Origin of the sequence: Serratia microhaemolytica (assembly GCF_004011885.1) — a bacterium.
GTDB lineage: Bacteria > Pseudomonadota > Gammaproteobacteria > Enterobacterales > Enterobacteriaceae > Serratia_G > Serratia_G microhaemolytica.
Window position 1 is genome coordinate 115,343 of sequence record NZ_SBEF01000002.1, and the last position, 100,321, is coordinate 215,663.

Here is a 100,321-nt window from a genome sequence, read left to right on the forward strand (position 1 = left end):
CCCATTTGAAATTTTATCACTATTGTAGAGTTGTACCGGGTTTTCAGTAACAAAAAAACCTTCGTTTAGTCCTATTACTAACGAATCTGGCATGACCGTTTGGGTAGTTTGTGAAACTTTCTCCACCAATTCCCACAGTATGGGGGCATTCTGTCTGGTTAGCTCATGACCTATCACCGTCATTTCACCAAGTTCAAAGGTTGCCTTGCTCGATTTGAAAATATTCCACACCATTTTCAGGCTATACCATAACAGCCCAATGACAAATATCACGACAAAGAAATATAGCTTTACTATACCAGCACTGACAATGCCATAAGTCAGGAACATTATCAGTTCATATGAAATTGCAGAGATCATGCTAAACACAAAGAAAACGCCAGTGCCACATAAGAACCAGGGTAATATTTTTTTCCCCTTTAAAAACTGTTGCAGTAACGCTTCTCGTGAAGATATTGCCTTGATCCCCAACCTGCGGATATAGAGGATCCCAGAGCCACCGATAATAAGTGTTATCAAAGAGATAGTTAGGGTGCCGAACGCAAATGCATTGCAAACTAAAGCAATCAACAAAGCGGATTGTAACCGTCCATGCTCATCTTTTACCCTGTAGATGAGCGTACCGACGGGTGTAATTTTTCCGGAACTGAGCTTAATTTGAGCAGAGTCTCCATGTTCTTGTTGTACCGCTTGTAGCTCTGTAATGGCATTCTGTAATTCTTGTATTTCGCTACGTATCTGGTCTAAAGGATAAGAACGCTGTATTTGCCAGCTTGCTAGCAACATAAACAGCACGGGTAAGCCAACAACAGAGAGGAGAATTTTTTTTAATGTTGAGTTATAAGACACGAGAACACCCTGTAAATATGTAATAATTTATGATTTCATGAGAGTATCAAAATTTCATAGCCGTAGTAAACATGCTAATTTTTATATTTTTTAATTAACAACACATCGTTTCTGATACGTTAAATAATGCGAATTGTGAGTAACAGCCCTGACTGGAGGGATCTTAATCAGTAGTAACGACATTGTATGGATCGTGACGCAGATTTAGTGGTCATGATTGACTGTCAGAGATTAGCCGATGATCTTATCGTGCACTGCTTCTGACATTGGGAAGCAAAGAGTCTTGCGAGTAGCCCGCTTAAGATGAGTCCGTAAGTTTAGATTATGCTGCTCTATCCGCTGGGTATATTTTTTCTGATTAGTAGCACATTTATATCATCTGCAACTGTGGCATACTGTGCAATATAATTTGAGTGTCGATTTTACGGATGGCTCTGATACTGTCTGAACCTGAGCGGATCACGCTGCGGCAACTTTCACTGAACCATATTCACAAATACATCCGCACTCAAGGAGGTGGATTGTTTATGCTTGCAGCATGTTATCAGTTGGAGCAAAGACACGCTGGAATACGGGTTGGATAACTTGTTAAAGGTTGATGATGATCTTTTTGCAATCCATTTCTTGAATACTTAAACAACAATGAGGTTATATATGTCAGCAATTGAACAATTGGCTTATTATCAAAAGAAACTGGCTTTTGAGACTGATTCATCGGACCTGTATTCAGCGATCCAGCAGGGCGACAATCTTGTCGTTGTTGATGGGCGCAGCAGAGAAGCTTATCTACGCGAACATATTCCGGGGGCAATTAATCTTCCTCACAAAGCACTTTGTGCTAATAACAGTGCAGAATTAGATAAATCAAAAATCTATATCTGCTATTGCGATGGCATTGGCTGTAACGCCTCAACAAAAACAGCGATGAAGTTGTTAACACTGGGTTTTCAGGTCAAGGAACTTATTGGTGGACTCGATTGGTGGAAACGTGACGGTTATGCAACCGAAGGCAGCGAGGGTAGCGAGGGAACACCTATGGATTGCGGCTGCTGAGATCACTCACCGCCTATGTCTGCCAGCACTATTAACCTAACCAGTTTCAACACTGACCGCCGCTAAAAGCCATGGCGCAGGCAGTGAGGGAAGCACCATAATCTCCCCAGTAATGGGGAGCTATCAAGCTTTGATATGGCGGTTCCAAACACCTGCCACGCCGATGTTTGACGCGGTGTTATTTCAGAAAATCTGCTTGTTGTGCTTCAAAACGTGCAATATCTGCCTCGCATTGCAGCGTCAAGCCGATACTATCCAGCCCATTCAGCATACAGTGACGGCGGAAACTGTCGATCTCGAACGGGTAGCAAGTGGCACCGGCTGTGACAGTCTGGTTTTTCAGATCAACCACAAATTCGATCCCTTCCTGTGCAGCCACCAGATTAAATAACTGGTCGATCTGCTGTTCGGTTAATTTTACCGGTAACAGTTGGTTATTCAGTGCATTACCGTAAAAAATATCCGCAAAACTGGGGGCGATCACCACGCTAAAACCATAGTCAGTCAACGCCCAAGGCGCATGTTCACGTGAGGAGCCACAGCCAAAGTTTTCACGAGCCAGCAAGATCGTAGCACCTTGGTAGCGTGGTTGGTTGAGTACAAAATCCGGGTTAGGCTGGCGCCCGGCATCGTCCAGATAACGCCAGTCATGAAATAAGTGTTTGCCAAAACCGGTTCGTGTCACTTTCTGTAGAAATTGCTTTGGAATAATGGCATCAGTATCGACATTCGCTGCATCCAGCGGCACTACTAAGCCAGTATGTTGAGTAAATTTAGCCACAGTCAGACTCCTTAATTCAATTGGCGGATATCAGCAAAATGACCCGTCACAGCTGCAGCGGCAGCCATAGCCGGGCTAAGCAAATGGGTGCGTCCACCACGCCCCTGACGTCCTTCAAAATTGCGGTTACTGGTAGAGGCACAACGTTCACCCGGTTCCAAGCGATCATTGTTCATTGCCAAGCACATTGAACACCCAGGCAAGCGCCACTCAAAGCCAGCCGCAATAAAAATCTTATCCAGTCCTTCCGCTTCAGCCTGCGCCTTCACTGGGCCAGAACCAGGCACCACAATCGCCTGTACACCAGCGGCAACCTGCCGCCCTTTCGCTACTGCTGCTGCTGCACGCAAATCTTCAATACGTGAATTGGTGCAAGAGCCAATAAATACTTTATCGATAGCCACTTCGGTTAACTTGATGCCTGCTTGTAATCCCATATAAGCAAGCGCTTTTTCTGCTGATGCTCGTTCAACTGGATCACTGAAACCGGCTGGCTCTGGGATCACTTGGTCGATAGCGATCACCTGTCCAGGATTAGTACCCCAGGTCACCTGTGGCGCGATCTCCTCAGCACGTAAACTGATCACTTGATCAAAATGGGCATCAGCATCCGATTTCAGCGTGCGCCAGTAAGCCAGCGCCTGCTGCCAGCTTTCACCGGTTGGTGCAAATTGGCGGTCCTTCAGGTAGGCAAAGGTTGTCTCGTCTGGTGCCACCAAACCCGCTTTCGCCCCCATCTCAATTGCCATATTACACAGCGTCATGCGCCCTTCCATGCTTAACGCTTCAATCGCCTCACCACAGAATTCAACCACGTAACCAGTACCGCCGGCACTACCAGTGTGACCAATAATCGCCAGGACAATATCTTTCGCAGTAATACCAGCAGTTGTCCGACCGGTGACTTCTATTTTCATTGTTTTGGCGCGCCCCTGCTTCAGGGTCTGCGTTGCCAGCACATGTTCGACTTCAGAAGTACCAATACCGAACGCTAAAGCACCAAAAGCGCCGTGTGTCGCGGTGTGTGAATCACCACAGACAATCGTCATTCCCGGTAGCGTTAAACCTTGTTCCGGGCCAATCACATGCACAATGCCCTGTAGCGGGTGATTTAAATCATAGAGCGAGACACCAAACTCAGCGCAGTTTTTCATCAACTCCTGCATCTGAATGCGTGCCATTTCACCACTGGCATTAATGTCTTTAGTTTGCGTCGACACATTGTGATCCATGGTGGCAAAAGTCTTACTTGGCTGACGCACTTTGCGCCCCATCGCACGCAAACCATCGAACGCTTGTGGCGAAGTGACTTCATGCACTAAATGGCGATCAATATAAAGTAACGGTGTCTCGTTCTCTGCTTCGTACACCACATGGGCATCGTACAGTTTTTGATATAACGTCTTAGCCATGATTTATGCTCCTTCGGCAATGAAACGGGCAATAATATCCCCCATTTCATCGGTGCTGATTGCTTTGCCGGCACCCGCCAGATCGGCTGTGCGGTAACCCTGTTCTAATGCCTGATTGATTGCCTGTTCGATCGCATCCGCTGCTGCATCTGCACCGAGGCTGTAACGCAGTAACAGTGCTGCAGAGAGGATCTGGGCGATCGGGTTGGCAATATTTTTCCCGGCAATATCCGGCGCTGAACCGCCAGCCGGTTCATAGAGACCAAAACCCTGCTCATTCAGGCTGGCTGAGGGCAACATACCCATCGAACCAGTGATCATCGCACACTCATCAGACAAAATGTCGCCAAACAGGTTGGAACAGAGCAACACATCAAACTGGGAAGGGTCTTTAATCAACTGCATGGTCGCGTTGTCAATGTACATATGCGACAGCGCAACATTCGGGTAGCTGTTAGCGACCTGGCTGACTACTTCACGCCACAGGATCGAGCTTTGCAGCACATTCGCCTTATCGATTGAGGTCACTTTACCGGCGCGCTTGGCCGCAGACTGAAACGCAATATGTGCGATACGTTCAATCTCAAAACGGTGATAAACCTCGGTATCAAACGCACGCTCACTGGCACCTTCACCTTCGCGCCCTTTCGGTTGACCAAAGTAGATACCACCGGTTAACTCACGCACACAGAGAATATCAAAACCACGAGCAGCGATATCAGCGCGCAGAGGGCAAAAATCTTCCAACCCTTGGTACAAACGCGCCGGACGCAGGTTACTGAACAATTTAAAGTGCTTACGCAGTGGCAACAGGGCACCACGCTCTGGTTGCTCTGCCGGTGGCAGATGCTCCCACTTTGGCCCGCCGACCGAACCAAACAGGATCGCATCCGCCTGTTCGCAGCCCTGCACGGTTGCAGCCGGTAGCGGTGTGCCGTGGCGATCGATAGCAATACCACCAACATCATATTCAGTCTGGCTAATCTGCAACCCAAAACGCTGGCTCACTGCCGCCAACACTTTTTGTGCCTGTGCCATCACCTCTGGCCCAATGCCGTCTCCGGGTAAGACAGCAATATGATAACTCTTGCTCATGTTCACACCGTTTCCTGATCGTTTTGCTGTTTAGTTTGTTGCAAGCGCTGCTTCTCTTTCGCTACCTGTTGTGAGCGCCAAATGTTGTTTAATGCGTGGATCATCGCCTTGGCTGAAGACTCGACAATATCCGTCGCCAGGCCAACACCGTGAAAACGTCGCCCCTGATAAGAAACAACAATATCCACTTGGCCTAACGCGTCACGTCCCTGGCCTTTTGCGGTCAATTGATACTTCACCAACTCGATAGGGTAAGCGGTAATGCGGTTGATTGCCTGATAGACCGCATCCACCGGGCCATTACCGGTCGCCGCTTCTGACTTTTCTTCATCACCACACATCAGTTTTACCGATGCGGTAGCTAAAATACTGGTACCCGATTGCACGCTGAAGTAGGAGAGTGCGAAATGCTCTGGCTCCTCCTGCTGTTTATTGATAAACGCCAATGCTTCCAGATCATAATCAAACACTTGCCCTTTCTTGTCTGCCAGTTTCAAGAACGCAGTGTAGAGATCATCCAGATTGTAATCATGCTGCTGATAGCCCATCTCCTCCATCCGGTGCTTAACCGCTGCACGGCCTGAGCGTGAGGTCAAATTTAACTGAACATCTTTCAGCCCGATGGTTTGTGGCGTCATAATCTCGTAGTTTTCACGATTTTTCAGCACGCCATCCTGGTGAATACCGGAAGAGTGGGCGAACGCATTGGAGCCAACAATCGCTTTATTGGCTGGGATTGGCATATTACACAACTGACTAACCAATTGACTAGTACGATAAATTTCCTGGTGATTGATGTTGGTGTGTACTTTCATAATATCCGCACGCACCTTGATTGCCATGATCACCTCTTCCAGTGAACAGTTACCCGCACGCTCACCAATACCGTTCAGTGTGCCTTCAACCTGACGTGCTCCAGCCTGCACTGCTGCAATCGAGTTACCCACTGCCATACCCAAATCGTCATGGCAGTGAACCGAAATAATCGCCTTGTCGATATTAGGCACTCGGTTATACAGCGTCGTAATGATGCTGCCAAACTGGTTCGGTGTGGTATAGCCGACGGTATCTGGAATATTGATGGTGGTGGCTCCCGCGTTAATCGCTGTCTCTACCACTCGACACAAGTTATCAATTGGCGTGCGGCCAGCATCTTCACAAGAGAACTCAACATCGTCGGTGTAGTTACGCGCCCGTTTGACTGCATGTACAGCCATCGCTAACACATCATCAAAAGAGCGCCTCAGTTTTGATTCAATATGCAAGGTAGACGTGGCTAAAAAGACATGGATACGGAACGCTTCGGCGACGCGCAAGGCTTCGGCTGCAACATCAATATCTTTATCGACACAGCGAGCCAAGCCACAAACACGGCTATTCTTGATCTGCCTGGCGATAGTCTGTACCGACTCAAAATCACCGGGGGAAGAAACCGGAAAACCAACCTCCATCACATCCACCCCCATGCGCTCCAGTGCCAGAGCGATCTGGAGCTTCTCCTTAACGCTCAGGCTCGCTTGCAATGCCTGTTCACCATCACGCAATGTGGTATCAAAAATAATGACTTGCTGACTCATTTGCTTATTCCTTATCGTGTTGGTTTCACGCTAAGCGGGGTAAAAAAAACCCGCGCATTAGCGCGGGTTTCTGCTATCTGTAAGCTAACTCAGTTCTGAACGTTAACCACCAGCATTCCGCGCAAAAAAGATGCGAGAAGGAGTAGGTTAAGTAGCAGGCTGTGATAAGACATTAGACGTTAGCTTCTCTAAAAGATGTTCGGATGGCTAAAGTGATACTTGATCACAACAGAAATGTCAACTAGTGGCTGCTTGCGTTGTGGTTAGCGCCAAGTCGCTCATCAGCATGAGTCAGTACCGCACCGTTGCGGTTAGCATAGCCCAGTAGAGAGGCTCAACAGTGAAAACGACACCAACGTCGATATACAAATATCGAATAACATTATTGGTTAATATTATTTGAATGAATTACCTGGCTTTGCATAATAGACCGATTGCTGGATTTGCCGTTGAAAGCCCAACAAAAAATCGACAAATCATGCAGTAACCCCCATAAGCGTTGCTGCAACTGATGGTGATTACTCTCTATTCGGGCTGCCTTCGGTCATGCCCAAATAGGATTGATCAGCAATATGACCATTCACAGTCTATTCCGGCAGGCATTATTATCGCTGCCGGTTGGCACACCGACGATGCAATAGCAACGCGACCACTTTCACCAGTCAGGAGGCATCATGAAAGGTATTATTAAAAAATCGCTACTAATAGCAGCGCTATTTTTATCTACAGTTAACGCAGCATTGGCTAACGCACAAACAATTAAAGTCGGTACCATGGGCACTTATGAGCCATTCAGTTACCATAACGAGAACGGTGAACTGGTAGGCTACGATATTGAAGTGTTGCGTGAAGTCGCCAAGCGTGATGCCAGTTTGCAATTCGAATTTATTGCCTCCCCTTGGGACACGCTATTTCCTGGCTTAGATGCCAACCGCTTCCAGCTATTAGCACAACAGCTCACTTCCAATCGTGATCGTGTTCGGCGCTACTACCTGACCGATAACCGTTATTTCACCTGTGTTTCGCAACTTATTGTCAAAGCAGGCCGCAACGACATTCACTCGCTGGCAGATCTGAAGGGCAAGAAGATTGGTATGACCGTCGGAGACTCGTTTACTCGCTTGGTTGAGGATTGGAATAACGAGCACGGTAATATCCTGACTATTGTCTACTACGAGCAGGATATTCCGACCATTCTGCAAGATATCGCGACTGGGCGCATTGATGCCACAGTGAATGATCCGATCATGGCAAAAAGCAAAGCTGCCAAACAGAACCTGAATATTCGTGTTGTCGGTGAACCGCTGGCTGCCGATCCAACATTTTTTGTAATGAAGAAAGATGCTGCCGGTAACGCACTGAAACAGCGTATTGATAGCGCGCTGCAAGCAATGCACGATGATGGCACACTATCGCGCCTCTCTGTTAAATATTTCGCTACCGACTATACCCGATAACGACAGCCTGATTTGCAAGCAACAAGCAAGTAGTGTGCGGTACCTGATCCGTCAATAGACTACCTGTCGGTGTGCAAATAGACAGTGCCAATAACGCCTGCTGGAATACGTGCCAGGATGTAAATTGCACTAAATGGAAATGGAAAATAACACTATGGTTGAGCTGTTTGATATTCAGTATATGCTCGAATCAATTCCGGCAATTGCGCGCGGAATTCCGGTCTCGCTTTCAATTACCCTCGTTGCCTTTATTTTTGGTGCTGCTATCGGTTTGGCAGTGGCACTGCTGCGTATTTATCGGGTCGTCGGTCTGACACAACTGGTGATCCTCTATGTGTCGTTTATGCGCGGCACCCCATTGGTAGTACAGATTTTTCTCTCTTACTATGGCATCCCGTTGCTGTTACGCGCATTGCAAATTGACAGCAATATCGGTCAGATCCCTGCCATCTACTTTGTCTATGTCGCATTTTCGCTCAATGTTGGCGCTTATCTCTCTGAAACTATCCGTTCAGCGATCCTCTCTGTAGCGCCAGGGCAGTTTGAAGCCGCTTACTCAATCGGCATGACCACTCGTCAGGCACTCTGCAAAATCGTATTACCGCAAGCGGCAACGGTGGCACTGCCTAATATTGGCAATCAATTTATTATGCTGCTTAAAGATACCTCACTGGCCTTTATCGCCGCCGTACCGGAAATTATGGGGCAAGCCAAGATCATTGCTGGGCGCACCTCACAATTCTTTGAAGTCTATGTCGTTGCCGCACTGATCTACTGGTCGATTTGCCTGATCTGCGAGTTAATCCTCAGCCTGCTGGAGCGCCGATCCAGAAAACATACCGCTAAAGGAGCCTGATATGATCGAAGTAAACGGACTGGAAAAATCTTACGCAGGCAACCCAGTGCTGAAGGGGATCGACTTCCACATCCAGCAGGCAGAAACGGTAGCGATCATCGGCCCTTCAGGCTCCGGTAAATCGACCCTGATCCGCTGTTTGAATCTACTGGAAAAACCCTGCGCCGGCAGCATCCGTATTGCCGATCAGCAGATTAGCGCCGGTGCAATCAGTAAAACAGCCACCTACCGCCTGCGCCAGTATACCGGCATGGTATTTCAATCATTTAACTTATTTCCGCACCTCACGGTATTGCAGAATGTCACGCAAGGGTTGATCACCGTACAGCGCAAGCCGCGCGACCAAGCACAGAAGGAAGCGATGCACTTTCTGACTAAAGTCGGCATGGCCGCAAAAGCGCAAAGCTACCCCGCCCAGCTCTCTGGTGGGCAACAGCAACGGGTCGCGATTGCCCGTACACTCGCAATGCAGCCGAAAGTGGTTCTGATGGACGAACCAACATCAGCGCTGGATCCGGAACTGGTACACGAAGTGTTACAAGTGATCCGTGCGATTGCCGAAGAGGCGATCACCACAGTACTGGTCACCCATGAGCTGCGCTTCGCGCAAGAAGTGGCTGATCGGGTGATGTTTATCGACGGCGGCAAAATTGTTGAATTTGCACCGCCATCAGAACTGTTTCAGCGCCCGAAAGAGCAGCGAACCGCGACATTTATCAGCAAATTTCTTGAAGCGGAATATGTTATCTAACTCGGTAGTCAATCATCTTTCACCCACCACGAGGAATTATGTCAATTATTCGCTACCCGCAACTGGCTCACTGGGGAGCCTACCACGCTGTGGTTGAAGACGGTCGTCTGATCCGTTGTGAACCCTACGCCGAAGATACTGATCCATCACCCATGCTCGATTCAATCGCACCGATGGTCTATTCCGACCGACGTATTCGTAAACCAGCGGTGCGGCGTTCATGGCTGCAACGGCGTGAAAACAGCGACCGAACACTACGCGGTAAAGAACCGTTTGTTGAGGTTGAATGGGATGTCGCACTCGATCTGATCGCACAGGAGAACCAACGTGTGCGTGAACGCTATGGTGCTTCTGGCCTATTTACCGGCTCCTATGGCTGGTCTTCTGCCGGGCGTTTCCATCATGCACGCTCACAGGTACGCCGTTTTCATTTTGCTGGCGGTGGTGCTGTCGATCAGCAAGGGAACTACAGTTGGGGTGCGGCACAGTTTTTTCTGCCCTATATCATTGGCACCTACAGCCCACTGACTGGGCGAGTAACAACGCTATCCAGCGTGGCAGAACATTGCCAACTGCTGGTCGCCTTTGGTGGGCTGGCATTAAAAAATGCCCAAGTCTCTTCTGGCGGTGGTATGGAGCACACACTGAAGCCTTGGTTGGAAAAACTGGCGGCAAAGGGAATGCCGATTATCAACATCAGCCCGATGCGCGATGACTGCCCAGCGTTTGTTAATGCCGAGTGGATCCCAATCCGCCCCAATACCGATGTTGCACTGATGCTGGCACTGGCGTATGAAATTCAGCGACGTGGTGCCGAAGATCAGGCATTTTTAACCCGTCACTGCGTCGGCTATCAACAATTAGCAGCCTACCTTAATGGCAGCAGTGATGGCGTGGTGAAAACGCCACAGTGGGCCAGTGCCATCACCGGTATTCCCGCTGCGCGTATCGTCCGGCTGGCTGAGCAGTTGATTGGCGTGCGCAGCTTCCTCACCTGCTCCTATTCGATACAGCGTGCACACCGTGGCGAGCAGCCCTACTGGATGTTGATCGCACTGGCATCAATGCTCGGGCAAGTGGGTCTACCCGGTGCCGGCTTCTCTTTCGGCCACGGCTCAATGAACAGTGTCGGTAATCCACGTGTAGATACCGCTGGGCCAATGATGCCGATTGGCAACAACCCTGCAGGCTTATCGATCCCGGTCGCGCGCATTTGCGATATGCTACTGCAACCTGGTCAGCCCTATTCATTCCAAGGTGAAACGCACCACTACCCAGACATCCACCTGATCCACTGGGCAGGCGGTAATCCATTCCACCACCACCAGCAATTAAACCGCCTGGTGCAAGGGTGGCAGAAACCAGACACCGTGATCGTGCAAGACATCTGGTGGACAGCGGCAGCACAAATGGCGGACATTGTGCTGCCGGTAACCAGTGCCTTAGAACGCAATGACATCGGTGGCTCGTCGCGTGATCGCTATGTGCTGGCGATGCATCAAGCCATCAAACCACTGCATCAGGCGCGCAATGATTTTGATATTTTTGCCGAACTGGCCGATCGGCTCGGTTATCGCCAAGCCTTCACGGAGGGGCGCGATGAACAGGGATGGCTGAGAGCGCTGTATCAGCGCTGTGGTGAGTCACAGCAAGCAGCCGGCATCCCTTGGCCAGATTTTGATACCTTCTGGCAACAGGGCTACGTTGAATTGCCAAAGCCAGAAAAAGAGTTTGTCTTCTTCTCCGAATTTCGTGCTGATCCTGAACAGCACCGATTGCAGACACCCAGTGGCAAGATCGAGCTGTTCAGTGAAACTATCGCCAGTTATCACTATGACGATTTTGCTGGCCATCCTGAGTGGCGCCCACCGGTCGAGTGGCTCGGGGCGCCGCAGGCCGAACGCTGGCCATTGCACCTGATCTCAATCCAGCCGGAAGATCGCCTGCACAGCCAACTTGACCCGGCACCACAGGTGCAAGCGAACAAAGTTCAGGGAAAAGAGAAACTCTACATGCACCCAGAAGATGCCCACAAGCGCGCCATCAGTGACGGCGCACTGGTGACAGTCAGCAATGATCGTGGCAGTTGCCTGGCTGGCGTAGTACTAAACAGCGGTATTATGCCGGGCGTCGTGTTGATGGCGACGGGGGCCTGGTTTAACCCCGGTTTTGGTGCACAGTGGCAACAAACCGAGCAGGCCGGCAACCCGAATGTGTTAACACTCGATATTGGCACCTCACCACTAACACAGGGGCCAAACGCCATGAGCTGCTTAGTCGAAGTGACGCTAGCAACTGAGCAGCCCACAGCATGATAGACAGCCCCAGGATCGTACTGAAATCACTGCACTAACCGTTGTGCTGCGTCTGTCGCGCAGCACAACACCTCTTTAATATCGCACAACACCGCTGTGACAACTCTCTCAACGATACGGCGTTTGATCAGCTTGCGCCTCAAACGGTTCACTTCACATTCAATCACCAAGCTGACACGTTTCACCTCTTAAATTCAGATCATCTCACTAGAGCAACCTAATAAATCGTTTCTATATTGTTGCTATGGTGTTACTTTTCCACATGCAGAGAGGTTGGCTAGATGAGTAGATGGCTGCTCACTTTCTGCCCGAATAAAGGACGTTGAATATGAAAAAAAATCTCTTTAGTAGCCTCTATTTTCAGGTATTAACTGCCATTACCATAGGCATTCTGCTGGGGCATTTTTATCCTGAACTTGGTGCTCAAATGAAACCACTGGGTGACGGTTTCGTTAAACTGATAAAAATGGTCATCGCACCGGTAATTTTTTGTACTGTGGTTACTGGCATTGCCGGTATGGAAAGTATGAAAGCGGTCGGTCGTACTGGCGCACTGGCACTGCTCTATTTTGAGATTGTCAGCACACTGGCACTGCTGATCGGCCTGGTGATTGTCAACGTGGTGCAACCTGGTGTCGGCATGAATATCGACCCTGGCACACTGGATACTGCAGCCGTGGCGGTCTACGCCAGTAAAGCTGAACAGCAGGGCATTATTCCATTCCTGCTTGATGTTATTCCTGGCAGTGTAGTCGGTGCCTTTGCCAGCGGTAACATTCTGCAAGTACTGCTATTTGCCGTGCTATTTGGCTTTGCGTTGCATCGCCTAGGTGAGAAAGGGCAGGTCATTTTTAATGTGATCGAAAGCTTCTCGCGTGTCATCTTTGGCATCATCAACATGATCATGCGCTTGGCACCAATCGGTGCTTTTGGCGCCATGGCATTCACCATCGGTAAATATGGCGTTGGCACCCTGCTGCAACTCGGCCAGTTGATCGCCTGCTTCTACCTCACGTGTGTACTGTTTGTGTTGATGGTACTCGGCTCGATCGCACGTTATACCGGGTTTAACATCCTCAAATTCATCCGTTACATCCGTGAAGAGTTATTGATTGTGCTCGGCACTTCCTCTTCTGAATCGGTACTGCCGCGTATGCTGGCCAAAATGGAGAAATTGGGTTGTCAAAAATCAGTGGTCGGCTTGGTGATCCCAACCGGTTACTCATTCAACCTGGATGGCACCTCGATTTACCTCACCATGGCCGCAGTCTTTATCGCCCAAGCGACCAACACACAGATGGATGTGATGCACCAAGTCACTCTGCTCGTCGTGCTACTGCTCTCCTCCAAAGGGGCTGCGGGGGTTACCGGCAGTGGTTTTATTGTGCTGGCAGCAACAATCTCTGCCGTTGGTCACCTGCCACTGGCTGGACTCGCGTTGATCCTCGGTATTGATCGCTTTATGTCAGAAGCACGCGCGCTAACCAATCTGATCGGTAACGGTGTCGCCACAGTTGTTGTCGCCAAGTGGTGTAACCAACTGGATGAGAATACGCTTAAACAGCAACTCAACCAGCCAGAACTGGGTAGTCTGCAAGAGTCAAAAGAAGCGGCTTAATTACTCCCATCAAACAGAGAACGAGCACCAGAACGGTAAGCTAACTCAATAACTGGGGTACACCACGGTGTACCCCAGAGAGTCGTTCAGTTCACCAAAATATTGAGAAAACAATGATATATAGATCTTATTGGGCCAATATGCTGATTTTCAATTAAAAGTGGTGCAGTTGCCTCCCAAAGATTGTTTCCTCCATGAAGAGCAATTAGTGCTCCCATGCCCTTTAATTTAGCGGAGTGTATCATTCAGGGCAACCGCATGAGTGTTCATTTTTTATCCTCATCAGTTAATCCCGCACGCAAGACGGCCTCCAGATGAGCAGTATTCATGAGGCACCGTTTTCGTTTGCCAACAATACTGAGCTTCGTTGGCTCTTTACGCAGCATGTTCAATCCGATATGGCGTAAGCAGGAGAGGTTTTCAGCACCATTATTTTTATAAATCTGGCAGGCATCCTCATTCATGCTGACATCCAGAACCCAGTGCATGGACTCGATCCCCCTGTGCTCTCTCACTGCGTTGGCGGCCTGTTCGGCGGATAACGCCTTAGCGCTAATGTAATAACGGTACTCTAAAATGAGTTCTTTGCCTTTAACCAGACGTAAATTTTCGACCCTCACGAGGCTCGTTAAGTCTTTCCATCTGCTGAAATCGCCATCCAGAACCTCTGCCGATAGCACATGGCATTGTCTTGATTCTACGTGCCCATGCCCACGTTCTGGCTTGAATTTTTCTTTATCTATCATTGCCAAACGCTGTTCTGCAAAAGCATTACGAATGGCTTTTGCCAGTTTGCTCCGATTGTTTTTGACCGCCAGTAGGTAGTTTGTACCTTGGTCAACAATGGCACTGGCTATCTGGGTTTGGCACGCCACCGCATCAATCGTGACCAGCGTCCCTCGGAGGTCAAGTAGGCTCAACAGGGCTGGGTAAGTGATTTTTGCACTTTGTCTTTTGTCATGGAGTGAACTGAAATGGCGCTGAAATGATGCGAATGGCATGATTAAATCTCCTAAAAGGAGAGTATAAGATCACAACGAGAACTGATCGTCACATCGATCCTCTTTGTTCAAAAAACATTCGTGATCTTGCCCTGCGCCAGGGAGCACCTGAATACAGTACCCAAAATAGGCCATTCATCACTTTTCTATGCTCAAGATAAGGACGACCGGCCTTAGAAAGGCTTCTCTCAGGCGGTAACAAGGGGAAAATCAACGTCCAAGCATCATCGGGAAAATCGTAACGAGCCACGCAAAAGACTTCTTCTGGTTAAAATAGGTGTTCGATTGTACAAAAAATAATTACGGGACACCGCCTAGTAAAAATCCCACCAAGATTCATCCTACTGTTTGGTATGATGAGTGACCAAATTAACCACGGCTCTGCAAGCGTGCGGCTAATCCGCTGCGGCGCTCTGTTGGGGTACGAATCGCTATGTGTAACAACTGCGGATTGGCATAAACGGACAGTTGTTTACGCGCACGTGTGATGGCGGTGTAGAGCAGTTCGCGTGTTAGTAGCGGTACAAAATGGTCTGGTAGCACTAACAGCGTGTGATCAAACTCCGAGCCTTGCGATTTGTGTACCGTCATGGCATAGGTGGTTTCATGGGCAGGCAAACGGCTCGGTGGAACCGATTTGATATTACCATCAGGAAGTTGGAAGTAGACACGCAAATCACCCTGCGGATCCGACAGCGCGATACCAATATCGCCGTTAAATAGCCCGAGTGTGCTGTCATTGCGGCCAATCATGATCGGCCTGCCAACGTACCAGCGGCTAACTTGCCCGGCTGCACGATTGATCAATCCAGCACGCTGCAAACCAGCTTCAATATGCTGGTTCAATCCGCTAACCCCAAATGGCCCATCGCGCAGCGCACAGAGCAGTTGAAAGCGCCCAAATGCCGCCAGGATCTCTGCCGGTGTTGCCGTCGCTGCGACCTGTTGCAGGTAATGGCGGTAACCCTCGACACAGGTGACTAATAACTGCTGATAATCTTCACTCTGCATCAGTGGATAGAGCGCAATATCATCATATTGCTGTTCGAATACCCTCAGCGCCTGTTTGCCTCTGCCGGCATTGACTGCCCGCGCCAACTGGCCGATGCCCGATCTGGCATCAAAGCGATAACTTTTGCGCAGTAGGCAGAGGCTGTCACGCACTGCCAGTTGGCTATCATCTGTCTGCCCCTGAAGCGCAAAGCCGGTTAAGCGTGCCAGTTGTGCTGCTCGTGCCTCACTGTAACCCAACTCGGCAAAGCGACAGATGTCGCCCAATACCGCCCCTGCTTCAACTGAGGCCAACTGATCACGATCACCCAGCAAGATCAGCCGTGCGGTAGCGGGTAATGCCGCGATCACGTTGGCCATCATTGGCAGATCGACCATTGAGGCTTCATCGACCACCAGCAGATCAAGATGCAGTGGATTGTGTTGATGGTAACGTGGCCGCTGGCTATGTGCCTGAATACCCAGTAGACGGTGCAGGGTTGCGGCATCACGCGGGAACAGCGCACGCTGTTGGTCAGTTAGCGCTAGCTGGCTACTGGCGTTACCCAACGATTCAGTCAGGCGTGCAGCCGCTTTGCCAGTCGGAGCCGCCAGTTGAATACGTAGCCGTTCACCCGGTGCGGTTAGCTGCACCAGCAGTGCCAACAGCTTCGCCACCGTGGTCGTTTTGCCGGTGCCTGGCCCACCTGAGATCACCGCAATGCGTCGGGTGACAGCCACTGCTGCCGCCACTTTTTGCCAATTGATCTCAGTATCCGCGTCAGCACAGCCAAACAGTTGATCCAAAAGGCTGCGTACCCGCTGTTCGTCAGCAATGGTTAACGGCTGATTAGAGGCAATAAAATCAGCCACTTGCCCTTCACTCTGCCACATGCGTTGTAGATAGAGACGCTGCTGTTGCAGCACTATTGGTGTCGCGCTACTGCCATCACTCACCGCAGAGCTGGCAAGCAAGCGCTGCTGCCAGTCGGCAATCTCAGGTTGCCCACACGCTTGCCAGGCAGCCCAAGCCAACTCTGGCTGGCGACCGGCAAACAGGTTGGCGGGTAACAGTTGTTCCAGTGGTAGGCAAACATGTCCGGCACCGGTTTGTGCGCTGAGTATCGCTGCCGCCAGTAGCAATTCTGGTTGTTGTTCACCGGCAACCAGTTGGGCAAATTGCAGATCAAGCTGGCGCAACAGACCAAGCTGTAGCGCCTGGTTGAGGAGGTTAATCATGAGTCGCTCCGGCGGTAGCCTCAAATAGCTTGTCGATAGCTTCAATCAGCGCCAGCGGTGGTCGACAGCTAAAGATGCCGTTGCCCGGCTGCTGCGCCGTGACACCACGTAGAAATAAGTAGATCACACCGCCAAAATGACGTTCGTAGTGGTAATCCGCGAGCCGATGGCGTAGGTAGCGGTGCAGTGCCAGAGTGTACAACTGGTATTGCAGGTCATAGCGATGTTCGATCATGGCCTGTTCCAACGCTTCGCGGTTATACGCGCTGCTCTCTTCACCCAACCAATTCGATTTGTAATCGAGTAGGTAATATTTTCCCTGCCAGCAGAAGACCAGATCAATAAACCCTTGTAGCATTCCTTCTACCGGCTGGAATCTGAGATCTGGGCTGCGTGCCGACAGTGGATCATGCTGTTTGACTAACTGATTCCAGACCGTAACATCCAGTGGCTGGTTGATTGGCAGGTAAAACTGCAACTCGGCTTGGCGTGCTTGTGGCGCAATCTCGGCCAGTCGCATACCCTCAGTATTCAGTGGCGTGTGCAGTAGTGTCTGCATCCACTGTTGCAGTACTGGCAGCCAGGCTTGATCAAAGCCGTGCTGTTGTAGCTGCTCCAGCAGTACGTTCTGATCGAGTGGCTCGGTAAATTCGATGATCTCGAACAGACCGTGCAGGAAGGTGCCGGGTGCGGCACCACGCGGGAAGGTGTGTACTGTCAGTTGTTCCGCTTCGCTCGGTAGCTGATCATCCAGTACTTCAGCATCGAGCCGAGGCAGTAGCCCCTGTGTGCGATGCCCGCTCTGCTGCTGTAAGCCGCTGTAGCTGGTGACTCGCCAACTCTGTTCGCGTTGGCGAGCGAATAGTCGGGCTGCCAGTAGGCTAGCGGCGGGTGCCGGTGGCTGCCACGGGTGTTCAGCAAACGTTTCACAGACGCGAACAGCAATCGCACTGTTCGCTTGGGCTGAGTGGCTGCGACTGCTTGCCGCCAGACGTTGCAGACAATCAGCGAGGTAACTGGCATCGCCAGCTTGCCCTGCTTGCAACAGATAACCTAAAGCTCCGTGATGTAGATGGGTGTTGCCCTGCTTTTTGCCTTGGCCGACAAACAGTGGCGCAACACCAATGCTACAGTGGTAGACCGAGCGTGTTAATGCGACATAGAGTAGGCGCAAATCCTCTGCCAGCCGCTCCTGTTCTGCCAGTTCAAGATTAGCCGGATCGGCGCTGATATCCAGGTTGAGCTGGAAGGTTTCTCGATCATGATAAAGTGCTTGCTTGGTGGCGCGGAAACTGGCAATAAACGGCAGCCACACCAGATTAAATTCCAGCCCTTTCGATTTGTGGATGGTCATCACTGTCACTAGGTGGCGATCACTCTCTAGCCGCAGTTGCTGGTTGTCGGCGTGCGGGTTCGGTTCGGCAATCTGTTGGCCAAGCCAGCGTAGCAGCGCCTCTTCGCCCTCGAGTTGCCCTGCTGCCTGTTGTAACAGCTCACCCAGATGCAGTAGATCTGTCAAACGGCGTTCGCCTCCAGCGGTAGCGAGCAAATTTTCCGCCACGTTGCGCTGTGCCATCAGTTGATGCAGCATCGCCAATACGCCACGCCGTAGCCAGTATGAGCGATATTGGGCAAATTCATTCACTAACGCTTCCCAAGCTGGCTCTTGCTGGTTCAGCGCCTCCAGTGTCGCCGCATCCAGGCCAAACAGCGCCGTTGCAATCGCGGTGCGCAGTTTGCGCTCCTGTTCTGGCGCCAAGATCGCTTGCAGCAACCAGAACAGATCTTTGGCTTCTGCGGTGCTAAAAACGCTATCTCGGTTAGAGAGATAAACCGAGGGGATCGCTAACGCGGTAAGCGCATCACGCATCAAGGCAGCTTCGTTGCGGCTACGTACCAGTACAGTAATATCAGCAGCTTGTAGTGTGCGCTGCTGTTGGCCGTCGTTCAGCCAAGCTTCACCACACTGCCCTGCACTGAGCCAGTCACGGATCTGTGCCGCGCATAGCCGTGCCATCAGTTGTTGGTAGTCGCTGTTGCTTACCCCTTCGCCCGGTTGTAGCCAGAATTGCAGTGCTGGTTGCGGATTGCCGTTGATCTCCAGCGATAGCTGATGGTTTTTCTCCGCCGCTGCCACCGCAATAAACGGGATCTGTTCGAACAGGAATGGCGAGGCGACCTGCTGGAATAAACTGTTCACGCTGTTGACCATGCTGGGTGCTGAGCGCCAGTTAGTATCCATGCTGTAGTGGGCGCTAACTTCGGCGCGCGCTTGCATGTAGGTGAAGATATCGGCACCACGGAAGGCGTAAATCGCCTGCTTCGGGTCACCAATCAGCAATAAGCCACAATCAGGCTGGCCAAGATAGAGTCGGCGGAAAATGCGGTACTGCTGTGGATCGGTATCCTGGAATTCGTCGATCATTGCCACCGGGTAGCGCTGGCGAATGGTGCTGGCGAGTTGCTCACCACCGGCGCTGTGTAGTGCTTGATCCAGCCGGCTGAGCAGATCATCAAAGCCCAACTCTCCACGTTGGCGCTTCTCGTGTGTAATATTGCTACGCACTTGCTGCAAGGCGTGCGTTAGTACCAGATCCCGCACGCTTAATGGGCTGGCATAAAGTTGATCTATTGAGTGAAACAGGCTGTGCTGTGGTGCGGTTCCTTTTTTGGTTTTTTCCAGCAACACCGTTTGGCCAAAGCGTTTCAGTTCGTCTGGCAGTGTGTAATCTTCGGTTGGTTGTGCTGCCCATTGGCTAATTTTAGCCAACCAGTTAGGCAGGTGTTTGCTGCTGTAGCTACGTTTGTCGACCGCTGATTGGCTGATCAACTGTTCCAGTTCGCCAGCCACCGCCAGCCATTCAGTTTTTACTTTGTCAATCCGTGCCACCAGTTGCTGGTGACGCATCTCCAGCGTTTCGTCTGGCGCTGGCGCAGGGTGCAGTACTGGCGCTTCGCCGTGCAGGTAGCCGTTTAAGGTGGCTAGTAACGCTTTGGGCCCACTCCACTCGCGACTGACCACGCGCGCTAGCGGCAAGGGTAGTGGGTAGCAGTAGCGCCGCCAAAAGTCAGCACAGGCTTGACGACGTAGCGGCTGTTCATCCTGTAGCAGGGTCTGTTCAAACAGGATGCCCGACTCAAAGGCATTATGCGCCAACATGCGCTGACAGAAGCCGTGGATGGTGTAGATCGCTGCTTCATCCATTTGCCGTTCCGCCGCCAGCAGTAGTGCGGCTGCACTCGGCAGGTGCTCGATCTGTGCCATTAACGCATTGAACTGCGGGTTGTTGCTACTGCCTCGCAGGCAAGCGATGCGTAATTGGTGGATGTTGCTGCGGATCCGGCCACGCAGTTCTTCGGTGGCCGCTTCGGTAAAAGTCACGACCAGGATCTGTTCAACATTGAGTGGGCGTGAGAAGGCCGCTGAATGCCCCAAGCCGAGCAGCAACCGCAGATAGAGCAAGCCAATAGTGAAAGTTTTGCCGGTTCCCGCTGACGCTTCAATCAATCGTTCGCCAAGGAGCGGTAACGTCAGTGCATCAAGCGGCAGCGGAAGCCGGTCACTCATGGTTTCACCACTTGGCGCGGTAAAGTCTGTTGTAACGCTGAAGCATTGGCGTGTTGCTGCCACTGCTCGCCTGGGGCAGCAAATTGCGCCGGTTGGCCACTACCGCTGACCTGTGACAAGATCGCCAACCCGTGTAGGTCGATCACGGCTTGCTGGAAGTAATCGGCCAGTTCACGCGCGGTCAATTTTTTCACTTGCGCGATCAGTTTCTCTCGGCTGTCAAAAGCCAGATTGCCGCGATCAAAGTCACTGTTAAAGCGGTTCGCTTCCTCTTCCAGCGTCTGTGGTCGCTGTTGCAGTTCGCTGATCATCGCCTGTTGATACTGGGCAAAATCGGCTTGGCTGATGGCACGTAACCGCTGTTGCGCACTGTGATAAAACTGCTGGTAACGCTGGTAGAGGTAAGCGGGTTGCTGGCTGTTGCTCTGCAACAGGAAGCTCAACCCCCATTGACGTCCGACCGGCATCGGGAAGGCGAACACCGCGTAGCCGAGTTGCTCTTCGGTACGTAACTGTGCATAGAACCAAGGCTGAACGATCTGCCCCAGTAGTGAGCTATATGCCAGTGAACGGATCTCATCATAACCATGAGGAATATAGACAGCAGCCAGTGCCGAGTCACTGCTGTTACCGGCGCGTTGTAGTAGTGCAAGCTGAGGCTGTTCGATCATCACCTGTTCGCCACGCCACCAGTCGCGGCCACGTGTAGCCAGTTGCTGTTGCAGGCGGGTAGCCAATAACTTGCTCTGCTGCTGGCTGAGGTTGCCGATCACCAGGAGTTCTAGTGCCGATTCAGTCAGCAGTTGATCGCGATAGGCCAGCAGTTCCGCCAGTGTGATGCCGGCAGTGATCTCGCGCCGTTCACTGCGCTCAGCGTAGGGTACCCGTGATAGCACTTGCACCGGTTGTAACGCTAGCTCAAATGCTTTGACATTGTCTGCCACCGCCAGTTGCTCCAGATACCACGATTTCGCCTCTGTTAGCTGCGCTTCGGTTGGGCTAAAGCTGGCATACTGTTTCACCAGTGTGGTCAGCAGTTGTGGCAAGCGCTGGGTGAAGCCGCTGGCGCTGAATGTCAGGCCGTTATTGACGCGCGAGGAGAAGCCAATGCCGCCGACTGACGCCTGGTAACTGAGTTGATCCAGTGAGCGGGATGCCAGATAGTCCATTAGCGAGAACAGTACCTGATTGCGTGCCGTATCGCCTGCTTGGGCGCTACGTAACGCCACTTTTACCTCCGCTTTGGGCTGGTCGGTAAAGTAGTGGCTTGGCATATGCAATACCCGCAACCCAGGCTGTTCGAGAACCAGTTGGGGGATGCGGTTCGCTACCGCAGCACCCGCCCGTTCAACAGGCTGGAGGGTGAAATCATCCGGGATGTAGGGGTTCAGTTCCGGTAGTGATAGGCTGATCTCTGCCGCCAGTTGCCGCCACTGTTTAAAGCGGTCTGGGCCAATTTTTACCACTTGGTAAGGTGCTTCAACAAAGTAAGCCACCTTGTCGTGCGGTTCATTCGGGCTGATAAACCAGATGCGTGCATTCTCCGGTGTTAGCTCTGCCAGCCGTTCAGCAATCGCCTGTGGCTGGTAGCGATCGGCCAAATAGGGGGCGTTGAGCGTATGTTCAACCGGGACACGCAACATGCTGTCTGCCAGCCATTCGACATACTCCATGTCGCGGGTGATATCCGGGTAGCGAAAATCGATCGCTAACACGTTAGCAATCTCATCAAAATAGCTTTGGCTGATGCCGCGTTCTCGCAGCAGTGTGAGGTAGCTAAACACTGCTGCAATCACCTGATCACGCTGCTGTAGGCCTTTGTCGGTTAGCGACACCGTTATCGCAAATACTCCGTCGTTGCGGTAAACCATCGGATCTGCACCAGCATTTACTGCATCTGCCAAACCTTGGCGCTGTAACCAGTCTGCTAGGGTGTTCTGGCTGCGGTTACCAATCAGGTAACTGATGTAGGTGTCAGTTTTACTGCGAAATTGGTCAATGTTGTTGTCGATGCGAAACTCAAATTTGAGCTGCTTGCGCGGTTGAGCCGGTAGGTAGTGGATGATCACCCCCTGCTGTTGCGCGGTGGTCACTGGCACGCTGATCACTGGCACGCTGGCGTCACGATTGGGGATGCGGCCGAATGTCTGCTGCGCCAGTTTTGCCAGCTCTGGCAACGGGCGGTTGCTATAGAGCACCGCGACCATCAGGTTAGCGGAGTAGTAGCGCTGGTAGAAGTTGATCAACTCCTGTTGCAGATTGCTGTCCGGTTTATCGCGTAGTGTTTCCAGATTGCCACCAAAGAAGCGCGCGCTGGGGTGGGCTGGGTTGCGGGTCTCTGCGCCAACTTGTGCCATGCGCATGGCATCACGGGTGCGTGCCATGGTTAACTCGGCGTTGACCGCGTTACGTTCACGATCAGCATGAACCGGATCGAGGTTCGGTGCCGCAATAGCGTCTGCCAGCCGATCGACCGCCCCTTCCAGTGCGCTATTCTCTACTTCGAGATAGTACGCAGTGCGATAGGCTGCCGTGCTGGCATTGTGACGACCTGCATGTTTTTTCAAGAATTCAGCGAAGTTCTCCGCTTCCGGGTAGCGTTGTGAGCCCATCAACACCATATGTTCCAGGTAGTGAGCCAGCCCCTGCTGGCTGTCGGGATCATCGAGCGAGCCAATCGGTAGCGCCAGTGCGGCCAGTGATTTAGGAGCCTGCGGATCAGAAACCAGTAGCACTGTCATGCCGTTGGCGAGCTGGATCGCTTGATACTGGCGCGGATCATGCTCGCTTTTTTCGATGGTTTCCGCTCGCGGCTGCCACCCTTGCGCCGCCCAACTCAATGGTGCGATCACCAGCAACAGCATCAGCATCACACCAAACATTCGGAACCACGGTTTACCCATAACCCATACCCTCTTATCTTTTTTAGTGTTTACCAAATACTGAAAATAACCGCTGCGGTAGCTGACACGGCCAATGCAATTTTTAGCCAAGCCAGTTGTACCGGTCGGTATCAAACCAAGCACTGCTGGTTGTGGCGGTAGCTAACAAACTGTCTCAGCGCGATCACTCGGTTACAGATCAACACGGTACAGCAACCGCAGCGTACACGCAGTGCCTGAGGATTTCGAGCACTGAAAATGTTAACGAGCAGTGTTAGCACATACCGCCAGTCGCCGTTAGTCGCTGCAGCAAAGCCGCTCTTAGGCACGGCTGTTAATGTTATGGCAACGGATCGCTAATAGGTAGCACTCTGCCGTTGCAGTGATTTCATCTATCTGCTCGGGTAATAGTTGGCGCATGATCCGTTGCAGATAGGGATCTTGGCTCTCCTGTTCACGCCAGGTCTGCTGTAGTGCACTTCGCGCTTTGCTCTGTGTCTGTTCGCTCCAGTCGATCTGTTGCGTTTGTGGCTGGTAGCACTTTTCAAGCCAAGCCCAACCACTACGCGCTAATAGTAGCAGCGGTTGCGTCATACCATGCTGGTAACCGCTGATCCAGGGCTGTAATAACGCTTTTGCCTGTTGCGCTGTCAAGGCTGGAAAGTGGTAGAACTGACTATCACTGCCATAGCTGCGGCTCTCTCCTTGCCCACCGACACCACAGTAGATCAAGTGTTCCAGCCAGAGTGTGATCGCATCGACGACCCTCAGTTGGCCGGCGCGCCAGCGCAGTAAACCACTCGGTTGCACATGGTATAGCCAACCGGTGATGCGCATTGTGCCCACATCCAGTGCCAGTTCCAGTGTCTCACTCTGTTGGTAGTGTGGCCGTATCCGTTCCGCCAGTTGGCTCATTTCTGCCAGTTGGCTCTGCCAGTAAATTTCACCAAACGCGCCGTAGGGCAAACTGCCGGAACTGCGCATACGCTGGTAGAGCTGCTGCGGCTCAGCACCGGTGATCAGGCTGTTAAGTAGCTGACTATTCCACTGGTAGCGTTTGAGTGGATCAAGTTCAAACGGTTCCTCCTGTTCAAGCTCAGTGTTTTCCAACTCAAAATAGACCCCAAGGCGCTGTTGGAAAAAAGCTTTAACCGGGTGACGATAAAAGCGCAGTAGCTGTTCCAACGAAATTTCGTTCCGCTCTAACGGCTGCAATGGGCAGCTAAAACCACCAGGTTGTGTGCCTTGCCCAGCGGCAGCCGGCAGCCACTGGGCGGCATAGCTCTGGATGGCACTGCCGGGCTGAAAATTTTCTGCGGCAAACGGCATTCGGCTGTGCTGGGTGAGCAGGTGCGCACGCACGTTGGCTGCGCTGCTATCGAGATCACAGGCTTCGTCTCCTGCTAAATAGTGGCTCTGCTCAAGATATTCAAGCAGTTCTGTCACCAACACCGAGGGGAAGCGCTCGCTGTTATCCTCAATCGCCCGACCGATAAAACTGATATAGAGCCGCTGTTGTGCCGAGAGTAGCGCCTCCAAAAACAGGTAGCGGTCATCGTCGCGTCGGCTACGATCACCGCGCTGGCTCTGCTGTGCCATCAGGTCAAACCCCAATGGCGGTAAGCTGCGTGGGTAAATGCCGTCGTTCATGCCCAACAGGCAAACCACTTTGAATGGGATCGAGCGCATTGGCATTAAGGTGCAGAAGTTGAGTTGGCCAGCAAGAAAGCGTTGGCTAATGCGCTGTTGATCGAGTCGTCCGGTCAACTCATCACGCAAAATGGTTAGTGGTACGCTGTCGTGATAACCGGCAGCCAAACCAAAATTGATTACCTTTTGCCACTGCTCGTTGATCAGTGCTAGCGCCTCTTGGGTTTCACTGTCGGCGATAAAAAAGCTGGCTAATAGCTGTTGGCACAGTGGCTGCCACTGCGCTAATGGCTGTGACTGGCTCAGCACTTGGCGCCAGTGGCTAAGCTCGGTTAATAGCGCCGCCAGTTGGCCAACCAGTTCCGCACGTAACCCGTTCGATTCGTCATACGGCAGCACGCCTTGCCAATCACCAACTTCGCTGGTCATCGCATAGCCGAGCAACATGCGCACCATGCCAAAACGCCAGGTGTGCTGGCCGGTGCTAGGCAAGGAGAGGTCTCGCACGCTGTCATCATCCAACCCCCAGCGAACACCCGCTTCAGCCACCCACTGGCGCAGCAGTTGTACCCCTTGCTGATCAATAGCGAAACGCGCTGCTAAAGCAGGCACATCAAGCAGTGCCAGTACCTGTTCCGCGCTAAAGCGACTTTGTGGTAGCTCCAGCAGTGAGAGGAAGCCTTGTAAAACTGGGTGAGCATGGCGTGCTTTACGATCAGAAATAGCAAACGGCAGGTAGCGCTCCGCCGTAGCATGACCGAACACCGCTTGAATGTACGGTGCGTAGCTGTCGATATCTGCCACCATAACGATAATGTCGCGGATGGTAAGTTGTGGGTCTTCAGCTAACATCGCCAACAGTTGATCTTGCAGCACTTCCACTTCACGCAGTGCGCTGTGACAAAGGTGCAGGCTCACTGAACGATCTTGTCGATCGAGCAGACGTTTGCCACCACTGTGCTCAAAGTCCACAGCACTGCTGGCAACCAGGGCGTGATCTTCCAGTTCCAGCATGTCGTGCTGGAGGGTGTGTAATAGATTATCTGCTGGAATATCAACAAAAAAGTTGAATTCTTGTAGCTGCTCCATTTGTGTCAGTAGGTAGAGATGGTCACGCCCCAGCTTGCCCCAAGAGGCCAGTAGCGGGTTGCTCAACTGCTGCTCACCCTCGGCATTAAACAGTTGGCTGGCCTGTTGTGGCTGGCGGAATAGTGGCTGCTCGCCCAGTTGCTGGTAGCGGCGACGTGTGCGGCTCTGTAGCCGAGCCAGGAAGGCATAATCCTGAATATCACCCCAGTAATAGCGGCAGGGGTTGGTAAACAGCAGGTGGATATCAATATGTTTTCCCAGTGCTTGCAGTGCATCAAGGTAGATCGGCGGTAACGCCGAAATGCCGCAGATAAACACACGGCTGGGTAAGCCGGGCGGGCAGTCCGTGGCGCGGTTTAATTGGTTGATAAATTCGCGGTAGAGGTTTGCTCGTTGCCATTGTGGTTGCTGTAGCTGTTCGGTGTGCGCAACCAACGCACGCCATAACGCTGCCTGCCACTGCTGGGCATCCGCCAGACCTGCCACCGTTTCCCCTTGCTGCCAGCGCTCCAGCCAGTGCGGGCGGAACACCAGATATTGGTCGAATAGGTCGGCAATCCGACTGGCAAGCTGGTGGATCTTGCGCTGTTGATCATCATCACTTAAGTAGTACTGCAATGCGGCAAATTCAGGCTGGATGAGCAATGCTGGCAGTAATTGCATCAATTTCCAGCACATCGCATCTTTACTAAATGCACTCTCTTGCGGAATACCCGGCAACACTTTGGTAAACATCTGCCAGATAAAAGTGGCCGGTAGCGGAAAAGTGATATTGGCCGCAATACCGATCTTGTCTGCCAACTGCATTTGTAACCACTGCGCCATGCCTGGGCTTTGCACCAGCACCACTTCCGACTGAAAGGGATCGGCCAATGGCGCATTGCCGATCAGCGTGCTGATCACGGTTGTTAGCAAATCCAACTGATTGGAGTGGTAAACGGTAAACATGCGGCTCCTTGTCAGCCAAAAACCGGGGTTCTGCCCAGACAGGTTAAAACACTTTATCAACAGCTGCCGCCGGCAAGCCAGCACGGCAGTACCATCGGCTCAATGCAATCTGCTGCCGGTGGCTGGTGATGGTTACCGTGTGGCGCCAACACTGGTTTGGGTGCTGTTCAGTTTCAATGCTGCGTTGCCAGCGCTCTGGTAGCGTTACCAACAGGCTGGGCGGTTTATCACTGGCATCAAACAACGCTAATTGCTGATGTGCCAACCACCAGGCTTGCTGATATTGCCACTGTCGCTGGAAACCTTGTAGCAAAACCTGCTGATAGTTTAACAGGCCGATCAGCGATAGGGAGAATAACAATGCCGCAATTAACAGCTCTGCTAGGCTCACGCCGCGCTGCTGGTGGCGGTTACTTTGCACAATCAACCCCGTCTTTTGCCGGGCAAAAATCGAGCCAACCGTTCGGCTGAGCCCGTAGCATAACGCGGTTATCCTCGGGATGTGTGGTCACTAACTGGTAGAGCCAAAGTGGCGTCTGACCGTCAATAATGCCACGCCCGCGCAATATTGCCGGTTGTGCAGCAGAAGTTGAGTAGCGTAAGCAGGCTTGCAGTGCATCCTGGTGCTCTGGCAGGCAGAACCAATCGCTGACCGATAGCTCGTTGGTCGGCCAACGTTGTGCTAAACCCCAACTGAGTGCCGAAGCAGCCTGATTGTGGGCGCGCAGGTAGCGTTGCTGTTCAACGCTCAATAACAGCGCACTCTCCAACTGGCGCTGCAATCCATTCAATACCATTAAACCAAGCAGCAGTAGCAGCATTACCGCAGCCAGTATGCTTCCGTTCTGTTGCGCTCGGTTCATGTTGCTCCTACCCGCACTAGCCAGCGTAACCGGTGGCTGATTTTCTGTTGCGTGGTAGCATGACCTGCCAAATCAAGCTGTAGCACGCGCTGGCTCTGATCACTATTCAGCATTTGCAGCGTAAACGTGCTCAGCGTCACCTCTTCCTGATCGAGGAGTCGCTCCCAGCCGCTCCCCTGGCAGTGGCTAACACCGCGTTGGGTCTCTAATGCACCAGCACGCAGGCGATAACCAAAATAGTCTGCTTCACCACTCGGTTCCCATTGGCCATTACGATTGAGATCGTAAGCGATGATGACACAACTGTTGGTCGCTTCACCCGCCAGTTGGCTGATCAGTAGAGCTCGCCCTTGGCAGTGACCGGCGCAAAAACCACTGCGCTGTAGATCTTTGCTGATAGCAAATGCCGCCTGCTGTAGTGCCAGCACCAACCGATGGTGGCGACTGCTCTCCAGTGCTTGCTGGCGCAGTATCGGTAAGGTTTTCGCCGCAGCCAGGGTGATTACGGTGCCAAAAGTGATCGCCAACATCATTTCCGGTAGGGTAAAACCGCGCTCTAGGGCTGACATAATGGGATGCTCCGCACCAAGCTGCCTTCGCTGCACAAACGTAGCCGCCCTCTGGCAGATAACACCAGCCGAATGCGACCCGCGCTGTTTGCCAGCACCATATGGCCGGCTTGTGCATTATTGCGCATACCGTAAAACCCGATCTCTTTCTGCTGACCAGAATGCAAAGTGATCCCCGGTTGGTCAGCAGCAAATAACCAGCGTTCAGTTTGTGTTTGGCAACTGACTGGTGTGCCACTGCCGACACACCAATGCGCCCCTGGCTGTAGCCATAACAGTGCAGCACGGTTCCGCCAATTGGCATCCGTTTGCAGGCGGGTAAGAAATGCTTGTAACTGTAGTGCGCTCTGTTCCAGCCTGAGTGCCTGTTGATAATCACGCCACTGATAGAGGCCCCAACCAGTTAACATCGCCACCAGCAACATGACGACCAGCAACTCAAGGAGTGTTAAGCCAGTTTGCCGACTGGATAGACTGGATAGACTGGATAATTGAGTGTTTAGCGAAATATTCATTTCACGATTTTAACTTGGCACAATGGTGTTCACCGCAGTAATAAACGCGAATTGGAATTGAATAAGCAAAATTTTTATCGCCACAACCAGGTAATCATATATTTTGCGTAGTAGATCGCAGTCACACTGGCGGTCATTCCGTTTGTGTGGCGTTAAAGAGAGCAGGCCGAACAATCAGACCGCCCATGCCATCATCAGACTGGTTGAATGCTACCCATTGGGCATACGGTAATAACCGAATTCGAGCCTACCAAGTGTGCTCTGCTTTTGAAATTGATTAATCTGGCTTATAATCGCGTTTATCTACCATCAATCCTCAACTCTTGGTTGATGGTGGTCAGCCACCACCGTATGTTTGCCCATACTGTGGTGGTGCTTTAAACGCTATGCTAGGCATGAGAGGCGATATTGGACATAAGAAGCTATATTGGACATAGAGTGCCGAGCTGTATTATTGGCGTAGCCGCTGGAGCAGTCTATTTTCAATCGCGATATTTGATGTTTACTTACTGCACTGTAACACCAATCCCTGCTGCCGTTAGCTTGCCGAAATACGATAAGCACAGCGCCGGGCACCGCCGACAATGTGCTCTCTGCGCTCCACTTTCGCCTGTAGCAATTCACTAAATAGCCGCAGTTCCGCTTGGCAGAACCCCTGACAAACTTTGGCTGCCACACCAATCGGACAGTGATTTTCCGCCAACAAAAACTCACCTTCATCCAGTTGCTGCCACTCAGCCATGTAGCCTTCACGATTGCGTATTGCTGCGAGACAGGCAACACGATCACGCAATGCGGTGATACCAACCATAGCTTGTCGGTAATTTGCACCGCTCTCTTCAGCGCGGCTATTGATCAAGGTATCTAATGCTGGCTCACCCAGTTTGTCACGTACCGTGCGTAGCAGTTGTGCGGTGAGTTCCGCGTGTGCATTTGGGAAACAGCCGTGACCGGCTAAAGTGAGCTGCCAACAGAGCGCTGGGCGGCCAACACCTCGAGCTTCTGCGTTGGCAACGACCAGCCCACGTTGCGACAGTTTAATGAACTGTTGTCGCGCTGCTTCACTGGTGATCCCGAGTATTTTTCCCACTTCAGTTGCTTGCAGTGAACCATGCATTTTCAACAATTGCAGTATCCGTTCACTGGTTGAACAGTTTTCACTCTCGCCACGGGATTGGTCAATTGCAGACATATCTTATTTCACCGGATAAAATGATAACTTAAACAATCATTTGTAAAATTCAGCTTACTCAACTCACCCAGAGTTGATCCCTGCAGACGTGATTGATGCTGTCAGTGTGTACAGCGACAGTACGCAGCAACCGCAGCGTACACGCAGTCTCTGAGAATTTCGAGCACTACGCAGGGACAACATAGCACTAAAAATCACCTTAACTAGGTAGCCACTCAACCTGAGTGAGTATTGCGCTAATCAGCGGCTTATTATGCCACTACACTGCGCTTTTATGCCGTGCTATAGCACTATTTGCTATAGCAGACCGCACTAACATAGTGCTCGCTGTCCCTTCAGTGCCAACTGGCAACAGCGAGCCTTTTTGTTGTTGGCGACAATTTTCCCCACGAATAACCCGCTGTTTTTGGTCTATTAGCTCAAGATTTTTATGGTGCTTGGCCAATAATAGACGCTTCGAGGCGTGAAGTTGCCAACGGTAACTTTCCGCCGCCAACCAGAATGGAGCGAAACATGAAGATTGTGATTGCCCCTGATTCATTTAAAGAAAGTTTGAGTGCATTTGATGTCGCCTGTGCCATTGAGCAAGGTTTTCGCGAAATATACCCACAAGCACAATATATCAAGTTGCCGATGGCGGATGGCGGCGAAGGCACGGTAGAGGCAATGGTGGCAGCAACGGGTGGCAAACGTGTTGAGCTGCCGGTGACAGGCCCACTTGGTGAAACGGTCAATGCCTTTTATGGCTGGCTGAGTGAGAGCAGAACGGCTGTGATCGAAATGGCGGCTGCATCCGGTTTGCATCTGGTGCCACCTGAGCTGCGTGATCCATTCCTCACCTCCAGTGTCGGCACTGGTGAGTTGATACTGGCAGCACTTGAGCAGGGAGCACAACAGATCATTCTGGGGATTGGCGGCAGTGCAACCAATGATGGCGGTGCTGGCATGATGCAGGCACTTGGCGCTCGCCTGCTTGATCGACACGGTGAGCCGTTGCCACCTGGCGGTGCCGCATTGGCAGATCTGACAACCATCGATTTGAGCAACCTGGATCAGCGCTTGGCAGAGATCACATTACGCGTGGCCTGTGATGTTGATAACCCCCTTTGCGGTCCCAAAGGGGCTTCGGCGGTGTTTGGGCCACAGAAAGGTGCCAGCCCAGAGCAAGTGGTTGTGCTGGATAATGCACTGCTGCGTTGGGGGAGACAAATTGAGCAAATCAGCGGTTACTCAGTCCTGGAACTGCCTGGTGCAGGCGCTGCTGGTGGCCTGGGCGCAGCACTGGCCGGGCTGTTAAATGCCCAGTTAGAACCCGGCATTGCGATCGTCACTGATGCATTACAGTTAGCAACTGTGGTGCAAGGCGCCGATTTGGTGATCACGGGTGAGGGACGTATCGATAGCCAAACCGTGCGCGGTAAAACACCTATCGGCGTTGCCAAAATCGCCAAACAGTTTGCTGTGCCAACCATCGCGTTGGCTGGAGGAGTAGCAAGAGATCATGCGTTAGTGCATCAGCATGGCCTCGATGCTGTGTTCGCGATTGTTAACCGGATTGTTACCTTGCCAGAGGCGTTGGCAGACGCCGAGGAGAACTTGCGAGTCACTGCGCGCAATATCGCCGCACTATGGCGCATTGCGCAACACGCGCGTGATTAAACGCTGAGCACCGCTAATGTTAACGGGCATTCGCTAACGCCAACCGGCAACCGCACTGGTTAGCGTTAGCCCGCTGCTTGCGGTGATCACCAGTGGCCGAGCCACTTCCACCACAATCCGCCAATCACAATCCAAATTGACAAGTTGACTACGCTCATAATCAAACCCGTTTTCCACCACTCTTTCAAGCTGGTATAACCTGAAGCAAAGATGATCGGTGCAGTACCGGTCGCGTAGTGGGTTAATGACATCATCAGTGACGAGGAGAAACCAAGCACCAGTGCCAGCAGTGCCGGCGGTGCTCCAATCGCTAGGCCAGCAGCAAAAAAGGCGGCGAACATCGCGGTGATATGCGCGGTAGTGCTGGCAAAGAAATAGTGTGAATAGAAATAGATCGCCGTTAATAGCAATGTACCCCCCACCCAGCCCATACCCATTTGTGCGATCCCTGCGCCTACAGTCTGTGATAACCAGTCAATCAGCCCCAGTTTGCCGAGGTAGGTAGCCATCATCACCAACGCAGCAAACCAGACTACGGTATCCCAAGCCCCTTTATTCTTCAGCACATCTTCCCAGCTCAATACCCCACTGGCGAGCAGGATCGCCAACCCCAGCAATGCAGCTGTCGTTGGGTTCACTGCGAATGCCGAACCAAAAATCATCGCGGGAACACCGGCCCACAACAACAGTAACAACGTAAAAACCAGCAGCGTGATCTTCTCCGCCAACGTGATTGGGCCCAGTTGCTGTAGCTGATTACGGGCAAAACTGGGGGCATCTGGTGTATTGGTGATCTGTGGTGGGTAGAGCAGGTAGATCACCAGCGGCATAACCAACAATGAGAAAATCGCGGGTATCAATGCCGCCAGTGCCCACATTGACCATGTCAGTTCAAACTGTGAACCAGTGCCTTTAGCAATTAAGTTAACCACCAGTGGATTAGGTGCTGTGGCGGTAATAAACATCGCTGAGGTAATCGGGTTGGTGTTGTAATTGACCAGCGCGAGATAACGGCCAATTTTACCGCTGCTGTTTAACTCTGGCTTGGAGCCAAAACTATCGGCAATTGAGCGCATGATAGGGTGAATAATGCCACCACCGCGCGCGGTATTGCTGGGGGTGATCGGTGCTAGCACAGTTTCCGCCAGTGTGATCGCGTAGGCAATGCCTAACGTTTTTTTGCCGAATAACGAAATAAAGTAGTAACCAATACGCGCCCCCAATCCGGTTTTATTCAGGCTAAATGAGATCATCATCGCAAAACCAATCAACCAAATTAGTGGATTGGAAAAACCACTCAGTGCATCATTCAGTGCAGCCCTGGAGTTGCCCGGGTTGGTGACACCGGTTAATGCCACGAGGGCAATCGCGATAATCGACACTGCCCCGATCGGCAATGCTTTACCAATAATCGCCACAATAGTGCCAATAAATAGTGCCAACAGATGCCAGGCATGAACGGAAACGCCAACCGGAACCGGGATCACAAACCAGATCAGCAAAGTGATAGCGACCGCAAAAAAGGAAGGTAGAGGTTTAAGTGGGGTTAATTTATTCATTAGTTATCCGTTTTGAGTTATCCATCTTGAGCAACATTCTCAGAATTGTTATCTCAACTCAGTGAAAATAGTTGTGATATTTCACCAAATCGTAGTCAACCCAGCCAAACCCGTCAATCGCTAGCACTACAAACAGAATTAACAATCGCAGAATAGGGCTACGCTAGTACAACAACAGCCGATCCCGCGCCGTTTATCGGGCTAATCCATCAATCATTACTTTGATTTCAATCTATTGAATATGTTGTTGACGGTTGGTCACCAGCGCGCAATCACTGTGACAGGGCATCTGAGCCGACTAGTGTATGATCATTTTTGCTCCTGACTTTGTTGTCAATCAACCCAAGCCAACTGATTAGACGAATAGATAGCGGCTGAATAGCCGCTTTTAGTGGCAAAAATGCGTGTTATTAATTAAAAAGTATACTTTCATGCCTGAGTTCTGAGTTCTGAGTTCTGAGTTCTGAGTTCTGGTTGTAAGCCCACCACTGTAAAGCACTAAAAAAACAAATTAGGCATGGAGTATCCAATAAATAACAGAACATAATTTTACCAATCAAGCTGTTATCAAGTAGAATAAGCTGCTGAGCATAACCCTGCAAAATCAAAGACATTTTTAAGCGCGCTGGATGTTCCATTGAAAATAAATACAGTGATAGAATGCACACTCTTGTGATCATTGTGTCGCTATTTTATTCCGATCCGGCAAAATTGACTTGGTTCTTATCCTGGGAGTGGAAAAGCAATATGAGTGCAGATAGCAGTAACGCCAGCTCGACGTCACCGAAGCGACGCAAAGGCAGATACTCACTGTTGGCGCTGGCAATTATATTCTTGGCTGTTGCCGCTGTGTGGGGTTATCAATACCTGTTGCAGCCAAACATTCCTGTCACGCCCCCAGCAGCGCTGCTGCGGCACAATGACTTACGTATCGATTTACAGCACCCTGATGTTTTAATCGAAAGTGATTCGTTAAGCCGGTTACCCAAAGACCTCCTCACTATCCCTTTTTTACGTGAAACTCTGACAGAAGATTTGGTTTTTTATTATCAAAATAATGCTGATCGTTTGGGGATTACTGGCAGTCTTCGTCGTATTATATTCGAGCATGAGCTAACACTACGAGATAATCTGCTGGAGATATTCCTTAATCAACCAGCGGATATTGCGCTCTGGCGTGATCGGCGTGGCAGGCTATCGCACTTCGTTGGGATAATTAAACTGCGCGGGTTATCACGCTTATTAGAACCCTTCGCCAAAGTCGCTGCCAATAAGTTAGACCTACAATTAGAGTTGATAGACCCCCGATTTTCCGCGTTGACCATCGATAACCAGCCAGTGGCGGTCTATGCGCTGTCTTACGCTTACAATAAGCAGGTGCTGTTTGCCAGCTATGCCGACCGGCTGTTGGTGTTCTCTGATTTTTCAATGCTCAATAATGCCAAGAAACCGTCAAAAGATTCACAACAACTGTTCCAAGCACTGCTCAGTGGTAACACCCCGTGGCAACAGAGTTTTGAGCTAACGCCACGACACCACACCGCATCGGCAAGCGCTGAGCAACCACCAGCGGCTAAATCAGAGAGTGCTCATCGCATCTCACTCAGCAGCCATTACCTCGGTTTTGGTTATCAGCGTTTTATTCCGGCGCTGGCGGCGCTGCGTTTTGAGATGCAGCCAGAAGGCTGGCACAGTTATTTGGCGCTGTCTGGCTCCGCTGATAGCACAGACAAAAAAGATCCGTTTGATCTGGCACCGATCTGGCAGGCAATGCCAACCGGTGCCAGCTTCTGCCTAGCGCTGCCGGTATCACAAAACCTGCCAGCCTACCTGCTACAGCGGCTCTATGCTAAACAAGCAGAAACTGTACCGATGCTACAGCCACGCGATGCAGTGCTACCCATCAATGGCCGCAGTGGTATCTGCTGGTATCCCGATTCACGTCTGCACAGCCCGTTACTGGTCACTCAGCTCAGTAGTACCGATCACCGGCGTAATGATCAGCAACTGGCGACACTGTTTGAGCAGATGATTGGCAGTTATGAATATGGCAAGGTGCCAGTCACCCATAGCAAGCACAAAGACATGCCAATCTGGCAGCGTGAGGTGAGTTCACGTTATGGTCAATATCATCGCAACGATGCAACTTCAGCACAGAGCCTGATCGAGCAGCGCTTCTTGCGTGTTACGTTGGCACGCCATCACCAGATGCTGCTGTTCTCACTGGATGATCGCTTGGTACAAAAGGCGTTGAAAACCCTGGATCAGAATTTCCCGCCACTGGCCGATCTGTTACCTGACAAAACAACCGGGATCGTGCCGCTCTATGTCGCGCCACAAGCACTATCACAACTGCTTGAACAGGAAGTTTTCTCAAGCCTGCCCGAAGAGTTGGAGCCCATTTTTTATAATGCCGCACAGACACTACTGCGTCCCAAATTGAACGCACTGGCCGAGCAACCCGCCTATAGCTTGCTGCTACCGGCTGATAGCCAACCGCAAACCCACTGGCAGTGGTTACCACTGAAATGGCAGCAATTATGAAACGGATGACCACGCTGCGACCGATGCTGTTGCTGTTGCTGCTGTTCAACTGCCAACTGGCGTTAGCGCAGTCCAACGTGCTGGATCAACAGCAGTCACGGCTGTTTCGTGCTTGGTTTGTGCAGATTGTCGAGCAGCAGATCAAGCGTGGCCCCAACCCGCGCTGGTATCAGCAGGATTGTGCCGGGCTGGTACGTTTTGCTGCCAATGAAGCACTCAAAATCCACGACAGCAAATGGTTACAAGCCAATGGCTTGATCGGTAGCCCGTTGCCACCAGAGCTGGAGATCAGCGCTGAGCAGCGTCTGTTTGCGCAACGTTGGCAACAGGGCGACGGTAAACAGGGTGCCTATGTTGATGCGATCAAACTGATCTTGCTGAACAGCCAGTTACAGAGCCGTGATCTGAATCAGGCACAACCGGGTGACTTACTGTTTTTTGACCAGGGGGATGATCAGCACCTGATGATCTGGATGGGGCGCTATATCGCCTACCACACCGGAAGCAGTAGCAGCACAGATAACGGGATGCGTGCGGTTAGTGCACAGCAGTTAATGCGCTGGCGCGATACCCGTTGGTTACCCGACCCATCGAACCCCAATTTCATCGGCATTTATCGCCTGGATTTCTTATCACAATGAATATGAAAACTATTTTTAGCATTGTCGGTCAGTTTTTTGGCTATAAACGGTGCCATCGCACCCCTCGTGACACTGCCACGCAGCGGATATCCACCACGCCAGCTTGGCGTAACAAGCGGTCACTGTCTCTATCACCGTTACTGCTACTGCTGCCTCTCGGTTTTGCCAGTGCCGACGCCAAACTACCTGAAAGTTACTATACAGTACCTAACAATTTTTTCTTTCTGCTCGCAGATAACAGCTTCAGTAGTGAAGAGATTGCCAAAGTACGCCTAGAAGCTCAGCAGTATCTGTTCAGTGATGATCTATATGATGGTGTCGACATCCGGCTATATCGTATTGAGCGGCCAATCGAATTTTTGAAGAAACAGAAAAACCTGCATCGTATTAAACTGGAAGGGCAGTATCTGGGAGAAGGGCTATCGAATACGCTGACCTACCTATGGGACAGCTGGTACGCTAAATCACGTCATGTGATGCAGCGCGCATTCTCTTCCAATGCGCGTCAACGGGTGGTCGCTGCGCTGCCAGAATTGAGTACCAGCCCGACGATATTCCAGCCCTCCAGTTTCACGGTTCAACCCCAATTTGCACCGCTAAAAAACTTGCCGTTGATACAGCAATTTCGCTATCCACTCTGGCAGGCAAAGCCGATACAGCCACCGGAAGCAACCCATTTGCCAGGTTCCTCCAATCACTTTTTTCAGCCCCGAAAAGGTAATGTCTACATCCCGCTTGGTCAATTGCAACCAGGGTTATATCTGGTCGAGGCGCTGATCGGCAGTTATCGTGCTACCACGGTAGTTTTTGTGAGCAATACCGTCGCATTAAGTAAAGTTTCCGCCGACGAACTGCTGGTGTGGACCGCCGATCGCCACACCGGGCAGGCTGTCGCAGGTAGCAAGATTTTATGGAGTGATGGCCTCGGCATCCTGCACAGTGGGCAAACCGATAGCCGAGGTGTTTTAACGCTCAGCCACGTAGCACCCGAGCGCTCATACCTGCTCGGTGAAGATAGTCAGGGCGGCGTGTTTGTCTCAGAGAATTTCTATTACGACAGCGAAATTTACAGTACCAAACTGTACGCGTTTACCGATCGACCACTCTACAGTGCCGGTGACTGGGTAGAGTTCAAACTGATTGGTCGTCAGTTCAGCAATGCCGTCGATTCCAGCGCGATTAAATCGGCACCAGTGCACGTTGATGTGATTGATGCTAACGGTAACTTTCTGGAAAAAATCACACTGCCGATCGATGGCAAATCAGGGGCTAATGGCCGCTTCCAGTTACCTGATAATGCCGTCGCCGGTGGCTATGAATTGCGTACCAGCTACGATAATCAGATCTACAGCAGTGCCTTTCGTGTCGCCAATTATTTGACGCCACACTTTGAAATTACCTTGTCAATGGCGCAGCGCGATTTTGCGGTACATCAGCCAATTAATGGCGAAATTGTTCTGCTCTATCCAAACGGTAAACCGGTGGTCAATGCACACCTCGAGTTGAGTCTCTACCAGCAGCCATTGTCGATGGTAGGTAATGATCTGCAATACCGTGGCAAATTCCCGGTCACGCTAGAGACCAGCAAACTGGTTACCGACCAGCATGGCCGTGCTCAATTGACGCTCCCGCAAGCCGATAAACCCAGCCGTTATCTGCTTACGCTTTTCGCCAACGACGGTGCCGCTTACCGGACCAAAATGACACGTGAGATATTGATTGGCGGCAACCTCGACTACTACCTGCTGACAGCAGCAAAACGTTTTAGCCAAGCGAATGAGGAGGTGAAATTCAACCTGCAACGTCATAGCTCTCGAGCCAAGCAGGCTGATCCGGGCACGATGCGTTATGAGTGGCTGCGGCTGGAAGATCGTCAGCTTTTTTCTGCGCCACTGCCTGCAGGTGATACATCGTTCAGTATCCGCTTTACCCAACCGGGCAGTTACAGTGTAAGCATAAAGAATGATCAACAGATGATCCTCGCCACGACCAGTCATGCTGTCGGTGGCCCGGATGAACTGGCGATACCAGGCAGTGTTGAGATCGTGTTAGATAAAGCAGCGTACCGGATTGGCGAGGTGGCGCAGGCATTAATTACCTTCCCGGAAGCGGTCGATCATGCACTACTCACCCTAGAGCGCGATAAAGTTCAACAGGTAGCGCTACTCGGCACTGAGGCAGATTGGCTGAAGTTAAAACGCATTAGTGACAACCAGTACATTGCGCGCATTCCCGTACAGCGCAATTTTTCCCCCAACATCACCTTCTCGGTGCTGTATAGCAAAGGTGGGCAATACAGTTTCCAGAATGCCGGCATTAAGGTGTTGATACCGGAGATAGATATTGACATCACCACGGATAAACCGAGTTACCAACCCGGTGAAAAAGTAACGGTGATACTGGATACCCGCTTTGAGGGTAAACCGATCGCAAGCCGTCTGACCGTCAGCGTAGTCAATGAAATGATTTATGCGTTACAACCGGAGATCGCGCCAACTATCAGCCAATTTTTCTACCATCCACGGCGCAACAATGTGCGCACCAGCAGCAGCCTGTCGTTTATCTCCTATGATGTGGCGTTACCCGGCAGGCTCAATGCGCAAATGCGCGCCAACCGTAGTGAACGCAGCGTCAAAATGCTCGATCTGCCACGTAGAGAACTGAATGATACCGCTACCTGGCAGCCCGATCTGGTGACGAATGCTGATGGTAAAGCAACGTTCAGTTTCCGAATGCCTGAGTCGTTAACCCGCTGGCGCATCACCGCACGCGCGCACACCGCACAGGGTCAGGTAGGGCAGAAGCAGCACAGCATCCGTTCTGAAAAACCACTCTATCTTAAATGGAGTGCAGCCACCCAGTTCCGTCATGGTGATAAACCAACAGTCGGCGTGTCGGTATTTAGCTCACAGAGCGAACCCATAACGGTTGAGCTACGATCGCGCTATGGTGATCAGCAGTACCAGCAATCGGTCACGTTGCAACCAGGGATCAATTACATCAACCAATCACTGCATATCGATCACTCAGGAAGCTGGATCGGCCAATTGGTGCAACAGGGTCAGGTAGTCGACAGTTTGCAGGTCGATCTGCAAGCTTTGGCTGTGGAGAAGACAATACGTCAGCAATATCAACTTCAGCTAGCCGCTGGCGAGCACTCACTGATCCTGCCTGCTGACGCTGATGATGTTCAGTTGCGGCTGACCGACGATCTCCATTCGTTGTTTCGTGCCAACCTGAGCCAACTGCTCGATCAGCCTTATGGCAATATTGAACGCAGCGCTAGCCGCATGTTACCACTGAGTATTGCTTATCAGATGCTGGCGCGTGAGGACAAGCAGCGTGGTCAACAGCTACGGCAAACGCTGCAGAATGATCGCCAACATCTGATGCAGATGGCTGGCTCATCGGCGCAATACTCCTGGTGGGGCGAGCAGAGACCCGATGCGCTACTGGCTGCATATGCCTATTATGCCGATTGGTATGCCAGCCAAGTGTTAGGTACACCATTACCAATTAAGCATTGGCAGAGCATACTGTATCGCTATGCCGACCAGGCTGATCAGTTACCACCTCTGCACCGAGCACTGATTTTATCGTTTGCAGAAGAGATGCACTTACCCGCCAACTTACCCGTCACTACGCTATTGGACGGATTGGCACGGGATCTGGAGAAAAACAGCCCTGTCAGGCAAACGTTGCAATCTGATGCCAGCCTGGTGATGACAGCACCGAACAGCGAGATTGGTCTGGCAATAGCGCGTGTGATCACCTACTCATTATTGCAAAAAGTCTCTACCCAGCCTCTTTCAACACAGAGACAACGGATATTGCAACAGAGCCGCAATTTGATTGTAGAGAGCAATCAACCCTTCGCTCAGGTCGCCTTGATGCACCATTTGGGTCGCAAGGGTTCAGCCGCTGCCGAGCTACTCTCAGGACTCATGGCATCACCACAAGGTATTGAGCGTGCGTTAGCGCTGACTTGGCTATATGACACTGTAATCGTTAGTAAAAAACCAATACCATTCCAGCCCGGTCAAGGTTGGCAAGCAAAACAGGGCGAGTTAGGCGATCGCTACTGGCAATGGACAGGCAAACCCTGGGCCCCTTCACTGGTGGTGGCCAACTCACAGCAAAAACCACTAGCAATGTCGGTTAATTTCAGTCTACCTGCGACATCAGCTGCTGTTAATACCGAGCAGCAACCGTTAGCGGTCAGCGTGGAACGTCGGCTAATGAAACTGATCCCTGGTGAGGCTGCATTTGAGTTTACCGTGTTGCCGGTTGCCGCCGATGAGGAACTTCACAGCGATGTGCTTTATCTCGATGAGGTGACACTGACTAACCTAGATGATACGCCACACTACAAGATGTTACTGGATGTGCCTCTGCCTGCTGGCGCCGAAGTGGAGCGTACCACCTGGGGGATCCAACTGTTTGGTTTACATGAACAACAGGCGGTGCCATTGGAGCAGGCGAGCAATCAAAGTGGGCCACTCAGTTATCAAATACCCGTTGCCCAGCAACAGGGGAAAAAGAGTTACCGCCACCTGGTCCGCTTCTCACAAAAGGGAACATTGATGCTACCGCCAGTGCGTTACTGGTCATTCTACTCACCACAACAGCAAGTAACTGAAGAAAGATCAGATAACCACTACGTGGTAGTGAAATAGATAACCATCAGAGACCGGTCACCAAGATGATGTGGGATAGGATTAACAACGCAACAGCCTAAAAAAGATGCCGTTACATTGCGTGAGTAAAAATAGGGTGAGAACAGGATGCGTTTGGCGAACTATTTAGCCGCAATTCTGCTGCTGGCCGCTAGCGGCTCGCTGTTAGCTGCGGGCGGTGTTAACTCAGCCCAACAGCAAGCAGAGCAGGCGGTACAGTGTCAGCAGATACCGGCAGCGCACGCCTGGTTACTGAAACAGCAACCACGGTGGCGAGAAAAACTTTATCCGCTGCCAGGTTATACCGCTGTCTCTGCGTTTACCGTCTGTCATCTAACAGCCGGAAATCCTTATGCGGAACTGGATACACAGCGCATTTACGTGCGAGGCCTCACCTCGCTACAGGATCGACTCGACTTAACCCACGAGTATCTGCACTTGGCGTTTGCCGGTCATCCTGCTAGCCAGGATGAACAGTTTATTGAGCAACTTGCCCGCTCCCTACTGCTGGAGTGATGCCGCTGGTTGGTTTTTGTCGGCGACTAACAGCATGTTTATGCAGCTAAGCAGCAACTCGGGATAGGGCAAAATATTTTTCAGGATAATTTAATGATGATGGTTCGTTACTGTTGTTTCTCCCTTTGGCTTATTGCCTACAGTCATGCCGCGATCGCTGAACAGCAGGTGGTACTTGATGCTCCGCGTTCCGGTTGGTATAGCCGCTCCGGCGTCAATGCGCAGTTCTCCCAGCAGGTTAACTACCCAGCATCTTCGGTAAATACCCCTGCCAATCAGAGCCGGCAAGCGCTGATCAGCGGTCAGATTAAAAACCGCCCGAAACAAAGCTATGCCGAACTACAGCAACCCGGTCTGTTGATCGCTAATGGTGTTGCCATGCCACTGGCGATCGACACCGACGGCCACTTTCAGCGCCCTTACATGTTTGCCCAAGGCAGCAACAATGTCGAAGTACGCAGCCCTGATCGCTCTGCGCGTCAGCGCACTCAGTTTTACGCCAACACCGGTGCCGGTGCATTGGCGCCACGTTTACGTATCGTGCTCTCCTGGGATAGCAACTACACCGATCTCGATCTGCATGTGATCAGCCCAGATGGTCAACATGTTTTTTATGGTCACCGTCAAGCAGCCAATGGCGGCGCACTTGATATCGATGTCACCACGGGTTATGGGCCAGAGATCTTCGCAACACCAGCACCACTCAACGGCCAATACCTGGTCTATCTCAACTATTATAATGGTCAAGGACGGGAGGTCCTCACCACCGCACAAATCACCATCGTCAGTGAAGAGGGAACGATCAATGAAAAGCAGGAGACAGTGTTAGTGCCGATGCGTAACCCCGGTGAACTGACACTGGTAAAAAAAGTCACTTACACAAAGGCTGACTGACCAGCCAGTTGACTAACAGACAATTAATCTAACAGACCAGTAACTCGACCTGACAAATCATACGCACCGGCTCTTGGCAGACCAGTGCGCATGATCCGGCTATAACAGTTGCCAAAATGCGCTAATGAGTGGTTCGTCCAGCCGCTTTTTTTGTACACAAACTCCGAGCGCGAAAGGCTCCACCATCGCGACATTCTCTAATGTCGCAATCCGGCTACGTACCGGCTCTGGGCTATTTTCCACCACCACGGTTGGGATCAACGCAATGCCACAGCCCAGCGCGACCATTGAGACGATCGCTTCATGGCCGCTCACTGTGGCGTAAATCAATGGGTTTGTGATGTGTTGGCGGCGAAACCACAGTTCGATCCGCTTTCGTGATGGGCCATGTTCCGGCAGGATAAAAGGGATTGTCGCCCAGTCCGGCTGCCCGGCAAATGCTTGGCTGCGTATCGGGCACGCCAGCGCTGGCGCAATCAGCACCAGCGGGATCTCTCCAATCTGGCTGAAAGCCAAACTGGCCGGCAACTGTTCAGGACGACCAGCAATAGCAAGATCTGCTTCATTTGCCTGCACCTTAACCACCGCATCAGCCGCATCACCGGTAGTCAACTTAATCTCGACCAGTGGATGCAGTACACGAAAGCGATCGAGAATCGGCGGCAGGTGGCTGTAGGCGGCAGTCACCGAACAGAACAGATGCAGCTCACCGCTGAGCGATGGCCCCTTTTGATCCAGCGTCTGTTTCAACTGCTGATACTGTAACAGTGTCTGTTGCGCAAACACTTTCAACTGTTCACCGGCTGGGGTCAGTTGCACTGTGCGGTTATCACGCAGAAAGAGCGGTTGGCCAATGCTCTGTTCCAAGCGCTGGATCTGGCGTGAGAGCGTTGAAGGGCTAACATGCATCGCCTGTGCGCTACGGCTAAAGTGGCAGCTCTGTGCCAAGTGCAGAAACAGCTTTAGATCTCGCAAATCCATATTGGTACGCTCCGGGTTGTGTTGCGTAAAGTGCAACGTGTTATTGTTAATATATCAATTTGAGCAACACAATTCCTGGTATAGAGTGACTTCAATCACTCGCAGCACGATGATGCGAGAACAATCCTTGACGCAACGTATTGCTATAACACGCTGAGTCAGCACAATCCCTCTAACTGGAGTTGCACCATGGCTAACTATTTCAACACATTAAATCTGCGCCAGCAGTTGGCACAATTAGGCAAATGCCGTTTTATGGCTCGTGATGAGTTTGCTGATGAAGCAAATTATCTGAAAGGCAAAAAGGTGGTGATCGTCGGTTGTGGTGCTCAAGGTCTGAACCAGGGGCTGAACATGCGTGACTCTGGTCTGGACATCTCCTATACACTACGTAAAGAAGCGATCGCCGAGAAACGCGCTTCATGGCGTAAAGCGACCGAAAACGGTTTCAATGTTGGTAGCTACGAAGAGTTGATCCCACAAGCCGATTTAGTGATCAACCTGACACCAGACAAACAGCACTCCGACGTCGTGCGCGCGGTGCAGCCACTGATGAAAAATGGCGCTGCACTGGGTTATTCGCACGGTTTTAACATCGTCGAAGTGGGTGAGCAGATCCGTAAAGATATCACGGTGGTGATGGTCGCACCGAAATGCCCAGGCACTGAAGTCCGTGAAGAGTATAAGCGTGGTTTCGGTGTTCCAACCCTGATTGCCGTTCACCCAGAGAATGATCCTAAAGGCGAAGGCATGGCGATCGCTAAAGCATGGGCAGCCGCAACCGGTGGCCACCGCGCCGGTGTGTTGGAATCCTCTTTTGTTGCCGAAGTAAAATCAGACCTGATGGGTGAACAAACCATTCTGTGTGGTATGTTGCAGGCGGGTTCTCTGCTCTGCTTCGATAAGCTGGTCGCGGAAGGTAGCGATGCTGCTTATGCAGAAAAACTGATCCAGTTTGGTTGGGAGACCATTACCGAAGCACTGAAGCAGGGTGGCATCACCTTAATGATGGATCGCCTCTCTAATCCAGCCAAACTGCGTGCTTATGCCCTTTCTGAGCAGTTGAAAGGCATTATGGCTCCGTTATTCCAGAAGCATATGGATGACATCATCTCGGGTGAGTTCTCCAGTGGCATGATGGCTGACTGGGCGGCGGATGATATCAACTTGCTGACATGGCGCGAGCAGACTGGCAAAACCGCATTTGAAAATGCACCACAGTTTGCCGGTAAAATCAGTGAGCAAGAGTACTTTGATCACGGTGTGCTGATGGTAGCCATGGTGAAGGCGGGTGTTGAGCTGGCATTTGAGACCATGGTTGATTCCGGCATCATTGAAGAGTCTGCTTACTATGAATCGCTGCATGAACTGCCACTGATTGCCAACACCATCGCACGTAAGCGTCTGTATGAAATGAACGTGGTGATCTCTGACACAGCAGAATATGGTAACTACCTGTTCTCTAATGCAGCGGTACCACTACTGCAACAGTTCATGACCACGCTGCAAGCGGGTGATTTGGGTAAACCGGTTGTTTGCCGTGATGTCGACAACGCGCAACTGCGTGACGTCAACGAGGCGATCCGCAACCATCCGATCGAAACGGTTGGGCGCAAACTGCGTGGCTACATGACAGATATGAAGCGTATTGCTGTTGCCGGTTAATCGCGCATCGCCATACGCTAAACAGTGCAAATGGTATTTGTGATTTGAACTGATCGGCGACAACAGCCGTTGTCGCCAGCAAGATAAGTAACGCAGTGCCGGGATTCGTTGATGTTGGTACTGCGTTAAACACGGCTCGCAACGCCCCATACCGCGATCCGCTGCCAGCCAAAAACCGCCTTACCGCGCTAGCGAGATAATTATCGGGTCAACAGCCCAGCATCCAGCACAAACTGGCTACCGGTGATAAAGCGGGCTTTATCGCTAGCCAGGAACAGCACCGAATCGGCAACATCTTCTGGCTCAATCCACGGTACCGGCAGCAAGTTACCGGCCGAACGCTCAGCAATCTCCTGTGGTGTTGCCCCTTCCATTGCCGCTAATCCATCATTCATTGCTGTATTGACACCGGTCGGATGAATGCTGACAACGCGAATATTGTACGGTGCCAACTCAATCGCCTGAGATTTGGTTAAACCAATCAAAGCAAATTTAGATGCGGCATAGTGTGATAGACGATTCATGCCACGCAGGCCGCCAATCGAGGAGTTGGTAATAATCACCCCGCTTTTCTGGCGGATCAAATGAGGAATAACATATTTCGATACCAACCAAGCGCCTTTTAAGTTGATATCCAGCATTGCATCCCACTCTTGTTCGGTTAATTCATGAGATAGCCCATAAGCACAAATGCCGGCATTATTGAACAGGATATCGATGGTGCCAAAACGCTCGACACCCTGCTGCACCGCCGCGCTGACATCCTGGGCATTGCGCACATCGCCGGCAAAGGTGGCGATCTTCGCGCCCATCTTCTCTACGTCAAATTGCAAATTTGCTAAGTCATCCACCGATGAATCATTATATTCTGGATAGGTGATCTTTTTGCCTAGGTCAAAGGCAATGATATTAGCTCCTTCTTTAGCAAAGGCGAGCGCGACAGCTCGCCCTTGTCCTTTCGCTGCTCCGGTAATAAAAACGGTTTTATTGGCAAACTGTGCAGTCATAACAACTTCTCCAGACAAAGTGTGACCGACCTGCCAGCTAGCCGATGTATTGTCAGGCTCAGGCAGGAGGTAGGATTCGGGTTAATGTTAACTAGCGATGCTGTATTAATTAGGCGCTAGATACTCAAACAGATATTCATCTAGCGGTACTTTTAACGCGGTATTGATTAGGTTGGTGGCAATCATTAAACCGGCAAACGCGGTGAGCAAAACAATGGCTGGCTCGTCAAACTGCTGTTGCAGTGCAGAGAGTATGCGGTCATCGATCTGGTGCTGATCATGAACAATAGCGCGACCATAATCGATCAGCAGTTGTTCGGTACTAGTGAAAGTAAACTGATCAAATGGAATGTCTTTATCTTTAAGGATTTTGACGAAGAAAGTGCTGCATATTAGGCAGTCGTTCTGGCTCGATATCGCGTAAGCATAAAACAGTGCCGCGCGTTCACCAACCAGCGCTTTCACATCATCAAACAGTGGATACCAGTGCATCAGCGCATCAAATGCCACGGGAGAATGCAGCAGCGTGCGTTTCATGTTGGTTATTCGACCATGCTTTTCAACCTGATCCTGGTAACGCGCTTGCGCTGCGGGGGGGAGTTGTGAAAACTCCGGAACTGAGACGATAGTCAAGTGATCTCCTTGTGTTGAATGAAATGTGGTTACGCACACCCCAAGCAAGCCCGGGAAAACCAATTAATATTATGTTAATTAAAGGGATTATAAGTGCCAGCCACCAATGCCACCCGCTTGTTATAACCAAATGCCTTATAGCATTCCAATAACATAAACATATAAAGTTATGGGGATTTTTTATATACGCGGTGCAGGAGTCAATCGGCAGCAAGATCGCAATGCGGCAAACCGCTGCCGACACTCTTTGTCATGGGATGGTTTGAATTTAGTGCGACAAACAGCAGAGCTGTGCGTCAGTAACTTCATCTACGGCGCACAGATGCAAAATATAGTCTGTTAATCAGCACGCAGTAGATTGTCGCCGTAGCCGATCCATTTGTAGGTGGTGAGTGCATCCAACCCCATTGGGCCGCGAGCATGAAGTTTCTGCGTGCTGACTGCCACTTCTGCCCCTAGCCCAAACTGACCTCCATCAGTAAAACGAGTAGTCGCGTTGACATAGACAGCAGCGGAGTCGACCGCATGAACGAAGTAATCGGCTTGCTGAATGCTGCGGGTTAAGATGGCATCTGAATGGCTGGTGCCGTGAATACGAATATGCTCAATCGCTTGGTCGATATCTTCTACCAAGGTGACATTCAGATCACGCGATAGCCACTCGTCGTCGTAATCACCTTCTGCCAGCGCGACAACACGTGCTGGTCCCTGCTGCAGTAGTGGCATCGCACTTTCGCTAGCATGTAGAGTGACATCCACACTCGCCATATGAGCACTTAATAACGGCAGGAACTGTTCAGCGATAGCACGGTTAACCAGCAGGGTTTCCAGTGAATTACAGGCACTCGGACGCTGAATTTTCGCATTTTCGATAATTTTCAGCGCACTGTGCTGGTCAGCATCCGCATCAACGTAGATGTGGCAAACACCTATCCCACCGGTGATCACGGGAATGGTAGAGTTTTCTCGACACAGTTTATGCAGGCCAGCACCACCACGCGGGATCAGCATATCGACATAACGATCGAGCCGAAGTAGCTGATTAACCAGCTCACGATCGGGCCGTTCAATCGCCTGTACCGCAGCGGCAGGTAAACCCGATTGTTGCAGTGCCTGCTGGATCACTTTTACCATCGCCTGATTGGTATGATGTGTCTCTTTACCACCACGCAGGATCACCGCGTTGCCGGTTTTCAAACACAAACTCGCCACATCGATGGTGACGTTCGGGCGTGCTTCATAAATTACCGCCACCACCCCCAACGGCACACGACGTCGCTCCAGACGCAATCCACTGTCCAGCAGACGGCCGTCGATCACCTGCCCAACCGGATCAGTTAACTGACAGACCTGACGCACATCATTGGCGATCGCGGCTAAACGCGCGGGTGTCAGTAGCAGACGATCCTGCAATGCTGCGCTCATCCCAGCCGCCTGCGCCTGTGCCATATCCTGCTGATTGGCCGCCAGGATCTCAGCGCTATTAGCAGTGAGCATCTCTGCCATCAGCATTAAAACCCGATCCTTCTCGGCACTGCCCAGTTGCGCCAACTGCCAGCAAGCCTGTTTCGCGGCCTTACCCATTTGCTCCAGCATGTTCACCTCTTAACTGATAATCATATCGTCACGATGGACGGCAACCGCACCATATTCATAACCGAGAATTTCGCTAATTTGCTGCGAGTGATGTCCTGCAATCATGCGCATCGCATCGCTACTGTAGCGGCTAACACCGTGTGCCAGATCACGCCCAGCCAGATTGCGAATACGGATCACCTCGCCACGCGAAAATTCTCCCTTCACTGCACAGATGCCTTTCGGCAGCAATGAGCTGCCGCGCACCAGCACGGCTTCAGCGGCACCATCATCAATGGTGATCTCTCCCGCCGGTGGCGCGCCAAAGATCCAGCGTTTGCGGTTTTCAAGTGGGGTCTGCTGAGGGTGAAAACGTGTGCCGACAGAGTGATCGGCAATCACATCAGCGATCACGCCCGGCCTGCTACCAGCGGCAATAATCACCGAAATCCCGGCACGACAAGCGACATCTGCCGCCTGCAACTTGGTGCCCATACCACCGGTGCCGAGACCCGAAACACTGTTACCGGCAATCGCCCGTAGCGCATCATCGATGCCATGTACTTCACGGATCAATTCAGCATCCGGGTTGCTACGAGGATCGGCGGTATATAACCCCTGCTGATCGGTCAATAACAGCAGTTTGTCGGCATCGGCCAAAATGGCCGCTAACGCCGACAGGTTATCGTTATCACCCACTTTAATCTCTGCCGTTGCTACCGCGTCATTTTCGTTGATGACCGGAATAATCTGGTTATCCAATAATGCGGTCAGCGTATCGCGTGCATTGATAAAACGCTCACGATCTTCCAGATCGGCTCGGGTAAGCAGCATTTGGCCAATATGAATACCGTAGATCGAGAACAGTTGTTCCCAGAGTTGGATCAAACGGCTCTGACCAACCGCAGCCAGTAGCTGTTTCGAGGCAATCGTTGCCGGTAATTCCGGATAACCCAGATGTTCACGGCCTGCGGCAATCGCTCCTGACGTGACAATAACAATCCGATGCCCTGCGGCATGTTGCTGCGCACATTGGCGCACTAGCTCAACAATATGGGCGCGGTTAAGACGCAGCGAACCGCCGGTCAACACGCTGGTGCCCAACTTCACAACCAAAGTCTGGCTGCCGTTCATGATATCCCTGCCATTTGAATAACAAACAAGTGTGAAGGACGTTGTAGCAGGAGAGAAGCGTTATGCCAACAGGCATAACGCGATTTTAATGCAGATATCCGATTATTATCTGAAGTTACTGGAGATTAGCTAAACAGCCATACCGCCAAAAACAGCAGCAAACGGGATATGCTATAAAAGGTGAGTTAAGCAGAGAGCCGCAGTGCCTGTTCATCATCTGCCGGCATCAGCATCAGCTCCATACTTTCCAGTAATTCGCCCAAACGACGCTGGAAATTGCTCAGCGTATTTTCAAGCTCCGCTTGTACTTGGGCATCCTTGATTGTTTTGGCACACCAACACCCCTCTTTGTCGAATAGGCCAAAATGATAACGATAGAGAAAGCTCGATCCCTCAGCTTGTAATTCCAGCCACCACCCCCAAAACTCACGTTTTTCCGGTGCGGGTTTCACATTCACACACACCGCCAAACAATCGAAAAAAAAGCAATCATTCTCGCATTGGCCTTCACGCAGATAAGGCCCTAGGCTAGCAAAACGTTTCATTAAACGGTTCTTAGAGTGCCCACTAGGTAACGTCATTCTTTAACCTCCTCAATGTCTACCTATTACCGACGCTGCTGAGTGCTGGCTACGTTGCCAACCGACAACAGCAAGTAGTCAGGATATCTACCTATTGACCTTCAATAATGCAAAGAGCTGGTTGTCGGCTCTCCGAATGGCCTCACTCTATTATCTATCTGTATTATCTACCACTGCTGACTGCCTGCTACTCCTCCCTGCGCTGAATGAGTCACAGAAACGGCACTAAATAACGCAGATATTTTGTTGCCTGTTGCCTCGCCCTGCTGTTGCTTAAATCTGTTTTCTTCTACAACCTCTTCCCTGTTAAATGATGAAGCCACCAGACAGAGCATAGCACATGAAACGAGCCACCTCTCAAAATCGCATGATTAGCTAACTTGATTACCGCACTGGCTGTGAATGTGGTTGATTTTTATTTGGGGGGTATTATTCAGACTGGGCAATTTGTCAGTCAGCACGCAACTGGATAAATAATCTGCCAGAATTTAGCAAAACCGATCCTTCAGCATGGCGTTATATTATTGGTATTGACAACCCAATCGCCAGCCTGACACGGCACATACTCCTATTGGTAGATGTGCCGTGTGGTTAAATGTGGTGAACTACAATGACCTGTTCTGTTGCAGCGGTTTGACCGGCAGTGTGGCGCGTAGTAGTAGATAACCGACCACTGCGGCGGCAATTGAACCGAGCAAGATGCCCAATTTGGCATAGGTGATCAACTCAGGGTTACTTTCACCAAATGCCAGTGAAGCGATAAAGATCGACATGGTAAAGCCGATACCGCACAGCACCGAAACAGAAAATACCTGCTTAAAGCTAATTCCGTCCGGCAAGCGAGCAATGCCGAGTTTCACCGCTAACCAGCTAAAGCTAAAAATGCCCAGTGGCTTGCCAATAAATAGCCCGGCCGCAATACCAACCGGCAACCATGAGGTCAATCCTGCTAATGAGATACCTTGCAATGGGATACCCGCATTGGCAAAAGCAAATAGCGGCAAGATCAGGAAGGCGACCCACGGATGCAGTTCATGCTCCAGCGTCTCTGACGGTGAAGGTTCATTTTTTGCCATCAGCGGCATCATAAAACCGATAATCACCCCTGCTAACGTGGCATGTACACCCGATTTTAGCAGCGCGATCCACAGCGCTAATCCTACCACCATATAGAGCGAGGTTTGTCCAACACCGCGCCAATTCATCAGTGCCAATACCAAGATCGCCACTGCGGCTGCGGCCAGCGCCATCATGTTGACTTGTTGGGTGTAAAACAGCGCAATAATCACAATCACGCCAAGATCATCGATGATCGCTAACGCCAGCAGAAACACCTTCAGGCTAGTGGGAACTCGCTTACCCAGTAGCGCCATCACGCCAAGTGCGAAAGCGATATCAGTGGCAGCAGGTGTCGCCCAACCCTGGCGGGTGATCTCATCAGCCGCATTGAAAAACAGATAGATCAGTGCTGGAACCAGCATTCCGCCTACTGCCGCAATCGCTGGGAATACCGCCTTGTCGCGTCCGGCGAGTGAGCCTTGCATCAGTTCGCGCTTGACTTCCAGCCCCACCACCAAGAAGAAAATCGCCATCAGGAAATCGTTAATCCACAGCAGTAGCGGCTTACCAATCTCCAGAGCTGCCACCTTCACCATAACCGGGATATTGAGAAAAGCGTGATATAGCCCCTGTAGTGGGCTGTTAGCCATGATCAAAGCAACCGTAGCGGCGATGATCAGAATGATGCCTCCTGCAGCTTCCTGGCGTAGAAATTGACGAATAATACTGGTCACAATCAGTCACTCCAAATAAACACCGTGTGCTGACACTGGTGTGTTAAAACAACATATTAAAATAATAGCCTCCCAGACTTACCCACTCTGAAGAGGTCCTGCAGCAAGGTGATCACTCGCGTTAGTGCAATAACATTATAAATGTTACCTATCCAGATGCTTGGCACTCACTCAATGAAGGTCACAGTTGGTTGATTACAGCTCGTTGATAGCGCGGCTAAAAAGCACGGCTGAAAAATACGATGCAAAAACCGATGAGGGCAATCCGTCTGGTGGCAAACACCCTCAGTGCCTGTCACCATCGCCTGACGACCAGTTGGCTGTACCGCAGAGCATCGGCACAGCCAACTGGCTGGGGTAAATATACTTAAAAAACCAAAATATTCAATAATTACTGCCCGGAACCACTTTTGCGCACCGGCGCAGCACGTTTCACACCGCTGGCTGGCTTGAGTGGTCTGGCCGGGGGTAACGCTCCGGTCTCCGGTGTCGTGGAGATCGACTGTCCCAACATGCCATTCAATGCAACTAAATCGCTTTCATTCAGGGTACCAAGTGCAGCCTGAATATTTAATTGATTGATAAAATAAGCATAACGAGCATTCGACAACTGCTGTTTGGCATTATACAGCGTCGTGGTGGCATTAAGTACATCAACAATAGTACGGGTACCTACCTCATAACCGGCCTCTGTGGCATCCAGTGAGCTTTGTGCCGAAACAACCGCCTGCTGATAGGCATTGATACTGCTGATAGAGGCGGAAATATTGTTAAATGAAGAGCGTACCGTCTGCTCTACGCTACGATGTACACTCTCCAACTGCTCACTGGCACCGATAAAGTTGTACTCCGCTTGTTTGACACGCGAACGCGTGCCACCGCCGCTATAAAGTGGCAGATTGAGGCTGACACCAATTTGATTCTGCCCGACATCACGATCTGGGCTTTGATTGGCAGCGCCGCCATTTTTGGTGTTGCTGATGCTACTGGAGGCATTAAGATTGAGCGTCGGCATATGACCAGACTGTGCAGATTTGATCTGCTCGCGAGCCAGATCTTGTGCCAAACGGGCTGCAAGCAGATTTAAGTTACGGCTTTCCGCCTGTTTTAACAGATTAGCCACCGCATCGGGCTGCCTGGTGGTGAATTTACCAGTATCGAGCGAAGCTAATTGCGGATAGAAAATGCCCGTCACCTGACGCAGTGACTCAATCGCATTATCGAGATTATTACGTGCAGCCACCTCATTGGCTAATACGTTATCGTAATTGGCGCGGGCGTTCTGTACATCAGTGATCGCGACCAGGCCAACATTAAAACGCTGCGTGGTCTGATCCAGAGTGCGATAGACGGCTTTTTTGTTCGCCTGAACATAAGAGAGTGAATCGAGCGCCTGTAGCACATTAAAGTAAGCGGTAGCGGTATCTAGGATCAGCTTCTGTGACGCACTCTGGAAAGTGACATCGGCAATGCCGGCGCTCTTCTCCTGCATGGTTAGCGAGCGCCACTTGGACATATCAAACAGCGTTTGTGTTAACCCCAATGAACCGCTGGTGACATCGCTATGTGTATCGGCGGCATCACGAAAGCCGCTGCTGTAGGTATAACCGGCAGAGAGGCCAAGCTGTGGCAACAGCGGGCTGCGTGCAGCACTAATCTGTTCATACGCTGCATCGCGGTCTGCTGCACTTTTGCGCAGATCTGGGTTACTTTCTTTTGCCTTTTGGTAAACTTGTAACAGATCTTCCGCCCAACTACCGGTGCTGAAACCGGCGATGCTCAGGCTAACAAGAAAAGGGAGCAGTTTCTTCATGTGATGTGCGTTCCTTATTTATGCAGCAACATTATCTGTGCAGCAATAGTGTCATGCTTAGGGCCAATCCGGTTAGGGCGATTTTACGTCCATGTTATCGTTGGAGTGTACCCGAATCGCGAGTGCGCTCCCGTTGCCCGTGCCTAGGCTGGTGGCGTTGATTACGCCTATCGGAATAGAACCTTAATTATCTTTCAGGCTGTGCTATGAGCGACCACCTGAGAACCGTCGAACAAGTTAGGATAATTACACAAGAGAATCAATAAATGAACCATTCACAGCCCTCTCCAGTGATACTTAACAAGAGTGATGTCAAAATTATTGCACGCGAGACACAGTATCGTGGCTTTTTTGCCCTCAACCTCTACCGATTTCGCCACCGGCTATTCAATGGTGAGATGAGCGCCGAGGTATCGCGGGAAATTTTTGAGCGTGGTCACGCTGCGGTACTACTGCCGTATGATCCGCTCACTGATCAAGTGGTATTGATTGAACAGTTGCGCATCGCGGCAATTGATACCAGTGATTCGCCCTGGTTGCTGGAGATGATTGCCGGCATGATCGAAACCGGTGAGAGTGTCGAACAAGTCTGTCGCCGTGAAGCCGTGGAAGAAGCTGGCATCACTGTTGGCCGCTGCAAACCGGTGCTCAGTTACCTGGCTAGCCCGGGTGGCACCAGCGAACGTCTATCGATTATGGTCGGTGAAGTCGATGCTACCCGCGCAGAAGGGATCCACGGCTTGCCGGAAGAGCATGAAGATATTCGCGTACACGTTGTCAGCCGTGAGCAGGCTTACCGCTGGGTCGAGCAGGGTGTGATTGATAATGCAGCCTCGGTGATTGCACTACAGTGGCTGGAACTGCACCATGCATCGTTACGGGCTGAATGGACAAACACTAACCGTTGAATAGCGAATCACTGAATGCCGAGCAGGGCGTTCACTGTTCACGGCCAAACGCAAACCGAGGCAAAGATACCCAGTGCAACGCTCAGCAAGCCACTGGGTACTGGCGTAGCCAGCGCTAACAACAGCGACGCTTCCATCCCATCAGCACCAGTTTAGTGGCTGTTTTAGATTCAGAAAATGGCACAAAACCTCTCCGGCGGCATATACGCTGCTGCGGAGGTGCGTTCCAACTCTAGGCTGGCTCCATCCCATCATGCCAGGTGCAATCAGCGTGCTGTGCCATAAATAGTGTCGGCGTTGCGGAAGTGTGTGCCAGTTTGCAGATCTTTCTATTTAAAGCAAGTTATCATGCAGTGTAGGAAGGATTGAGTATTATCGGTTGAGCAATCGCGCTGACGAGCTGTCAGACACTGAAATAATCAAGGACACTATTTGGAAAGCCAGTTGACACTCTCGGTGGCTGGTAAATCTGCAGCCAAGATCCTGCAGATAACCGACACCCATCTTTTTGCCAGCACAGAGCAGACTCTGCTTGGTATACCGACCTATGCCAGTTATCACGCAGTGCTTGATGCCGTCATCGCGCAACAGCAACATTATGATCTGATTGTAGCAACTGGCGATCTGGCACAAGACCACACCCTACAAGCCTACCACCATTTTGCTGCCGGCATCGCACGCCTCTCGGCACCCTGCGTCTGGTTGCCCGGTAACCACGATTTTCAACCGGCGATGATAGCAGCATTGGCCCAAGCTGGCGTCTCCTGTGCCAAGCAGGTTCTACTGGGTGAAGACTGGCAGATCCTACTGCTCGATAGCCAGGTGTGCGGCGTTGCCCACGGTGAACTCAGCGTGCAACAACTAGCGTGGCTACGGCAGTGTCTACAGGCACATCCCACACGCTACACGCTGCTGCTGCTGCACCATCACCCGTTAGCTTCAGGTTGTGACTGGCTCGATCAGCACCGGTTGCGTAACGCACAGCAATTGCTGGCGGTGTTAGTCAACTACCCACAGGCGAACACGCTGCTGTGTGGTCATATTCATCAAGCACTGGATGTTGACTGGCACGGTCGGCGCGTACTGGCTTCGCCTTCAACCTGTGTGCAATTCAAACCACATTGTACTAATTTTACTGTTGACGACACTGCTCCTGGCTGGCGCTATTTGGAGCTACTGCCTGATGGTGGTGTGGCAAGCCAACTGTGCCGACTGGAGCAGCACCATTTCCGCCCAGATATCAACTCGGACGGCTACTGATGCCCACAACACTGCTTTATTTACACGGTTTTAACAGTTCACCCCACTCTGCCAAAGCAAGCGCATTCAAACAGTGGCTGGCTGAGCACCACCCGAGCATCGAAATGCTGGTACCACAACTGCCGCCCTACCCGGAAGAGGCGGCACAGCTACTGGAAGATCTGGTGATGACCCGCTCCGGGCAAACTATTGGCCTGGTCGGCTCCTCACTGGGGGGCTACTATGCGACTTGGCTGTCACAATGTTTTCTGCTGCCGGCGGTCGTGATCAACCCAGCGGTGAAGCCGTTCGAATTACTGATCGACTACCTAGGGGTGAATCAGAATCCCTACACCGGGCAGCAATATGTGTTACAGTCACGCCACATTCACCACCTGAAGGTGATGCAGATCGATCCGCTGGAAGCCCCCGATCTGATCTGGCTATTGCAGCAAACCGGCGACGAACTGCTCGATTACGGACAAGCGGTGGCCTATTATGCCGCATGTCGACAGACAGTAGAGGCCGGTGGTAATCACGCCTTCGTCGGTTTTGAGCGTTACTTCGCCCAAGTTGTCGATTTTTTAGGGCTATGACGCCAGCAACCCAATGGGCGATTAGGACAATTCCCTGATATTAATAACCAAAACATAACCAACAATGACTCAATCCAGCTATAACGCCGACGCCATTGAAGTGCTCAGCGGTCTAGAACCGGTGCGCCGCCGTCCCGGTATGTATACCGACACCGCGCGCCCAAACCACCTTGGCCAAGAGGTGATCGATAACAGTGTCGATGAAGCATTAGCCGGCCATGCCAAACGTATCGATGTGATCCTACACGCGGATCAATCACTTGAAGTGATTGATGATGGGCGTGGTATGCCAGTCGATATCCACCCTGAAGAGGGAGTGCCCGCCGTTGAACTGATCCTGTGCCGCCTACACGCCGGTGGCAAATTCTCAAATAAAAACTATCAGTTCTCCGGTGGCTTACATGGCGTCGGTATCTCGGTGGTGAATGCACTGTCAAAACGTGTTGAAGTGAATGTACGCCGTGATGGCAACATCTACAGCATCGCGTTTGAACACGGTGACAAGGTAGAAGATCTGGCAATCACTGGCAGTTGTGGCCGGCGCAACACCGGCACCAGCGTCCACTTCTGGCCTGATGAACAGTTCTTCGACAGTCCACGCTTCTCAGTCTCTCGCCTCAGCCATTTATTGAAAGCCAAAGCGGTGCTCTGCCCCGGGGTCGAGATCTTCTTCATCGATAACGTCAATCAGACTGAACAGCGCTGGTGCTATCAGGATGGATTAACCGACTACTTAATGGAAGCGGTAAACGGCCTGCCCTGCCTGCCGGAAAAGCCGTTTGTGGGTGGTTTTTCCAGCGACAGTGAAGCGGTTGACTGGGCGCTATTATGGCTGCCGGAAGGTGGAGAACTGCTCGCCGAGAGCTACGTCAACCTGATCCCAACCATGCAGGGCGGCACCCATGTCAACGGCCTGCGCCAAGGGTTGCTGGATGCGATGCGTGAATTTTGTGAATACCGCAATATCCTGCCGCGTGGCGTCAAATTATCGGCGGAAGATATTTGGGATCGCTGTGCTTATGTATTGTCAGTAAAGATGCAGGATCCGCAATTTGCCGGTCAGACCAAAGAGCGCCTGTCGTCACGCCAGTGTGCCGCCTTCGTCTCTGGTGTAGTCAAAGATGCCTTCAGCCTGTGGCTCAATCAGAATTTGTCATTGGCTGAACAACTGGCTGAACTGGCGATCGCCAGTGCCCAGCGCCGTTTGCGTGCTGCCAAAAAAGTGGTGCGTAAAAAGCTGACCAGCGGCCCGGCGCTGCCGGGTAAACTGGCTGACTGCACCTCACAGGATCTGAGCATGACCGAGCTGTTCCTGGTTGAAGGTGACTCTGCCGGTGGCTCCGCCAAACAAGCGCGTGATCGTGAATATCAGGCGATCATGCCACTGAAGGGCAAGATCCTGAATACCTGGGAAGTCTCGTCTGATGAAGTGCTGGCCTCACAAGAAGTACACGATATTTCAGTTGCTATCGGCATCGATCCCGACAGTGACGATCTCAGCCAACTGCGTTACGGCAAAATCTGTATTCTGGCCGATGCCGACTCCGACGGCCTGCACATCGCCACACTGCTCTGTGCGCTGTTTGTGCGCCATTTCCGTGCGCTGGTTAAGGGCGGCCATGTTTATGTGGCGATGCCACCGCTCTACCGTATCGATCTGGGTAAAGAGGTCTATTACGCACTGGATGAAGAGGAGAAAGCTGGCGTGCTGGATCAGTTAAAGCGCAAGAAGGGCAAACCGAATGTGCAGCGCTTTAAGGGATTGGGTGAGATGAACCCCTTGCAGTTGCGCGAAACCACGCTAGATCCGAACACGCGCCGTTTGGTGCAGTTGACCATTGACGACAGCAATAGTGAGCAAACTCTGGCGATGATGGATATGTTACTGGCGAAAAAGCGCTCTGAAGATCGCCGTAACTGGTTGCAGGAGAAGGGCGACACCGCTGATTTGGCGGTGTAGCCGCTACTGTGGTTGCGTGCCGTATCGCACGGCGGATCCAACACGCAACCATTGTCTAACTCACGCCAGCCACTATTCCGCCGGCTGGCGTAACCAACCTGACTAGTGACTCGCGATCTGTAGCAGCGAAATATCCGCTACCTGCAAGAACAGCTCACGCAACTTACTCAGCAACGTCAAGCGGTTTACCCGCAGCGCCGGATCTTCCGCCATCACCATCACGCTATCAAAGAAGGCATCCACCCCCTCGCGCAACGCCGCCAGTTCAACCAGCGCCTGCTGATAGTGCCCAGCAGCAAATAACGGAGCCAACGTCTGCTGCAATGTCGCTAACTGCTCAGCCAGACTACGCTCGCTGGCTTCGATCAATGCTGCACTGTTGACCTGATCCAGCAGTGTGTCATTCGCCTTGGCCAAAATATTAGAGACGCGCTTATTGGCTGCGGCGAGCGCTGCTGCCTGCTCCAAGCCACGGAAATGACTGACCGCCTGCACCCGGGCATTGAAATCAGCAGGTTTAGTTGGCCTGCGTGCCAATACCGCCTGAATGGTATCAACTGCGTGACCCTGCTCTTGATACCAGGCACGGAAGCGACCAAGCATAAAGTCGACCACATCGGTCACGACCTCATTGTTGGTCAGTTTATGCCCGTAAAGGCGTACGGCCTGTTCGGTTAGGGTTTGCAGATCAAGCGGCAAACCTTTCTCTACGATAATACGCAACACACCCAGTGCGGCACGGCGTAGCGCAAACGGATCTTTATCCCCTTTCGGATGCTGACCAATACCGAAGATACCCGCCAGGGTGTCCATCTTGTCGGCAATTGCCAGTGAACAGGCTACTGGCGATTGCGGCAACTGATCACCGGCAAAGCGCGGTTGATATTGCTGATTAAGCGCCAGTGCCACCTCTTCCGCTTCACCGTCATGGCGCGCGTAGTGCATCCCCATCACCCCTTGGGTTTCGGTGAATTCGAACACCATGTTGGTCATCAGATCACACTTAGAGAGCAGCCCGGCGCGGGAGGCATGGTTAACATCCGCGCCAATCTGCCCGGCAATCCAACCGGCCATCGCTTGGATACGGTCAGTCTTATCACGCAGTGTTCCCAACTGTTGCTGGAACAGCACTGTCTCGAGACGCGGTAAGTGATCTTCCAGCCGCTGTTTGCGATCGGTATTGAAGAAAAACTCTGCATCGGCCAGACGTGGACGGACAACCTTCTCGTTGCCAGAGATAATCTGCTGAGGATCTTGCGACTCAATATTGGCGACAAAAATAAAATGTGGCAATAAGTTGCCTGCCGCATCGTAAACTGGGAAATATTTCTGATCACCCTTCATGGTATGTACCAGCGCTTCCGCAGGTACGGCCAGGAATTTCTCTTCAAATTTCGCCGTTAACACCACCGGCCACTCAACCAGTGACGTCACCTCTTCCAGCAGACTGTCACTGAGATCAGCCTGGCCGCCGATGCGCTGTGCCGCCAGCTCGGCATCACGTTTGATTAACGCTTTACGCATTTCATAATCGGCCACCACCTTGCCACGCTCCAGCAGCAGTTGCGGATAGTGATCAGCATGATCCAACTGCAACTGCGACTCACCGATAAAACGGTGCCCACGCACGGTGCGTGCAGCGTCAACACCCAGCACCGTGCCAGGGATCAATTGATCACCGAACAGCATAGTCACGGTATGTACCGGGCGTACAAATTGTGTCTCTTTATCGCTCCAGCGCATCAATTTAGGGATCGGTAACTTCGCCAGTGCTGCACTAACCATCGGTGCCAGCAACTGCTGTACCGTCTGCCCCTGTACTTGAGCGCGATAAAGCAACCACTCGCCTTTATCGGTCTTTAACCGCTCAGCCTGTGCAACGGTGATACCGCAACCGCGTGCCCAACCTTCCGCCGCCTTACTCGGCTGGCCATTGGCATCAAACGCCTGTGCGATTGCTGGGCCGCGCTTTTCAACCTCGCGATCCGGCTGCGCGGCACTTAACTGTGCCACTTTTACTGCCAGGCGACGTGGTGCAGCAAACCAGCTCACCTCTCCATGTGCCAGTTCAGCGTTATCAAGCTCAAGCGTCAAATTGGCAGCAAATGCCTCGGCCAGTGAACGCAGTGCCTTTGGTGGCAGCTCTTCTGTGCCAATCTCCACCAGAAAAGTTTGTTCAGTCATCGCTGCCCCTTACTTGTTATTACACATTGGAAAACCGAGCGCTTCACGCGAAGCATAGTAAGCTTCAGCAACCGCTTTGGTCAGTGTGCGAATGCGCAGAATATAACGCTGCCGCTCGGTGATGGAGATCGCTTTACGCGCATCGAGCAAATTAAAGCTATGAGCCGCTTTTAAAATGCGCTCATAGGCCGGTAACGGCAGCGGCTTCTCCAGTGCCAGTAAGGTTTGCGCCTCTTTCTCATACTGTTCAAAACAGGTGAACAGGAAATCAACATCAGCATATTCAAAATTGTAGGTTGATTGCTCAACCTCATTTTGATGGAACACATCACCATAGGTCGTGATACCCAGCGGCCCATTGCTCCACACCAGATCATAAACGCTATCAACGCCCTGAATGTACATTGCCAGACGCTCTAACCCGTAGGTGATCTCGCCGGTTACCGGCTTACACTCCAAACCACCCACCTGTTGGAAATAGGTAAACTGTGTCACTTCCATGCCGTTTAACCACACTTCCCAACCCAGCCCCCAGGCACCCAGTGTCGGGTTCTCCCAGTTGTCTTCAACAAACCGGATATCGTGGATCGCCGGATCTAACCCCAGCTCCTTCAGCGAGCCAAGATAGAGCTCCTGCATGTTTGCTGGTGAAGGTTTGATCACCACCTGAAACTGATAATAATGTTGCAACCGGTTAGGGTTTTCGCCGTAACGGCCATCGGTTGGGCGGCGCGAAGGTTGCACATAAGCAGCGGCCATTGGCTCTGGGCCTAGCGCACGTAGGCAGGTCATTGGGTGAGAGGTTCCCGCACCAACTTCCATATCCAGCGGCTGCACAATGGTGCAACCCTGGCGTGCCCAATAATCTTGCAGTGTCAGGATCAGCCCCTGAAAGGTCTTGGTATCAAACTTTTGCATGTTGAGTTCGCACACGGTACAAGTGGATGAAATAGAGTAGGGCAGTATACCCGTTGGACGCCAGATATACAGCCAAGATCCGACAACAAATATCGCAACCACGACCATTTGCCATGGTTGCTGGCGGCGAAAAGCGACGACATCACTTAAGCCCAGAAGCCACAATCTCAGCGGCGGTTTGTGATCACACCTGTAACCAGAAAGTCACCGGCCCATCGTTAACCAACGCCACCTGCATATCGGCGGCAAATTTGCCGGTTTCAGTATGAACGCCCTGCTGACGGCACTGCTCAACAAAGCAGTGATACCACTGCTGAGCCTCAGCAGGTGCCGCCCCACGCGAAAAACTGGGACGCATCCCCTTTTGGGTATCCGCTACCAAGGTGAATTGCGAAACAACCAGCAGACTGCCGCCACTTTGCTGTAAGTTCAGGTTCATTTTGCCATCCTGATCGCTAAACACCCGATAACCAAGCACCCGTTGTGCCAAGCGCTGCGCTTTCTGGGCATTATCCTGCTGCTCAACCCCCAACAGCACCAGCAACCCGCTAGCAATCTGCCCCACCAAGTCACCGTCGACGGTAACGCTGGCACAACTGACACGCTGGATCAGCGCAATCATGGCGCCTCCTGGTGCTGTATTTGCCGCCGCTGTAGCCGGTAATCACCTAAAGTGGCGGTGATCTCTGCGCCAAGCAACACAATACACCAGCTCCAGTAAACCCAGATAAACAGCATCGGGATCACCGCTAATACCCCGTAAATCAACTGATAAGAAGGGAACATAGTGACGTAGAGTGCAAATCCCTTCTTACCCAGTTCAAACAGTACCCCAGCCACCAATGCCCCCACTAGCGCATCCCTGGTCGGCACACTCACCGTGGGCACCACACTGTAAAGCAACCAGAACGAAAAACAGGATAAAATCAGCGGGAAGAAGCGCAAGACCTCATCAAAAAAGCCACTGACACCGCTCTCAGTCAACCAGTTCAATGACAACAGATAAGAACTGATCGCCATACTGGCACCCACCAGCAGCGGCCCTAACGTCAACACCATCCAGTAAACGGCAAACGAAAACACCAGCGAGCGCTTGTTTTTACTGCGCCAAATGGTATTCAGCACGCTATCAACCGAAGACATCAACAGCAGCGCAGTGACAATCAAGCCACAGATCCCCAACGCAGTCATTTTATTCGAATTGGCGACAAACTCCTCCAAATGCTGCTGGATCACATTGCCTGCTGCCGGGATCAAATTGGCAAACACAAAGTTCTTTAGCTGGATACTGATGTCAGTAAACATCGGGAACGCAGAGAACAGCGCAAATACCACCGTCACCAACGGCACCAGCGAAAGCAGAGAGACATAAGCCAAGTGACCTGCCAATTTGGTTAAGCCATTCTGATCAATACGCTGAAACAACAATCGCCCAAAGCTGACACTGGGGTTAAGCACCGAGAACAGCGTTTTGTTGCGCAAAAATAACATATCTTATCCTCAAATCAGTCTGTTACTGCCCGGCTGACTGATAAGCCATCGGTCAAAACTTTCTGCTCAATAACCACACGGCGATCTGACCGTTAAATAGAAACCTAGTATTAAATAGACACCCTGCCAATAAACATCGCTGTTGCTATCCGGCAACCTGCGCCACTCAACAGCCTAGCGGCGGTTAATCTAACCTGAAACTGAGAAACTGAACAAGGCACCTCAGCCGCTAAAACGCGATTAAACCCGCCTGCGATTATGCAGGCAACTGACTGCACGTGATGGGCGGCTGGCAATCGGCATCCACAAATGCTAGCCGCAGTGCGATTGAGCACCACCGCCGGCCAACACTTATCTCATCCGGCTCACAACGGATTGTGCCGCCGATCCCTCACGACTTCGCAATCCAGCAAGTAACCACTGCAACAAGCGCACTTTTACTGGCGAGCACTTCGCAAACTGCCAATTGTTTCGCCGCCATCAGGTGCTTTATCACGCACAATAGTGACCTCAGCAAGGAGAATATTATGTCACTGGCGGTTATCTACACCCGAGCACTGATCGGTGTTCAGGCCCCTTCAGTTATGGTAGAGGTACATATCAGCAATGGCTTACCCGGCCTGACACTGGTTGGCTTGCCTGAAGCGACCGTTAAAGAAGCGCGCGATCGGGTACGCAGTGCATTGATCAATAATGGCTTCACTTTCCCCGCCAAACGCATCACCGTTAATCTGGCACCGGCAGATCTGCCCAAAGAGGGTGGCCGCTATGATCTACCGATCGCGATTGCGATCCTGGCTGCCTCAGAGCAGTTACCGGCCGAGCAATTGGTTAAGTACGAATTTCTCGGAGAGCTGGCGCTCTCCGGTGCAGTAAGAGCGGTTTATGGCGCCATTCCGGCCGCTATTGCTGCCCATCAGGCAGAACGCCAACTGATCCTGCCCGCAGCCAATGGTCAAGAGGCAGGATTACTGCCAAACAGCAGCGCGCGCACCGCAGAACATCTGCTTGATGTCTGTCACTTCTTGCAGGGGCAGGGTGAACTGCCGCAAGCTGTGATGCCGCCGGCAACCGATCACAACACTGATAGTGGTGATCTACAGGATGTGATTGGCCAGCAACAGGCGAAACGCGCGCTGGAGATCGCCGCAGCAGGCGGCCACAACTTGCTGCTACTTGGCCCACCCGGCACCGGCAAAACAATGCTGGCCAGCAGGCTAAACAGCCTGTTGCCGCCACTCAGTGATGCCGAAGCACTAGAGAGCGTCGCCGTAGCCAGTCTGTTGCACCACCCGGATGAGACACTGCCGTGGCGACAGCGCCCGTTTCGTGCTCCGCACCATAGTGCCTCAATGGCGGCACTGGTCGGTGGCGGTTCATTACCACGCCCTGGCGAAATTTCACTGGCACATAATGGAGTGCTGTTTCTCGACGAGTTGCCGGAGTTTGAGCGCCGCGTGCTGGATGCCCTGCGTGAACCACTGGAATCTGGCGAGATCATCATCTCACGTGCCAGCGCCAAAGTGCGCTTTCCCGCCCGAGTGCAATTGATTGCCGCGATGAATCCTAGCCCGACCGGACACTATCAGGGGGTACACAATCGCACCCCACCACAGCAGATTTTACGTTATCTGAGCCGGCTGTCTGGGCCATTTCTCGATCGGTTTGATCTGTCAATCGAAGTGCCGCTACTGCCACTGGGCATGCTAAGCCAGCAAACCAGCAATGGCGAAAGTAGCCAGCAAGTGCGCCAGCGTGTGCTGCTGGCACGAGATCGGCAACTCAGCCGCGCCGGTAAATTGAATGCCGTGCTGAACAAACGCGAGGTTGATCGCGACTGTCATCTGCCATCGGATCAGGCTGAATTTCTGGAAAAAACGCTGAATAAACTGGGGTTATCGGTGCGTGCCTGGCACCGCATTCTGAAAGTCGCACGAACACTGGCCGATCTGAACGGCGAAGCGACAATCGACAAACAGCACCTGAGCGAAGCGCTTGGCTATCGCAGTATGGATCGGCTACTACTGCAACTGCATAGAAACCTACAGTAATTCACGCAGTCAATCTATTGCCGCTATGCCTAGCAACACAAACGGCACAGCGCACCGCTGTAACGCTGTAACAGGAGTGCGCAAACGCGTTGCGATAAAACATATTTATAAACAACGCAGTGAAGATAACGGTATACAAACAAGGCAGAAAAAACGGCAGGGACAATTTGCCGTGCAAATAACCAGCACCGCGTTAAGCCCCTGCGGACAACGGCGAAGTAACACCACTACGGCAAACCAAGTTTGCTAGTAATGGCCTAATCGTCGCTTTCTGTGTAGTCTTCTACCGCATCAGCCTGTGGTTTACCACCCGACAGGGTGTGGAATTTCTTTGGCTTGCGAGTGCGCTGCAGATATTTCGACCATACTTTCTCCTGTTCAGTCACTGCTTCACGCTCGCCACGGCACACCGCCAGGAACAGCAGTTCCTCTTCGGTAGCTGGCTGGCGTTTGCCTGAATCCAGTTCATTGAAAGCATAGCCAAAGCGCTCTAGCAATTGCGCTTCTTTAATGGTGAAATCACCGTGCCGGGAGAACCCGCGCGGATAGTGTTTGTTATCGAAAAAACGATGGTTTGTGCTGAAGCTATCTGCCATCTGACAAGCTCCTAATTCTTTTTATGGTGATGCAGTCTATGGCGCGGAGTATTAGACAGGCTTGCGATTGTGTAAAACAAAACATTTAAATCCTATCAATAAAATTTTTTGGAGATCAAAGTGGACACTGAATTGCTGAAAACCTTCCTGGAAGTCAGTAAAACCCGCCATTTTGGCCGTGCTGCAGAATCCCTTTACTTAACACAATCAGCCGTTAGCTTTCGTATCCGCCAGCTTGAAAATCAACTTAATGCCAATTTATTTACCCGTCATCGCAACAATATTCGCCTGACCGCTGCCGGCGAAAAACTGCTGCCCTATGCAGAGGATCTGATCAATATTTGGCAGCAGGCAAAAAAAGAAGTCGTGCGATCGGCACAACGTAATCAACTGATGATTGGTGCTGCGGCCTCGCTATGGGAGGCCTATTTAACACCTTGGTTAACAAAACTTTATCAGCATCAGCCCGGTTTGCAACTTGAGGCGCGCATTGCGCCGCGTCATGCGCTGGTAAAACAGTTGCACGAAAGAGAGCTGGATCTGCTGATCACCACCGAGCCGCCCAAAATGGATGAGTTGGAGAGCCAGCGACTCGGCGATTTCACGCTGCGTCTGTTTGCCTCTCCACACGCTAACTCGCAGCTATTGCTGCCTTACATCAAGCTGGAGTGGGGAGCGGACTTCCATCAACAGGAACGAGAAAGGCTGGCACGCGACACTCAACCGATACTCACCACAACTTCCGCCCATTTGACCTGCCAACTATTGGAGACAACACCAGGATGTGCCTTTTTGCCCGCACAGTGGCAGGCAAGCTACCCAACACTGATCATGGTGAACAATACCCCACCCATCGTCCGGCCGCTGTATGCCGTCTGGCGGCAGCACAGTGAACAGCAACTGTTGATTGCACAGTTACTGCAAATCCCACTCAGCATGGATCAGTAAACCATGATGCGATTGGCCAGTTACACTGTTGGTCGCGTGATCGTGTCGACGGGTTGATAGCATGCGGATGCCTCTGGCGGACAGAGATGAGCACCGGTGTTCAACCGGCACTCATGTGTCAATGAAGTGATTGGCTACTCTTCGCTACTGATGCAATCAGCCATCAGGCTAGCTTGGCAAACATTAGCGATGCAGTCTGTTTTTTTGCAGGAACTGTACGCTCTTGTCTGGAAAATCGGTGAACAGGCCATCAACATCCGCTTCAATATAGAAGATCCGCAACATCTCATCGAAGTCTCGCGCATAGCTAGGCAACTGCCCCGGATCAGCACGGAAGGTATAAGGGTGGATCTGCAAACCCTGCCGTTTCGCCTCTTTCGCCAGTGTGGTGAGTTCAACTCGCCCAGACGGAGAACTGCTCTGCACCACCATTGGATACCACGGACCAATGCCATCAACATATTCGCTTAACTTGGCCGCAGCTCCCGGCTGCAACATCCAACTGTAGCTGTAAGGTGTCAGACTGCCATCAGGATGGATCACCATAGTTTCAATCACTTTCTGATCGTCACTATTGGTGATGAGCTGGATCAGCTTAATGTTCATGTTCATTGCTGGCAGCAGTTCTTTCTTGACCCGCTCCAGATCGGGCGCATCAAAACTCTGAAAATAGACTTTGTCGGTCTTTTTGGTGTAACCGTAATCTCTGAGCACCTCCAGCACGGCCTTGGAGATATCCTTACCTTCCAATTTATGCAGCCACGGTGCTTTTGTCTCGACATAGATACCCACATCTCGACCCGTAGAGTGATTCATTCCCTGAATCATCTCGATTTCATCCTGTAAGGTGTGGATCCGAAATTCGGATTTCCACATTGGGAAGCGGTTGGCAAACTTCTGCTGCTGCCGACCATTTTCAATCCGAAACTCCTCAGTAAAACGAAGTGTCTTGATCTCGTCCAGAGTAAAATCGAGTGCATAGTAACGACCATCCCGACGGTGACGATGTGGGAATTTCTGTGCCACATCAGTAACCCGGTCAAGGTAGTGATCGTGCAATACGATCAATTTATCGTCCTTGGTCATCACCACATCCTGTTCCAGATAGTCAGCCCCCATAGCAAACGCCATCGCTTTAGCCGGCAACGTATGCTCCGGGAGATAACCGCTGGCGCCGCGATGCGCGATCACCAACTTGTCTGCCGCCTGAGCGGCACTGAATAACGAAGTGGCAACAACAATCCCTGCTAACAGGATGTTACGTTGTGTCTGCATTCTACTGTTCTCCATTGATACGTTAAAAAACCGTATGTGGATCACGACACCTGAGCACGGTCAGCATGATGCTTACGTTCACTGATCATTGTCAGCAGCAGCAGTATCACCGCTGCAATACCGCCGCCAATCATCATGATAAAACCGCCATCCCAACCAAAGTGATCCACGGTATAACCCACTATCGCACTGGCAGCCACGGAACCGCCCAGATAACCGAATAAACCGGTAAAACCTGCCGCAGTGCCAGCCGCTTTTTTCGAGACCAATTCCAGTGCGTGCAGCCCAATCAGCATCACTGGGCCATAAATCAGAAAACCGATGACGATCATACAAGCCATATCAATACCGGGATTGCCTGCCGGGTTTAGCCAGTAAACCGTGGTGGCAATAGTCACCAACAGCATAAAAAACACCCCTGTTGCTCCCCGGTTGCCTTTGAACACTTTGTCCGACATCCAGCCACAGATTAAGGTGCCGGGAATGCCGGCATACTCATAGAGGAAGTAAGCCCAAGAGGATTTATCCAGCGTGAAGTGTTTCACCTCTTTCAGATAGGTCGGTGACCAGTCGAGAATGCCATAACGCAGCAGATAGACGAACACGTTGGCAAATGCGATGTACCACAGCAGTTTATTCGGTAACACATACTGCATGAAGATCTGTTTGGCCGTCAGTTCCTGCTCTGCCTTGGCGCTGTAATCATCCGGATAATCATTTTTATACTCTTCGATCGGCGGTAACCCACACGATTGCGGCGTATCACGCATCAGCAAAAAGGCAAATAACGCAACTAAAATGGCAGCAAATGCCGGCATATAGAACGCTGCGTGCCAATCGTTAAACCAAGCCATACCCAGCAGGAACAGCAGCGGCGGCAACCCGCCACCGACGTTGTGAGCACAATTCCACACTGAAACAATCGCACCGCGCTCCTTCTGCGACCACCAATGCACCATTGTTCTGCCACAGGGTGGCCAGCCCATACCCTGAAACCAACCACAGACAAATAGCAGCACAAACATTATTGAGATACTGGAGGTTGCCCAAGGCACAAAACCCATCAACAGCATCACCAATGAGGCCAGGATCAAACCTGCTGGCAAGAAAAAGCGCGGATTGGAGCGATCAGAAACCGATCCCATAATAAATTTGGAAAACCCGTAAGCGATCGAAATGCCTGAGAGCGCAAAGCCTAAATCACCGCGACTGAACCCCTGTTCGATCAGCGACGGGATCGCCAGCGCAAAATTTTTACGCACCAGATAATAAGCGGCATAGCCGAAGAAAATTCCGATAAAAATCTGCCAACGTAGCTGGCGATAAAGCGGATCGACCCGATCCAGTGGTAAACGAGAAATGTGCGCCGCTGGCTTGAAAATAGATAACATAAACCCCCTCCGATGGTCTGGGCTGCACTGTCAGAACCGATCCAATCAGTGACACCTCAACCGCCATGTCTTGGTTCAGCGCGCGATACCGTCAGCCACACTGCAACTCTGCGGTTTCAGTACGCGCTCCAGACTGGTTGCGTTGGTGGCACCGATTGGCATAGATCCTGAATCAGGCTACATAATGGAACGATTTTGTGACACTTTTATAAAGGTATAGCGACTTTTTAATGAACAGTAACGTTATTTGATAACAGGGGTAAAAAAAGTGATTCAGCTCACAGCGATCAATTTCAATCATGCTCACAGTGAGAGATATCACCACATCTTGCTGTTAAAAAACAATTTTTATGACTTTCCAACCAAACGCGATGGCAAATAGTGCATGGTACAGCATCATCGGTTGATTGCATCACGGCTTGGTTTGCTGGCTAGCACATACCCAGGGCAAACGCATGAACGTTTTTTAATCGATTATTAACTAAAGTTTGTTCTGTGCCACAATACGACGAGCCAGGTAGTTCCCTCCCCTTAATAAGAGGATGATTAGTGCGGGGTTTTAACGCATTTGATTATTTTGAAATACCCCCTCCCAGCCTCCCCCTTTGCAGGGGGAGGAGCGAGACAATGCTTTTGCTTTGATAAGGGGAAAAACATCAATACGTGCTCAGGTCAAATGCTGTTTTTGGTTAAAAAACGTTGTTGATCGTGCCCTGGTAGTGACTATTGCAGCCACTCACTTTTCAACGATATTTTCATCGAAAATTTAATTATTATTAGTATAATTAACCAGCAATACCGAATAATATATAACCAATCCGTTCATCTGTACCCACAGTCCGCCCTCGACAACACCAATACTACTATTTATATAGTTGTAATACTTTTTAGTAAAATATTTTACTGAATATTCTTTATATTATGGTTTTTTGTTTCATTAAATAAATTTAATTTGATTTTAATAGTCTATTGCTCTGTTTTTGAGCATCAACTAGATTTATAAATTTAATCATCTAAAATAAGCCAGCTTAGGGAAAAAAGTAATATAAACGAAAATCAATTTTATCCTCTATTTAATTGAAATTCATAAAAACAACTCAGGGAACTATCAGCAAAGGACATGCAGTGACACAATCAGGCCAATCTGGTTACCGCTAGGATGGAATACAACAAGACATCAATACAGTGGTAGATGATCTTAATTAAGGAGTAAATAAGTGAATATAACCGATTGTAGGATAGCGAAAAGAGTAACAAGTCATCGTAAAAAAAACAGTCAGCAACTGCATAGTCATATTTCGATTCAGCTGGGGAAATTTTCCAATCAGCAAAGAAAAAGCCAACCCGTGTTTAGCCTGTGGCTATCTGCGGTTGGTAACCGATACCGTCTGTTGATACCGCATTGGCTAATGCTGAGTCAGTTGATACTGATAGTTACCTTAATAGCCACCTGCGTTTTGCTCAACCGAGCCAACGCCGCCGCCAGCCCAACTATTGTGATCCCAGGTAATAAAACCGGTATACTCGGCTCCTCGGAACGTATCTCATTTGCTGCTGGGCCCGCACCACTGATGGGTAGCTCCACTTATGTCAGAGAGCATGGTATCGCCGCAATCACCCAGTCCACAACCGGTTGCACCACCACTACAGAGGCGATCAAAGGCTCCAGTGGTGTGTACGGTTTTCCAATACTAGACAGCAACGGCAATAACACCCGATCAGTAATACTTCCTAGTTCGCTAACCATATGGCAGCGAACTATTGCTGAGGGTGGCACATACCCTGCAGGTAGAACTATTAGCCTCGTTACTTTTCACAAAGGCACTTGGAAAATCACTGCTATCTTCAATCAGACATTGGATAAATTTGAGTCCGATCCAGATGGCACCAGCGGAATTACACCTCGGCATATCTACTGCCCCAATCTGTTCCCTGCCATATGGGATGCCACCCAGCCGAATGCGTTCCTGTATGATCCAGCTTTCAGATTTTTTGTTGATGCAACAAACTTGGCACCAGGCAGATACTATACCAAGCCGATCTATCTCGGTTCTTTTTCTGCCAACAGTAGCGGTAATAATGTTGTGATGATTGTCGATCGGATTAATATTGTCGCCACCAACTTCTCTTGCACGCTTTCTGCCCCTGGTTCTGTCGAGTTATCGAACTTCAACCCAACCGCCACCATCTTGACCACTACCCACTGTCAAGACGATGGTAATTCTTTGCAGGGGATCACCGTCCAACTCAGTATGGAAGCAGCCGGTGCTTCAAGCGGCATCAGTGATAATACTCGTTTGCTGGGCGTGTCAGAGAGCGACAAGAAGTTAACAATAGCTGGGAGTTGGTCTACGCTTGCGCCACCCTGTGGTACAACAGGCAGTGATGACATTCTATTTGATGGCACTCCGCGCGAACTTGGTACCCTGGCACCAGGCAGGCAACAAACCTGGCAACAGCCACTCTCATTCCGTTTATGCGTCGAGCCGAATGTCGCACAGCGAGACTACCAAGCTCATGCGCTACTTTCGGTTGTCACCCGCTAGCCTCAATAGTTGCTGTGCCGCCAACCAGTGCGCGGCACAGCAGTCAGATTTACTCGCCAGGAAACAGGAAAGGATTTACCGCTGAACGGGCAAAACCCTGTTGCTCCATTTTGGCGTCGAGGATCAGCGACGCCAGATCATCCGCGACCACTTCAAGTTGGGGATCTTTTTCCTGGTAGAGGATCTTCAGATAACTGCCACAATCGCCACAGCTCTCTGCTTTTACTGCCGCCTGTTCACTCTCTAATGACCAGTAGTTGAGATCACGTGTCTGCTCGCAGTTGCTGCACTTAACCCGTACCACATGCCACTCACTTTCACACAGGCTACAATGCAGATAGCGCAACCCATTGCTACTGCTCAAGTGCACCACGCTAGCGACCGGCGCACTGCCACAAACCGGGCAAAATTGGCGCTGCTCACCATACTCAGCGTGCGCTTTACCGGGGATTTGACTGGCCAATTGCGCCCAATACAACGATAACGCCGCCCAGATAAACGGGGCTTGATCGCTGCCGACACTGGCAAATTCACCGTTAAGCAGCGCGTTAGCCAACTGCTCACGCTGATGCTGGGACATTTTTTCCAGGTTTTCCAGTACCGCCAACACCGTTTCGCTTGCCTGTGGCTTCAGTTCAGCGATCAACGCCATCAGTAACTGCTGCCAATGTTCACTGCGTAGGTAACTGAGCACATCCAGTGGCGGTTTACCACTTTCAGCGCTTTGCGCCAATACTGTCGTCAGATCAACCATCAGTGGATGATCATGACAGACGTTATGCTGTGCTTGAGCGATTTCAGCGGCAAAACGGAGATAGTCGCCAAAGCTATTGCTGGTCGCTAACTGCCCCAGCCGCTCTGCACGACGGCGATAAAGGCTTTTCAAATTGGCGAAAAGTAACGGCGGAATGTTATCCGCCGTGTTGTGCTTCTCGCGCAATGCCCCTAACTGCTGTTGAGGAACGATGCGGATACTCATCAGGGTTCTTCTTCCTGTTGTTTTTGGCGCTGTTCACGATACCAGCGAGGATGGTGCTTCTTCGCCCAAGCGGCAGAGACCCAGCCCTCAACCATCGCGGTGATGGTGCCTTTCACCCAGAATGCCGCATAGACGTGGATCATGATAGTCAGGATCAACACCATTGCCGACACTGAGTGTACCAGCAAGGCAATGCGGATCATCGGGATCGAGAAGGCATCGGCAAAGTAGGGGCGCCAAATCACTACACCACTTGCCAGCAGCAATAGCAGGCTGAATATCGCCAGCCAGAACACCATTTTCTGCCCGAAGTTATAACGCCCTGTATCACCAAACTCCTCTTTCAGTGTGACACGGTGAATATTCTTCGCCCACAGTATGTCGTCCCGGTTGATCAGGTTATGCCGCCAGTAACGCTGGAACATGCGCAGAAATGCAACGAACATCACCACACCAACAAACGGGTGCAGAATACGCGCCAGTTGTGGGGTGCCGAAAATGTTCATCAACCAGTTAAACGAGGGGAAGAAGAATCCCAACCCGCTGATCGCCGCCAACATAAAGCAGAATGCCACAATCCAGTGGTTGATCCGCTCCAGTGCGTTATAGCGCTGAATAGGTTTTTCCTTCCTCATTTGTGCGTCTCCTCATCTTGCTGCTCTTCTTCCACCCGATTTGGGCCGATGCCGATGTAGTGGAACACAGTAGCGGCAAAGGTGGCAGCAAAACCGACTGCGGCCAAGGGTTTCCAGACGCCTTTCCAGAAGGTGATCGCTGGGCTGATGGTCGGGTTATCTGGCAAGCCGTGATAGAGCTGCGGCTTATTCGCATGATGCAAGACATACATCACATGTGTGCCACCAACCCCAGCAGGATCATACAGCCCGGCATTCTGGTAACCTCGTCCCTGTAACTCAGTGACACGCTCTGCGGCAAGCTCTTTCATCGCCTCTTTGGTACCAAAGTGGATCGCGCCAGTCGGGCAGGTTTTCACGCAGGCTGGCTCCTGGCCAACATTAACCCGATCAACACACAGGGTGCATTTATACGCCCGGTTGTCCTCTTTGTTGATGCGCGGCACGTTAAATGGACAGCCAGCAATGCAGTAGCCACAGCCAATACAGTGCTCAGACTGAAAGTCAACGATACCGTTAGCATACTGGATGATGGCACCTTCTGCCGGGCACGCTTTTAAGCAGCCTGGATCAGCACAGTGCATACAACCATCTTTGCGGATCAACCACTCCAGTTTGCCGTGCTCTTCCACTTCAGAGAAGCGCATCACTGTCCAAGATTTGGCAGTAAGATCGGCTGGATTGTCGTAAACCCCGACGTTATGGCCCACTTCGTCGCGAATGTCGTTCCATTCAGAACAGGCCACCTGACAGGCTTTGCAGCCGATACAGGTGGTGACATCTATCAGCTTGGCGACCTCTTCCTGGTGGTTACGTGCTTTCGCTGCCGGTGTTAAGCCATTGGTCGCGGATTTACGAATAATGTCTTGAGATTGCATCGTCATAATTCGTCTCCGTTACACCTTTTCCACGTTGACCAAGAACGCTTTGAACTCTGGCGTTTGCGTATTGGCATCACCGACAAATGGCGTTAGCGTGTTGGCGATAAAACCCTTCTGTGCCACACCGAGATAACCCCAGTGGATCGGAATGCCGATGGTCTCCACCTCTTGCCCATTAACCTGCAAGGTGCGGATACGTTTGGTCACCACTGCGCGTGCCTTAATGTAGCCACGATTGGAGCTGACTTTCACTTTATCGCCATTGTTAATGCCTTTCTTCTCGGCCAATTGAGCACCAATTTCAACAAACTGCTCTGGCTGCATAATCGCGTTTAGCAGCGCATGTTTGGTCCAGTAGTGGAAATGCTCAGTCAAACGGTAAGTAGTACCGACATACGGGAACTGCTCGGCACTGCCCATGCTGGCCAAATCATCGGCAAACACTCTGGCTGCCGGGTTAGAAACCACATTAGGGTGCAATGGGTTGGTGCTGATCGGCGTTTCGAACGGCTCATAGTGCTCCGGGAACGGCCCTTCAGCCATTTTATTGATGGCAAACAGCCGCCCCATTCCTTCCGGTTGCATGATAAATGGCCCGACATCACTGCCTGGTGCCGCATTACCATAGTCAGGAATATCAGCCCCGCTCCATTTGCTACCATCCCAGGCGACCAACTGGCGTTTCGCATCCCACGGCTTACCGGCAGGATCGGCCGAAGCGCGGTTATAGAGAATGCGACGGTTAAGCGGCCAAGCCCAGCCCCAGCCAAGGGTGTTACCCAAGCCGGAAGGATCGGCGTTATCGCGGCGTGCGGTCTGGTTGCCCTGCGGTGTCCAGCTACCGGTAAAGATCCAGCAGCCGCTGGCAGTGCTACCATCATCACGCAGATGGGCAAAAGTGCTCAGTTGCTCGCCTTTTCTCACCAACAGATTACCGTTAGCATCAAGCAGATTACTCAATGCACGCCCGTTGCTTTCACGTGCGACTTCTTCCGAGGATGGATTGGCAGGATCGGTATAATCCCAGCTCATATTCAGCACGGGTTCTGGCACGGCACCGCCCTGCTGGCGATACATCTCACGCAGGCGCAGGAAGATACCCGCCAGGATCTCGCCATCATTCAGTGCTTCGCCGGGTGCATCCGCCCCTTTCCAGTGCCACTGTAACCAGCGCCCGGAGTTGACGATTGAACCATTCTCTTCGGCAAAACAGGTAGAAGGCAGCCGGAACACTTCGGTCTGAATGCTGGCAGGATCGACATCATTCTCTTCGCCGTGATTCTGCCAGAACGTGGCAGTTTCAGTATTCAACGGGTCAATGGTGACCAGGAATTTCAGCTTGGAAAGAGAAGCTATTACCTTGTTTTTATTCGGGAATGATGCCACTGGGTTAAAGCCCTGGCAGATATAGCCATTAACCTGCCCTTGCGACATCATTTCAAAGAACTGCAATACGTCGTAGCCCTTATCCCACTTCGGCAACCAGTCGAATCCCCAGTCATTCTGTTTCTGTGCCTTATCGCCAAAGAAGGTCTTCATCAGGCTGACAAAGAATTTCGGGTAGTTACCCCAATAGTTTACCTGGCCTGGCAGCAGTGGTTTCGGCGTGTTGGCCTGAAGATAGCTGGCCAGATCCGGCTGTTTATCAGAAGGCAGCGACAGATAACCCGGCAAGCTCTGGGAAAGCAGGCCAAGGTCAGTCAAGCCCTGAATATTGGAGTGACCACGCAACGCGTTGACACCACCACCAGCCATCCCCATATTGCCCAGCAGCAGTTGGATCATCGCCATGGTGCGGATGTTCTGCGCGCCAACCGAGTGTTGTGTCCAGCCAAGTGCATACAGGAAAGAGGTGGTTTTATCCGGGCTGCTGGTCTGCGCAATATAGTCACAAACCTTCAGGAAATCCTCAGTAGGTGTACCGCAGATATTGGTCACCACCTCTGGCGTATAACGGCTAACATGCTGCTTGAGCAGATTCCAGACACAGCGCGGATGCTGCAGGCTAGGATCACGCTTGGCAAAGCCGTTTTCATCCAACTGGTAGTTCCAACTGGTTTTGTCGTAGTGGCGGTTTTCCGCGTCATAGCCGCTGAACAGCCCATCTTCAAAACTGAAGTCATCACGCACCAGCAGGCTGGCGTTGGTGTAGGCATTGACATATTCGCGGTTAATCTTGTTGTTATTGATCAGGTAGAGCAACACGCCAGAGAGGAAGGCGATGTCAGTACCTGAGCGGATCGGCGCGTAAAAGTCGGCCACCGCAGCAGTACGGGTAAAGCGTGGATCAATAACGATCAGTTTGGCGTTGTTGTGAATTTTGGCTTCCATCGCCCAGCGGAACCCCACCGGATGCGCCTCTGCCGCATTTCCACCCATAACAACAACCAGATCGGCATTTTTGATATCAACCCAGTGGTTGGTCATCGCACCGCGACCAAATGTTGGAGCAAGACTTGCTACCGTTGGTCCGTGTCAGACACGCGCTTGGTTATCAACTGCCAGCATCCCGAGAGCGCGGCTAAATTTCTGTGTCAGAAATCCGCTCTCATTGCTGGAAGCAGAAGCACACAACATCCCGGTAGTTAACCAGCGGTTAACCGTGACGCCCTGTGGGTTGGTTTTGATAAAGTTGGCATCGCGATCCTGCTTCATCAGTTTGGCAATGCGGGTAAACGCCTCATCCCAACTGATGCGCTGCCAGGTGTTAGAACCTGGGGCACGATACTCTGGATATTGAAGGCGGCTTTCGCTGTGGATGAAATCCAGCAGTCCGGCACCTTTTGGACACAGTGCGCCACGGTTGACCGGATGATCAGGATCCCCTTCAATGTGGAAAATACTCTCTTTGGCGTTTTTCGCGCCATCTCCTAGGCTGTACATCAACAGCCCACAGCCGACGGAACAGTAAGTGCAGGTATTGCGGGTTTCGCGGGCGCGCAACAGTTTATATTGGCGCGTTTCCGCTAGCGCGACTGTCGGGTTAAAACCCAGCGCAGCTACCGTGGTTCCTGCCATACCGCCAGCGCAGATCTTAAAGAACTGCCTTCTGCTGACCTGCATGGGGTCTCCTTTCTCTCGTGTTGTCACATTGTTGCAAACGATGCCTAGCCCATTTTCAGTGCTAAGCGTCAAGGTTGCTCATTATTATGTTAGCTCAGCCAAACGGCTGTCCGCTTCCAGTGCCATCATATTTCAATACACTACCATGACCGCACAGCGTTGACTGCCGCACTGTCACAGTATCAGGCTATCGCAGTAACGACCATCTTTTAGTTGCCCGTAGGCACCCCAGCAGTGATACAGTTGCCGCTGCCCGCCATCTTGAAGTAACGTGGAAGGCGGATGATATCATAGGCGGCAATGTGTTGTTACAAACAGGTGTGGATGGCGTGAATAAATCAGACCAACAAACAGTGATAAATGTGAGCCCGATCACAGGCGTCGTAGAGACGCCAGTCTATCAGCGCGGCCAGTTGCAACAACAGCAGCAGGATCATCTGGCAGAAGAGGTGCCGGTGGCGCTGGTTTACAACGGCATTTCGCATGTGGTGATGATGTGTACGCCGAAAGATCTGACCGCTTTTGCACTCGGATTTTCACTGTCAGAAGGGATTATTGCTGCGCCTAGCGATATCTACTCGATCGAGATTCAGCCAAACTGCCAAGGGATCGAGCTGCAAATTGAACTCTCCAGCCGTCGTTTCAGCGCATTGAAGGCGCGGCGGCGTGCAATGGCGGGGCGTACCGGTTGTGGCGTGTGCGGGGTCGAACAGTTGGCCGATATTTTCCGCAACGTGACACCGCTGCCATTTAGTCAGCGCTTTTCGGTTGCCCAACTCGATCAGGCACTGCCACAGTTGCGCCAGTTGCAACCGATTGGTGAGTTGACCGGCTGCACACACGCCGCTGGCTGGCTGTCGCCACAAGGGCAACTGCTGGGCGGATGTGAAGATATTGGCCGCCACGTGGCACTGGATAAACTGCTCGGTGTACGTGCCAAACAGCAATGGCAGGCCGGGGCACTGCTGGTTTCCAGCCGTGCCAGCTACGAAATGGTACAGAAGGCCGCGATGTGTGGCGTTGAGATGCTGTTTGCCGTCTCTGCTGCCACTTCGCTAGCGGTAGAGATTGCCGAGCGCTGCCAACTCACACTGGTCGGCTTTACTAAACCGGGGCGCGCAACGGTATTTACCCATCCGCAACGGATTGTTGACTAGCCATCACCGGCAATAGCGCACCGATTGAGCACAGCGTTAAAAACTCAATGTCACAATCACGGTATCTTGGTATACACCCGGGCGAGCGTAGGTCGCCTGCCCAGCCGCCAGGCGGCCATAGACTGGGTGTAACTGTACACTACCGGTGCCAATCGCTGATTTGGCGTTGGTGCGATCAGACCACAGCAAAGTTCGCGCTGCATCCTGATACAGCATATAGCCAATTTTCACGTTATCTGGCCCGCTTAATGGATAGAGATAGAAGAACTGCCCACTCTGTTCACTGATCGAGCGCAGCGCAATGTTGTATTGCGTGTCGCTGGTACACTCAACGCTAATGTTACTTTGCGCATCAACATTGCGGTTTTCGAACATGGTGATATCACCAAAATCAAGCTCTTGTGCAAAAATGCGGCACGATTTATCGATGCCAGCGCTGGCAACAAAGTTAATCGCCTGAGCGCCGCTCTGCTCGGCACAGTTACTCGGCATGGTTAATGGGCTTTCCGACCAGGTAATACTGGAACTTTCACCATTAAAAGCCAACAGATAGCTGCCAGCAGGCAGACTTTTCTGTTCCGCTGCCAACTCACCACGGATCGACAGGTTACTATTGACGGTACGCTGCGCCGAGAGCGTCAACGCCACCCGCAGCGGTAGCTGTGCTGCTCGACTGCCCCAATACTCACCGCTTGCACCGTTCTTCAGCCTAAATAACATCTTAGCTCCCGACTGATGGTGCATCGCTAACCACGGCGCACTGGCCAGTGGGGCATTATCCAGATAAAAACAGGCATTAACATACTGCGTCGTACTGGAGTGGTTGGTACATTGATAACTCAACGTACCGGTATTGCTGGCTGGTGCGGTGGCGTGCAAGAAATCAACCACACCAAAATTGACATCGGTCATACTCGCTTGGCAACTGACCGATGCGGCCATTGCGTGCTGCCCCAACAGCAGGGCACAGGTTGCCAATGCCGGTAACAGCATGATTTTTATTGCAGATAAGTAGCGGGCTAACATGGCTTTCTCCTTAGCAGATGGCTAGCGTGGCATACACTGGGTTTTTGGCGCGGTGATAATATTCTCTTCATCGGCGCGGTACGCCAGTTTGGCGTAACAGACCACCTGCTCACTCTGGTCTGATTTACTGGGCAGACGCACTTCCAGTTCCGGGTTGTCCGGCAGTTCCTCCAGATAGACGATACCTTCAAAACCGACAATATAGGGTTCGCTTTGCCCCTTGATAAACACCTCACTACCGATAGGCAGTGGCTTATCATATTGATCCACCAGCATCACGTTCACCGAATAAGCGGGCTTGATCGGAAAGTGGACATAACTGCCCATCCGGTCACCTGGCACCGCCACCGCCTTGATGTGATCCACTTCATAACCCGACGGTAGCGCCAGGCTATCAATCGCCAGCTTATTTTTTTGGTAGGAGTAGAGCGGCGAGATCAGCAAATGACCGCTCTTATCGGTTTTCCCCACTAGGCGATTTTCCAGCAACACCGGAACATCTGGCACACCGCTGGTAGAGACCACCGCAAACGCTTCACTGAGTGGTTTGGTGAAAAAAGTCTGCCTATTCATCAACACCAGCGCACCACGTCCACCGAAGTAGTAGCTCGACTGTGTATTGGCTCCGGCACTCAGCGTGGCGTATTGGCTCAAATACTCAATATCGGCCTGTGCGGTCTGTTCACCCTTCTGCGAAACCACACTGGCACGCCAGGTTACCCCGCCATCTGAAGGTGCCTGGCGTGAGGCAGTGAGCGCGCTCACCACACCACTTCGGCGATAGGTGCTGCTGGCAGTGACATTCACCCGTTCTCTGGGTGTCACGCTGACACTAAAATAGACCGAGTAATCATCATGATTATCTAGGTTGCGATTAAACAGCGCGTGCAGTGCAATATCTTTCGATAGATTCTTCATCCAAGAAACATTAATAAACCGTGTTGCAGCCTGATCAAACGGTTTGCGCGCAATATAGTTCAGCGACAGACTGCCGACTCGCCCTAAATGGGTACCGAAAAAAAGTTGCTCGGTTTTCCTGATCGGTGCCGAACCATAGAGTGCCGGAATGTCACGATAGTCGCGATTGGCGATAGTGACCGAACCTCCCAGGTTGAAATAACGGCTTCCCCACTGATAACCAATGCTTTTTTGCTCACCAATTTTATTGTTATAGCGGCTGTGCGCATAGGAACCGGAGAACACCCCGAGACGTGGATGGGGAACAGCCACCATACCGACACCGGCTTTAAACAAGCCGTCAATCGCCTCTAGCTGGCTCTCTAACGTTAACCGGGAGTTAACACCATAGCGTAACTTGCTGCTAACCAACAGATCCTTACCATAAGAGAATGATTTTGTACCATAATCCAGCCTAACCTTACCAATATCCAGGCTCCAGTCCGCCAAACCCTGCTTCAACAACGCTGGGGCATGAAAAATAGAGATCTGCAGGGTTCTGCTCTGGCCCAATGCATCAGTCACCACCAATTCTGCATTGCCATAGCCATTGATCCTCGGCAGGGTACTCACCATAAACGGACCGGCAGGAATATCGGTGCTGTATTGTCTGCTACCATCAATCAGCAAATCAATATTCGATGGCGTCACGGTACTGCCGAAAAACTCCAGCAGTGGCGTAGTGGCCATATGGGGATAGAGATCAAAATTGCGCCGCAACTGTAGCCCGCCAAACCGCGTGCTGCGTGACCATGCCAAGCTACCGGTGGTGCTATCCCCGGCCTGTAGTGTGATCATCTGCTGCTGCCAGGAGCGGCTGAACAGTGTATCCAGGCGAATAGTATCAAAATCGGACTGTTCGTCATCATTCCAGCGGTTTAACAACGTATTACTCAATGTGCCCCAGCCACCAAAAGCACGTAGCTCACTAAACAGGCTGGCACTATGCGTGTTGCGATCACGTCGGGCAAAAGCTTCATAATTGAGCAACACACCACTGCCACTGTTGGCCGGGTGGCGCTCATTCTCAATATTGGTAAAAACATTACGCTCCAGATCTGCCTGCTCGTCGCTGACCATCAGGTGTACCTGTTGCAGTTGTTCCTGATAATCAACCGTTACCCCGCCCAAGCTCATCAGGTTCACTTTTGACATAATTGCCGGGATCTGTTTCAGGCCAATCTCTTGCAGGGTAGCAGGCTCTACCCACAGTGCAGTATCACGCAGCTCGAACGGATAAAAACCACGCACCACACCATTGAGTGTCACCTCAAGGTACAATTCAGGGGTTGCGTCAATCTGATATTTATCACGGGTAGTCAGTACTTCTGCGTTAGTCGTTGGCAATAACAGAGGGGCAAGCAAAAAACACCCTGCCACCCCCAGAACAACTTGCCAACGGTTAACGACTGAGCGGTGGAATGGCTTGGGTGTAGGTTTTACCATTGAGTAACAGCTCCATTGTGCCACCCTGTGCAAACACATTCGGTGCCTGTTTGATATCCCAGCGAGCTTCTCGTTGTGGTAACACGTAACCGAGTAAACCATCAGCTAATGTGGTGCGCTTGCCCTGCTTGTCAACAAAGTGAACTTGTGACAACTTGCCGTACAGATCACCGTTGTTGTTAGCAGCCACCTTGACTTTGTTGCCTTGGCGCACCATCGACAGATTGACCTGCGGTTGCAATTTGTCTGCCGGTTGCTGATAGACAAACGTCGGTACCGAATACTCAACCACAAAATCGATGCCACTCTTCTTTTTCTGCCCAGTATGTGGCAGCTCATTGACCAGTAAACGGAATGCCAGCACCGGCGACGTAGCGCCACTGGCACCTTTGCCACGGATCACACGCACCATCTGTTCCCCCTTGGCAGCAATTTTTACTACTGGAGGACTAACAATCAGATCTGAAGTGGGTATCAAAACACTCACTCCTTCCTTCTGCTCCCACTGATAAACGCGCACCTGAGCTTGCATGGCTTGGTCGCTGGTATTAACCAACCATAACTCGGTCGCTTTACTGCCAACAGGCAACTCAACAAGAATGGGAGAGACCTGTAGGCCCAGCGCTACAGCCGCTGTGCAGCCTAAACTGGCGGCTACAGCAACGGCTGCCGAGAGCAGGATACTAATAAGATCCGTTCTCGTTTTCGACATAACGTAAACTCTAGTAAGTAACAACTACAGAAACGACATCGTTATAGTTGCCAGCTTGCTTGCCGGCATAGTCTGCTTGTGTAACACGGGCATACACGGGAATGCTCTTGTTACCGGTTTCGCTAAGGGTGTTGGTACCAGAAACACTACCCCACGCAAGTGTTCTACTCGGATCCTGATACAAGCTATAAGCTACAGTATCATTATGGCCGTTACCTCTCGCATCCATCACACCCGCCCCAGCAGTGTTGTTATTGCTTGGTTTCAGTGCCACGGTGTAGCCACTTTGGTTATTACACGAAATTTCCAGGGCAGTCTGCTGATCAAGATTACCGGTGGTATTACTGTTAACCAGACCAAAATCGATGTCATCAATAGTTCTATCGATAGTACAAGACTCAACAATCCGCAATTTAACGTTAAATGAGTTGTTCAATTGAGCAGCATGGGCAGAACCGGTCACCAGCAGTGCGCCAGAGGCAAAGAAAGTGGCTATTGCTAATTTTGTTAATCGCATAATCAATCACCTGTCTAATAATAGGGTATACTTATTTCGAGTCTGACGTGTATTCACGTGATGCACACCAGGCTCATAGACAACTATAGAAGGGATTTTTGATTGCGCAAACATAAGTAATGTTAATCTTTTAATCTGTGCTAGATCAATCTATAACGCTGAAATCAACAGATTCTGTGCATTGAAAATCACGCCACCCGACTCGCAGCGCGCTAATCCTCCAATTAAAGTAAAACAACGTTTCGCTTCTATTGACTCCGCCCAAGGTTGCCAGCAGACTAGCAGTCAGTTGCGGTAGACAGCGACCTTGTTGGAGTAACTATAACTTATTGGGGCGACTATGAACGGTAACAAACTGGCGGTGATTGGCGAGTGCATGATTGAGCTATCACAAAACGGCACGGCTTTTTGTCGTGGATTTGGTGGCGATACTCTGAACACCGCAGTCTACATCGCACGTCAGGTGAGCAAAGCAGCACTGGATGTCTATTATGTCACCGCACTGGGCTGTGATAGCTTCAGCCAAGAGATGCTGCAAGCCTGGCAACAAGAGCGAGTGAACACCTCACTAGTGACAAAGCTGGCAGATAAATTGCCAGGCCTATATCTGATTGAGACCGACCAGCACGGCGAGCGCACCTTCTACTACTGGCGCAATGATGCCGCTGCACGTTACTGGCTTGATGGCCAACAAGCGCAGCAGATTTGTGCGCAGTTGGCACAGTTTGACTACCTTTACCTTAGCGGGATCAGTATCGCTATTCTCAACCCGGCCAGCCGTGAAAAGCTACTGGCACTACTACGCCAATGCCGAGCCAACGGTGGCAAAATCATTTTTGATAACAACTATCGGCCACGGCTGTGGCAAAACCAGGCAGAAACCCGCCAAGCTTATCAGCAGATCCTCAGTTGCACCGATATGGCATTTTTAACGCTGGAAGATGAAGTCGCACTATGGGGAGAGCAGAGCATTGAGCAGGTGGTGCAGCGTAGCCAGGGTTTTGGCGTTGGCGAAATAGTGATTAAACGCGGTGCAGAAGCCTGCCTAGTGTTTACTGCAACCGGCGAACAGTTCCAGATCCCAGCCGTTAAATTGCCGCCAGAAAAAGTGATCGACACCACCGCTGCCGGTGACTCATTCAGTGCTGGTTATCTGGCACAACGCCTAACCGGCGGTGATGTGATCAGCGCAGCACAACGTGGCCATCAACTGGCCAGCACCGTGATCCAGCATCGTGGCGCCATCATCCCGCAGCAAGCGATGCCAGAACAGTTGGGAGCGCAGGCCAAAACCACGAATGTTTTTTAACCCAAAACAGTATTTGACCTGATCACCTGTTTCTGTTTTTTCCGTTATCAAAGCAAAAGAACTGTCTGGTCACCCCCCTGCGAAGGGGGAGATTGGCAGGGGGTTATTTTAAAATAATTAAATGCGTTAACACCCCACCCTAACCCTCCCTTTATCAAGGGGAGAGAACTGGAAGCCTGCGCTGTTTTAGGCTGTGTCCCCTGATAACGGGCAGGGTGCGAGCGATATTGCCCAGCAAGCTGAGCAACAAATTCCAGTAATACTCAAAAACCCAAACTCTCTTTTTTTGCTCAAAAAATGCTCGTGATATTGCCACGCTTCTTTAACCACGTTTTGCTAAAAAAATAAGTTTGTAACACTGTAATAATTCCATTAGAATCAAAAAGAAAACAATTAGTACAATAGTAATCACATAAATAATGGGTAAGTATATGAGTAATAAACTGGATGAATTGTTAAATAATAGTGATGAATTGCAGGGCTTACTGGAGGCACATCTACAAAAACCAGAGAAAGTGCAGATTTTTAAGGACGCATACACCAAGTTCAATATCAACAATCAATTTAAATTTGCCTTTTCGTGGAGTTGGTGGGCATTTTTTGGTGGTGCTGTTTATTTCCTCTATCGAAAGATGTATAGCATGGCTCTAGTAATCGCCGCAGCGCAAATAGCGACTGCTTTTCTGGTAAGTTCAAATGGGCTAAAATTCGCATTCTTAGTAATGTGTGGCTTATTTGCAAAATATTGTTATATTGCCAAGTTCCGTAAGGATCTTTTACTCGCTAAATATGGAGAGTCAAGCCTTAGTAAAGTAAAAGAGACCCTTGCTGCTCTTGGTGGATATCACACATGGGCGATATGGGTATATTTCGCCCTCACGCTCTCTTGGGTTGTGTTTCTCCTTATGGCTTTCCTGATGGCGTCAACTATGTTCAGCCATTAATGGTCGACATTAAATAAATTCCAAATCGATAATTTATTTAATTATGCACAGCTCAGGAACCGTTGTTCGACCAATGGCCTGAGCTGTTCTTACAGCCTAAACGACACTGTTAAGCTAATTTATGGTTAACTCTCGCCTCCGACACGGAAAGAGTGAAACGTTTTTCCGTGTCGGAGGCGCAATTACACTACAATCTGACCGGTTTAATATGCCAAATCTGCTCGGCATACTCGCTGATGGTGCGGTCAGAAGAGAAATAGCCCATATTAGCGATGTTCAACACACTGCTACGTGTCCACTCATCTTGATCCGCGTAACGCTCATCTACCTGATCCTGGCAGTTGACATAACTGCGGTAGTCAGCCAACAGTTGGTAGTAGTCTCCCAGGTTGACTAACGAATCAAACAGGTTGCGGTAGCGCTGCGGCTCTTCCGGGCTGAACACGCCGCTGGCAATCTGTGTTAGCACCTGATGCAGTTCCGCATCCTGCTCGAAATATTGCCGTGGGTTGTAACCGGTATTGCGTAGCGTGGTGACCTGCTCGGCACTGTTACCGAAGATAAAGATATTCTCCTCTCCAACATAGCCGCGCATCTCTACCGTGGCGCCATCCAGTGTGCCGATGGTTAAAGCACCATTTAACGCGAATTTCATATTGCTGGTGCCAGAAGCCTCAGTACCAGCCAGGGAAATCTGCTCTGAGAGGTCTGCCGCTGGGATGATCATTTGCGCCAGGCTGACACCATAGTTAGGAATAAACACCACTTTCAACTTGTCATGTACGCGTGGATCGTTATTGATCACTTTAGCAACGTCATTGATTAAACGGATAATCTGCTTCGCCGCGTGGTAAGCCGAAGCCGCTTTGCCAGCAAAAATAACTGCTCTGGGCAGATAATCACCCTCGGGATCTTCCAGCAGGCGGTTGTAGCGGGTGATGACATGCAGCAGATTGAGTAATTGGCGCTTATATTCATGAATACGTTTGATCTGTACATCAAACAGCGCCGCTGGGTTGAGTACCACATTCAGTTTTTGTGCAATGTAGATCGCCAGGCGCTCTTTGTTCTGCCGTTTCGCATCGCGCACCGCTTGCAAGAAACTGGGGTAGTCAACATTCTCTTTTATTTCGCTTAGTTGAGTCAGGTTAGTACGCCAGTGCTGCCCAATACTGTCGTCGATCACTTTCGATAACGGTCGGTTTGCCAGCCCAAGCCAGCGGCGCGGTGTCACACCATTGGTCTTATTGCAGAAGCGCTCTGGAAACAGCGTAGCAAAATCGGCAAACAACGATTTCACCATCAACTCAGAGTGCAGCGCTGACACGCCATTGATCTTATGGCTGGCGACTACCGCCAACCAGGCCATACGCACTCGACGCCCTTGAGTCTCGTCAATCAGTGACACTCGTGTCAGTAGCGCACGGTTATCAGGCTGTTGCTGCTTCACTTGGTTAAGAAAATGCTCATTGATCTCGAAGATTATCTGTAAGTGACGCGGCAAGATTTTGCCCAACATCTCCACCGGCCAGGTCTCTAACGCTTCGCTCATCAAGGTGTGGTTGGTGTAGGAGAATATCTGTTCCACCTGCGCCCAAGCGTCTTGCCAGTTGAACTTGTGTTCGTCAATCAGCAGATGCATCAATTCTGGGATCGCTAATACCGGGTGAGTATCGTTAAGGTGAATGGCAACTTTATCGGCCAGATTGCTATAGCTTTTGTGCAACAGCCAGTGGCGATGCAGAATATCCTGCACGGTTGCCGAAACCAGAAAATACTCCTGTCGCAGACGTAACTCACGCCCGGAGTTAGTGGAATCATCCGGGTAGAGGACTCGCGAGACGTTCTCAGAGTGGTTTTTGTCTTCTACAGCAGCGAAATAGTCGCCCTGGTTGAATTTGCCGAGGTTAATTTCGTTACTGGCCTGCGCACTCCACAGCCGCAGTGTGGTGGTGGCGTTGGTATCAAAACCGGGGATCACCTGATCATAAGCGATGGCGATCACCTCTTCGGTCTCCAGCCAGCGCACTTTGGCGCCCTCTTGCTGCACACGGCCGCCAAAACGCACTTTATAGCGCGTGTTGTGACGCGGAAATTCCCACGGGTTGCCATACTCCAGCCAATAGTCAGGTGACTCCATCTGCTGGCCGTTAACGATATTCTGTTGGAACATGCCATATTCGTAACGAATGCCATAACCGCGCCCTGGCAGTGCCAGGGTTGCCAGCGAATCCAGGAAGCAAGCCGCCAGCCGCCCGAGGCCGCCATTGCCGAGGCCGGGATCGTTCTCCTCCTCCAGCAGTTCACTTAACTTCAGCCCCATATCATCCAGCGCTTCTTCAATTTGCTGATAGATGCCGAGTGATAGCAGTGCATTGGACAGCGTGCGCCCAAGCAGAAACTCCATCGAGAGGTAGTAAACCTGGCGTACATCTTGCGACAGTTGCGCACGATTAGAGCGTAGCCAGCGTTCGACCATACGATCACGCACCGCAAACAGTACCGCATTCAGCCAGTCATGTTGGGTGGCAATCGCTGGGTCTTTGCCGACAGTAAACATTAACTTGTAAGCAATTGAGTTTTTTAGTGCATTCACACTGATGGTAGGTGAGGTATAACTAAACGGGGGAGTCATAGTGGTTTATTCCCAGTTAATTATGACAACAGACGCTGATAAAGCGACAAATAGCGCTGTGCGGCAATCTGCCAACCAAAATCGAGCCGCATCGCCTGGCGCTGGACATCGCGCCACTGCTGTGGCCTGCGCCATAACACCAGCGCACGCCGGATCGCACTGCTCAGCGAAGCTGCATGACAGTCATCAAATACAAATCCACTGGCCGAGCCATCGGCCAAGTTCTCCAGTGAACAATCTGTCACTGTATCTGCCAGGCCACCGGTCCGGCGTACCAGCGGTAATGCGCCATATTTCAGCGCGTACAACTGGGTTAGGCCACAAGGCTCAAACCGGCTGGGCACCAACACCACATCGGCGGCGGCAAAAATACGGTGTGAATACGCTTCATCGTAGCCAATCTGGACATTGATCTGGCCAGGGTGTGCCGCCGCAGCGGCAACAAATGCCTGCTGCAACCCAGCATCGCCGGTGCCCAACACCACCAGTTGAGCGCCCTGTTCGCGCAATAGTGGTAACACCTCCAGCAGCAGATCAAGCCCCTTCTGGCTGGTCAAACGGCTCACCACGGCAAACAGCGGCCGTTTGGCCTCCACCTGCAATCCGAGTGTCTTTTGCAGATGCAGTTTGTTCTTAACCTTATTGGCAAGACGATCTGCATCATAACGGGCGATCAAATGGGCATCATGAGCCGGGTTCCAGATCTTTTCATCCACGCCATTCAGAATGCCGGTAAGCCGACCTTGGTGTTGGCGCTGCTGCAATAAGCCCTCCATGCCGTAGCTAAATTGCGGCAGGGTGATCTCCTGGGCGTAGCGAGGGCTAACGGTGGTGATGTGATCAGCGTAGTACAGGCCGGCTTTGAGAAATGAGATCTGCTGGTAAAATTCAAGCCCTTCACGATCAAAAAATGCGTTTGGCAGCCACAGTTCCGCCAAATGATGCGCCGAAAATAGCCCCTGATAAGCCAGGTTGTGAATGGTAAACACCGAGCGTGCTGGGTGGCCATTAGCCGCCAGATAGGCACAACTTAACCCGGCGTGCCAGTCGTGAGCATGTAGCAGTGCTGGCCGCCAGTAGCGATCAAGCCCTTTGGCCAGTTCACAACCCAGCCAGCCCAGCAGTGCAAAACGACGATGGTTATCGCCATAGGCACACTGAGCATCGTCGTGATAGGGGCTACCTGGGCGATCATAGAGCCAGGGAGCATCAATCAGGTAGAGACCAACACCGTGATAGTCGCCGTAACGCAGCTTGACTGGTCCGGCAAACGAATCAACCTCTGCCACCAGTTCACTTTCCGTGACCGCCTGTCTGATCGCAGGAAATGCCGGTATCAGCAGGCGTACATCCGCACCGGCGGCGATTTGTGCCGCTGGCAGTGCTCCGGTGACATCCGCCAGCCCGCCGGTTTTCAGCAGCGGGAACATTTCAGAACATAGGTGCAAAACCTGCATAGTGACTCCCGTTATTCAGCAACGCGTTATCGTTGATTACCACCGTTCACTACAGCCGAGCAAGCATCTCGCGGGTAACCAGCACAATGCCCTGCTCTGAGCGGTAGAAGCGGCGGCTATCTAGCTCGGCATCCTCACCAATCACCATGCCATCCGGCAATCGGCAGGCGCGATCAATGATGCAGCGCTGTAAACGGCAGCCACGTCCGACCACCACATCCGGCAGCAGTACCGAGCGATCAATATTGCAGACCGGGTTGACGCGCACGCGTGGGAATAGCACCGAATATTGCACCGAGGAGCCAGAGACGATGCTGCCACCAGCAACCAGTGAGTTCATCGCGACACCGTGGTTACCCTGGTGATCCTGCTCAAAGCGCGCCGGTGGCAGTGGTTCAATATGGGTACGGATCGGCCAGGCGCGATCGTACATATCCAGTTGTGGCTTAACGGCTGCCAGCTCCAGGTTGGCCTGCCAGTAGGCATCGAGTGTGCCGACATCACGCCAATAGGGCGGTTGCTCACCGTTTGAGGTGACACAGGAGAGGGTAAACGGGTGCGCCCAGGCCGCGCGCTGCGCGACGATGCGCGGGATCAGATCATTACCGAAATCATGACTGGAGTCGGCCAGCAGCATGTCCTCTTCCAGCAGTTGGTAGAGGTAGCTGGCGTTGAAGGCATAAACCCCCATGCTGGCCAATGACTGGCTTGGATCACCCGGCATTGCCGGTGGATCGGCCATTTTTTCATGAAAGTTGATGATGCGTTGCTGCTCATCAATTTCCATCACGCCAAACGCGCTGGCCTGGCTGCGTGGCACCGGAATACAGGCGATGGTGCATTGCGCTCCTTTGCTGACATGGTCGATCAGCATCCGCGAGTAGTCCATTTTGTAGATATGATCACCGGCCAGGATCACCACATATTCCGCTTTGTAGCGGCGGATGATGTCCAGATTCTGGCAGACCGCATCAGCGGTGCCTTTGTACCAGTGTGCTGTGCCCTGGCGTTGTTGCGCCGGTAGCAGATCAACAAATTCGTTCATCTCCTCATTCAAAAATGACCAGCCGCGCTGGATATGCTGTACCAGGCTGTGTGAGTGGTATTGGGTGATCACGCCAATCCGGCGAATACCGGAGTTGAGGCAGTTAGAGAGGGCAAAATCGATGATACGGAACTTGCCACCAAAATGTACTGCCGGTTTGGCGCGGTTGGCAGTGAGATCTTTCAGCCGAGTGCCTCGTCCACCCGCCAAGATTAACGCCACTGCTCTGTTGGGCAACTGGCGTGCCAACATCAGGGAAGTTTTATTGTCAAAACCAACCATTGCTGACTCCTATTGATTGTCCTTTGCCAGCACCGTAAGCGAACGCGCAGCTTGATACCAGGCAGGTAAAGAGAAACGGAAGTTCTGTGGCTGAGTAAACGGAGCCACGGTGTGCCAGTCACCGGTCGGCAGCGTCATCACCACTGCGTGCGCACTGGCATTGACCAGCACCAGCCAGTGTTGTGATAACAGGATTTGCAGGCAGCGCTCGCCCTGCTGCCACTCAGCAATAGTCAGTGCCTGCCCCTGTGCGTTTAACCACTGCACACTGCCATCACCCGGCTGCCACCAGCGCCCGCTCTGCAATGCTGGGATTTGTCGGCGTAGTTTGATCAAGGCAGCGGTATACGCGGTGAGGGTTTGGTCAGCCTGCGACCAGTCAAGCCAAGTGGTTGGGTTATCCTGGCAATAGGCGTTGTTGTTGCCTTGCTGAGTGTGGCCATGTTCATCACCGGCCAGTAACATCGGCGTGCCTTGCGCTAACAGCAGTGTTGCCAGCAGCGCCTGCTGGCTGTGGCGGCGCTGCTGTAAAATCTGTTCATCGGCCTGTAGCCCCTCAATGCCGTGGTTGTCACTGAAATTATGCTGGCAACCGTCGCGATCCTGCTCGCCATTGGCATGGTTATGTTTCTGGTTAAAGCTGACCAGATCACGTAGGGTAAAACCATCATGTGCGGTGATCAGGTTGATGCTGGCATAGGGCAAGCGCCCACGTTGATTGAAAATAGCGCTCGATGCCGCAAAACGCTGGGCAAACTGCCCTAATGAGCACTGACCTCGCAACCAGAAACGGCGCATGTCATCACGAAACTGATCGTTCCATTCCGCAAAGCGGCCTGGAAACGCGCCCAGTTGATAACCAGAGGGGCCAATATCCCACGGTTCAACGATCAGTTTGCAGCGTGCTAGCGTGTCGTCGGCTAGCATCGCCTCAAAGAGCGGTGCATCGCGCCGAAATTCCGGGGTGCGGCCAAGTACCGTGGCCAGATCGAAACGGAAACCATCAACATGGCACTGTTCCACCCAGAAGCGTAGACACTCGATCACCCAGGTGACGGTTGCGGCATGATCCAGCCGTAGCGTGTTGCCACAACCGGTGAAATTCTGGTAGTCGCCCTCAGCAGTGAGCCAGTAGTAGCTGCGATTATCAATCGCGCGCAGTGACAGCGTTGGCCCTTGTCGATCCAGCTCTGCCGTGTGGTTGAATACCAGATCCAGGATCACCTCAATACCCGCTTTATGCAGCGCTTTTACCGCATCACGAAACTCAGTCAGCGTCTGCGGTACTTGGGCTGAGCTGCAATAACGCACATCCGGTGCATAAGGTGCCAGCAGGTTGTAACCCCAGTAATTGCTCAAGCCAAGCTGTTGTAAACGCGCTTCTGTGCTGTGCTGCTGGATCGGCAGTAACTCCAGTGTGGTGATGCCTAAGCGCTGAAAATAGTTGACCATCACTGGGTGACCCAAGGCGGCGAAACGGCCACGTATCGTGGCTGGCAATTCTGGGTGCAGTTGTGTTAAACCGCGAACATGCGCCTCGTAGATAATGGTCTGTCGCCACGGAATAGCCGGTGGGCGATCATCTTGCCAGTCATAGCGCAGATCAACCACCACACACTTTGGCATCTGTGCTGCACTGTCCTGCCAATCTGGCTGCTGCTCACCACCATACAGCGCCGGGTGATCCGTGACCGCCCCTTCAACGGCATGTGCGGCCGGATCAAGCAGCAGTTTATTGGCGTTAAAGTAGTGGCCTCGCGCCGGATCAAACGGCCCGTGCAGCCGATAGCCATAACGTAGCCCCGGCTCTGCTGCCGGTAGATAGCCGTGCCAGATATCGCCACTGCGCGCGGGTAAAAATAGGCGTGTTTCATGCTGGTGTGCATCAAACAGGCACAATTCAACCGCGCTTGCCGCAGCAGAGAAGAGCGCGAAATTCACCCCATGACCATCGTAATAGGCACCGAGCGGTGCCGCTAAGCCAGGCATTAACTGCGTCATTGCACCTCCCGTAACAGATAGACGGTAGCAAGTGGTGGTGCGACAACACAGATCGAGTGTTCTCGACCGTGGCTACTGACAGGCTCAGAGAGCACCCGACCTAAATTGCCGATATTGCTGCCGTGGTAGTAGTGGGAATCACTGTTGAGCAGTTCGCGGTAGCTGCCCGGCTGCGGAATGCCGATCCGGTAGTGGTAGCGCGGCACTGGCGTAAAATTAGAGACAGCAATCAACTGATTGCCTTGCGCATCATAGCGAGCGAAGACAAATACCGAGTTGTCGGCATCATCCACCACCAGCCACTCAAACCCGGCGGGCTGATAGTCGCACTGGTAGAGTGGCGGAGTCTGTTGGTAGCAGTGGTTGAGATCACGCACCCACCGTTGTACGCCATGATGCCAGTTATCCTCTGCTTCCAGCAGATGCCAATCCAGGCTGCTCTCTACATTCCACTCGCGCCCTTGGGCAAACTCGCCGCCCATAAACAGCAATTTCTTGCCCGGGTAGGCCCACATAAAACCGTAGTAAGCCCGTAAGTTGGCAAATTTTTGCCAGGCATCGCCCGGCATCCGATCAAGCAGGGAACCTTTGCCATGTACCACCTCATCGTGTGAAAGCGGTAACACAAAGTTCTCGCTGTAGGCGTACAACATGCCAAACGTCATCAAGCCGTGATGATATTTACGATGCACCGGATCATGCTGCATGTAGTTGAGGGTGTCGTGCATCCAGCCCAGATCCCACTTGTAGTGGAAACCCAAGCCGCCACTCTCTGGCGGCAGTGTCACGCCGGGGTAGTCGGTCGATTCTTCCGCCAGCATGACCGCTCCCGACCAGTGTTTGCCTATCGTTTGATTGGTGTAGCGCAGAAAAGAGATCGCTTCGAGATTCTCTTTGCCGCCGTAATAGTTGGGGATCCACTGCCCCTCGGCACGGCTGTAATCGCGGTAAAGCATTGACGCGACCGCATCGACACGCAGACCATCGATACCAAAGCGTTCCAACCAGTAAAGTGCATTACCCGCCAAGTAGTTGCGCACCTCGTGGCGGCCATAGTTGTAGATCAGTGTGTGCCAGTCAGGGTGAAAACCCTCGCGTGGGTCAGCATATTGGTAGAGTGCGCTGCCATCAAAGTTGGCCAGACCGTGCGCATCGCCAGGAAAGTGGCCAGGTACCCAGTCGAGGATGACATTAATGCCAGCTTGGTGCGCCGTGGCAACAAAATCACGGAACTGTTCCGGTGTGCCAAAACGGCGGGTCGGCGCATATAGCCCTAGCGGCTGGTACCCCCAACTGCCATCAAAGGGATGTTCGTTAATCGGCAGCAGTTCAATATGGGTAAAGCCCATCTGCTTGACGTAGGGGATTAGCTGTTGTGCCAACTGCGTGTAGGTGAGCCATTGGTTATGTTCGCCACGTCGCCAGGAGCCGAGGTGCAGTTCGTAGATCGCTACCGGCCGATCACGCTGATTCGCCAGTGTGCGTTCAGCACTGTTGGTGACGATAGCCGGTAATTGAGCCACTACCGAGGCAGTTTCTGGCCGCATCTGTGTAGCAAAGGCGTAGGGATCAGCCTTTAACTGTAGGTTGCCATTGCAATCCAGCAGTTCATATTTGTACAGTTGGCCGAGCTGTACCCCAGGTAGAAAGAGTTCCCAGATGCCATTTTCCCGCCGTAGGCGCATCGGATGGCGTCGCCCGTCCCAGTAGTTGAACTCACCGACCACGGAAACACGCCGCGCATTCGGTGCCCATAACGCAAAGCTGACGCCGTCAACGCCATCCAGTGTGCTGGGATGGGCGCCCAGTCGCTCATATGGCCGCAGATGGGTGCCTTCGGCCAGCAGCCAACTGTCAATATCCTGTAGCAGGGTGCCAAAACGGTAGGGATCGTCCAGCCGCTGCCGCTGCTGTTGCCATTGCACTTCAAACTGATAACGGAAAGGGGTCTGATCTTGTGCGAATAGCACGCTAAAAAAACCCTGTGGATCATCACATTCCAGCGCCGCTCGTCGTTGCTCGCTGGCGCTGTCAATCAGCCAGACCTGTTCGGCACCGGGCAGCCAGGCACAAACCTGTAGCCCGTGCTTGGTAACATGCATACCCAGTAACGAGAAAGGATCGGCACATTGACCGTTAATTAACTGATTGATAAGAAAACGTTCAGGCAGTATAGACATGACATCATTCCTTTAATCGCAAACATGCCTTTTGACAGGTAACCAGTGATTAAAAAACAACCACAAACACCATTATTCAACAACGCAGCCAAATAAAGTGTGACATCGGCTAGTTTTTAAACGTTTTGAGTTTACTATTTAATCAGATGCATATTTAATCAACGATGCTGTTCCTCTCAATATCGTGTTAATCTCGCGTTGCCAGAAAATCAGCGTAAGATCACTAACGTTTTTCACCAAAACCGGTAAAAAACGTTCATGCATTTGCCCTAACCAGAACATAAGGAACTTTTTTTCTATCAATAACGCGTGGTTTGTTTAAGCATAGACAACAGCGGAAAAAAGCAGGCGAGAAAAGCGAATATTTTTCCGGTTTACTATCAGATCAATAAAATATTCGGTTATTGGCGGTAGCGGGGCGAATTGCGGTGCGGTTGATTGCATGACTGGATATTGAAAATTGAAATAAAACAACTACTTTATGTCAGTCACTTCTCTGGTGCCACGGGGGATTGCGAGAGGGCAATTTCTGCCCTCTCGGTTGGCGCGATGGCATAAGCGCTAAGCGTCGACGTGCTTTTATGCCGTTACGATTTGCGCAATAGCGGTTTTAAAAAACGCGCGGTATGTGAAGTTTGACACTCGGCAACACTCTCTGGTGTACCTGCGACCAGTATTTCTCCGCCACCGCTGCCACCTTCTGGGCCGAGATCAACAATCCAGTCTGCGGTTTTTATCACATCCAGATTATGCTCAATCACCACGATGGTGTTGCCTTGGTCACGCAACTGATGCAGCACATCAAGCAGTTGCTGAATATCGGCAAAATGCAGGCCGGTGGTCGGCTCATCGAGGATATAGAGCGTTTGACCGGTGCCGCGTTTCGATAGCTCACGCGCCAGTTTAACCCGTTGCGCTTCGCCACCCGACAGCGTGGTGGCAGATTGTCCTAGCCGAATGTAGGAGAGGCCGACATCAATCAGCGTTTGTAGTTTACGCGCTAACGCAGGCACGGCAGCAAAGAAGTCATGCGCCTCTTCGATGGTCATCTCCAGCACTTCGTGGATATTTTTCCCTTTGTACTTCACTTCCAGTGTTTCGCGGTTGTAGCGCTTGCCACGGCACTGATCACAAGGTACGTAAATATCTGGCAAAAAGTGCATCTCCACTTTGATCACACCATCACCCTGGCAGGCCTCACAGCGCCCGCCTTTGACGTTAAAGCTGAAGCGGCCTGGTGTGTAGCCACGGCTACGCGCTTCCGGCACACCGGCAAACAGCTCTCGCACTGGCGTGAATAGCCCGGTGTAGGTTGCAGGGTTAGAGCGTGGCGTTCGGCCAATCGGGCTTTGATCGATGTCGATCACTTTATCAAAGTGCTCTAATCCGCTGATATCACGATATGGCGCTGGCTCTGCTAATGTCGCGCCGTTCAGTTGCCGCTGTGCCAGCGGGAATAGCGTGTCGTTGATCAGTGTTGATTTGCCGGAACCAGAAACGCCTGTGATGCAGGTCAATAACCCGACCGGCAGTGTCAGAGTGACATCTTTGAGGTTGTTGCCGCGTGCCCCAGTCAGCTTGAGTACTTTGCTCGGATCCGCCGCGATGCGTTGCGCTGGAATGGCGATCTGCCGCTGTCCTCCAAGGTATTGCCCAGTAAGCGACTCCGGTGCCGCGATAATCTGCTGCAATGTGCCTTGTGCCACGATCTGCCCACCATGTACTCCTGCGCCCGGGCCGATATCGAGGATATGATCGGCGGCACGGATAGCATCTTCGTCGTGTTCAACAACAATCACCGTGTTGCCCAAGTCACGCAGGTGGATCAAGGTCTCCAGCAAGCGTTCATTATCACGCTGATGCAGGCCAATGGAAGGTTCATCAAGTACATACATCACACCAACCAACCCAGCACCAATTTGGCTCGCTAGGCGGATGCGCTGCGCTTCACCACCGGAGAGTGTTTCAGCAGAGCGCGACAGTGACAGATAATTAAGGCCAACGTTGACCAGAAATTTCAGCCGATCACTGATCTCTTTCAGCACTTTTTCAGCAATCTTGGCGCGTTGCCCAGTCAGGTTAAGCTGCTGGAAAAATAGCATTGCCTGACCAATGCTGAGGTCTGAGATTTGCGGCAGTGTGGTGTTTTCCACAAACACATTACGCGCCTCTTCACGTAGCCGCGTTCCTTGGCAGGAAGTACAGGTGCGGTTGCTGATAAATTTGGCCAACTCTTCACGCACGGCGCTGGATTCGGTCTCTTTGTAGCGCCGTTCCATGTTGTGCAGCACCCCTTCAAACGGGTGGTGACGCAGCGTGGTATCACCGCGATCGTTAACATATCTGAATTCGATTTCTTCACGGCCAGAGCCATTCAACACAACCTGCTGGATACGCGCACTCAAGCTGTTGAATGGCGCTTCGATATCAAAATGATAGTGCTCTGCCAGTGAGCGCAACATCTGGAAATAGTAGAAATTGCGCCGATCCCAACCACGGATCGCACCGCCTGCCAGCGAAAGTTCCGGGTTTTGCACCACACGATCAGGATCAAAAAACTGTTGTACCCCTAGACCATCACAAGTTGGGCAAGCCCCAGCCGGATTATTGAATGAGAACAGGCGCGGCTCCAGTTCACGCATACTGTAACCGCAGCTTGGGCAGGCGAAATTGGCGGAAAACAGCAGCTCTTGCGCTTTGTCGTCATCCATATCTGCCACTACCGCCGTACCACCAGAGAGTTCCAGTGCCGTTTCGAACGACTCTGCCAGCCGCTGCGCCAGATCATCACGCACTTTGAAGCGGTCAACCACCACTTCAATGGTGTGTTTTTTCTGTAATTCCAGTTTCGGTGGATCGGAAAGATCACACACCTCACCATCAATTCGCACTCGGATGTAGCCCTGTGCCGCCAGATTTTCCAGTGTCTTACTGTGTTCACCTTTGCGATCTTTCACCACGGGCGCCAGTAACATCAGGCGTTTTCCCTCCGGTTGGCTCAGGACGTTATCCACCATCTGGCTGACGGTCTGCGCTGCCAGTGGGATGTGGTGTGTCGGGCAGCGTGGCTCACCGACCCGGGCAAACAGCAGACGCAGATAGTCATGAATTTCCGTGATGGTGCCCACCGTCGAACGCGGGTTATGTGATGTTGACTTCTGTTCGATCGAGATCGCCGGGGACAGCCCTTCGATATGGTCAACATCCGGCTTTTCCATCAGCGAAAGAAATTGGCGCGCGTAGGCGGAAAGTGATTCAACATAGCGGCGCTGGCCTTCGGCATACAAGGTATCAAACGCCAGCGAAGACTTACCAGAGCCAGACAATCCAGTGACGACTATCAACTTATCACGTGGGATAATCACATTGATATTCTTGAGGTTATGTGTGCGAGCACCGCGCACTTCGATATTATCCATTACACATCCCGTCTTGGAGAGACACCACACTTGTCAGACGTTTTTCAGCAGGGTTGGTGAGCCGTAGATAAAAAACGCCACTGCAATTACTAAACCAACAAGTATGACATAAAAAAAACTGAATGGATATCCAGTATATTGGTGCAACCGAGTCGGCAGGCTGAACCATTCTGAGAACTACTTCGCAGCTATAAACTCACTATCTGGCGTGCTACAATTGGTAGTTTGTACCCTTATGCGTTGAGGCTATAGCCCAGCAGTAATCCATAAGGGTATAGCTACGTATAATAACTTATCAGGAGATGGAACATGGCCAACAGAGGTGTAAATAAGGTAATTTTGATTGGGCATCTGGGCCAAGACCCTGAAGTTCGTTACATGCCCAATGGCGGTGCGGTCGCTAACATCACTCTGGCAACGTCTGAAGCCTGGCGCGATAAAACGACGGGTGAACAGAAGGAGAAAACCGAGTGGCACCGTGTGGTGCTGTTCGGCAAGTTGGCAGAGATTGCCGCCGAATACCTGCGCAAGGGTTCTCAGGTCTATATCGAAGGCGCACTGCAAACACGTAAGTGGGCAGATCAAGCCGGTGTCGAGCGCTATACCACAGAAGTGGTGGTCAATATGACCGGTACCATGCAGATGTTGGGTGGTCGTCAGGGCGGTGCAGCAGCAGGTGCCGGAGGTCAAGCCGCAATCGGGCAGCAAAACAACTGGAACCAGCCAGCGCAACCCGCCGCCAGCAACCGCTTTAGTGGTGGTCAGCAATCAGCACCTGCGGCACAAAGTGCGCCGATGCCAAGCAATGAGCCACCGATGGATTTTGACGACGATATTCCATTCTGAATGACATAGAGTGATTATGATTAAGTCATTCTTGATCTAGCCTAATTAACCGATGGGTTTTACAGACTATCAATGAAAAATAAGCCCTTTAAGTGCATAACCATTTGAAGGGCTTTTCGTTTTATGTGACTTTGTGTTTTTATAAAATCGCATAACTTTAGAAGTTGTAAATTACGCCGGGATAAGCACGGCGTCTGGTTGGCGGTACGTCGATGGCATCGTGGGCATTTTGTCTGGCAGCAGGTCGATGGTCAAACGCTGACACAATGGCAATAAAAAAGTGAATTAATCAATTGATTTAAATGGCAAGTCTACTCGATGAAGACAGTGACACCGACATCAGCGCGCTGGAAACCGAACTGGAAAAAAACCTGCCATCCGTCACACCCGCACCGGTCAACAAACCCAAGCGTCAGCCCCTGCCCACGCACTTGCCGCGTGAAGAAGTCCGCTTGGCGCCTGAGAGCACGCAGTGCCCACAGTGTGACAGTCCGTTGCGTTTTTTGCGTGATGAAGTCAACGAGACCTTGGATTATATCCCGGCACAATTTATCGTCAGAAAAACCGTACGTCCGCAATACAGTTGCCCGGATTGCCAAACGGTACACGGTGCCGAACTCCCCGCTCAGATTATTGATAAAGGTCAGGTGGCGCCGGGGCTGTTAACCCACATCACCCTCAGTAAATGTGTTGACCACCTGCCTCTCTACCGCCAAAGCCACATCTTCGCGCGTGAGGGCATCACCCTGCCAACCAGTACGCTTTCAGACTGGATGGGCAAAGTCG

70 protein-coding genes and 3 pseudogenes (1 of these 73 only partly in view) are annotated in these 100,321 nt (G+C 51.6%); 25 read left to right on the plus strand and 48 right to left on the minus strand.

Features of this window, described 5'->3' with window-relative positions:
• Positions 1-849, minus strand: the beginning of a protein-coding gene (locus EOJ37_RS02460; RefSeq protein ID WP_127957385.1) for a M48 family metallopeptidase. It extends 1,323 nt beyond the left edge of the window; 849 of the gene's 2,172 nt are visible here — the first part of the coding sequence; the start codon lies at positions 847-849; its stop codon lies off the left edge, out of view.
• Between the two features lie 231 nt (positions 850-1,080).
• Positions 1,081-1,203 (minus strand): annotated as a pseudogene (locus EOJ37_RS02465) (IS1 family transposase); the annotation flags it as partial.
• A gap of 300 nt (positions 1,204-1,503) precedes the next feature.
• Between EOJ37_RS02465 and EOJ37_RS02470 the strand changes: the two are divergent.
• A complete protein-coding gene (locus EOJ37_RS02470; protein ID WP_127957388.1) occupies positions 1,504-1,902 on the plus strand; it encodes a rhodanese-like domain-containing protein in 399 nt (132 codons plus the stop codon).
• A gap of 178 nt (positions 1,903-2,080) precedes the next feature.
• Here the strand turns inward: EOJ37_RS02470 and leuD are convergent, their stop codons facing one another.
• Genes leuD through leuA form a run of 4 tightly spaced genes read right to left on the minus strand, consistent with a single transcriptional unit; the run spans position 2,081 to position 6,767 of the window.
• The gene (leuD, locus tag EOJ37_RS02475; RefSeq protein WP_127957392.1) at positions 2,081-2,683 is read right to left on the minus strand and encodes a 3-isopropylmalate dehydratase small subunit; all 603 of its coding nucleotides are present in this window, start codon (positions 2,681-2,683) and stop codon (positions 2,081-2,083) included.
• Between the two features lie 11 nt (positions 2,684-2,694).
• Positions 2,695-4,095, minus strand: coding sequence for a 3-isopropylmalate dehydratase large subunit (gene leuC, locus EOJ37_RS02480; protein ID WP_127957395.1), 1,401 nt, complete (start codon positions 4,093-4,095; stop codon positions 2,695-2,697).
• Positions 4,096-4,098: 3 nt separating this feature from the next.
• On the minus strand, positions 4,099-5,190 hold the full coding sequence (leuB, locus tag EOJ37_RS02485) for a 3-isopropylmalate dehydrogenase (protein WP_127957399.1): 1,092 nt from the start codon (positions 5,188-5,190) through the stop codon (positions 4,099-4,101).
• A 2-nt stretch (positions 5,191-5,192) separates the two neighbouring features.
• Positions 5,193-6,767 carry a 2-isopropylmalate synthase gene (gene leuA / locus EOJ37_RS02490; protein WP_127957402.1) on the minus strand — a complete coding sequence of 525 codons (1,575 nt, stop codon included), beginning with the start codon at positions 6,765-6,767 and terminating at the stop codon, positions 5,193-5,195.
• Positions 6,768-7,441: 674 nt separating this feature from the next.
• Here leuA and EOJ37_RS02500 point away from each other — a divergent pair.
• The 5 genes from EOJ37_RS02500 to EOJ37_RS02520 all read left to right on the plus strand — a co-directional run bounded on the left by EOJ37_RS02500 (position 7,442) and on the right by EOJ37_RS02520 (position 13,764).
• Positions 7,442-8,224, plus strand: a complete 783-nt coding sequence (locus tag EOJ37_RS02500; RefSeq protein WP_127957405.1) for a transporter substrate-binding domain-containing protein — start codon at positions 7,442-7,444, stop codon at positions 8,222-8,224.
• 139 nt (positions 8,225-8,363) lie between these two features.
• Positions 8,364-9,080 (plus strand): amino acid ABC transporter permease, encoded by a 717-nt coding sequence (locus EOJ37_RS02505; protein ID WP_206194008.1) that lies wholly within the window; start codon positions 8,364-8,366, stop codon positions 9,078-9,080.
• Position 9,081: 1 nt separating this feature from the next.
• Complete coding sequence (locus EOJ37_RS02510) at positions 9,082-9,831, plus strand: amino acid ABC transporter ATP-binding protein (protein ID WP_127957408.1); 750 nt, start codon at positions 9,082-9,084, stop codon at positions 9,829-9,831.
• A gap of 38 nt (positions 9,832-9,869) precedes the next feature.
• Positions 9,870-12,146 (plus strand): molybdopterin-dependent oxidoreductase, encoded by a 2,277-nt coding sequence (locus EOJ37_RS02515; RefSeq protein WP_127957411.1) that lies wholly within the window; start codon positions 9,870-9,872, stop codon positions 12,144-12,146.
• 328 nt (positions 12,147-12,474) lie between these two features.
• Entirely contained in the window at positions 12,475-13,764 is a 1,290-nt protein-coding gene (locus tag EOJ37_RS02520) for a dicarboxylate/amino acid:cation symporter (RefSeq protein WP_127957414.1), read from the plus strand.
• A gap of 86 nt (positions 13,765-13,850) precedes the next feature.
• Here the strand turns inward: EOJ37_RS02520 and EOJ37_RS15015 are convergent, their stop codons facing one another.
• From EOJ37_RS15015 to EOJ37_RS02580, 12 genes and pseudogenes are all read right to left on the minus strand, one after another.
• On the minus strand, positions 13,851-14,009 hold the full coding sequence (locus EOJ37_RS15015; protein WP_127957417.1) for a DUF4225 domain-containing protein: 159 nt from the start codon (positions 14,007-14,009) through the stop codon (positions 13,851-13,853).
• A gap of 21 nt (positions 14,010-14,030) precedes the next feature.
• Positions 14,031-14,729: pseudogene (locus tag EOJ37_RS02530) on the minus strand (ISAs1 family transposase); the annotation flags it as partial.
• 130 nt (positions 14,730-14,859) lie between these two features.
• A pseudogene (locus EOJ37_RS02535) lies at positions 14,860-15,015 on the minus strand (transposase); the annotation flags it as partial.
• A 119-nt stretch (positions 15,016-15,134) separates the two neighbouring features.
• Entirely contained in the window at positions 15,135-16,994 is a 1,860-nt protein-coding gene (recD, locus tag EOJ37_RS02540; protein ID WP_127957424.1) for an exodeoxyribonuclease V subunit alpha, read from the minus strand.
• Positions 16,987-20,562: an exodeoxyribonuclease V subunit beta gene (recB, locus tag EOJ37_RS02545; protein ID WP_127957426.1), complete on the minus strand. Its 3,576-nt coding sequence runs from the start codon at positions 20,560-20,562 to the stop codon at positions 16,987-16,989. The genes recD and recB overlap by 8 nt, the downstream gene beginning before the upstream one ends.
• Positions 20,559-23,465: a pitrilysin gene (gene ptrA, locus EOJ37_RS02550; RefSeq protein ID WP_127957429.1), complete on the minus strand. Its 2,907-nt coding sequence runs from the start codon at positions 23,463-23,465 to the stop codon at positions 20,559-20,561. The genes recB and ptrA overlap by 4 nt, the downstream gene beginning before the upstream one ends.
• A 300-nt stretch (positions 23,466-23,765) precedes the next feature.
• Complete coding sequence (gene recC, locus EOJ37_RS02555) at positions 23,766-27,131, minus strand: exodeoxyribonuclease V subunit gamma (RefSeq protein ID WP_127957432.1); 3,366 nt, start codon at positions 27,129-27,131, stop codon at positions 23,766-23,768.
• 43 nt (positions 27,132-27,174) lie between these two features.
• Positions 27,175-27,552: a prepilin-type N-terminal cleavage/methylation domain-containing protein gene (locus tag EOJ37_RS02560; RefSeq protein WP_240651657.1), complete on the minus strand. Its 378-nt coding sequence runs from the start codon at positions 27,550-27,552 to the stop codon at positions 27,175-27,177.
• Positions 27,542-27,994 carry a YgdB family protein gene (locus EOJ37_RS02565; RefSeq protein WP_127957435.1) on the minus strand — a complete coding sequence of 151 codons (453 nt, stop codon included), beginning with the start codon at positions 27,992-27,994 and terminating at the stop codon, positions 27,542-27,544. The genes EOJ37_RS02560 and EOJ37_RS02565 overlap by 11 nt, the downstream gene beginning before the upstream one ends.
• A complete protein-coding gene (locus EOJ37_RS02570) occupies positions 27,991-28,563 on the minus strand; it encodes a prepilin peptidase-dependent protein (RefSeq protein ID WP_127957438.1) in 573 nt (190 codons plus the stop codon). The genes EOJ37_RS02565 and EOJ37_RS02570 overlap by 4 nt, the downstream gene beginning before the upstream one ends.
• Positions 28,551-29,078, minus strand: coding sequence for a prepilin peptidase-dependent protein (locus EOJ37_RS02575; RefSeq protein WP_127957441.1), 528 nt, complete (start codon positions 29,076-29,078; stop codon positions 28,551-28,553). The genes EOJ37_RS02570 and EOJ37_RS02575 overlap by 13 nt, the downstream gene beginning before the upstream one ends.
• A 538-nt stretch (positions 29,079-29,616) precedes the next feature.
• Positions 29,617-30,270 carry a helix-turn-helix transcriptional regulator gene (locus EOJ37_RS02580; RefSeq protein ID WP_127957443.1) on the minus strand — a complete coding sequence of 218 codons (654 nt, stop codon included), beginning with the start codon at positions 30,268-30,270 and terminating at the stop codon, positions 29,617-29,619.
• Positions 30,271-30,783: 513 nt separating this feature from the next.
• Between EOJ37_RS02580 and EOJ37_RS02585 the strand changes: the two genes are divergently transcribed.
• Positions 30,784-31,929, plus strand: coding sequence for a glycerate kinase (locus EOJ37_RS02585; protein WP_127957446.1), 1,146 nt, complete (start codon positions 30,784-30,786; stop codon positions 31,927-31,929).
• An 86-nt stretch (positions 31,930-32,015) separates the two neighbouring features.
• Here the strand turns inward: EOJ37_RS02585 and EOJ37_RS02590 are convergent, their stop codons facing one another.
• On the minus strand, positions 32,016-33,488 hold the full coding sequence (locus EOJ37_RS02590) for a DASS family sodium-coupled anion symporter (RefSeq protein WP_127957450.1): 1,473 nt from the start codon (positions 33,486-33,488) through the stop codon (positions 32,016-32,018).
• 747 nt (positions 33,489-34,235) lie between these two features.
• Here EOJ37_RS02590 and EOJ37_RS02595 point away from each other — a divergent pair.
• The 5 genes from EOJ37_RS02595 to EOJ37_RS02615 all read left to right on the plus strand — a co-directional run bounded on the left by EOJ37_RS02595 (position 34,236) and on the right by EOJ37_RS02615 (position 42,759).
• The gene (locus EOJ37_RS02595; RefSeq protein ID WP_162473644.1) at positions 34,236-36,032 is read left to right on the plus strand and encodes a DUF2138 domain-containing protein; all 1,797 of its coding nucleotides are present in this window, start codon (positions 34,236-34,238) and stop codon (positions 36,030-36,032) included.
• Between the two features lie 14 nt (positions 36,033-36,046).
• Positions 36,047-36,673, plus strand: a complete 627-nt coding sequence (locus EOJ37_RS02600) for a DUF1175 domain-containing protein (RefSeq protein ID WP_420820612.1) — start codon at positions 36,047-36,049, stop codon at positions 36,671-36,673.
• Between the two features lie 149 nt (positions 36,674-36,822).
• A complete protein-coding gene (locus tag EOJ37_RS02605) occupies positions 36,823-41,349 on the plus strand; it encodes an MG2 domain-containing protein (protein ID WP_206194012.1) in 4,527 nt (1,508 codons plus the stop codon).
• A gap of 108 nt (positions 41,350-41,457) precedes the next feature.
• Entirely contained in the window at positions 41,458-41,865 is a 408-nt protein-coding gene (locus tag EOJ37_RS02610; RefSeq protein WP_127957457.1) for a DUF2300 domain-containing protein, read from the plus strand.
• 96 nt (positions 41,866-41,961) lie between these two features.
• A complete protein-coding gene (locus EOJ37_RS02615) occupies positions 41,962-42,759 on the plus strand; it encodes a YfaP family protein (RefSeq protein ID WP_127957602.1) in 798 nt (265 codons plus the stop codon).
• Between the two features lie 99 nt (positions 42,760-42,858).
• On the opposite strand, the gene ilvY is transcribed toward EOJ37_RS02615, so the two are convergent.
• On the minus strand, positions 42,859-43,740 hold the full coding sequence (ilvY, locus tag EOJ37_RS02620; RefSeq protein WP_127957460.1) for an HTH-type transcriptional activator IlvY: 882 nt from the start codon (positions 43,738-43,740) through the stop codon (positions 42,859-42,861).
• A gap of 189 nt (positions 43,741-43,929) precedes the next feature.
• Here ilvY and ilvC point away from each other — a divergent pair, with 189 nt between their 5' ends.
• Positions 43,930-45,405, plus strand: coding sequence for a ketol-acid reductoisomerase (gene ilvC, locus EOJ37_RS02625; protein WP_127957463.1), 1,476 nt, complete (start codon positions 43,930-43,932; stop codon positions 45,403-45,405).
• Positions 45,406-45,605: 200 nt separating this feature from the next.
• Here the strand turns inward: ilvC and EOJ37_RS02630 are convergent, their stop codons facing one another.
• From EOJ37_RS02630 to tolC, 7 genes are all read right to left on the minus strand, one after another.
• The gene (locus EOJ37_RS02630; protein WP_127957466.1) at positions 45,606-46,412 is read right to left on the minus strand and encodes a mycofactocin-coupled SDR family oxidoreductase; all 807 of its coding nucleotides are present in this window, start codon (positions 46,410-46,412) and stop codon (positions 45,606-45,608) included.
• Positions 46,413-46,517: 105 nt separating this feature from the next.
• The gene (locus EOJ37_RS02635) at positions 46,518-47,045 is read right to left on the minus strand and encodes a carboxymuconolactone decarboxylase family protein (protein WP_127957470.1); all 528 of its coding nucleotides are present in this window, start codon (positions 47,043-47,045) and stop codon (positions 46,518-46,520) included.
• A gap of 339 nt (positions 47,046-47,384) precedes the next feature.
• On the minus strand, positions 47,385-48,641 hold the full coding sequence (proA, locus tag EOJ37_RS02640) for a glutamate-5-semialdehyde dehydrogenase (RefSeq protein WP_162473645.1): 1,257 nt from the start codon (positions 48,639-48,641) through the stop codon (positions 47,385-47,387).
• A gap of 9 nt (positions 48,642-48,650) precedes the next feature.
• Complete coding sequence (gene proB, locus EOJ37_RS02645) at positions 48,651-49,754, minus strand: glutamate 5-kinase (protein ID WP_127957475.1); 1,104 nt, start codon at positions 49,752-49,754, stop codon at positions 48,651-48,653.
• A gap of 185 nt (positions 49,755-49,939) precedes the next feature.
• Positions 49,940-50,335, minus strand: a complete 396-nt coding sequence (gene crl / locus EOJ37_RS02650) for a sigma factor-binding protein Crl (protein WP_127957478.1) — start codon at positions 50,333-50,335, stop codon at positions 49,940-49,942.
• Between the two features lie 605 nt (positions 50,336-50,940).
• Positions 50,941-52,128: a Na+/H+ antiporter NhaA gene (nhaA, locus tag EOJ37_RS02655; RefSeq protein ID WP_127957481.1), complete on the minus strand. Its 1,188-nt coding sequence runs from the start codon at positions 52,126-52,128 to the stop codon at positions 50,941-50,943.
• 391 nt (positions 52,129-52,519) lie between these two features.
• Positions 52,520-53,941 (minus strand): outer membrane channel protein TolC, encoded by a 1,422-nt coding sequence (gene tolC / locus EOJ37_RS02660; protein WP_127957484.1) that lies wholly within the window; start codon positions 53,939-53,941, stop codon positions 52,520-52,522.
• 266 nt (positions 53,942-54,207) lie between these two features.
• On the opposite strand from tolC, the gene nudF reads away from it, so the two are divergent.
• The 4 genes from nudF (at position 54,208) to parE (ending at position 58,644) form a co-directional block, all read left to right on the plus strand.
• Complete coding sequence (nudF, locus tag EOJ37_RS02665) at positions 54,208-54,849, plus strand: ADP-ribose diphosphatase (protein ID WP_127957487.1); 642 nt, start codon at positions 54,208-54,210, stop codon at positions 54,847-54,849.
• Positions 54,850-55,281: 432 nt separating this feature from the next.
• Positions 55,282-56,109, plus strand: a complete 828-nt coding sequence (gene cpdA / locus EOJ37_RS02670) for a 3',5'-cyclic-AMP phosphodiesterase (RefSeq protein ID WP_127957490.1) — start codon at positions 55,282-55,284, stop codon at positions 56,107-56,109.
• A complete protein-coding gene (gene yqiA / locus EOJ37_RS02675) occupies positions 56,109-56,684 on the plus strand; it encodes an esterase YqiA (RefSeq protein WP_127957493.1) in 576 nt (191 codons plus the stop codon). Before cpdA ends, yqiA begins: the two co-directional genes overlap by 1 nt.
• 64 nt (positions 56,685-56,748) lie before the next feature.
• Positions 56,749-58,644, plus strand: coding sequence for a DNA topoisomerase IV subunit B (parE, locus tag EOJ37_RS02680; RefSeq protein ID WP_127957496.1), 1,896 nt, complete (start codon positions 56,749-56,751; stop codon positions 58,642-58,644).
• A gap of 102 nt (positions 58,645-58,746) precedes the next feature.
• Here parE and glyS read toward each other — a convergent pair whose 3' ends face one another.
• The 4 genes from glyS to EOJ37_RS02700 form a co-directional block, all read right to left on the minus strand.
• On the minus strand, positions 58,747-60,828 hold the full coding sequence (gene glyS / locus EOJ37_RS02685; RefSeq protein ID WP_127957499.1) for a glycine--tRNA ligase subunit beta: 2,082 nt from the start codon (positions 60,826-60,828) through the stop codon (positions 58,747-58,749).
• A gap of 9 nt (positions 60,829-60,837) precedes the next feature.
• Entirely contained in the window at positions 60,838-61,746 is a 909-nt protein-coding gene (gene glyQ, locus EOJ37_RS02690) for a glycine--tRNA ligase subunit alpha (RefSeq protein ID WP_127957502.1), read from the minus strand.
• 184 nt (positions 61,747-61,930) lie between these two features.
• Positions 61,931-62,368: a D-aminoacyl-tRNA deacylase gene (gene dtd / locus EOJ37_RS02695; protein ID WP_127957505.1), complete on the minus strand. Its 438-nt coding sequence runs from the start codon at positions 62,366-62,368 to the stop codon at positions 61,931-61,933.
• The gene (locus EOJ37_RS02700) at positions 62,365-63,237 is read right to left on the minus strand and encodes a virulence factor BrkB family protein (RefSeq protein WP_127957508.1); all 873 of its coding nucleotides are present in this window, start codon (positions 63,235-63,237) and stop codon (positions 62,365-62,367) included. Before EOJ37_RS02700 ends, dtd begins: the two co-directional genes overlap by 4 nt.
• Positions 63,238-63,764: 527 nt before the next feature.
• Between EOJ37_RS02700 and EOJ37_RS02705 the strand changes: the two genes are divergently transcribed.
• Entirely contained in the window at positions 63,765-65,288 is a 1,524-nt protein-coding gene (locus tag EOJ37_RS02705; protein WP_127957511.1) for a YifB family Mg chelatase-like AAA ATPase, read from the plus strand.
• A 257-nt stretch (positions 65,289-65,545) separates the two neighbouring features.
• On the opposite strand, the gene EOJ37_RS02710 is transcribed toward EOJ37_RS02705, so the two are convergent.
• Positions 65,546-65,884, minus strand: coding sequence for a MaoP family protein (locus EOJ37_RS02710; protein WP_127957514.1), 339 nt, complete (start codon positions 65,882-65,884; stop codon positions 65,546-65,548).
• 120 nt (positions 65,885-66,004) lie between these two features.
• Between EOJ37_RS02710 and hdfR the strand changes: the two genes are divergently transcribed.
• Complete coding sequence (gene hdfR, locus EOJ37_RS02715; RefSeq protein WP_127957517.1) at positions 66,005-66,832, plus strand: HTH-type transcriptional regulator HdfR; 828 nt, start codon at positions 66,005-66,007, stop codon at positions 66,830-66,832.
• A 183-nt stretch (positions 66,833-67,015) separates the two neighbouring features.
• Here hdfR and glpQ read toward each other — a convergent pair whose 3' ends face one another.
• Together glpQ and glpT are read right to left on the minus strand one after the other, a co-directional pair.
• On the minus strand, positions 67,016-68,107 hold the full coding sequence (gene glpQ / locus EOJ37_RS02720; protein ID WP_127957520.1) for a glycerophosphodiester phosphodiesterase: 1,092 nt from the start codon (positions 68,105-68,107) through the stop codon (positions 67,016-67,018).
• Between the two features lie 41 nt (positions 68,108-68,148).
• Positions 68,149-69,498 (minus strand): glycerol-3-phosphate transporter, encoded by a 1,350-nt coding sequence (gene glpT / locus EOJ37_RS02725; protein WP_127957524.1) that lies wholly within the window; start codon positions 69,496-69,498, stop codon positions 68,149-68,151.
• 1,346 nt (positions 69,499-70,844) lie between these two features.
• Here glpT and EOJ37_RS02730 point away from each other — a divergent pair.
• Positions 70,845-72,044: a hypothetical protein gene (locus EOJ37_RS02730; RefSeq protein ID WP_206194010.1), complete on the plus strand. Its 1,200-nt coding sequence runs from the start codon at positions 70,845-70,847 to the stop codon at positions 72,042-72,044.
• Between the two features lie 49 nt (positions 72,045-72,093).
• On the opposite strand, the gene fdhE is transcribed toward EOJ37_RS02730, so the two are convergent.
• From fdhE to fdnG, 4 genes are read right to left on the minus strand one after another with little or no spacing between them, the layout of a single operon-like run.
• Positions 72,094-73,023, minus strand: a complete 930-nt coding sequence (gene fdhE, locus EOJ37_RS02735; RefSeq protein ID WP_127957530.1) for a formate dehydrogenase accessory protein FdhE — start codon at positions 73,021-73,023, stop codon at positions 72,094-72,096.
• The gene (gene fdoI / locus EOJ37_RS02740; RefSeq protein ID WP_127957534.1) at positions 73,023-73,658 is read right to left on the minus strand and encodes a formate dehydrogenase cytochrome b556 subunit; all 636 of its coding nucleotides are present in this window, start codon (positions 73,656-73,658) and stop codon (positions 73,023-73,025) included. The genes fdhE and fdoI overlap by 1 nt, the downstream gene beginning before the upstream one ends.
• Positions 73,655-74,542: a formate dehydrogenase subunit beta gene (fdxH, locus tag EOJ37_RS02745; protein ID WP_127957537.1), complete on the minus strand. Its 888-nt coding sequence runs from the start codon at positions 74,540-74,542 to the stop codon at positions 73,655-73,657. Before fdxH ends, fdoI begins: the two co-directional genes overlap by 4 nt.
• 12 nt (positions 74,543-74,554) lie before the next feature.
• On the minus strand, positions 74,555-77,602 hold the full coding sequence (gene fdnG / locus EOJ37_RS02750) for a formate dehydrogenase-N subunit alpha (RefSeq protein WP_127957540.1): 3,048 nt from the start codon (positions 77,600-77,602) through the stop codon (positions 74,555-74,557).
• Positions 77,603-77,973: 371 nt separating this feature from the next.
• On the opposite strand from fdnG, the gene fdhD reads away from it, so the two are divergent.
• Positions 77,974-78,759, plus strand: a complete 786-nt coding sequence (fdhD, locus tag EOJ37_RS02755; RefSeq protein ID WP_420820613.1) for a formate dehydrogenase accessory sulfurtransferase FdhD — start codon at positions 77,974-77,976, stop codon at positions 78,757-78,759.
• Positions 78,760-78,795: 36 nt separating this feature from the next.
• On the opposite strand, the gene EOJ37_RS02760 is transcribed toward fdhD, so the two are convergent.
• From EOJ37_RS02760 to EOJ37_RS02775, 4 genes are read right to left on the minus strand one after another with little or no spacing between them, the layout of a single operon-like run.
• Entirely contained in the window at positions 78,796-79,785 is a 990-nt protein-coding gene (locus tag EOJ37_RS02760) for a Csu type fimbrial protein (protein WP_127957546.1), read from the minus strand.
• A gap of 21 nt (positions 79,786-79,806) precedes the next feature.
• Entirely contained in the window at positions 79,807-82,188 is a 2,382-nt protein-coding gene (locus tag EOJ37_RS02765; RefSeq protein ID WP_162473646.1) for a fimbria/pilus outer membrane usher protein, read from the minus strand.
• Positions 82,145-82,900: a fimbrial biogenesis chaperone gene (locus EOJ37_RS02770; protein WP_127957551.1), complete on the minus strand. Its 756-nt coding sequence runs from the start codon at positions 82,898-82,900 to the stop codon at positions 82,145-82,147. The genes EOJ37_RS02765 and EOJ37_RS02770 overlap by 44 nt, the downstream gene beginning before the upstream one ends.
• Before the next feature lie 10 nt (positions 82,901-82,910).
• Entirely contained in the window at positions 82,911-83,417 is a 507-nt protein-coding gene (locus tag EOJ37_RS02775; RefSeq protein ID WP_127957552.1) for a Csu type fimbrial protein, read from the minus strand.
• A 340-nt stretch (positions 83,418-83,757) separates the two neighbouring features.
• Here EOJ37_RS02775 and kdgK point away from each other — a divergent pair, with 340 nt between their 5' ends.
• Both kdgK and EOJ37_RS02785 read left to right on the plus strand, forming a co-directional pair.
• A complete protein-coding gene (kdgK, locus tag EOJ37_RS02780) occupies positions 83,758-84,726 on the plus strand; it encodes a 2-dehydro-3-deoxygluconokinase (protein WP_127957554.1) in 969 nt (322 codons plus the stop codon).
• 431 nt (positions 84,727-85,157) lie between these two features.
• A complete protein-coding gene (locus EOJ37_RS02785) occupies positions 85,158-85,670 on the plus strand; it encodes a DUF2628 domain-containing protein (RefSeq protein ID WP_162473647.1) in 513 nt (170 codons plus the stop codon).
• Between the two features lie 187 nt (positions 85,671-85,857).
• Here the strand turns inward: EOJ37_RS02785 and glgP are convergent, their stop codons facing one another.
• From glgP to uvrA, 6 genes are all read right to left on the minus strand, one after another.
• Entirely contained in the window at positions 85,858-88,305 is a 2,448-nt protein-coding gene (gene glgP / locus EOJ37_RS02790) for a glycogen phosphorylase (protein ID WP_127957558.1), read from the minus strand.
• A gap of 20 nt (positions 88,306-88,325) precedes the next feature.
• Complete coding sequence (gene glgA, locus EOJ37_RS02795) at positions 88,326-89,762, minus strand: glycogen synthase GlgA (protein ID WP_127957560.1); 1,437 nt, start codon at positions 89,760-89,762, stop codon at positions 88,326-88,328.
• 49 nt (positions 89,763-89,811) lie between these two features.
• Complete coding sequence (gene glgC / locus EOJ37_RS02800) at positions 89,812-91,089, minus strand: glucose-1-phosphate adenylyltransferase (protein ID WP_127957562.1); 1,278 nt, start codon at positions 91,087-91,089, stop codon at positions 89,812-89,814.
• Positions 91,090-91,098: 9 nt separating this feature from the next.
• Positions 91,099-93,090 (minus strand): glycogen debranching protein GlgX, encoded by a 1,992-nt coding sequence (glgX, locus tag EOJ37_RS02805; protein ID WP_127957564.1) that lies wholly within the window; start codon positions 93,088-93,090, stop codon positions 91,099-91,101.
• A complete protein-coding gene (glgB, locus tag EOJ37_RS02810; protein WP_127957566.1) occupies positions 93,087-95,270 on the minus strand; it encodes a 1,4-alpha-glucan branching protein GlgB in 2,184 nt (727 codons plus the stop codon). Before glgB ends, glgX begins: the two co-directional genes overlap by 4 nt.
• A gap of 587 nt (positions 95,271-95,857) precedes the next feature.
• On the minus strand, positions 95,858-98,689 hold the full coding sequence (gene uvrA, locus EOJ37_RS02815) for an excinuclease ABC subunit UvrA (RefSeq protein ID WP_127957568.1): 2,832 nt from the start codon (positions 98,687-98,689) through the stop codon (positions 95,858-95,860).
• A 309-nt stretch (positions 98,690-98,998) separates the two neighbouring features.
• On the opposite strand from uvrA, the gene EOJ37_RS02820 reads away from it, so the two are divergent.
• Positions 98,999-99,535 carry a single-stranded DNA-binding protein gene (locus EOJ37_RS02820; protein WP_127957570.1) on the plus strand — a complete coding sequence of 179 codons (537 nt, stop codon included), beginning with the start codon at positions 98,999-99,001 and terminating at the stop codon, positions 99,533-99,535.
• A 302-nt stretch (positions 99,536-99,837) separates the two neighbouring features.
• Positions 99,838-100,321 (plus strand): IS66 family transposase zinc-finger binding domain-containing protein (locus EOJ37_RS02825; RefSeq protein WP_155522473.1); only part of this gene is annotated, 484 nt, incomplete at its 3' end.

Excerpts from the sequence above, each read along its gene's own strand:
- proA (WP_162473645.1), bottom strand. The coding sequence starts at position 48,641 with ATGCTGGAGCAAATGGGTAAGGCCGCGAAACAGGCTTGCTGGCAGTTG.
- glgB (WP_127957566.1), bottom strand. The coding sequence starts at position 95,270 with ATGTCTATACTGCCTGAACGTTTTCTTATCAATCAGTTAATTAACGGT.
- EOJ37_RS02820 (WP_127957570.1), top strand. The coding sequence starts at position 98,999 with ATGGCCAACAGAGGTGTAAATAAGGTAATTTTGATTGGGCATCTGGGC.
- EOJ37_RS02700 (WP_127957508.1), bottom strand. The coding sequence starts at position 63,237 with ATGTTATTTTTGCGCAACAAAACGCTGTTCTCGGTGCTTAACCCCAGT.
- recB (WP_127957426.1), bottom strand. The coding sequence starts at position 20,562 with ATGAGTGACCGGCTTCCGCTGCCGCTTGATGCACTGACGTTACCGCTC.
- EOJ37_RS02575 (WP_127957441.1), bottom strand. The coding sequence starts at position 29,078 with ATGAATATTTCGCTAAACACTCAATTATCCAGTCTATCCAGTCTATCC.
- uvrA (WP_127957568.1), bottom strand. The coding sequence starts at position 98,689 with ATGGATAATATCGAAGTGCGCGGTGCTCGCACACATAACCTCAAGAAT.
- nudF (WP_127957487.1), top strand. The coding sequence starts at position 54,208 with ATGAACCATTCACAGCCCTCTCCAGTGATACTTAACAAGAGTGATGTC.
- ptrA (WP_127957429.1), bottom strand. The coding sequence starts at position 23,465 with ATGGGTAAACCGTGGTTCCGAATGTTTGGTGTGATGCTGATGCTGTTG.
- EOJ37_RS02505 (WP_206194008.1), top strand. The coding sequence starts at position 8,364 with ATGGAAAATAACACTATGGTTGAGCTGTTTGATATTCAGTATATGCTC.
- glyQ (WP_127957502.1), bottom strand. The coding sequence starts at position 61,746 with ATGCAAAAGTTTGATACCAAGACCTTTCAGGGGCTGATCCTGACACTG.
- crl (WP_127957478.1), bottom strand. The coding sequence starts at position 50,335 with ATGACGTTACCTAGTGGGCACTCTAAGAACCGTTTAATGAAACGTTTT.
- EOJ37_RS02515 (WP_127957411.1), top strand. The coding sequence starts at position 9,870 with ATGTCAATTATTCGCTACCCGCAACTGGCTCACTGGGGAGCCTACCAC.
- EOJ37_RS02770 (WP_127957551.1), bottom strand. The coding sequence starts at position 82,900 with ATGTCGAAAACGAGAACGGATCTTATTAGTATCCTGCTCTCGGCAGCC.
- yqiA (WP_127957493.1), top strand. The coding sequence starts at position 56,109 with ATGCCCACAACACTGCTTTATTTACACGGTTTTAACAGTTCACCCCAC.
- kdgK (WP_127957554.1), top strand. The coding sequence starts at position 83,758 with ATGAACGGTAACAAACTGGCGGTGATTGGCGAGTGCATGATTGAGCTA.
- EOJ37_RS02470 (WP_127957388.1), top strand. The coding sequence starts at position 1,504 with ATGTCAGCAATTGAACAATTGGCTTATTATCAAAAGAAACTGGCTTTT.
- EOJ37_RS02595 (WP_162473644.1), top strand. The coding sequence starts at position 34,236 with ATGAGTGCAGATAGCAGTAACGCCAGCTCGACGTCACCGAAGCGACGC.
- EOJ37_RS02610 (WP_127957457.1), top strand. The coding sequence starts at position 41,458 with ATGCGTTTGGCGAACTATTTAGCCGCAATTCTGCTGCTGGCCGCTAGC.
- EOJ37_RS02510 (WP_127957408.1), top strand. The coding sequence starts at position 9,082 with ATGATCGAAGTAAACGGACTGGAAAAATCTTACGCAGGCAACCCAGTG.
- glgP (WP_127957558.1), bottom strand. The coding sequence starts at position 88,305 with ATGACTCCCCCGTTTAGTTATACCTCACCTACCATCAGTGTGAATGCA.
- EOJ37_RS02500 (WP_127957405.1), top strand. The coding sequence starts at position 7,442 with ATGAAAGGTATTATTAAAAAATCGCTACTAATAGCAGCGCTATTTTTA.
- glyS (WP_127957499.1), bottom strand. The coding sequence starts at position 60,828 with ATGACTGAACAAACTTTTCTGGTGGAGATTGGCACAGAAGAGCTGCCA.
- EOJ37_RS02785 (WP_162473647.1), top strand. The coding sequence starts at position 85,158 with ATGAGTAATAAACTGGATGAATTGTTAAATAATAGTGATGAATTGCAG.
- ilvY (WP_127957460.1), bottom strand. The coding sequence starts at position 43,740 with ATGGATTTGCGAGATCTAAAGCTGTTTCTGCACTTGGCACAGAGCTGC.
- EOJ37_RS02585 (WP_127957446.1), top strand. The coding sequence starts at position 30,784 with ATGAAGATTGTGATTGCCCCTGATTCATTTAAAGAAAGTTTGAGTGCA.
- fdxH (WP_127957537.1), bottom strand. The coding sequence starts at position 74,542 with ATGACGATGCAATCTCAAGACATTATTCGTAAATCCGCGACCAATGGC.
- dtd (WP_127957505.1), bottom strand. The coding sequence starts at position 62,368 with ATGATTGCGCTGATCCAGCGTGTCAGTTGTGCCAGCGTTACCGTCGAC.
- ilvC (WP_127957463.1), top strand. The coding sequence starts at position 43,930 with ATGGCTAACTATTTCAACACATTAAATCTGCGCCAGCAGTTGGCACAA.
- EOJ37_RS02615 (WP_127957602.1), top strand. The coding sequence starts at position 41,962 with ATGATGGTTCGTTACTGTTGTTTCTCCCTTTGGCTTATTGCCTACAGT.
- fdhE (WP_127957530.1), bottom strand. The coding sequence starts at position 73,023 with ATGAGTATCCGCATCGTTCCTCAACAGCAGTTAGGGGCATTGCGCGAG.
- glpT (WP_127957524.1), bottom strand. The coding sequence starts at position 69,498 with ATGTTATCTATTTTCAAGCCAGCGGCGCACATTTCTCGTTTACCACTG.
- EOJ37_RS15015 (WP_127957417.1), bottom strand. The coding sequence starts at position 14,009 with ATGATACACTCCGCTAAATTAAAGGGCATGGGAGCACTAATTGCTCTT.
- tolC (WP_127957484.1), bottom strand. The coding sequence starts at position 53,941 with ATGAAGAAACTGCTCCCTTTTCTTGTTAGCCTGAGCATCGCCGGTTTC.
- EOJ37_RS02570 (WP_127957438.1), bottom strand. The coding sequence starts at position 28,563 with ATGTCAGCCCTAGAGCGCGGTTTTACCCTACCGGAAATGATGTTGGCG.
- leuA (WP_127957402.1), bottom strand. The coding sequence starts at position 6,767 with ATGAGTCAGCAAGTCATTATTTTTGATACCACATTGCGTGATGGTGAA.
- EOJ37_RS02710 (WP_127957514.1), bottom strand. The coding sequence starts at position 65,884 with ATGGCAGATAGCTTCAGCACAAACCATCGTTTTTTCGATAACAAACAC.
- recC (WP_127957432.1), bottom strand. The coding sequence starts at position 27,131 with ATGTTTACCGTTTACCACTCCAATCAGTTGGATTTGCTAACAACCGTG.
- fdoI (WP_127957534.1), bottom strand. The coding sequence starts at position 73,658 with ATGAGGAAGGAAAAACCTATTCAGCGCTATAACGCACTGGAGCGGATC.
- EOJ37_RS02765 (WP_162473646.1), bottom strand. The coding sequence starts at position 82,188 with ATGGTAAAACCTACACCCAAGCCATTCCACCGCTCAGTCGTTAACCGT.
- leuC (WP_127957395.1), bottom strand. The coding sequence starts at position 4,095 with ATGGCTAAGACGTTATATCAAAAACTGTACGATGCCCATGTGGTGTAC.
- glgX (WP_127957564.1), bottom strand. The coding sequence starts at position 93,090 with ATGACGCAGTTAATGCCTGGCTTAGCGGCACCGCTCGGTGCCTATTAC.
- EOJ37_RS02520 (WP_127957414.1), top strand. The coding sequence starts at position 12,475 with ATGAAAAAAAATCTCTTTAGTAGCCTCTATTTTCAGGTATTAACTGCC.
- EOJ37_RS02590 (WP_127957450.1), bottom strand. The coding sequence starts at position 33,488 with ATGAATAAATTAACCCCACTTAAACCTCTACCTTCCTTTTTTGCGGTC.
- EOJ37_RS02565 (WP_127957435.1), bottom strand. The coding sequence starts at position 27,994 with ATGAACCGAGCGCAACAGAACGGAAGCATACTGGCTGCGGTAATGCTG.
- glgA (WP_127957560.1), bottom strand. The coding sequence starts at position 89,762 with ATGCAGGTTTTGCACCTATGTTCTGAAATGTTCCCGCTGCTGAAAACC.
- EOJ37_RS02760 (WP_127957546.1), bottom strand. The coding sequence starts at position 79,785 with ATGTTAGCCCGCTACTTATCTGCAATAAAAATCATGCTGTTACCGGCA.
- parE (WP_127957496.1), top strand. The coding sequence starts at position 56,749 with ATGACTCAATCCAGCTATAACGCCGACGCCATTGAAGTGCTCAGCGGT.
- EOJ37_RS02775 (WP_127957552.1), bottom strand. The coding sequence starts at position 83,417 with ATGCGATTAACAAAATTAGCAATAGCCACTTTCTTTGCCTCTGGCGCA.
- proB (WP_127957475.1), bottom strand. The coding sequence starts at position 49,754 with ATGAACGGCAGCCAGACTTTGGTTGTGAAGTTGGGCACCAGCGTGTTG.
- EOJ37_RS02705 (WP_127957511.1), top strand. The coding sequence starts at position 63,765 with ATGTCACTGGCGGTTATCTACACCCGAGCACTGATCGGTGTTCAGGCC.
- glpQ (WP_127957520.1), bottom strand. The coding sequence starts at position 68,107 with ATGCAGACACAACGTAACATCCTGTTAGCAGGGATTGTTGTTGCCACT.
- EOJ37_RS02630 (WP_127957466.1), bottom strand. The coding sequence starts at position 46,412 with ATGACTGCACAGTTTGCCAATAAAACCGTTTTTATTACCGGAGCAGCG.
- recD (WP_127957424.1), bottom strand. The coding sequence starts at position 16,994 with ATGATTAACCTCCTCAACCAGGCGCTACAGCTTGGTCTGTTGCGCCAG.
- EOJ37_RS02580 (WP_127957443.1), bottom strand. The coding sequence starts at position 30,270 with ATGTCTGCAATTGACCAATCCCGTGGCGAGAGTGAAAACTGTTCAACC.
- leuB (WP_127957399.1), bottom strand. The coding sequence starts at position 5,190 with ATGAGCAAGAGTTATCATATTGCTGTCTTACCCGGAGACGGCATTGGG.
- glgC (WP_127957562.1), bottom strand. The coding sequence starts at position 91,089 with ATGGTTGGTTTTGACAATAAAACTTCCCTGATGTTGGCACGCCAGTTG.